The sequence below is a fragment of the Agrobacterium sp. 16-2014-1-2a genome, assembly GCF_053522705.1.
Map to the genome: position 1 here is coordinate 170103 of NZ_JBNWBX010000002.1, position 113273 is coordinate 283375.

Below are 113273 nucleotides of genomic sequence, written 5' to 3' on the forward strand. Positions count from 1 at the left end.
TTTACGGTTCCGGTTATTCCGGCGGCGGGCGCATGCTGTCGCAATTCATCTGCAATGGTAGCGCGGATTTCACCGCTGCCGGCTTCGTTGCATCGTTGCGCGCGGGTTATCCGTTGGAGACAGAGGGCAAATGGGGACCGGATGCGGCAAGCTGCAAGCCGGCGCGGCCGATGTCGATCATCGCCTTTGCGGGTCTGAAGGATCCGGCCAATCCCTATCAGGGCGGTGGCAAGTCCTACTGGCAATATGGCGGCGAGACGGCGCTGAAACGCTGGGCGGAAATGGACGGCTGCAAGGGCGGCGCGAAAACCAGACCGGGCGAGAGCTTCACCGTCAATTCCTATGACGTCTGTAAGGGCGGGGCACGTATCCAGTCCTATGTCATTGACAATTGGGACCATGCCTGGCCGCGCGCCACCATGAAGGCGGAAGTGCTGGCAGCGTCGGCGGTCCTTACCCGCAAGCCGGGTGGCGAGCAGACGCCGAAGGCGGAACCTGCCGTGGAGCGCAAGATGCCCACAGGCGAAGTGACGCGCACGGTTGATGCGGCGGAAAGAATGTGGGATTTCTTCCGCAACACGGAAGGACAGATGGTAGTGGATGCCGTCGTCAAAAAAGATTGCGGCGCCAAGGCCGGGTCCGCTTCCGCAACCGTTTCGGAGACCGCGTGCAGCCAGAACAGCAAGCCATCCGCCCTTCCGGTCTCGAAGACGGCGAACCTGCCCGGCAGCAGCGCGCCCGTGGCAGAGGACGCATTGTAACCAAGGCTGTCGAAGGTCGCAGCCGGCTGGACCAATTATTCCAGGAAGGTTGCGCCAAGATCCGCCTGCCGGATACGTTTTCCAACGAGATCGAGGCCATCCTCATCAACTCCTCCGGCGGATTGACCGGCGGAGATGAAATGGAATGGCAGGCTGTTGCCGGAGCCGGCACCTCGCTGGTGGTGACGACGCAGGCCTGCGAGAAGGTCTACAAGGCATCCTCCGGAACCGCCACCGTCACCGCCCGCGTTTCCGCAGGGCCGGGCGCCCGGTTGCACTGGCTGCCGCAGGAAACCATTCTTTTCGACCGCGCGTCGCTGACCCGCAGGCTGGAAGCCGATCTCGACGCAACCTCCGAATTCATCGCCGTCGAAGCCGTGCTGCTCGGGCGTCAGGCCATGGGCGAAGCGATGCAGCATGGCCTGTTCCGGGATCGCTGGCGCATTCGCCATGGCGGCCGGCTGGTACATGCCGAAGAGCTGCTGCTTGCGGGAGAAGTGGCGGAGCTGACTGCAAAACCGGCGGTGCTTGCCGGGCAGGTGGCCTTTGCCACGCTTCTTTATATCGGACCTCTGGCCGAGGCGCTTTTGCCTAAAATCCGGGCTATTGCCGGGGAAAGCGGCGGCGCCAGCGAATGGCAGGGCAAGCTTGTCGTGCGCGTGTCCGCCGCGGACGGCTTCTCCCTTAGAAAAATACTTTTTCCGATCATTTCGCTCTTGCGAAACGGCGCGCCAGTGCCGAAAGTCTGGAATCTGTAAAGCTCCGGATCGCCCACGACAGGCGACCTTCCGGGGTCTGTCAAACAAGTCGGATCAGCCCCCGAAACACTGTGTTTTGCGGGGCAGGTGCGAAAGCTGCGGGACGACGATGAACCTTACTCCGAGAGAAAAAGACAAGCTGCTGATTTCCATGGCCGCCATGGTGGCGCGCCGCCGGCTGGAGCGTGGCGTGAAGCTGAATTACCCGGAAGCGATTGCGCTGATTACCGATTTCGTTGTCGAGGGCGCCCGCGATGGTCGCGCGGTGGCCGACCTGATGGAAGCCGGCGCGCATGTCATTTCCCGCGATCAGGTTATGGAAGGCATCGCCGACATGATCCATGATGTGCAGGTGGAAGCAACATTTCCCGACGGCACCAAGCTTGTGACCGTTCACGAACCGATACGCTGAGGGGGACGATATGGCGCTGGAGCTTCGGCCCAATTGCGAATGCTGCGACCGTGATCTTGCCCCCGACAGCCGGGTTGCGATGATCTGCTCGTTCGAATGCACCTTTTGCGCCGATTGCGCGACCGATGTGCTCAAAGGCGCCTGCCCGAATTGCGGCGGCGAGCTGGTTCGCAGGCCCATCCGCCCGGCGGCCAAACTCGTCAACAATCCGGCATCGACGACACGGGTGCTGAAGGCTGAAGGCTGCGCGGCAGCCACCGCTGCTTGAGAGAGACAAAGGGGAGCACCATGAAACCAGGCGAAATCATTGCCGCAGAGGGCACCATCGAACTCAATGCCGGCCAGCCGACGGTGACGATCGAGGTGGCCAATACCGGTGACCGGCCGGTTCAGGTGGGCAGCCATTACCATTTCTTCGAGACCAATGCGGGTCTTGTCTTCGACCGCGACAAGGTGCGCGGCATGCGTCTCGACATTCCGGCTGGTACTGCGGTTCGTTTTGAACCCGGCCAGAAGCGGGAAGTGACGCTGGTGCCGCTTTCCGGCAAGCGTGAGGTTTACGGGTTTCGTCAACAGATCATGGGGAGGTTATGAGATGGCGACGGCACATTATCACGGAAGTTGCCAATGCGGCGACGTGAGCTTCGAGGTCGACGCCGATCTCGACCACACGGTCGTGTGCAATTGCTCGCGCTGCAAGCGCTTGGGCTCGACGCTTGCCTTTGCGCCTCGCGAAAAATTCACCCTGCTTTCCGGCGACGACAAGCTGACGGAATATCTCTTCAACAAGCACAAGATCCATCATCTGTTCTGCTCCACCTGCGGCATTGAGAGTTTTGCCTATGCCGATGGGCCGGATGGGACGCCGATGGTGGCGGTGAATACCAATTGCCTTGATGGTGTCGATCCGCGTGCGCTGAAGCCGCAGGCTTTCGATGGCGCGGCTGCCTGAGTGATGGCCATGACTTTGAAAAAATTCTGTTTCGGTGCGGCTGTCCTGCTGTCTCTTGCGGCGTCTTCCGCATTTGCCGATGACGCGCCCGATTGCACCTCGCCGCAAACGCAGGCCGATATGACAATCTGCGCCGGCAAGGATTACGAAAAGGCCGACAAGCAGTTGAACGCCGCCTACCAGAAGGTTCGCAAGCAGCTTGCGGAGCGTGACAAGACGGCAGACGAAAGCGGCAAGGGTGCCGTGGATGCATTGGTTGCCGCCCAGCGTGCCTGGGTGGCGTTTCGCGATGCCAATTGCGATGCCTTCGGGTTTCAGGCGCGTGGCGGCACGATGGAGCCGATGCTGGTTTCCTCATGCCTGGCCGATATGAGCAACAAGCGCGCTGACGAACTGCGCCAGTTGTCCGAAGGTTTCTGAACGGTATGGGGCGGCGGATCATGATTGTCGGAAACGGAGAAATGCCGCAGGGCGTGGCTGATCTCATCGACCTTTCCGACATTGTCATCCGCTTCAACGATTGCCGTTCGCTGGGCGCTGGCGGCAGCCGCACGGATGTGGTGGCCGTTTGCAACACCGGCCGGCCGGGCCGCGAGATGAGCGAAGGGGCCGCGTGGCGCGACAATGAGGGGGTGCAGCAGGCTTCCGCCATCTGGTCGGTGCGCGATCCCGCGAAATTTTCGCAGATGGAGCCGGATATCCGCGCTCGCTGGCCCGAACTGACCGATTTTTGTGCCGATTATACCGCCGGTTTCGCAGCATTAGCCGAAGAGACCGGCAAGAGCCACCTCGTCATTCCGCGCGGGGTGCATGAGCGGCTTGATCACGCATTGCAGGTCTATGCGCCGGCCCCTTACGTCTGCCCGAGCACCGGGCTTCTTGCCATCGCCCATGTTCTGGAGACCGTGAGCGGCGGCGATGACGAGGTGTCGATTGCGGGCTTTGGTCATCACGGCTGGAACGGGCATCCGTTTGCCGCCGAAAAACAGCTTGTAGATGCCCTCACACACGAGGGCCGGCTGACACGAATTTCTCCCATATCGATTTTCTCCGCGTCCGAAGGAGCCTGAACCCATGCCTTACAAGATTTCCCGCGCCGCCTATGCCGGCATGTTCGGCCCGACCGTCGGCGACAAGGTGCGTCTTGCCGATACCGAACTCTTCATCGAGATCGAGAAGGACTACACGACCTATGGCGAGGAAGTGAAATTCGGCGGTGGCAAGGTCATTCGCGACGGCATGGGCCAGAGCCAGGCGACGCGGGCCGAGGGCGCTGTCGATACCGTCATCACCAACGTCGTCATCGTCGACCATAGCGGCATCTACAAAGCGGATGTGGGCCTGAAGAACGGGCGCATCCACGCCATCGGCAAGGCGGGCAATCCCGATACGCAGCCGGGCGTGACGATCATTGTCGGCCCTTCGACAGAGGCGATTGCCGGCGAAGGCAAGATTCTGACTGCCGGTGGCATGGATGCACATATCCACTTCATCTGCCCGCAGCAGATCGAAGAAGCGCTGATGAGCGGCGTTACCTGCATGCTGGGCGGCGGTTCCGGCCCCGCGCATGGCACGCTTGCCACCACCTGCACCGGCGCGTGGCACATCGAGCGGATGATCGAGAGCTTCGACGCTTTCCCGATGAACCTCGCATTGGCGGGCAAGGGCAATGCTTCGTTGCCCGCGCCGCTGGAAGAGATGATCCTTGCCGGGGCCTCATCGCTGAAGTTGCACGAGGACTGGGGCACGACGCCCGCCGCCATCGACAATTGCCTGACGGTGGCTGACGAATATGACGTGCAGGTGATGATCCACACCGATACGCTGAACGAGAGCGGTTTCGTGGAAGACACGGTTGCCGCCATCAAGGGCCGTACCATCCATGCCTTCCACACCGAAGGGGCAGGCGGCGGCCATGCGCCTGATATCATCAAGGTCTGCGGTAATCCGAACGTCATCCCGTCTTCCACCAACCCGACGCGGCCCTACACCATCAATACGCTGGCCGAACATCTGGATATGCTGATGGTGTGCCACCACCTGTCGTCGTCCATCCCTGAGGATATCGCGTTCGCCGAAAGCCGCATCCGCAAGGAAACCATCGCGGCGGAGGATATTCTCCACGATATCGGCGCGTTCTCGATCATTTCCTCCGACAGCCAGGCCATGGGCCGTGTCGGTGAAGTGGCGATCCGCACCTGGCAGACGGCTGACAAGATGAAGCGCCAGCGCGGCCGCCTGAAGGAAGAGACCGGCGAAAACGACAATTTCCGCGTCCGCCGTTACATCGCCAAATATACCATCAACCCGGCCATCGCGCAGGGCGTCAGCCATGAGATCGGCTCCATCGAAGTCGGCAAGCGTGCCGATCTGGTGTTGTGGAACCCGGCATTCTTCGGCGTGAAGCCGGAAATGGTGTTGCTCGGCGGTTCCATCGCCGCGGCACCGATGGGCGATCCGAATGCCTCCATTCCCACGCCGCAGCCGATGCATTACCGCCCGATGTTTGCCGCCTATGGCAAGCTGCGCACCAATTCCTCGGTTACATTTGTCAGTCAGGCGTCGCTGGATGCCGGCCTTGCAGGGCGTCTTGGTGTTGCCAAGAAGCTGATGGCGGTGAAGAACGTGCGCGGCGGCATTTCCAAGGCCTCGATGATCCACAATTCGCTGACCCCGCATATCGAGGTTGACCCGGAAACGTATGAGGTGCGCGCCGATGGCGAGCTTCTGACCTGTGAACCGGCGACGGTGCTGCCGATGGCGCAGCGTTATTTCCTGTTTTAACGGCGTTTCGTGGTGAGATTTATCACAAGGTGGATCGGCGGTGGCCTGCTGCTGATCATCCTGCTTCTTGTGCTCGGCACCGTCGTGCCGCGACCCTTTTTTGCCGATGAAACAAGCGGCGTGAGGGATCGCGAGATATTGCTGTTATCCAATCCGATCCATACCGATATCGCCCTGCCTGTCGATGACGATCTGCGGCGGGTCTTTTCCGAATTGCAGGAGGGCGGTATCGCGGTCAACCATCCGGCTGCTGCCTATCTGGTGTTCGGCTGGGGTGGCCGGTCGTTTTACATACAGACGCCGACTTGGGCCGACCTGAAGCCGATGCCGGTCGTGCGCTCTCTGACACTCGACCAGTCGGTGATGCATGTGGATGTGACGGGGGATTTTCCCGCCGACCTTGCCGGGGTGAAGCGCCTTCGCATTTCCGAAGCGGGATATCAGCGACTCGTGGCGGGCATTCGTGCGAGCTTCCTGCGGGACAATGGCAAAGTTCAGCTTATACCCGGTGCTTCCTACAGCCTGACGGATGGATTTTTCGAGGCGAATGGCTGGTTCAATGCGCTGGCCGGCTGCAACACGTGGTCTGCCGCCATGCTGCGGCAAGCCGGCATTCGCACCGGCTGGTGGACACCGTTGCCGCCACTGTTGCGCTGGTCGGTAGCGCTGCACAATTGATCTTCCCGCGGTGCGACGTTTCGTTGATTTGACGTCTGGTAATCCGATTTTTATGCTGCACCGCAGCGCATCTTGCGCTAAAGAAACGGCAAAAGAATTCCGTGCGGATCGGTCCCAAGCGATCCGTGCAAAACGCCAGAAAATTGAAGAAAGATCAGGAGACAAGACATGCTCGGCAAAAAAGTGCCCGCCGTTACCTTCCGCACGCGTGTTCGCGACGAGGCCGTTGGTGGCCCCAACCCTTTCCGTTGGCAGGACATGACCTCCGACGACTACTTCAAGGGCAAAAAGGTCGTTCTTTTCTCGCTGCCCGGCGCTTTCACGCCGACTTGCTCGACCTACCAGCTTCCCGATTTCGAAAAGCTCGCGGGCGAATTCCGCGCGCTCGGCGTCGATGAAATCTATTGCCTGTCGGTCAACGATGCCTTCGTGATGAATGCCTGGGCAAAGGGCCAGAACCTCGAAAACGTCAAGGTCATTCCTGACGGTTCGGGCGAGTTCACCCGCAAGATGGGCATGCTGGTCGCCAAGGACAATCTCGGTTTCGGCATGCGCTCCTGGCGTTACGCCGCCGTCATCAATGACGGTATGGTGGAGCAGTGGTTTGAGGAAGAGGGCTATTGCGATAATAGCGATACCGACCCTTACGGCGTTTCCTCGCCGCAGAACATTCTGGAAAACCTGAAAAGCCGCGTTGCGGCCTGATTGCGGTTTGCTTTTTTTGACAAGGCCCGGCAGCGATGCCGGGCTTTTTCGTTTTCCGAGACGCGTTCGACCTGAAAACACGCCTTGAAATCGGCCGGGCTATCCGTCAACAATCGGAACCCCAAGACTGTTTCTGAAATGGATCATCCCATGCTGCGCGTCACGTCCTATCACCCCGCCGGAACTCCAGCCGACGAACCTTCCGGTTATGTCACTCTCGCGCATGACCAGCGACATCTGCGCCGCAAACTTCTGCATTTGCAGAATGACGAGATGGTGATGTTGGATTTGAAGGAAGCCGTGCTGTTTGCCCATGGCGACCTGCTGGTGGTGGAGAACGGTGATCTGGTGGAGGTTCGCGCTGCGGACGAAAAGCTGTTCGAAATCAAGGCGAAGGACCGTCTTCACCTGATCGAGCTTGCCTGGCATCTGGGCAACCGGCACCTTTCGGCGCAGATCGAGGAGGAGCGTATTCTCATCCTGCGTGACCACGTGATCCGCGCGATGCTGGAAGGCCTTGGCGCAACAGTGCGTGATGTGGAAGAACCTTTCCAGCCGGCGCGCGGTGCTTACCACGCCCATGGCGGCCATTCCCACGGTCATGGGCACGGGCATGACCATGGTCACCATCACGACCATGGCTGAGGCATGAGCGAAGATCGCGGCGTTGCCGCGCTGCTGCGGCTCATGGCCTGGATGTCGCCGGCCTTTCCTGTCGGCGGCTTTTCCTACTCTGGCGGCCTTGAAAAGGCGGTGGAGGACCGGCGCGTCAGTGATGCCGCCGGCCTTTACGGCTGGGTGGAGGTGCTTCTGCGTTCCGGCAGTCTGTGGAACGATGCGGTATTTCTGGCTGATGCCTGGCGTAATGGAACGGACGCCGTCGCCCTGAGTGAAGCGGCGGATCTGGCTCGCGCGCTCGCCAGTTCTGCGGAGCGCTACCGCGAGACGGTGCTCCTCGGCGATGCCTTCGTTTCCGCCGCCGGCGCCTGGCCGCACGCGGTTCTTGAGCTGTTGCCGAAAGAGGTTCCTTATCCTGTTGCCATAGGTGCGGTGGCGGCAGGGCATGGCGTGCCGCTTCGGGAAACGGTTGCCGCATTCCTGCATGCCGGTGTTTCGCAGATCGTCTCCGCCGGTATCCGCCTCGGCGTCGCGGGGCAGAAGGATGGCGTTGCCATTCTCGCCGCAAGCGAGGCGTCGATCGGCGAAATGGCGGCACGGGCCGTGCAATCCACGCTCGACGATCTCGGCAGCGCCACTGTTATCGCCGACACCGCGACCATGCGGCACGAGATGCAGGGAACGCGGCTTTTCCGCTCCTGAATATCTCGCCGCAATGCAGCATTGCCGCCCTTGAAGCGGTCGTGCGAAGCGTTATGGTGGGACAACATCAAAGCATATTGAAGGGAACATGGTTGTGACATCGGGCATGAAATCGGGCAACGGTCCGCTGCGCGTCGGCATTGGCGGGCCGGTCGGTTCCGGCAAGACCGCGCTGACGGAAAAGCTTTGCAAGGCTATGAGCGCCGATTACTCCGTCGCCGTCGTTACCAACGATATCTACACCAAGGAAGATGCGGAAGCGCTGGTGCGCATGCAGGCGCTGCCGTCCGAGCGTATCGTTGGAGTGGAGACGGGCGGATGTCCGCATACTGCCATCCGTGAGGATGCGACGATCAATCTGCAGGCGATTGCCGGTCTCAATGCGCGCTTTCCCGATCTCGATGTTGTCTTCATCGAATCCGGTGGCGACAATCTTGCGGCGACTTTCTCGCCCGATCTTGCCGATATCACCATCTATGTGATCTCCGTCTGTCAGGGCGAGGAAATTCCGCGCAAGGGCGGGCCGGGCATCACCCGCTCGGACCTGCTGGTCATCAACAAGAAAGACCTTGCCCCTTACGTCGGCGCTGATCTGACGGTGATGGACAGCGATGCCACCCGCATGCGCAATGCGATGCCTTTCGTCTTTACCGACATGAAGCGCGGCGAGGGTGTCGATCGCATCGTCGGTTTCCTGAAAGAGCAGGGCGGTCTCTGAGATATGACCACGCCCCTCCGTTTTGGTCCCTATGACGTTTCCCGTTTTGTCGATGGTGTCTACAAGGCGCCTGTCGGCCACCTGATCCACCGGCAGGGCGCGGATGCGTTGGCGGCGGCGCTTGCCCGGCATGAGGGCGAAACGGTGGACATGGACGTCAACTGTTTTGTGCTGTCAGGGCCTGATGGTATTTCGCTGATAGACACCGGTTGCGGCACGGCTTGGGGGCCGACCTACGGCCATGCCCGTGCGGGGATGATTGCCGCTGGGATCCAGCCTGATGATGTCAGCCGTGTTATCCTCACCCATATTCACGGCGACCATGCGCTGGGACTTATCGATGGCGACCGGCCTTATTTTCCCAATGCGGACATATGGGTGCCCGAGGCCGATCTTGCCTTTTTCACCAGCGAGGATGCGCGCAAGACATTGCCGCCTGCGCGGCAGGGCGCCTTCGATATTGCCGCCCGGCTGCTCGACATTTGTGGGGCCATGCTGCGGCCAATCCCCACGGGCAGGATTGCCGAGGGTATGGAGGCCATCGCCATGCCCGGCCATACGCCTGGCCATACCGGCTATCTCATCGGTAACGGCGATGACCGGCTGTTATTGTGGGGCGATGTGCTGCATGTGAGCGCGTTGCAGGCGGACGATCCGGGTATCGGTTTCGTCTATGATATCGATTCCGAAACTGCCTATTCGACACGTCTCGATGCGCTGACCCAGGTTGCCGATCACGGCTGGCTGGTTTCCGGCGGCCATCTTGGTGGGTTTTTCCGCGTCGAGCGAGAGGGCGATCGCTTCCGCTTCGTGCCGCAGCCGGTCTGATATCCTGCTCGACAAAAAATTAGAGGACGGGATACCCGTAGGCGTCCCGTCCTCTTCCTCTCCCCGGTACTTCTTCAAATCTGCTTCAGCGCCGCGACATCATTGACCTGCACGATGCGGCCTCGAACGGTGACGCCCGCCTTTTTCAGTGCGGAGAAAGCGCGCGATAGCGCTTCCGGCGCAAGGCCGAGCTTGCCGGCGAGCAGGCTTTTCTGGAACGGCAGACGCAGCGAAAAGGACGTAGCGTCGCGCGGCCCCTGATTGATCAGGTAATGGGCAACGCGTTGAGGCGCGGTTTGCAGCCGGTCGTTGGCAATGCAATCCATGGTGCCGAGCAGGCTGTTAGAGAGGCAGCGCATCACGGCCTTGGCGATTGCCGGTTCCTGATCTACAAGGCTGCGGATTCTTGCCAGTTCGAAACGCGCCACGGTGCAGCTTTCCGCCGCCTGCGCGCTGTAACGATAGCTGTCGCTGCCGAAGATCAGGCATTCGTTGAAGGTATCGCCCGGACCGCTGACACGCACATCCGCCTCGCGCCCGTGCCTGTCCAGCCGGTAAAGGCGGACATAGCCCGACAGCACACAGTAGAAATATTGCGCTGCCTCGCCTTCCTTGAAGAGTACATGGCGGGCATTGAGATTGGTGACGGTTGCCGCCTCCATCAATTTCAACGCCGCCGCTTCATCCGCAATCCCTATCAGGGGCACGCGCAGCAGAATGTTCCTGTCCCTGTTGCTCAGCTTTACGGTCTTGTTCACGTCCATCCGGCTCCCGCTCAAACCTTTTGCCGGGTTGTCCGAAGCGATACGAAACCGGGGATGTTCCTTTTCCCTCACGCCTATCTGAAAAGAGCTCATCGCATTATCCTTCGACCGGCAATTCCCGATGCGAGGGAGATTAGCAGTTCACCTGAAAAGCGAATTGATTTCGATCAAATGGGTTTGGCGTTGTTGTGCGGGGAGCAGGGAAATGTGGAGCGAGTGGGTGCGGCCTATCTCTTCTCCCCGGCGTGGAGAAGAAGCCAGCCGCAACACAGTCGCGACCAAGCAAACTCACCACAAAAGGAAACGCCGGGTACTGGACCCGGCGTTTCAACTTTCACTCGGCAGCGAGCGGCGGCAACCGCAATATATTGCTGCCCTTGTCACCGGATTTTTCACCGGAGCCTTTTTCCATGCCGGCGACGCGCGCTTCCAGCGAGGAGAGCGCCAGGCTGTTTTCGCGGGCGATCTCCGAGAGTTTTTCGTTGGAGAGCGACTCTTCCTCCTCTTCCTTCTTGCCGACGAAGCGGCCGAAGAGGTGGGCGAGCAGGCGCGACAGGTCATCCATGATCAGGAAGAAGGCGGGGACCACGATCAGGGACAGCACCGTGGAGACGATGATGCCACCGATCACTGCAATCGCCATCGGCGCGCGGAAGGAGCCGCCTTCGCCGACGCCAAGTGCCGAGGGCAACATGCCCGCCGACATGGCGATGGAGGTCATGATGATCGGGCGGGCGCGCTTGCGGCCGGCCTCGACCATGGCATGCACGCGTTCCATGCCGTGCCGGCGCATTTCAATGGCGAAGTCCACCAGAAGGATGGCGTTTTTCGTCACGATACCCATCAGCATCAGAATGCCGATGAGAACGGGCATGGAAAGCGCGTTCTGCGTGATGATGAGCGCCACGGCCACGCCGCCAATGGCGAGCGGCAGTGAGAACAGGATGGTGAAGGGCTGGATGATATCCTTGAACAGAAGGATAAGCACCACCAGCACCAGAAGCAGGCCGAGCAGCATGGCGTTGACGAAGCCCTGTTGCATTTCGCCCTGCACCTTGGCATCGCCGCTTTCGGCAAGGCGAACGCTTGCCGGCAGTTCGGTTTCCGAAACGATCCGCTTGAACTCCGCCGTCGATGTATCGAGCGCTGTGCCGAACGGTACATCGGAGCCGATGGAGACGACGCGGTTGCGGTCGTTGCGCTTGATCGAGCTTGGACCTTCCGAATAGTCGATATCGGCAACACTGTAGAGCGGCACCAGCGAACCGGATGCGGTCTTGACCTTCAGCGCGCGGATGGTGGCGAGGTCACGGCGGGTATCGATGGATGCCTGCACGCGGATCGGGATCTGCCGGTCGTCCAGCGAGATTTTCGTCAACTGTGCGTCGATGTCACCGATGGTGGCGACACGCACCGTCTGCGAAATCTGCTGCGGCGTGATTCCGAGGCGGGCGATCTCGTCCTTGCGCGGGCGGATCTGCAGTTCAGGACGGGGAAGCGCTCCCTCCGAGCTGACATTGGCAAGGATGGGCGAGGCGCGCAGGCGGCTTTCGAGAATGCCGACGGCGTCGTTCAGATCCTTCTCGTTGGACGAGAGGAAGTTGAAGCTCAGTTCGCGTTCCGCGCGGTCGTTCAGCTTGATGATGCGCACATCCGGAATGCTGTGGACCTTGGCGAAGATATCCCGCTCCACATCCCACTGCGGACGGACACGGCCCTTTTCCTCGATCTTTGGAAGATATTGGCCGACAAGCGGAAGCGAGCCGAGACCCTTGTTGACAAGGGTTTTCAGCAGCGAATGGTCGATATGCTGGAGAATGACGTTGACGGTGGCGCGGCGAAGCTCCAGATCGCCCTTGGGCGAGGCGCCGCCGAGGATGAAGACGCTTTCCACACCGTTGATATCGCGGATGGCGTGGAAGATTTCGGTCGTCGTCCGGTCTGTCTCGTCCAGCGTCGCATTGGGCGGCAGTTCCACCGAAAGCGTTACGCGCGAGGCGTCGTCCGGCGGCAGGAAGCTGCCCGGCACCTGGCTTAGAAGCATGACGGAAGCAATGAGGAAGCCGATGGCGCCGACCAGCGTCAGGTAACGCGCCCACCATTTGGAGGTGGTGGCGGAAACCATGCGCGTATAGGCTTTCATCAGCCAGCCGTCATTGTCGGCATGGTCGTCCATCGCGTCTTCGGCGCGCATCAGGTAGGCGGCCATCAAGGGCGTGATGAGACGGGCGACCGCCAGCGAGAAGAACACCGAGAAGGCGACCGTCAAACCGAACTGGATGAAGTACTGGCCGGGAATGCCGGGCATGAACGACACGGGCACGAAGACGGCGATGATGGTGAAGCTGGTGGCGATGACGGCAAGGCCGATTTCGTCTGCGGCTTCCAGCGAGGCGCGATACGGCGTCTTGCCCATCTTGATGTGGCGGGCGATGTTCTCGATTTCCACGATGGCGTCGTCCACGAGAATACCCGTGGCGAGCGTCAATGCGAGGAAGCTGACGAGGTTGAGCGAGAAGCCCATGATGTCCATGATCCAGAATGTCGGGATCGCGGAGAGCGGCAGGGCCACGGCGGCAATCAGGGTAGCGCGCCAGTTCCTGAGGAACAGCAGAACCACGATGACGGCGAGGACCGCGCCTTCGATCAGCGTATCGAGCGCTGCCGTATAGTTGCCATAGGTGAAGTAGACGGCGTCATCGACCATCTGGATCGCGACGTCGGGATGGTCCTTGCGGACCTGATCGAGGCTTTCGGCCACGGTTTTGGCGACCGAAACCTCGCTGGCGCCCTTGGAGCGGAACACCGCAAAGGTAACGGCGGGGTTGCCGTTGAAGCGCGAGAAGGACTTCTGCTCCTCATAGGTGTCCGTGACGGTGCCAAGTTCGGCGAGCTTTACGAAACGGCCATTGGAGAGCGCGATGGTGGTGTTGGCAAGCTGGGTGACATCGCGGGTGTCGCCCAGCGTGCGGATCGTCTGTTCGTTGCCGCCAACCTGGCCGCGGCCGGAGCCAAGGTCGATATTGGTGCCGCGCAGCTGGCCGTTCACTTCGCTTGCGGTGATGCCGTAGGCGTCGAGCTTTTCGGGGCTGAGCGAAACGCGCACTTCGCGGTCGGCGCCGCCATAACGGTCGACCTTGCCGATGCCGGACTTGCCCTGTAGCGAACGCTTGATGGTGTCATCCACGAACCAGGACAGTTCTTCCAGCGTCATGTTCGGCGAGGAGACGGCAAAGGTCTGGATTGCCTGGCCTTCCACGTCGATCTTGCTGACAACAGGCACTTCGATGTCGGATGGCAGATCGCTGCGGATCTTGTCGATAGCGTCCTTGACGTCCTGAACCGCCTCTTCCGTCGGCTTTTCGATGCGGAAGACGACGGTTGTCAGGGATTGTCCGTCGGTGACGGTCGACTGGATTTCGTCGACGCCGCTAATGGCGGCGACAGCGTCTTCGATCTCCTTCGTCACCTGCATTTCCAGCTCGGACGGCGAAGCGCCGCTCTGGGTCACGGTGACGGCAACGACGGGAACGTCGATATTCGGAAAACGGGTGATCGGCAGGGCGTTGAAGGCCTGGATGCCGAGGAACATCAAAAGCGCGAAGCCGAGAAGCGGCGCAATCGGGTTACGGATTGACCATGCGGAGAAGTTCATTTCATTCCCTCAGTCAGTTGGACGCAGCCGTCTGGGCTTCCACCGGTCTTATCCGGTCACCATCACGCACGAATGCTCCAGCTTTCTCGACAACCTTGTCACCAGCGGCAAGTCCGCTGACAATCTCGATGAAACCGCTGTCTTCAATGCCGGTCTCGATCTTCACCTGCTTGACGATGTCGCCTTCCACCTTGCGGGTGGTCGAGCCTTCACGCCCGGAGGTGACGGCCGAAAGCGGCAGGGCAAGCGCGTTCGTCTCTTTTACGATGATCTCCGCGCTGGCATACATGCCCGACCGTGCCGGGCTGTCCGTCGGCAGCACAACATGCACGGAACCAAGGCGCGTGGCCGGATCGACGGTCGGCGAAACGAGACGCACCTTGCCCTCAATTTTTTTGGCTCCGCCGGCAACCGTCAAGAAAGCTTTCTGGCCGGCCTTCACCCGCTGGATGTCAGTCTCGGAAAGATCGGCGACAAGCTCGATCGCGCCGTCCTTGATGATCGTGAAAAGCGGGTTTCCGGCGCCGCTGGCGATGGCGCCGACCTTGGCATTCTTGGCGGAAACGATGCCGGTGACGGGGGTTTTCACACCCGTGCGCGTCAGTTTCAGATTGATGTCGTCAATCTGCGCGTCCACGACCTTGATGTCTGCCTCTCCGGCGGAAACGGTCTGCTTGGCGGCATCAAGGCGTGCCTGCGCAACCTGGGCAGCGGCCTCGGTTTTTTCCGTCTCGGAGACGGAACCGGAACCGCTCTGGCCGAGCTTGGCGGCGCGGTCGCGCTGGCGAAGGGCATCGGTCTTGTTGGCCTCAGCCTCCAGAACCTGCGCCTTGGATTGCGCAACGGCGGCCTGCGCCTTGGCCCTGTTGGCCTCAAGCTGGCTTTTTTGCAGGAGAAGACTGTCCGAGGAAAGCACGGCCAGAACCGCATTCGCCTCGACCCTGTCGCCGATATCGACGTTCAGTTCGTCGATCGACAGGCCGTCGACCAGCGGCTGTACATAAATTTCGTCCACGGGCCTGATGGTGCCGGTGGCGATGATGCGGTCCACGAGATCGCGTGTTGCGGCGTGCGCGACGATGATGGAAGGCAGGTTCTGCTGTTTGACCGGTTCCGGCACTTCTCCCTCGGCCACGGCCGAAAATGGCAGGGCCGTTGCGGAAAGAAAAAGGAAAACAAAGCGGTTAAACGTGACTTTATGCTGCATGTGTCTTGGCTCGCGCAATATTCGATCGCATGTCCTTCAGCCTGAAGGCGTGTTTTAAAAGGTCATGCGGCAACGAATGTGAAACAAGGGATCACAATACTTCCTTCTCGATCCTCCCGATTCAAACGCCCCTCAACGCGAATCTTAAGCACCTTTGCCTAGTGCTTTTTTACAAGATCAAATTCGGCAGTCTTGTTGGCGGGGACTCTAATTGTTGTTGCTATACAAATCAATCCGCATAGCCTCGAGGGTTGATATACATTTTTGTATATGGCCGAGTGTTGTAATTCATCAAACGGGTCACCAACGCGCAAAAAAACGCGCGGCGATGGCCGCGCGTTTCCATGTTTTCGGCTTCGACGTGACTATTTCAGCGCCGCATCGGTGATTTCAGTGGTGTAGGCGCCTGTCGGCTCCTTGGTGATGACGGGATCGGAACCGCCGCCGAGCAGCGTCTTGACGGTGCGCTCGTAATCCGCCTTGTCCAGCGCACCCTTCGAGCCTGCCGTCAGCTTGGCGACTTCGCCCATCATGCGCTTCTGGTGCTTTTCGGTCTGGGCGCCGGAGGCGTCATTTTCAAGAACGATACCTGCTGCGTCGTCAGGGTGTTCTTCCGCCCACTTCCAGCCCTTCATGGAAGCGCGGACGAATTTGACCATGTCTTGCTTGAACTTGGCGTCCTTCAGCTTGTCTTCGAGAACGTAGAGCCCGTCCTCCAGCGTTGCCACGCCTTCGTCCTCATATTTGAAGGTGACGAGTTCCTCCGGCTTGATACCGGCGTCAATGACCTGCCAGTATTCATTATAGGTCATGGTGGAAATGCAGGCGGCCTGCTTTTGCAGCAGCGGATCGACGTTGAAACCCTGCTTGAGGACGGTGACGCCATCCGCGCCGCCGGTGGTCGGGATTTTCAGGTGCGACATCCACGACAGGAACGGATATTCATTGCCGAAGAACCAGACGCCGAGCGTCTTGCCCTTGAAATCTTCCGGCTTGGTAATGCCGGTTTCCTTGAGGCAGGTCAGCATCATGCCTGACGTTTTGAACGGCTGGGCGATGTTGACGAGCGGCACGCCCTTTTCGCGGGTGGCGAGTGCCGATGGCATCCAGTCGACGATCACATCCGCGCCACCGCCGGCCAGAACCTGCGCAGGCGCAATATCCGGACCGCCCGGCTTGATATCGACATCGAGGCCTTCGGCTTCATAAAAGCCCTTGTCCTTGGCGACGTAATAACCGGCGAACTGTGCCTGGGTGACCCATTTCAGCTGCAGGGTGATCTTGTCGGCCGCCTGAGCCTCAAATGCGCTCAGAAGTGACGCGCCGGCAAGAAGCATGGAGGCAAGTTTCATTTTCATCGCTGTTCCCTTTTTCGTTATTTACGTTCGTCCCCCACGGACGGACGGATGCCAGAAGGTGACGGCGCGCTCGATGAGCGCCACCAGACCATAAAATCCTGAGCCTGCGAGCGCCGCCACGGCAATTTCTGCCCAGACCATATCGACATTGCTGCGGCCCATTTCCGCCGAGATGCGAAAACCCATGCCGACGATGGGCGTGCCGAAGAATTCCGCGACGATGGCGCCGATCAGCGCCAGTGTGGAATTGATCTTCAGGGCGTTGAAGATGAAGGGCCAGGCGGCGGGCAGGCGCAGTTTCAGCAATGTCTGCCCCCAGCCTGCGGCATAGGTGCGCATCAGGTCGCGTTCCATGTGGCTGGAGGCAGCAAGCCCTTGAACCGTGTTCACCAGCATCGGGAAAAACGTCATGATGACGACGACAGCCACTTTCGACTGCCAGTCGAAACCGAACCACATGACCATGATGGGAGCGATGCCGACGACCGGCAGGGCGGAGACGAAATTGCCGATGGGCAGAAGCCCGCGTTGCAGGAAAGGCGAGCGGTCGATGAGGATGGCGACGAGGAAACCTAGGCCGCAGCCGAGCACATAACCCGTCAGCACCGATTTGAGGAAGGTCTGGCGGAAATCCGCCCAGAGGATCGGTAGCGAGCCGAGAAGGCGGGCGAGGATGGCGCTCGGAGCAGGCAACAGGATGGGTGGGACGGAGAAGCCGCGCACCACACCTTCCCAAAGCGCGAGAATGGCCAGCCCGAAGAGAAGCGGTACGGCCATGCGGCTCATTCGCTTTGCCGACTGTGATGCGAAGGTGTGGCGCACCAGCCATTCGTTGGAGGCCCAGGCGGCAAGCCAGAACAGGATTGCGCCAATAAACCAGACGGGATTTGTCATGGCCGCGCTCCCATTCTCTTGAGGACGGCAGCGTGGGCGATGCCGATGATCGAGACCAGAATGGCGGCCACACCGGCGGCCATGAACAGCGCTGCCCATATCTGCACGGTCTGGCCGTAATAGGAGCCGGAGAGCAGACGCGCGCCGAGACCGGCGACGGCGCCCGTCGGCAATTCGCCGACGATGGCCCCGACCAGCGCAATCGCGATGGCGATCTTCAGCGAGGTGAAGAGATAGGGCAGGGCAGACGGCCAGCGCAGCTTCCAGAAGATTTGTGCGGGCGAGGCATTATAGGTGTGCATCAGGTCCAGCTGGATGGTTTCGGGGCTTCTGAGGCCCTTCACCATGCCGACGACAATCGGGAAGAACGAGAGATAGGTGGAAATCAGCGCCTTGGGCAACAGCCCGGAAATGCCGATGGAATTCAGGACGACGATGATCATCGGCGCGACGGCAAGGATTGGAATGGTCTGGCTGGCGATGATCCACGGCATGACCGAGCGGTCCATGGCACGATTGTGGATGATGGAGACGGCAAGCAGGATGCCGAGCACCGCGCCGATGGCGAAACCGAGGAGCGTGGCCGAAAGCGTGACGCCCGCGTGATAAACGAGGCTGCGCTTGGAGGTGATCGCCTTGTTGACGGTGGTGTCCCACAGTTCCGCGATGATCTGGTGCGGGGCGGGGAGAACCGGGCGCTCCTGTGCGAAGGTTTGCGGCAGAAGCTCCATGAAGCTCGGCGTCTGGCCGGCGCGGTTTGCCTGATCGCGGACGAAGGGCATGTTGAGGTAGATGACGGAAAGGTGCCAGACGATGAGGATGGCGAGGAGGACGGTGAGGATGGGGAGGGCGCGGTGGCGGAGGAGGGTCATCGGGTTGCCCTCGGTTGATGGGAGTTACCCCCCTCTGTCCTGCCGGACATCTCCCCCACCAGGGGGGAGATCCAATCGTGGATAGGTCTCGGCAATCTCCAGGCTCGAAAATTGAGAGGAGAGTGCGCCCCTTGCCGATCTCCCCCCTTGTGGGGGAGATGCCCGGCAGGGCAGAGGGGGGTAGTGCTGGCGCTGACCTCACCCCTCATAGCTATGCCCCGCCTTCAATCCCTCACGCACGCGATGCGCAATTGCCAGAAATTCCGGCGTCTCCCTGATCTCAAGCGGCCTTTCCCTTGGCAGCGTGGATTCGATGATATCCGTCACGCGGCCGGGCCGTGGTGACATCACGACGATCTTGGTCGAGAGATAAACGGCTTCCGGGATGGAATGGGTGACGAAGCAGATGGTCTTGCCGGTCGTATCCCATAGTTTTAGTAGCTGTTCGTTCAGATGGTCGCGGACGATCTCGTCCAGCGCGCCGAAGGGTTCGTCCATCAGCAGCAGGTCGGCATCGAAGGCCAGCGCTCGGGCGATGGAGGCGCGCTGCTGCATGCCGCCGGAAAGCTGCCATGGGTATTTCTTGCTGAAACCGCTGAGATTGACGAGATCGAGCGTGCGGTCGATGCGCTCCCTCTGTTCGGCCTTCGTATAGCCCATGATTTCGAGCGGCAGCGCAATGTTCTTTTCGATGGTCCGCCACGGATAGAGTGCGGCGGCCTGAAAGACATAGCCGTACGACCGGTCCTTGCGGGCGTTTTCCGGCGTGGTGCCATTGACGGTGATATCGCCGGATGTGTGCTTTTCTAGATCGGCAATCACCCGCAGGAACGTGGTCTTACCGCAGCCGGAAGGGCCGATGAAGGAGACGAACTCGCCCTTGCCCACTTCCAGATCGACATTGGAAAGCGCGTGCACCGGGCCATCGCCGGTTTCGAAGGTGAGGCCGAGATTTCTGGCGGAAACGACGGAATAGGACGAGGCTTGGTTCATCGTGGCTTGTTTCCACTTTCCGTCAGGGCTGCGCGTGCCAGCGGCAGCATACGTGTTTCCGTGAGTTTGGCGATCGGCAGATTGGAGGCCGCATCCAGATCGAGCCAGCGCACCTCCTCTATCTCGGCCTGCGGGGTAACGTCGATATTCAGTTGGGCGACGAAGGCATGGGCCACGACCTCCGCCCCTGTCTCATTGGCGGCCTCCTCCCGAAAGATGCCCTCGTATCGCGCGGCATTTTCAGGAAGCGTGAGGCCGATTTCCTCGGCAAGTTCACGGTGAAGCGCCTGCTCAGGCGTTTCACCCGGATCGATCTTGCCGCCCGGCTGCATGAATTGCGTGGTGCCGCGCTTGCGCACGACAAGCATTTGCCGCCGCGCATTCAGGAGAACGGCGGCAGCGATGACGATTTCGCGTTTCGGATCGGTGCTCAAGGTCATACACCCGATGCCGGAATGCCGCTGCGTTCTACCTTGCGTGGCGCGACGAGCTCTTTCCATGTGGACAGCGCCTTGCTGACGGCGGGATAGGGATCACGGGCGACGAACGTGCCGTGACCTTCCTGCGTCTTGACTGTGCTTTCCTCGATGCTGACGATGCCGCGCGACAGGGTGAAGCGCGGCAGGCCCTTGACCTTCTGTCCTTCGAACACGTTGTAGTCGATGGCCGATTGCTGGTTTTCCGCGCGGATGGTCTTTTCCCGCACTGGGTCCCAGACGACGAGATCGGCATCGCTGCCGACGAGGACCGCGCCCTTTTTCGGATAGATGTTGAGAATCTTCGCAATGTTGGTGGAGGTGACGGCGACGAATTCGTTCATCGTCAGCCGGCCGGTCGCCACGCCATGGGTCCAGAGCAGCGGCATGCGATCTTCCAGCCCGCCGGTGCCATTGGGGATCTTGCGGAAGTCACCGAGGCCGAAGCGCTTCTGGTCGGTGGTGAAGGCGCAATGGTCGGTCGCCACGCATTGCAGCGAGCCGGAGGCGAGACCCGCCCAGAGGCTATCCTGATGCTGGCGGTTGCGGAAGGGTGGCGACATGACCCGGCGGGCAGCATGGTCCCAGTCGGCATTGGCGTATTCGCTTTCATCGAGGATCAGGTGCTGGATCAGCGGTTCGCCATAAACGCGCATGCCGTTCTGACGCGCACGGCGGATGGCTTCATGTGCCTGCTCGCAGGATGTATGAACGACATAAAGCGGCGCACCGGCCATATCGGCGATGATGATGGCGCGGTTGGTGGCCTCACCTTCGACGGAGGGCGGCCGGGAATAGGCATGCGCTTCCGGGCCGACATTGCCTTCCGCCATCAGCTTTTCCTGCATCTGCGCAACGATATCGCCGTTTTCCGCATGCACGAAGGGAATGGCGCCAAGCTCGGCGCAGCGCGAGAAGGAGGCGAACATCTCGTCGTCATTCACCATCAACGCGCCCTTGTAGGCCATGAAGTGCTTGAACGAATTGATGCCCTTTTCCTGAACCACAGTCTTCATCTCGTTGAAGACCTGCTCGCCCCACCAGGTAACGGCCATGTGGAAGGAATAATCGCAGTTGGCTCGCGTTGCCTTGTTGTCCCATCTTTGCAGGGCATCGAGCAGCGACTGGCCGGGATCGGGCAGACAAAAATCCACCACCATGGTCGTGCCGCCGGCAAGGGCGGCACGCGTGCCACTCTCGAAATCATCGGCGGAATATGTGCCCATGAAGGGCATTTCCAGATGCACATGCGGATCGATGCCGCCGGGCATGACGTAACATCCCGTGGCATCGAGCACTGTGCCGCCGGTCAGATCGGGTCCGATCTCTGTGATCTTGCCGCCTTCGATTTTAACATCGGCCTTGTAGGTCAGGTCGGCGGTGACGATGGTGCCGTTCTTGATAATGGTGGCGGTCATTGCACGATCTCCGCAGTTTCCAGCACCGCATGCAGCAGCACGTCGCAGCCCGCGGCGGCCCATTCGGAGGAGATGTCTTCGGCTTCGTTGTGGGAAAGACCGTCCACGCAGGGGCAGAAGATCATGGTGGAGGGTGCAACCCTTGCCGTCCAGCAAGCATCATGGCCCGCGCCGGAAATGATGTCCATATGGCTGTAGCCCAGCTTTTCGGCAGCAGCGCGCACGCGGCCCACCAGCACCGGATCGAAGGTGACGGGATCGAAATGGCCGATGGCCTCGATTGAGCAGGCGACGCCGAGTTCTTCGGCAATAACTGGCACCTCGCGTTCGAAGATGGCGCGCATGTTGTCGAGTTTCGCCTGCGAGGGGGTTCTGAGGTCGATGGTGAAAACCACCTTGCCGGGCAGCACATTGCGGGAATTGGGCGTGAAGATCATCTGGCCGACGCCGGCGACAGCGCCCGGCTGGTGGGCCATCGCCACTTCCTGCACCTTTTCGAGGATGCGGGCGGCGGCGAGGCCGGCATTGACGCGCATGGCCATCGGCGTCGAGCCGGTATGCGCTTCCTTGCCTGTCAGCGTCACTTCCAGCCACCACAGGCCCTGACCATGGGTAACGACGCCGATCTGCTTGCCTTCCGCCTCGAGGATAGGCCCCTGTTCGATATGATATTCGAAATAGGCGTGCATCTTGCGGGCGCCCACCTCTTCCTCACCCAGCCAGCCGATGCGCTTCAGCTCGTCGCCATAGGTCTTGCCGTCGGTATCGGTACGGCTATAGGCGTAATCGAGATCATGAATGCCGGCGAAAACGCCGGAAGCCAGCATGGCCGGGGCAAAGCGCGCCCCTTCCTCGTTGGACCAGTTGGTGACGACAACAGGGTGTTTCGTCTTTATGTTGAGATCGTTCAGGCTTCGCACGACTTCCAGTCCAGCCAGCACGCCGAGAACGCCATCGAACTTGCCGCCGGTTGGCTGGGTGTCGAGATGGCTGCCGATATAGACCGGCAGTGCATCCGGGTCCTCGCCGGTGCGGGTGGCGAACATCGTGCCCATCTTGTCGACGCCCATCGTGAGGCCGGCCGCTTCGCACCAGCGCTTGAACAGGCTGCGGCCTTCAGCATCTTCATCCGTCAGCGTGCGGCGATTATTGCCGCCGGCAATGCCGGGGCCGATTTTCGCCATGTCCATCAGACTGTCCCACAGACGGTCGCCATTGACCGTCAAGTTCTTACCCGCTGCCATGAAGTGTCGTCCTCACCTGTTTTGTTTTTATCGAAGCAAAGCTTGTGCCGTTCCCGTTTTTGCCGGTTAAGATAACAGCCATTGCCTTGTGATGGCGATGGTGGATAAATTGACCGGCTGGTAAACATTGCAAATTCGCCATAACGTCAGCAAGGGATTTTCGTGACGAATCGCACTAATTTTGCCTAAACTGTACGCGTCGATTATTTTTTAAGCATACTGTAGCGGCAATTGCATCAAAAAGAAACACAGAGAGCAGAGTATGGCCATACCGCGCGCAGCGAAAACACAGAAGCGGACCCGCATTCAGGAAGAAAAGCAGGAAGCGATTCTTGAGGCCGCGCTGAGTGTGTTTTCCACCAACGGCTTTCGCGGTTCCACCATCGACCAGATTGCCGAGGCGGCCGGCATGTCGAAGCCGAACGTGCTTTATTATTTCCGCACCAAGGAGGCGATGCATCGCGCATTGATAGAGCGGGTGCTGGATACCTGGCTGGATCCGCTCAGGGCTTTTGATGCCGAGGGCAATCCTGAAAGCGAAATCCGCTCCTATATTCGCCGCAAGCTGGAAATGTCGCGCGATTTTCCGCGCGAGAGCCGCCTGTTTGCCAATGAAATCCTCCAGGGCGCGCCCCATATCGAGGATGAGCTGAAGGGTCCGCTGAAGCAACTGGTGGATGAAAAGGCGGAGGTAATCCGCGTCTGGATCAAGGCCGGACGGATGGCGAAATGCGATCCCTATCACCTGATTTTCTCTATCTGGTCGACCACGCAGCACTATGCGGATTTCGACGTGCAGGTGCGGGCCGTGCTGGGCGACAAGAACGGTGGCGAAGGCCGGTTTGAGGATGCAGCCCGGCACCTGGAGCAGCTTTTCATGGGCGGATTGAAGATCAACAACTGATCTGGTGAGGTTATCGCGAATATGTGATCGATTCTTTATGTCAAAACATGAGGAAAATTATCACCTTTATACTTTACTCCAAAACTCATCTTTATTATGGTGCCGGCATCCCGAACGTCGGGGCATGAAAAAATCAACCGGCAGGTGAGGGAATGGCACGCAAGGAAAAGAAGAAAGCCGAACGCGGCGGCAAGCAGGGCAAGGGCGCGCCTCAACCTGAAAAGGGTGTGGCCGAACAGCAGCTTTCCGGTCCGAAGAGCTTTCTTTATGTTGGCGGCCGTGACTGTCAGGTTGCCCATCTTCGCCAGATCGCCAGCAATTTCGGCGCCGAGCTTATCCATCACGATGGCGGATTGCGTGAGGCGGTCTCGCGTATCGACACTGTTCTTCCCTCCGTCGACTGCGTTTTCTGCCCGATCGACTGTATCAGCCACGATGCGTGTCTGCGGGTGAAGTCCGGTTGCAAGAAATTCGGCAAGACGTTCATTCCGCTGCGCAATGGCAGCAAATCCAGTCTGGAGCGAGCGCTGCAGACGATGAATGAACGGACCTTAAACGATGAGCGACGAGCGCAATAATTTCAAGGATGCAGAGCAGGCGGTGGCTGAGGCCTGCCGCGTGGAGCTGCACAAGATGGCCGACCAGGGCGCCGATCCGGCCCTGACGGAGATGTATGAAGTCGTCGGCGAACGCGAGCGGCGCAACCGCGCCGCAGCTGACGGCGGCAATGTGCTGGCTTTTCCCTATTTGCGCACCCGCCAGCCGGGCGAAAAGCCGTTCTTCGAGATCGGTGGCGCGGCTCAACGTGGCGGCAACATCCTGTCGTTTCGCTGGAAACGGCGTTGATGCCGATTTAGCCCCTCGGCTTCAAAAATGCACCGGCGCAGAGCACCAGCCATCCCGCGATCATGCCGAGGCCACCCAAGGGAGCCGCGTAGGGAAACAGGCTGTGACCGGAAAAATGTCTGGTGACGAGATCACCAACAAAAACCGCCGTGCCAAAGCCAAGAATCAGCCCTGCCGGAATGGCGGTTCTGATGCGGTCCGCGCCGATATGCAGTGCCACAAGCACTGGCGCATGGGCGAGCGCCATGGCCGAGGCGTTGCCAAGCATATAGGTTTCGCCGGTATGGGTGGCGGCGGCGGCAAGCATGACGCCGGCAGCACCCAAAAGGCTGCCCAGCAGCAAAATCAAGGCGCGCAATCTTTCCGTCGTCATGGGTTATTCGCTTCCTGATTTTGCATGTGAAAGGCCAGCCGCTCCACCGGTCCCCAGATGATGTCCCGGAGCTTTGGGTTGTCGATGGTCTCGTCCATCGCGCGGCGAAAGCAGAGCAGCCATTCGTCCCGCTCGGCGGGTCCGATAGGGGCCACGAAATGACGCCTGCGCAACATCGGGTGGCCGTGTTTTTCGACATAGACCGGCGGTCCGCCAAGATATCCGGTCAGATAATCGTAGAACTTGCTTTCGCTGCCGGAAAGATCGGCTGGATGGATGGCGCGGCAATGCGCCGCCTCTGGCAGGGTGTCCATCAATTCGTAGAAGCGCCGGGTCAGTGCTCTGACTGTGGCATCGCCGCCGATCGCTTCATAAAGGGTAATGGTCTCGCCGCTCACATCCCGCCTCCTTGAACCCTGCGGCCCTTATCGCTTTCCGGAGCGGGAAGAGCAACAGGCAAAGACGGGATGCGACATTTGCGACACTGGGACATTCATGGTGGCCGTCCGCTTCAAGCGTTCGGCGCCATCCACTCATCCAAAGTTGCGGATGAGATCGAGGCCCCTGCTCAGCAGCGTTTCGGCGTCGTCCTGATTGGCGGCCTCGACGTAGCAGCGCATTTCCGGAGCATTGCCGGAAGGGCGGAAATGGATGGTGCTGCCGTCTGTCAGCGCCACGCGCAGGCCGTCAATGTCGCTCAGCGCCTTGACCGTGCCCACGGGGGCGAGGAAGGTCTCGAGATTATCCCGCGAGGCGCGCAGATGCGTCATCAGGGCAGCGCTCTTTTCCTGTGCGAAGTTTTCCAGACGATCGGCAGCCGCGACCGGCAGGTTATAGGCGGAGGCAATCTGCGATAGCGGCTTTTTCTGCTCGGCGGAGAGAAGCAATACGGCGAGGATGGGCAGGAAGCTGTCCCGCGTCGGCAGGGGCGATAGCGGTTTGCCGTTCAATGTGAAGGTGGAGGCTGTCAGAAGGCCGCCATTGGCCTCGAACCCCATGACGCCGTTGTTTCCTTCGGCAAGGGCCTGTGCCATGCCGGCGATCACGAAAGGCGAACCGACCCTGGTGCGGATGACCTTGAACGAACCGCTCGCCTCAATGCCGGAATTGGAGGTGACGGGGGTGACGACCACGCCGGCATCGAGAAAATTCGCCGTAATCAATCCGATCAGGTCGCCGCGCAGCGGCACGCCGTTTTCATCGGCAAGCAGGGGCCGGTCGCCGTCACCATCGGCGGAAACGATGGCATCGAGGCCGTGTTCCGGCGCCCATTTTTTGAGAAGCTCCAGCGTTTCAGGGGAGACCGCCTCGGTATCGACCGGAATGAAGGTCTCGGAACGGCCGAGCGACACAACTTCGGCGCCATAGTGGGCGAGAACGTCGACGAACAGATCGCGCGCCACCGTGCTGTGCTGGTAAACGCCGATCTTCAGGCCCGACAGCGCCTTTTCCGGCAGGAGTGCGGCATTGCGCTCATAAAAGAGCTCGGCTGCAATTGCGGCATGGTCGTCCGCCGTTGCGGCCTCGTCGTTAATCCCTTCAGCCTCGACTTCGGCTGCGAGTGCGGCGATCGCCGTTTCGTCCTGTTTGTCGATTTCGCCGTCCGGGCGGTAGAACTTGATGCCGTTGCGGTCGGCCGGAATATGCGAACCCGTTATCATCAGCGCGCCGGCCTTGAGGGAAAGTCCGTAAAGCGCCAGTGCCGGTGTCGGCACCGTGCCGCAATCGAGCGGCGTGAGGCCGGCTTTTTTCAGCGCGGCGATACAGGTTGCGGAAACATCCGGGCTCGAATCGCGGAAATCGCGGGCCACGAGGATGGGGTCGCCCGCCTTTGCCTGACCCGATGTGAGAAGGTGCCTTGCAAATGCCGTTGCGTAGACGGCCGAGGCCTTTCCTTTCAGATCGACAGACAGGCCGCGAAGGCCGCTCGTTCCAAATTTCAGGCTCATGCCAAACTCCGTTTCGATAAAATCTTTGAGGTTCAAATGGATAATACAAAAATATAACGCCAGAAAGAACCGTATCGATCCATTCAAGTCAATCATCTCTTTCATGCACGCGGCGAATAGGTGATGATGGCGGGGGATGATGCGGGTAACCTAAAATTCACCCGTTATATCTAGACTTGCCGGTTAATAGTGGTTCTGGCGACGATGAAAACCATCTGTTGCAGGCCTTTTTTGTGGTTCGTTCAAGTTGGATTGGCTGATGTACAGGCTTCAAAAGGCGGGACATAAGCAGGCACGTCCGCTGGATGAAAAAGCGGCGCCCGCCGCCAGACCCCACGGTTCCCTGCTGGACGATCTGGTGGATGAGGATGAGGTTTTCGAGCGCACGGTGCTGAAAGAGCATCTTGAGCCGAAGCCGGCGGCTGCCGTTGCCGAACCCGCTCCGGCTGAAAAGCCCACAAGGCCGACATCGCCAAGCAACAGTTTCGCGGCCACGCTGCCGGGCCTGAAATATATCGACCGGATCGGTGTCGACGAGGTGCTCGGCTGGCTGCGTGCCGGGATCGTCTGGATTGTGCTTGCGATCATTCTCTGCGTCGCCGCTGCACTCGCCTATGCCTACATGACGCCGCCGCGTTACACCGCCTATACGGATATCGTCGTCAATCCCTCCAACCTGAATGTCGTCAATGACGGGGTGTTTTCGCCCAACCAGCAGCGCGACACGCAGATTCTCGAAGTGGAGAGCAAGCTGCGCACCGTCACGTCGCGCAACGTGCTGGCGCGGGTGGTGGACGAGTTGAAACTGGATGAGGACCCGGAATTCATATCCCCACCGCCTCTTGCGCGGCTGAAAGCATTTTTTTCACCCAAGCCGGAAGATGGTGACAACAAGGTCGGCGCGCTTCGTTCGCTGGGCGAACGGGTTGCGGCGGAACGGGATCCGCGGTCCTTCGTGGTGACGCTTGCGGTCTGGACCAATGATCCGGACAAATCCGTGACAGTCTCGAAGGCGATGGTGAAGGCTTTCGAAAGCGAGTTGTTCCAGACGACCTCCGACAGCAGCCTGCGTATTGTCGATGATCTCAAGAAGCGGCTTGAGGAAATGCGCCAGAACGTGACGGTTGCCGAAAAGCGCGTCGCCGATTTCCGCCGCGAAAACGGCCTGCAGGAGAATAACGGCCAGCTGGTCAGCAATCTGGCATCCGGCGAGCTGAATGCGCAGGTTCTTGCCGCGCAGCAGCGCGTCATTCAGGAGGAGTCGCGCCTCAAGCAGATGCAGGCGGCGATTGCCCAGAACCGCACCCAGAGCGACGCGATCTTCGACAGCCAGACCATGAACACCATTCGTGCGCAATACAGCACCTTGCAGCAGCAGATTGGGGCGATGACGCTGACCTATGGCGCCCGCCATCCGCGTCTGGCGACGGCGGGGGCGGAACGCGATATGCTGGAACGCGGCATTGCGGATGAGGCGCAGCGGATTTTGCTGGCGGCGAAGACCAATGTGGCCGAGGCCCGCTCCTCGCTTGATGCCCTGCGGCTGAAGGCGGTTGCGGAACGCGCCAATGTCTTCACCGACAATGAGGCGCAGGTGCGGCTGCGCGATCTGGAGCGAGACGCCAACTCAGCTGCCGCGATCTACGAGACCTATCTCAATCGCTCACGTCAGATCGCCGAGCAGCAGACAATCGATTCCACCAATGTGCGGGTGATTTCGCAGCCGGTAGCGCCCAATTCCAGAAGCTGGCCGCCCGGCAAGCTGATCTTCCTGATCGCCGGTGGCGTGGGCGGTCTGTTCCTTGGTCTCGGAATTGCCATCGCACTTGGGCTTTTGGGTTTTCTGCGCCGGACAGATCACGCGGAACGCTACGCCTGAGGGCTGCGACCGCGCGCGCTTATTCCTCGGACATCAGGCCGTCATAGACTTCGAGCAGGGCGGCGGCGATGGCGGCACCCAGCGCATTACCCGCATCGCGAATGCCTGTCTCGTCGCCGTCACGGACCGAAACGGCAAGATCGGACGCCTCGTTGGCGACGATTTCCTTTGCCCGTTCGATGGCCCAAAGGCCGAAATCGCCGCGGTTGTCGATCGATATGGTTTCCATGGCCGGGACCTTTTCTATGGTGTGGTTTCGTCGTCCCTTAACCCATCAACCGCAAAACCGGAATAGGGTGAGGAGAGGTTGGGGTGGTCACTCAACCCCCGGGCGTATAATTGTTTGATTCAAGCGTCAGATTTATAAGAATATTAATGATAGTTATTCGTAGTGTTTGAAGCCTTATACCTTAATCCTATGCGTGAATATAACAGTGAAACGATGCCTATCTTGGACACCGGACAGAATATGACAGGGAGAGATGTCCCGCATGCGGAAGGGCCTGGCACACACTGGCCGGTTGTTCCGCTTGCGGCTTTGCCCATCACCGATGCGACCATCGAAGAGACGGCGCAGGATTTTATCCTGCGGGCGGAACGTGAACGCGCGGCCGGCGCAAAGCCGTTCTATTCGACATCGGCGAACGGTCAGGTCATCGCACTCTGTCACCAAGACAAGGAATTCGAAGCCCTGCTGCGGCAGGCGGACCAGATTCATGCCGACGGCATGTCGCTGGTGATCTTTTCCCGCCAGTTCTGCGTAAGAGCGCTGCGGGAACGTGTGGCGACGACGGATCTCGTTCATGCGGTGGCCCGGAGGGCTGAGGCGACCGGCACGCGGTTCTATTTTCTCGGCGGTTCCGAAGAGGTGAACCGCGCGGCAGTCGAGGAAATGCAAAAGCTCTATCCACGGCTTGTTTTTGCCGGTCGGCGCAATGGTTATTTCAGACCCGGCGACGAGGAGGCGATCCTTGCCGATATCGTCGCATCGCAGACCGATATTCTCTGGGTGGGCTTCGGCATACCGCTGGAGCAACGTTTCGTCGCGCGCAATCTCGACAGGCTTTCCGACATTGCGGTGATCAAGACCTGCGGCGGTCTGTTCGATTTTCTCGCGGGCAAGAACAGCAGGGCGCCACAATGGATGCAGGATATGGGGCTCGAATGGCTCTACAGGGCCATGCTTGAGCCGAGGCGTCTCGGCAAGCGCTACCTGCTGACCAATCCCATCGCCATATATTCGCTGCTGAAGCATCGCTACGGGTTCGGGGCCGGCAAGGTCTGAAATCTGCGCATTCTCATAGATTCTTTACGGAATTGCCCCTGACCGTCCGGCCGGTTCAGGATCGATATCATGTGAGCGGCATCTGCCGGCGCATGCAATCATCATATGGAGTCGCGCTATATGAGGTCGCTCTAACGTATCGGGGTGGAAGCGTCTTTCCGCGGAAAATCGTTGCAAGTGGGCGTAACGGCGGTACACTGAGCGGATATTACATATTTATTCGAATCAGAAATATATTGAGGACAGCGATGGTAATTACGTCCATTTCTCTTTTCGTATATGGGATTGGCACCGTTACTTCTCTTGCCATGACCTATATAGAAGGCGCCCGCCGCGACAAGGATTGGGACTTTTACCGGGTGACCGGTATCATCCTTTGTTTCTTCTGGCCGGTTCTTGTGCCGCTTCTCATTCTTGCAGCCGTTTTTTCGTCATTCGCTTCCCAGAAACGGCATGTGAATGGGATCTCTTTGCGCAGGGAAAAAACCCTGAGCTGAAAAGCTGATATTAACTGCCGGAACGAGCCCGTGTTTAGGCCTTTTTCGCCGGCGCCTTATAGGGCGTGAGCGTAATACCGAGGCTCGCCATGACGCGGCCGATGGACATCAGCGGTGGATGCGTGGCGGGCAGCAGCGCACCGGTTTTCAGGAATGCGGAAACGGCGCGGACCAGTGACAGGCACAGGCTGACAACGTTTTTGGCGGCAAGTAGCAGCCCGCCCTTCAGGCCGGGGCGTCGGGCGCGGTCGATGCTGTAATTGATGATCCCTGTTCGGAGCGAGCGCTCCATGATCCAGCGCGGCGCCATGCGGTTTTCCGGCACATATTCGATGATGAGGGCTTGAGCGTTCCAGGCGAATTTGAAACCCGCCTTTCGGCAACGGGTGAAGAAATCCATGTCGCCGCCGCCGAGGAAGTTGAACCGTACATCGAATTCCGGCTTTTCCAGCGTTTCGAAAACCCGCCTTGAGATCAGGCAATTGCCGGACCCATGGATTTGATCGACTACGCCGGTCGGCGCCTCGATGGAGCCGAACAGCGGGTGTGCCAGAACCGCCTTGGGTGCGGGCGCATCGAATTCGCGATCGACCGGCCCGCCGACGATATCGACGCCGAAGGATTTTGCGGCAGAGACCATTTCAGCGAGCCAGACGGGCGAGGCCGCTTCGTCGTCATCGATCATCAGAAACCAGTGCGCGGATGGATAGCTCTGCCGCGCCGTGCGGAATGCCGTGTTGATGGCGTAACAATTGCCCTGCGTCGGCTCGACCAGCGTCTGGCCCATCATTCCGCTCTCGGCAAAAAAAGCGCGCGCGACGGCCAGCCCCGCCTGGCCCACCCCGTCATTATCGACGACGACGATGGCGAAGGGGAAATCGACCTTCTGGGCTGCCAGCGAGTTCAGCGTCTTCTGCAAACCTGCAGGCCTGCGGAAACTCGGAATGCACACCACCGCTTCCGGCATGATTTCGGACATGGACACTCCTAAATTCCGGCAAGGGCTGCGGCGGAAAACACGACGGCGCGTAGGCTCTGGCGCGGGCGATTGACAAATGTATCGGCAAGCGCCGAAAAGGCCTCGCGATAGCGCCGGGCGCGAAAGGCCTGCGCCACGGTATAGGCATTCATGTGATTTTCGGATTTGCGGCGAAGCCGGCGCAATTCCTGCGGCGCAATGGCGGCGACGATGGCGGGATCGGAAAACACTGCTTCGATCGCCGGTTCGCAATCCCGGAAGGTCAGAAGGCGGTTCATCATCACGCTTGTCCTGTGCACCCGGTAATCCAGCACGTGGCGGCCGGGCAGATAGGCGAAACGGCCGGAGGCAGCCAGCCGGCACCAGCCATACCAGTCTTCCGCATAACGCAATGTCTCGTCGAAACCGCCAAAATCCTGAAAGATGCGGGTTTTAACCAGCATGATGCCGCCATTGACGATGAAGTTTCCGCCCAAAAGCGGCTGGAGGATGAAACCATCAGGTTTTTCCCGCCGTCTGATGAGGTTGCGCCGCCCGATCTTGGCGCCATTCTCGTCAATGCGCTCATAATCGCCGTAGACAGCAACGACATCCGGTCCGGAGATGCCGGCGCATAGGGCGGCGATCGCGCCCGGCTTCACGCGGTCGTCGGCATCGAGAAACATCGTCCATTCACCGCGCGCCTGCGACAGGCCGAAATTGCGCACGGCGGAAACGCCCTGCCGTCCCTGCGGCCGGGCCAGCAGTTTTACGCGGGGATCGGCGAAACTTTGCACCTTTTGCGCCGTTGTGTCGGTGGAGCCGTCATCGACGACGAGCACTTCGCAAACGGTTTTCCCCTGAGACAACACGCTTTCGATCGCTTCCACGATGTAACGCTCGCCGTTGCGAACGGGAATGACAATCGAGACGGAAACCAATATTTTTACTCCATCAGGGGCGGGTCAACAATTCTCACACTGAAGTTACTACCGGATTAAGCCGGCTTGCGCCAATTGTGACGTGGTATAGCGTCAGTTAACCTTGCAAATCTTTAATATCCTTTTGGCATGATCAAGATGTTATGTTTTGAGAATTAGAGCGCCGTGCGGCCATTGGGACGCATCAGCGACGTTCTGACAGTTGTGATATGCGCATCGTCCCTGTCGAAAATCGCTTTCGATTTTCAGGCCGATGCGCCGGGGTTGTGGAGGCGGGCGAATGCGGATCGGGCGGCGGAATTTTCTGGGTGGTGCTGCAAGCGCGGGCCTGTTGCATGCCATGGCCGGGCAAGGCGTTGCCGCGACCAGGAAAACGTCGACAAAGATTGCCCCTTACGGTGCGGCCATCTATCTGCCGGACCTAACCGCCGATAGCCGCATCGGCGAAGCGGTGGTCAAATACTGCTCGCGCATCACACCCGTTACTGAAATGAAATGGGAGGTCATGCGGCCTTCGGCAGACGTTTTCGATTTTGCCGCTGCCGATGCGCTTGCGAACTTCGCGCGCCAGAACAAACTCACCATGCATGGTCATCCGCTTATCTGGTACGCTTCCAACGCGCCCTGGCTTGCCAGCATCGGCAGCGGCGCCAAGGTCGAGAAGTTGATGGAAACCCACATCGTCAAGGTGATGGAGCGGTACAAGGACGTGATACACAGCTGGGATGTGGTCAATGAACCTATCCCCGACGTGCCCGGCAATGTGCGCTCGCGCCGCGACGCCTGGTATTATGGCGCAGGCCCGGACGCCATCAAAAAGGCCTTTGACATCGCCCATTCCGTCGATCCGAAGGCCCAGCTCGTCCTCAACGAATATGATGTGGAATTTGCGGTCGAGAAATCGCCGGCCAAGCGCGCGGCCTTCCGCAATCTCATTCTCGAGTTGCTAGAGAAAGGCGCTCCGATCAACGCTATCGGCCTGCAGGGGCATCTGCGCGGTGGCTGGCCCATTGCGAAAGACGAGCTTGCAGCCTTTACCAAGGAAATGCGCAGTTATGGTCTTGCCGTTCTGGTGACGGAACTGGATGCGATGGACCAGACGCTTCCCGCCCCGGAAGCCGAGCGCGACATGCTGATAAACGGTCAGGTCCGCGATTTTCTCGAAGCGGCGTGCGAAGGCGGCCCGCTTTCCTCAATCACCACATGGGGCATTTCGGACCAATATACCTGGATCCGCTGGGCCTATCCCCGCCGGGATGGCACCGCGAACCGGCCGCTGCCGCTCGACTGGAGCTTCAACGAAAAACCCATGATGGCCGTCATCAATGAATTCCGGAACCGTGGTGCGTAATTATGACTGCTGAAATGCCGTTTCCTCCCGTACAAAAGGCGCTGCAAATCAATCTGCATCCCTTCGACGCACCGCATGCGGCCCTGACAGTTCCGCATCAGCTGCGGGTCTGGGGCGGGCAGGTGGACCGTATTCTCCTGACGGTGGATACCGGCCAGGTTGGAGCCGGCCGCTACAAGGGCGACGGTTTCGAGGCCGCCAGCAAACGCCTGTTTGACATGCTGGAGGAAATGCAGGCCAACTATCCGCATCTGTATGTGGATATTGCCGACTATAGCGATGCGGCGCGCAGTGCGGTGGCGGAGACGTTCTTTTCGCGCTCGCAGGTTCCTTATCCCGCCAAGGCTTTCGACGGCGGGCCTTTCCATGTTTATTTCCACGGGTTGAAACGTGCCAACGCCCGTTATGTGCTGCATATGGACAGCGACATGATGTTTGGCGGCGGCAGCCAGAGCTGGTTCAACGAAGCCATTGCGCTGCAGAAGGCCAACCCGGACGCGCTCTGCATCACGCCGTTTTCCGGGCCGCCCACCGTGCGCGGCGATCTCGATATCTCCCGCCATGTCGGCATGCCGGGGGTGAAGAACATTCCCGAACCGCGCAAGCTGCCGAGCCGCGTTCCCACATGGCGGTTCGCCACCGTTTCCACCCGCCTGTTCATGATCGACATGGACCGTTTCGCCAAGCGTATCGGCTCGCTCGAACTGCTGAGACCCGACGTCAAACGGCGCATCCGCTCCTATGCCTATAATCAGCAACCGGTCTCGATGCCTGCCGAAGAGGTGCTGAGCGACAATATGATGCGCATCGGCGTATACCGGCTTGATTTTCTCGGCACGGGCAAGGGCATGTATTCGCTGCATCCGCCCTATCGCTCGCCCGAGTTTTACGCGGCGCTGGGCTCCATCGTCGAGCGCATCGAAAAGGGTGACGTTCCCGAAGGCCAGCTCGGAGATTTCGATATCAACGGATCGATGGTGGACTGGTCGAGCGCCCTTGCGGCCAAGACGCGCTCCAAACGTTACGCGAAGGCGCTGCGTCACCTGATTTCAGCGAATGTCCAGCGCTTCACTGGGGCATAGAAGGCTCGGCACTTTCTTCACAACCGGCGCAAGTGCCTTAGAAATCTGTGATGAGCTTGCTCCAGCTTTCCGAGCTTAGCCCGCCAATATAGATATCGCCGGCAAGCGCCCGATCCCGGAGGGCTTCATCCCGGGTGGCCATGCAGAAATAACCGCGATGATGGAAGGTCACGTGGTTCTGACGGTAGAGCGCGTTCATGAGAAACGGCTGCGACATGCCGGTGACATGGGCATAGTTTTCATCATCGAAATGGCGGAATAGCGCACCGAGCACGTCGTTTTCGCGACCGGCATCGCAGACGAGGTTCAGCACATAGGCGGTCCGTCCCGCCTGTCCGAAAAACAGGGCAGCGCCGATGACGCGGCCTTCGGCATTTTCGATCGCCAGGCTGCTCAATTCACCAAGGGTGCCGTTGGTTTTACTCATTTCGATCAGCCAGTGGAATTCCTCGTGGGACCATTCCGGGCGGACGGAAAAACGCTCGATCATTGTCAGCGCGTTGCGTCGGAACGTCTCGAAATCCACCGGTCTGACCGTGGTGCCGGCAACTTCATTGGGCCTTATGCCCTTTTTCCACGATCGCAGGATACGGTCCACAAATCCAAGCGCCATAAGTCCGGGCCTGGATTTGACTACCTGCGAACGGCGCGGCATGCGCAGGGCAATCGCGCTGAAAGGCTTGAGCGCCTTGTGCCATTGCAGGCTTTCCATCGGCAACATGCTGCCGCCGATTGCAAGCCAATGATCGGCGCTGACGGGGGAGGCCGTGTCCGAAAACAGCATATCGTGTTTCGTCGCGCGCATGCCGCGGGACAGGCGCGCGGCGCCGAGTGCGCCGAGTTTTCCTTTCGACGCGAAAGCACATAACAACCTTGCGGTAATGGGTTTTCCGTTCGCGACAAACCGCATGGGGACGGCAAGGATAACGCTGGTAACCCCGCCCTCTCCAGCATCGTAGACAACGCTACCGTATTCGGGATCAAACACAGGACTGCTGAAAAACAATGTTTCGACGTAAGCGCCGAAGTCGAAGTTTCTATCAAGCCCGGTCTTTTTGAACGCGCTGTTGAGCACAACCTCGACAGCCGGAAGATCGTCCCTGCGCATGGGTCGAACGCCGGGCGCAGCTGGCTGAACCGGGCGTTGTGTCGCCCCTTCGTTGTTGCTATCGTCCATATTGGTGTGTATCGGAACGTCCACCGTCGGTTTCCAGCTATTTACGCGTTTATGAAATCAACAAGCCAAGATATATCCAGAGTTGTTAATATACGTTAAACAGAATTTCGGATCATCACCCCAGTATATCCTTAACGTAGCGAAATATCTCTGTCGTCAAATAGATATAAGCAACCTTTACGAGGGCGTATGTCTAGCCAATAATAGGGAAATCAGCAACTTAAATTTGACAGATGAAGTTTGATATGGTCAAGATTCTACCCTTATCCATATGTTGACTTCGAAAATCAGGTTCCGTTTCAATTTCCCGGGCTTCATTCCTCGATAATGGAATTACTATTCCTCCGTGTATTATGGATAACTAAAAAATAGGGTTTTGACGGGATATTCATTTTACCGAGACGAAGCATCGGGTACGATGTGAGAAAGTATGGAAAAAGGTAGAGAAAATTACCTGATGGATGCAGCGCATGATGAGCAGGCGAGTGTCGCCTGGCGGAATGCACTGTTTTATGTGACGTTCTTTTATTTCACGGTCGGCTTCTCGCCTTATATCTCGCTTTCCTCGACCTATCTGGGGTCCGCCATGGCGGCCGGGTCCAACCTCCTCAACCAGCTCACCGCGATCATCCTGCTCATCAGTTTCGTGGCGTTCATGGCAAAGGAGCGGTCGTCTTCCATTGTCTTTACGCCGCGTTTGCTGATGCTCGCGATCTTCGGCTGGTATATCTTCACCTCAGTGGTGGGCGGCGCGCCGGTGTTTTCGCTGCGGCGGCTTGCCATGTGCGCCATCATCTGCGTGCTTGCCAGCTGCTTCCTGCAATTGCCGCGCACCGAGCGGCATTTCACCACGCTGCTTGCCACATGCGTGCTGATCATCCTGTTCCTCTGTTATTTCGGCGTTGCTGTCCTGCCGTCGCGGTCGATCCATCAGGCAAGCGATGCGCTGGAGCCGCTCCTCGCAGGCAACTGGCGTGGGGTCTTCCGTCACAAGAACGAGGCAGCCTCGATCATGGCGGTGCTAATGATCGTCGGGATTTATCTGTGCAAGCGCTGGTCCCTTATCGGCGGCCTGGCGGTGCTGTTGCTGTCGTTGATATTTCTCGTCAAGTCGGGTGGCAAGACCGCGCTCGGCCTGATGCCGATCATCATCGCCACGGGCTGGTTCATCGTGGGCTGGCCCAGATGGCGTTACGCTGTTGTGACCGTGCTTCTGGGAACCTTCGCCGTGGTGATCGTCGGCACGACCGTTGATCCGGTCTTTTCACAGATGCTGACGAAACTGGGGATCGACGCCAGTTTCACCGGCAGAACCGATATCTGGACCGTCTCGATAGATTATATCCGCCAAAGCCCGATCGTCGGATACGGCTACCAGGCCTTCTGGCGCAGCGACACCCTGATGACGAGCTTCACCGAGAACAATACCTGGGCAACGACGGCGCCGGATTCCCACAATGGCTATTTCGACCTTGTGCTTGGCGGCGGCGTGCCAGGTCTTATTCTGGTGCTGACGTGGATTTGTCTGATGCCGCTTCGCGATCTAGGCAAGATGGATGAGGCCACGCGCAAAAGCCCGCTGACGAAGTTGTACGTCGGCGTCTGGCTTTATGTCCTGCTCTACGGCTTTCTGGAAACGATGTTCTTCCTCAGTACCGGTTTCGTCTGGTTTTTCCTCGTCGTTGCCGTGATGGGCCTGCGTTTGCAGGCGAATGCCAGCCTTGTCGAGGATGAGGCGCAGGCGGAACCGCAATTGGCCCTGACTGGCAGTAACGCGGCCAGCGTGGCGAGCCGCATCAGGGGCAAATCGCGCAGATCGTTGCTTGCGGATGATATTTTGAAATGATTTTTCGTTTCAAATGTGTAAAAGAGCCTGATATTGCGCGCGTTTGCAGCGGGTTTCGCTAAACATGCGTGGCTTAAGTCTTTGTTGTTATGCATGTCCTGTCGCAAAACCGCTCCGTATTTTGCTCGACACGCAATGAACCGGATCGGCAAGGTCAATAAATGGCAGATACAGGCGCCTGTGCGCTCGAAGCGGATGACATCCACAAGAGCTTCGGCACACACGAAGTTTTGAAGGGCGTTTCGCTGAAGGCCCACAAAGGCGATGTCATATCGATCATCGGCTCGTCCGGTTCCGGCAAGAGTACCTTCCTGCGCTGCATCAACTTTCTCGAAACGCCGGATCGCGGCCGGGTCATCGTCAATGGCGAGGAGATCGCCATGAAGATTGGCAGGGACGGCAAGGCTGTGCCGAAAAGCTGGCGGCAAGTGGAAAAGCTGCGTACAGGGCTTGGCATGGTGTTCCAGAATTTCAATCTCTGGGCCCACTGCACCGTTCTGGAAAATGTCATCGAAGCGCCTGTTCACGTTCTCGGCGTCAAGCGGCAGGAGGCGGTGGAAAAGGCCGAAGCCCTGCTGAACAAGGTTGGCCTTTACGACAAGAAAAATGCCTATCCGGCGTTCCTCTCCGGCGGGCAGCAGCAGCGCGCCGCGATTGCGCGCGCGCTCTGCGTGGAGCCGGCGGTGATGCTGTTCGACGAACCCACCTCGGCGCTCGATCCGGAACTTGTGGGCGAGGTGCTGAAGGTCATCCGCGATCTGGCCGAGGAAGGCCGCACAATGTTGCTCGTTACTCACGAGATGCGCTTTGCGCGCGATGTTTCCACTGAGGTGATGTTTCTGCATCAGGGCCGTGTGGAGGAAGCGGGGCCACCGGCGCAGGTGTTCGGCAATCCCGTAAGCGCCCGTTGCAGGGAATTTACCGGCGCGCTGGCGTGATGGCCGTTTCGCTTCGCCGTTTGTTTTAACAGGAGAGACTTTAAATGAAATTCTTCGCCACGCTGCTTGCCGGAACGGCATTTGCGGTTTCCGCCTTCACCGCCAGCGCCGATGTCCGGTTCGGCATCATGAACGAATCCTACCCACCCTTCTTCGCCAAGGATGCCAGCGGCAAGTGGCAGGGCTGGGAAATCGATCTCATGGACGCCGTCTGCGCGGAAATGAAGGAAAAATGCTCGATCGTCGAGCTTTCCTGGGATGGCCTCATCCCGGCTCTGCAGACGAAGAAGTTCGATGTTATCTGGTCGTCCATGTCCAACACGGAAGAACGCGAGAAGGTCATCGATTTCACCAACAAATATTACAACACGCCGAGCAAGCTGATCGGCGCCAAGGATGGCAAGCCGGGTGCGGCGCCGGAAGACGTCAAGGGCAAGACCATCGGTATTCAGGTCGCGACCATCCAGTCCGAATATTACAAGAAATATTTCGCTGCTGTCGCAGACGAAAAGACCTATCAGACGCTGGACGAGGCGTTTCAGGATCTCGCAGCCGGCCGTATCGACTATGTGTTCGGCGACTCGCTCGTTCTCGATGCCTTCGTGAAGAGCGATGCCGGCAAGGACTGCTGCGCCGACATGGGCAACGTTGCGGATGATAAGGAAATCCTCGGCCTTGGCGTTTCCGGCGGCCTGCGCAAGGACGACACCGAACTCAAGAACAAGCTGAACGCTGCTCTCGCCGCCGTTCGCGCCAGCGGGAAGTATGACGAGATCACCAAGAAATACTTCAGCTTCGATATCTACGGTAAGTAATTTCTCCTGACCGGTCACATAAATGGCAAGCCTTGAAACCACGCTGCAACTGCTGTCACCCTATCCTCCGGGATGGGGCGGCACCCTTTTGAAGGGTGCGGCGTCGACGCTTGCCATTTCCGCCGGTGCCTATCTGATCGGCATCGTCATCGGGCTTGCCGGTGCACTCGGCAAGCTCTCCGGCAACAGGCCGCTTGGCCTTCTGCTCAATCTCTACACGACGGCAATCCGCGCCGTTCCCGAACTGATCCTCATAGTCGGGCTTTATTACGCCGGCACTGATGGCCTGAACCGGCTGCTACAACTGGCAGGCCTGCCGCCTTTGGAAGTGAACGGTTTCGTTGCCGCTGTTGCGGTTCTGGGTTTCGTGCAGGGTGCCTATATGACTGAGGTGCTGCGCGGTGCGATCCTTGCCATTCCGAACGGGCAGATCGAGGCGGCGCGCGCCTTCGGCATGTCGCCGGCCTTGCGTTTCCGCCGTGTGGTCTTGCCTGCACTGTTGCCGAACGCCCTGCCGGGCCTTGCCAATCTCTGGCTTGCGGTAACGAAGGATAGCGCGCTGGTGGCGGTTGTCGGTTATCAGGAGCTGGCGCTTGCGACACGGCTGGCGGGGGCCAGCACCAAGCAATATTTCCTGTTCTTTTTTGCCGCAGCCCTGCTTTACCTTGCCATCACGCTGGTTTCCAACCTCGTCTTTTCGCTGCTGGAGCGCCGTGTGCGGCGCGGCCAGCCGGCGTTGGCATAAAGGGGAAGCTGCATGGATTTTTCATGGATCGCCAAATATTGGCCGCTGCTTCTGTCCGGTGCCTGGCAAACACTGGCGCTGCTCGTCATCTCCGTCAGCATTGGTTTTCTTCTCGCTATAGGGCTTTCCTTCGCGCAGGTCAGCGGCGGGCGGGTGACAAAAATTCTGGCGCGCGCCTATTGCACCTTCTTTCGCGGCACACCGCTTCTGATCCAGCTCTGGCTGCTCTATTATGGCGTCGGCTCGTTTCTGCCGATGATCCCCGGCTTACGTCAGAGTTTCATGTGGCCGGTGCTGCGCGAGGGCTTCTTTTTCGCCGCCGTCAGCTTCACACTGAATTACGCGGCCTATGAGGCCGAGGTTCTGCGCGGCGCGTTGCTGGCTGTGCCAAAGGGTGAGCTGGAGGCGGGCCGGGCTTTCGGCATGGGCCGTTTCACCCTTATTCGCCGCATCTGGCTGCCGCGCGCCATCCGCATCGCGCTGCCGACAATTGCGGGCGAGGTGGTGATGCAGCTCAAAGCCACGCCGCTTGCCTTTACCGTGACGGTGATGGACCTCTACGCCGTCGCCTACAAGGTGCGGCAGGACACGCTGCTCGTTTATGAGCCGCTGATCGTCGTCACCGTCTTCTATCTCATTCTCACCGCCATCATCGCCCGCTGTTTCGGTCTCATCGAACAGCAGGTGCCGGTCCGGCGGTAAACCGTTCAAGGAGCATGAACATGGGCACTATCCGTATTCTCGACGGCGGCATGAGCCGCGAATTGCAGCGGCTCGGCGCCGAGCTGAAACAACCGGAATGGTCGGCGCTGGCGCTCATCAATTCACCTGATATCGTGCGGCAGGTGCATCAGGAATTCATCGAGGCCGGTGCCGATGTCGTCACCACCAATTCCTATGCGCTGGTGCCGTTCCATATCGGCGAGGAGCGTTTCCAGAAGGATGGCGCATCGCTGATCGCCCTTTCCGGCAGGCTGGCACGAGAGGCTGCGGATGCCTCCGGCCGCGACGTGCTGGTGGCCGGTTCGCTGCCGCCGATCTTCGGCTCCTATGAGCCGCAGAATTTTGATGCAACGCGGGTACAGGACTATCTGAAGGTGCTGGTCGATAATCTCGCGCCCTTCGTCGATGTCTGGCTGGGTGAGACGCTGAGCCTGATCGCCGAAGGCGAAGCGGTGCGGGAAGCCGTGGCCGCAACCGGCAAACCGTTCTGGATTTCCTTCACGTTGAACGACGATGCGGCTGCGACAGGCGGCGGCGAGCCTGCGCTGCGCTCTGGTGAAACGGTAAAGGCGGCGGCCGAATGGGCCGCGCAATCTGGCGCTGCTGCCCTGCTGTTCAATTGCAGCAAGCCGGAAATCATGAAAGCCGCCGTGGAAACGGCATCCGCCGTCTTTGCGGAAAAGGGCGTTTCGCTTGAGATCGGCGTTTATGCCAATGCCTTCGAAGGTGAACAGGGCGATTCCGCCGCCAATGAAGGTCTGCACGGCACGCGCACCGACCTGACCGACGATGTCTATTCGCGGTTCGCCTGCTCCTGGGCGGATGCCGGCGCAACCATGATCGGCGGCTGCTGCGGCATTGGCGCTGCCCATATCCACACGGTTGCAACGGCATTGCGGCGCGCGGCCGCCTGACGCTACCGCGAGCGCTCCCAGCGACATTGAGTTGAAAGCGGCAGGCTCAACGCCTGCCGCTTTTTTTCGTTGCGGCCATTGACCTCAACTATAGTTGAGGAATTATCAGGGAGTGGAACATTACTGAAGGACGTTCCATGAGCGATAATACACTCTCCATCCGGATCATTTTTGGCAGTGCCCGCAATCCGCGGTTCTGCGATGTCATCGGCAAATGGCTGCAGGAGCAACTCGGCGCATTGCCGGGGATCGAGTTTGCGGTGCTCGACCCGCGCGAACTTGATTTGCCGCAGGGCCACACGCCCGACCGCGCCTCCGTGCGGCAACTTCGTGAAAGCCTTGATGCCGCCGATGCCTTCATCGTCGTCACACCGGAATATAATCGCAGCTACCCCGGCGCGCTGAAGGTCCTGATCGATTCCGCCTATGACGAATGGGGCGCCAAGCCGGTGGCCTTCGTTTCCTATGGCGGGATTTCCGGCGGCCTGCGCGCTGTCGAGCAGCTTCGCCCCGTGTTTGCGGAACTGCATGCAACGACGATCCGCGATGTCGTCAGCTTTGCAAATCCCTGGGACCGTGTCGATGCCGCCGGGCAGTTCGACCCCGGAGCGCCAGCGGCAAGCGCGCTGGAAACGATGATGGGCAAGCTGGGCTGGTGGGCGCATGCGTTGAATAAGGCGCGTTCCGCAACACCCTACAAAGGGGCTTGAGAATGACTGACAATTCCCCGTCGCTGAAACTCACTCTTCTGTTCGTCGCCACACTCACCATCATGGCCGGAACCACGGTTGCGCCCTCGCTGCCCGCCATCGAACAGAGCTTCCTGTCGACGCCGAATGTCGAGATCATGAGCCGCATGGTGCTGACGTTACCATCGGTTTTCGTGGCTCTTTGCGCGCCGGTCGCCGGCGTGCTGGCGGATCGGTTCGGCCGCAAGCGGCTGCTGCTCGGCGCGATCCTGCTTTACAGCCTTTCCGGCATGTCCGGGCTTTTTGCCGATAGTCTTGCGGGCCTGCTCGTTGGCCGGGCCTTTCTGGGGTTTGCGATCGGCGGCATCATGACGATCGGCACGGCGCTGGTGGGCGATTATTTCGAAGGCCCGGCGCGGGAGCGTTATCTCGGCCTGCAACAGGCCTTCACCCAGCTTGGCGGTGTCGTTTTCGTGGTGGCGGGCGGCTTGCTGGCGGATGTTCACTGGCGCGCGCCCTTCGCGGTCTATGCCGTGGCGCTGCTCATTCTGCCGGCGGCACTGTTGTTTTTGCGGGAGCCGGCAAGAAACAATAGCCACGTTAAAAACGGCGGCGAACAGGCTTTTGCGGTCAACTGGTTTCTGGTGGCCGTGCTGGCACTGGCGGCATTTCTCGTCAACGCCCTGTTTTACACCATCCCCTCGCAATTGCCGTTTTTCCTGCGGGAGCTTGGGCTGTTTTCCGGCAGCGTTGCCGGATACGCCATCGGCATCTTCAATCTGGCGGGCGCGCTGATGGCGCTCAACTTCGGTCGGTTGGGGGCGCGGATTGGCGTGACCGTTATTCTGGCGGTCGGGCTGGTGTTGATGGCAACGGGTTTTGCGCTGCTTGCCGCGGCAGACGGGTTGGTTTCCATGCTTTCGGCGCTTGCGGTGGTGGGCCTTGGCCTCGGTGCTGTGATGCCGGCTATCATGTCCACGACGATCATGCTTGCGCCGCTGCGGTTGCGCGGGCGTATTGCCGGCGTCGTTACGGCATCGATGTTTCTCGGGCATTTCATATCGCCGCTGGCAAGCCAGCCTTGGATCGCCCGGTTCGGTTTTGCCGTGACCTATCGCGATATTTCCACGGCGTTCACCGTCATGGCCGGTCTTGCCGTCATGGCTTCCATAATTCAGCGATGGGCGGCGGTGCGAAAGCCACGGTCTTTTGCCCGGGGTGGATGACACGCTCTCTTTGACGTTGTCACTGATCGATGGGGACGGGGGCAACAGCCCTCGTCAATGTTTTGCCGACTGACATTTCCTGTAGCCGGCATGAATATTGTAAGAAAACCAACGAAGCGCGGCTGTGAGACGATCAGCCGTTTTCCGTTCTTTTCCCTCGAAATGTGGCCCGGCGTTTCCGCGTGCTGGCGGACGTGTCATGCCGCCCGCAGAATGGTGACCTCTGTGCATTTGCGCGTTAAATGCGTAAAATGGCGCACCCGACAGGATTCGAACCTGTGACCTTTGGAATCGGAATCCAACACTCTATCCAGCTGAGCTACGGGTGCAGCGGTCACGCTTGAATCGCGTGCAGCGGTTGGTTCATACCCCAGCTTTCTTTCCGCATCAATGTCTAAAAATCAAAGATTTACGAAATGGGGCCTGTTTTCCGGTGAGGGGGAGAGCGTGGGTTGCTGCGAGGGCTGCTGTCTGCATGTTTGCGATAGCAGGGCGGTATGTTGTTTGCGGTATTGCGTTTCTTCCTGATAAGGCGTTTCCCTTTTAAGTAGTATTTTACGGCCGCATCCAGCGGCTGTTCTGGCACTTTTGTACACAGGCGGGTTGATTGTCGTATTGCCTTTCAGACAAGGCGGGGGAGGCGGTATTTGACCCTAAAAATCGGTGGGTAAATAATCATACTTTTCTTTTGCGCCCGATGGTGATTACGAGACAGGGGTTGTCGCAATGGGTATTAACTGTCAAATTATTATACAATATTAGTATCATCTACATTTATTTGGGATACAGTTTAGTCCTGTTGTCGGTTATCATTCCGGCAGGGTTAAGGAACGAATCAGGCGGGGGATCGGATGGCTTTGCAATTGGCACATAGCAACGGGCCACGGGCGGAAAAGGCCGAAAGCGGCGGCACGCAGGCGGAACATTTAAACGCTATCGACTATGGATTGTTGACGACCGCGATCGGTTATCATTTGAGGCACTCGCAACTTGCCGTGGCAAACGGCTTTTCCGACGTGCTGGCGGAGATGGGATTGCGGCCGGCTGATTTTTCCGTTCTCGTCATCGTCGGCGGCAATCCGGGCCTCAAGCAGAGCGATGTGGCCGAGGCACTTGGCATACAGCGTGCCAATTTCGTCGCGATCGTCGATAGCATGGAAAGCAAGGGATTGCTTGTCCGCCGCAGGTCGGAAGAGGACAGGCGCGTTCATTTCCTCGACATGACGGATGAGGGCAGCAGCCTTCTTGAGCGCCTTTCCGATGCATGGCGTGACCGCGAGGAAAAGCTGATCGACCGGATCGGCGGCAAAAAAGCCCGTGACCAGCTGCTGGCCCTGCTTGGACGCCTGCGGGACTGAGCGGTATCGGTCAAGCCGGTCGGCAATCCCCTGCCTCTCCCTTTCACGAGGGTCTGATTGGTAGGGGGTCGATTTGCGTTGCAATTTTCATGCGAAACGGCCAAGACGCCTTGGACGTGCCAACGCCTTTCGCGCGCGTCATGCCGCAACTGCGCAATGTTCTGGAGAGGCCCGAAACGGGAACGCCATGCTGATTATCGATACGAGCCATCCGCTTTATCGCCGCTTGTGGGTCAGATTGCTCATCGTCGGCTTTTGCGCCGCCTGGTCCGTCATCGAATTCGTCAATCGCGAATTTTTCTGGGGAACGGTTGTCGGCGGCGTGGCGGTCTATGCGGCCTATGAGTTGTTGCTGAAGTTCAAGCCCGCCAGCGAGGAGAACGCTGCAGGCAAGGCTGACGCAGCCAGGGACGATTCAGACGAACCAGTGGAAAGCGCACCCACGGATAGAAACGACGCCGGCTGAGGCGAGCTTTCCGGGCGTAAAACCGCTACCTGCCTCTATTGGAAATGTTCACGGGTTCGCAGCATCCGGATCGCCTGGTCAATCAGGAGATTTGCCGCTGTCATGCGCAGCGTCGCATTGTGCCGGAATTCCGGTCTCACTCCGTCGGGATGATTGAGCCTTGCGAAGGCGCGGCGCTTTTCCGCAAGCGTTGCGGCGGTGTCGGTTTCATGGATGGCCAGTTCTGCTGAAACATCCGCGAGCGAGGTCTTTTCGAGATGGGCCGGGATAGGTTCGGGTTGGGGTTCCGGCTGGGGCTCGGCAAGCGCAACGGGCTCCGGCAGAAAGGCCAGATAGGCGTCGAGACTGGCGTTTCCCGGTTGCGGTGCATCCGGATAGGTATCCACGACGAAGCCAGAGCTGAAACCCACAATACGATGACCGGCGGGCGGCGTCGGCTCGGCGCTTTCGTCTTCTTTTTCCTGTCTCAGTCTTTCAACGACCGACTCGAAGACGGATTGTCCGAAAAGCATGCGGCTATTCCCTGGGCAGGTCCCGATAAATCCGGCCTCTATATACAACGAAGTTGGCGTCTGGCTTGCCTTCCTCAAAAGCCCGTCAGTTTGCGGCTTTCATCCAGAACCAGATCGTAGAGAAGCCGGGCGCTGGGCGGCAAAACGCGGCCTTTGGTGGTGATGATGCTGTATGGCTTGACGACAAGCTCGAAATCCGTCGGCAGGATGCGGGTGCGGCCGATATCGGCCTGCTGGCCGGCCACGAACTCGGCCATGTCCTGCGCGATTGGCGCAATTGCATCCGTGTTGCAGATAAGGGCAAGCGTCAGCACCACGGATGGCGTGTTGATGACGTTACGCGGCATGGCGACGCCGTGAGTGAGGAACACGTCTTCCATCGTTCTGCGCAAAAGCGCGCCGGGCGGCTGGAAGACCCAGTCGTAACCGGACAGATCCTGCAATGTCACGGGTTCGCCGTGGAGCAGGGGGTGGCCCTCGCGAACCACCAGGCAGGCGCGCTCGATGCCAATTTCATGGATGGAGAACAGGCCGGGGTCGAAATCATCGGGGATGCGGCCGATGATGAAATCGTGACGTGCGGCCAGAAGTTCCCGCGCCAGCACGTTGCTACTTTCCACCTGCACGTTGATCTCGATACCGGGATAGGTGTCCATCGCCCGTCTTATGGCGGGCACGACCAGGCTGATTGCCGGTGCGGTGACGGCGCCGATATAAACCGATCCGCCGCTGCCGGATTTCATCTGGTTGAGTTCGCGGCTCGCCTCACGCAGCTCCAGCAATATGGTGCGGGCGCGCCGCGCCAGCGCCTCGCCGAACTTGGTCAGCACCACACCGCGCGACGCTCTCTGACAGAGCGGGCTTTTGACGATTGCTTCCATTTCCGAGAGCATGCGCGATGCCGCCGGCTGCGTCATGTTCATGGCGGCGGCGGCAGCGCTGACCTGCCCGTGCTCCTCGATCATGACCAGCATGCGCAGGTGGCTCATCTTCAAGCCGGCGCGCAGCAAAGGGTTGTCTTCGAAGACGAAGAGCGCATCCGCTGTTTGCGTCTGCTCATACACTTTTTGGTTGCTCATTCGCCGGTTTATACCCCTCAATGGTTATTGTATCGATTTAATATATCATAATTGATATACGTAAACTGATTTATTCTATTTGACAGTTATATGGATTCAGAACAATTTGCGGAATGCCGGGGAGGAGCGGCATCTGTTCCATTTCGCAGTTGCGAGATCGGAACGGGCGCAATGCGGCTTCTTCCTCTGATGGCATGAATTTTATGGTGCAACGCAACAAGCGGGTACCAAAGAGGGTTCAAGGGAGAGAGTTAATGAAGTCCATTATTTCGCTGATGGCGGCTTGTGCCATCGGTGCTGCTTCCTTTGCAGCGCCGGCTTTCGCGCAGGACAAGGGTTCTGTCGGTATCGCCATGCCGACCAAGTCTTCCGCGCGCTGGATCGATGACGGCAACAATATCGTCAAGCAGCTGCAGGAAGCCGGTTACACGACCGATCTGCAATACGCCGACGACGATATTCCGAATCAGCTTTCCCAGATCGAAAACATGGTCACCAAGGGCGTTAAGGTCCTCGTGATTGCTTCGATCGACGGCACGACCCTGTCGGACGTTCTGAAGCAGGCTGGTCAGCAGGGCATCAAGGTCATCGCTTATGACCGTCTCATCCGCAACAGCGGCGACGTCAGCTACTACGCCACTTTCGACAACTTCCAGGTTGGCGTTCTGCAGGCAACTTCGATCGTCGACAAGCTTGGCCTGAAGGACGGCAAGGGCCCGTTCAACATCGAGCTGTTCGGCGGTTCTCCTGACGACAACAACGCCTTCTTCTTCTACGATGGCGCGATGTCGGTTCTGAAGCCTTACATCGACAGCGGCAAGCTGGTCGTAAAGTCGGGCCAGATGGGCATGGACAAGGTCGGTACGCTGCGTTGGGATCCGGCAACGGCCCAGGCTCGCATGGATAACCTCCTGTCGGCTTATTACACGGACGCAAAGGTTGACGCTGTTCTGTCGCCCTATGACGGTCTGTCCATCGGCATCATCTCCTCGCTGAAGGGCGTTGGTTATGGCACGAAGGACCAGCCGCTGCCGGTCGTTTCCGGTCAGGACGCTGAAGTTCCGTCGGTCAAGTCGATCATTGCTGGCGAACAGTATTCGACCATCTTCAAGGACACTCGCGAACTCGCGAAGGTTACTGTTGGCATGGTCAACGCCGTTCTGCAGGGCAAAGAGCCTGAGGTGAACGACACCAAGACCTATGAAAATGGCGTCAAGGTTGTTCCGTCCTACCTGCTCAAGCCGGTTGCCGTGACCAAGGACAACTACAAGCAGGTTCTCGTCGACGGTGGTTACTACACCGCAGATCAGCTGAAATAAGCCTGCAACACATGCGGGGATGGCTTGGCGCCGTCCCCGTTTTTCCATAAAAATAAAAACGCCTGAATTAATCGGGCGCTGGATTGCGATATGGCCAATACCATTCTCGAAATGCGGAACATCACCAAGACGTTTCCGGGCGTAAAAGCGCTTGAGAACGTCAACCTTAAGGTAAAGGAAGGTGAGATCCACGCGCTCGTTGGCGAGAACGGCGCTGGAAAGTCGACCTTGATGAAGGTCCTTTCCGGTGTTTATCCCGCTGGCACCTATGAGGGCGAGATCCACTATGAAGGTGCTGTGCGAAATTTTCGCGCCATCAACGACAGCGAAGATATTGGTATCATCATCATTCACCAGGAGCTTGCGCTTGTGCCGCTCCTGTCGATTGCCGAAAATATTTTCCTTGGCAACGAGGTCGCTTCGGGCGGCGTGATCAACTGGCAGCAGACCTTCAACCGTACCCGCGAACTTCTGAAGAAGGTGGGCCTGAAGGAATCACCGGAGACGCTGATTACGGATATCGGCGTCGGCAAGCAGCAGCTGGTCGAAATCGCCAAGGCGTTGTCGAAGAGCGTGAAGCTTCTCATCCTTGATGAGCCGACCGCCTCTCTCAACGAGAGCGATTCCGAGGCTCTGCTCAACCTTTTGATCGAGTTCCGCAAGCAGGGCATGACGTCGATCATCATCACCCACAAGCTCAACGAAGTGCGCAAGGTGGCCGACCAGATCACCGTGCTGCGCGACGGCATGACGGTGAAGACGCTCGACTGTCATCAGGAAGAAATCAGCGAGGACGTCATCATTCGCAACATGGTGGGACGCGATCTAGAAGATCGTTATCCGCCGCGTGACGTGCCGATCGGCGAGACCATTCTCGAAGTGAAGAACTGGAACGCCTATCACCAGCAGCACCGCGACCGGAAGGTCCTGCACGACATCAACGTCACCGTGCGCAAAGGCGAAGTCGTCGGCATTGCCGGGCTGATGGGGGCAGGGCGCACGGAATTCGCCATGAGCGTGTTCGGCAAGTCCTACGGCCACAAGATCACCGGCGACGTTCTGATCGACGGCAAGCCCGTGGATGTCAGCACCGTTCGCAAGGCAATCGATGCCGGTCTTGCCTATGTGACCGAAGACCGCAAACATCTCGGTCTGGTGCTCAACGACAACATTCTGCACAACACCACGCTTGCCAATCTGGCCGGCGTGTCGAAGGCCAGCGTCATCGACGACATCAAGGAAATGAAGGTGGCGAGCGATTTCCGCACACGCCTTCGCATCCGCTCTTCAGGCATCTTTCAGGAAACGGTCAATCTTTCGGGCGGCAACCAGCAGAAGGTCGTGCTTTCCAAGTGGCTCTTCTCCAATCCTGATGTCCTGATCCTCGACGAGCCGACACGCGGTATCGACGTTGGCGCCAAATACGAAATCTACACCATCATCAACCAGCTCGCTGCCGACGGCAAAGGCGTTCTGATGATCTCATCGGAAATGCCTGAATTGCTCGGCAATTGCGACCGCATCTACGTCATGAACGAAGGCCGCATCGTCGCTGAATTGCCGAAGGGAGAGGCGAGCCAGGAAAGCATCATGCGCGCTATCATGCGCTCAGGGGAGAAGAACTCATGAGTTCGGCAAACACCACAAACGAAGAAAGCAACGTCATCTCGGTCGGGTCGTATATTCGCTCCAATATCCGCGAATACGGCATGCTGATCGCGCTCGTCGCTATCATGGTTTTCTTCCAGTTCTATACCGGCGGCATTCTGTTCCGGCCCGTGAACCTGACCAACCTCATCCTGCAGAACTCGTTCATCGTCATCATGGCGCTTGGCATGCTGCTGGTCATCGTGGCCGGACATATCGACCTTTCGGTCGGTTCCATCGTCGCCTTCGTCGGCGCGATTGCGGCCATATTGACCGTGCAGTGGGGCATGAACCCGTTTCTCGCGGCGCTGATTTGTCTTGTCATCGGCGGCATCATCGGTGCTGCCCAGGGTTACTGGATCGCCTATCATCGCATCCCGTCGTTCATCGTGACGCTGGCGGGCATGCTTGTGTTCCGCGGCCTCACGCTTTTTGTGCTCGGCGGCAAGAACATCGGCCCGTTCCCGACGGATTTCCAGATCATCAGCACCGGCTTCCTGCCTGATATCGGTGGCATCGAAGGTCTGAACACGACGTCGATGATCCTGACATTGGTGATTACGGTCGTGCTGTTCTATCTGGCGTGGCGCCGTCGCGTGGTGAACGTGAAGCACGGCATCGACGTGGAGCCGTTCGGTTTCTTCATTGTGCAGAACCTGCTCATCTCAGGCGCTATTCTGTTCCTTGGCTACCAGCTGTCCACCTATCGTGGCCTGCCGAACGTCCTGATCGTGATGCTGGTTCTGATTGCGCTTTACAGCTTCGTGACGCGCCGCACGACCATTGGCCGCCGCGTTTACGCCATGGGCGGCAACGAGAAGGCGACCAAGCTTTCCGGTATCAACACCGAACGCCTGAGCTTCCTAACCTTCGTCAACATGGGCGTACTGGCCGGTCTGGCCGGCATGATCATCGCGACACGCCTCAACTCGGCAACGCCGAAGGCAGGCGTTGGCTTCGAGCTTGATGTGATCGCGGCCTGCTTCATTGGCGGTGCTTCGGCCTCCGGCGGCGTTGGCAAGATCACCGGTGCTGTTATCGGTGCCTTCATCATGGGCGTCATGAACAACGGCATGTCGATCGTCGGCCTCGGCATCGACTTCCAGCAGATGGTCAAGGGCCTCGTGCTGCTCGCTGCCGTGTTCTTCGACGTCTACAACAAGAACAAGGGCTGATTGCCCAGCCAATATAGCAAGTCAAAAAAAGTGGCCGGTTTCCGGCCACTTTCATAAGGTGAAGGCGCAACGCGCCGAAGAAGATAAGGCGCGTTGCGCCGCAGGAAGGAAATCCCGTGCTCATTTCACAGATCAAGGATGCCAGTGGCAAAATCACCGTCGCCGTTCGCGAAGAAGGCGGACAGGCGCACGCCGTCAACGGCGCTCAATCGGTTTACGCGCTGGCCATGGAAGCTGCCAATAGTGGCAAGAGCCTTGCCGATGTTGTGTCCGCCCATGGTCTCGGCGATGCCGTCGATCTTGAAAAGGCTTACGCTGAAGGTCGCTTTCTGCCGCCGATCACCCATCCCGATCCGGCGCATCTGCATCTGACAGGCACGGGCCTGACCCATCTCGGCTCTGCTGCTACCCGCGACAGCATGCACAAGAAGACCACGGAAGCCGCCGAGGAAAGCCTGACGGATTCCATGAAGATGTTCCGCATGGGTCTGGAAAATGGCAAGCCGAAGGCTGGCGAAAAGGGCGTTCAACCCGAGTGGTTCTACAAGGGCAACGGCTATGTCGCAGCGGCACCCGGTGCTGCTCTCACCTCTCCGTCCTTCGCGCTTGATGGCGGCGAAGAGCCGGAAATGGCCGGCATCTACGTGATCTCCGACAAGGGCGAACCCGTGCGCATCGGCTTTGCCGTGTCGAACGAATTTTCCGACCACGTCACCGAGCGGATCAACTATCTCTACCTCGCCCATTCCAAGTTGCGCCCGGCAAGCTTCGGCCCGGAAATCCGCGTCGGCGCTGCACCGTCGGATATTCGCGGCACCTCGCGCATCCGTCGTGGCGACAAGGTCATTTTCGAAAAGCCGTTTGTTTCGGGTGAGGACAACATGTCCCACACCTTCGCGAACCTCGAATATCACCACTTCAAATACGGCCTGTTCCGCGCACCTGGTGACGTCCATGTGCACATGTTCGGCACCGCGACGCTCTCTTTTGCGGAGGGCATCAAGCCGGAAGCGGGTGACGTGTTTGAGATCGAGGCCGCCGGTTTCGGCTTGCCGCTGAGGAACCCGCTTGCGGTTAATGCGGAAGAAGAAATCACGGTTCGGCAGATCTGATCTACCGGGGCTGCACGTTAAACGGTTGAGGGAGGGGGTCGCTCAGCGTCCCCCTCTCGACGTCATCCCCGGCTTGTCTTCAGGTGGGACACATCCGCCAAAGCGATAACGCCGCGGTTTTGCCAGTAATCGTCTTGTCTTAGGTGCGTAATGCTGCCGGAAGACGCGGGAAAGCTGACATAACCGACGCTTTCGATCGGCATTTTGATCCATGCCGCGATGACGAAGGTAAGAGCGAAGCCATGGGTAACGATGATCTGCGTGGGGCAAGGACGCGATATAATCGTGTCCACGGCGCGGTACACTCTTTCGGCCAACTCTCGTCTCGTTTCGCCATCAGCAATTCCGCCGCGATGATCCATCCGGTCGTGATGGGGGGCCGGTATCTGACGGGCGTCGAGCCATTGCTGCGGCATACCACCCGCCGAACCGTAGCTGATTTCCCGCAGGCCATCCGTGGTTTCAAAAGGGGACTTGAGGTGTTCAGCAATGATTGCCGCAGTCTGGGAGGCCCGCAGAAGATCGGAACTGAAGATTTCGACTGATGCGTTGCCGATCAAGGCCACAAGTTTCTCGGCCGTCGCCTGCGCATCGGCTTTTCCCTTGGGTGTCAGTTCGGTATCATACCAGCCACCAACCTTGTTCTCGACATGATGGACGGACTGGGTGTGCGTGACGACAAAAATGTTCTTCATAGTGTTCTTCCGGGTATCTGGGGCTTACTCGAACCCCCACAGCCTGCCTTCGCCCACCTCCACGGAATTGCCGGCCGGGTCGCGGATGTAGACGGAATAGCTGTCGTTCGGCCAGCGGTGATAGTGTTCGATGGGAATTCCAAGCTCCTCGAAGCGGGCTTTCCAGTCGTCCACTTCCGACTTGTCTTTCGCATAAAAACAGAAATGGCCTTGTCCGGTGGCGCCGTGGCGCGGGATCGGATTGTCGGGGGTGGCCGTGCGCGATTGTTGCGGATCGAAGACCAGCAGCATCTGGCGGCCACATTTGAAGAACACGAACTGGCCCGGCAGCCTGCGCACCACCTCCAGCCCGAAGACATCGCGATAAAAGGCCTCGGCGGCGTCGAGATCGTTGGCGTAGATCGCCGTTTCCATAAGGGCGGCTGGCGGTTTCATGGTTCCTCCCCGATGTCTGGCAACGGATATAGCGGACAGTCTATGTTTTCGTGCTGTAGGTCAGCACCGTCAGGTCGTGCTTGCCAACACCACGTTCCAGAACGGTCCAGCCGCAGTTCGTATAATAGGTTTCGAGACGGCGCTGGCAGCACAGGTAGCTGATGTCGTGACCAAGTTCGGCGGCCCGTTGTGTTGCGGCCTGCATCAGCGCCCGGGCGACACCTGAGCGTCTGCTGTTTTCCTCCACCCAGAGTGCGGCAACCCATGGCAGATATTGTGGCCGCTCCTCCAGATCGCAGTGGATAAGGAAGGCGGAGCCGACGTAACCCTTGTCGCCATGGGCGACGAAGCCGGTCGGCAGGGCATGGGGGTTCACCATATCCTTCAGATGTTCAGCCACATCGCCGACCTGGAGGCCACTATCCTGCCACCATGCCGTCCAGACCCGTTCCGCAATGATGGGTCCATGGGACTGGCAGTCGCGATAGTCGGAAATACTGTACAAAAAGCCCTCTCCCTGATCGGTTGCTGCGGCGATTTAACCGGTCACGGCGGGCTTTCGCAACCCACAGGTTGTTGAAAGCGGATCAGGGTTTCGTTGCCGTCACATGCAGCCAGTCGGTTGGCAGCTTGTCGTAACCGCTGCCGTGCCGTGCTTCTATTTCCACCCCTGCCCAGGCGAAATGCCCGTACAGGTCCTCAAGCCAGGTTTTCGAAGGATAGTTGTAATAGCGGCCGAACGTGTCGCGGCCTTCCGCTTCTCCGGCCTTGAAGCTGGCGTAGAAAACGCCGCCCTGTTTCAGCGCCGTATGGATGCGGCGGATGATGCCGGAAAGAGCGGGGCGGGGGACATGCAACAGGCAGGCATTGGCCCACACGCCGTCATAAGTCTCCACGTCGCAGATATCTTCGAACAGCAATGTTGCGACGGGAATGCCGAGCCGCGTTTCGGCCGCTTTGGCGATTTCGGGTGTGCCGTCCGTCGGGCGCACGTCGAAGCCTGCAGCGAGCATGAATTCACTGTCCTGCCCGCCACCGCACCCCAGTTCGAGGATGGTCGCGCCTTTGGGCAGGCGCGACAGGAATTTTTCCAGATGGGGAAGGTCCGCCGTCTGCCCTCTCGACGTATAGACTTCGGCATTATCCGTATAAAAGCCGATCGTTTCGTCGTCTCTGCCGGCCATTGTCTCAGCTTTGCGATTGGCTCTGCGATTGCTGCACGGTCACCGAAACGTTCAGTGTTTCGCCGGCTGGGCCGATCCGCATGCCCGATATCGGCGCGCAGTCGCGGTAGCAGAGGCCAAGGGCAATGCGCACGTAGCGATCGTCAGGGCAGATATTGTTGGCGGCGTCAAAGCCAACCCAGCCGAGCCCCTGCAGATGCACCTCGGCCCAGGCATGGGTTGCCGTCTGCTCCGCCACGTCTTCCATCATCAGATAACCGGAAACATAGCGGGCGGGCAGGCCCATCAGCCGGGCGGCGGAAATGAGGATATGGGCATGGTCCTGGCAGACGCCCTTGCCGGCTTCGAGTGCCAGTTCGGCGGTGGTTTCGGTGTCGGTCGAACCCGGCACATATTCCACCTTGCTGTTGATCTTCTCCATCAGGTCGTGCAGGCGCTCTAGCTCGCTGTTGCCGGTGCTGGCCTTCGCCAGTTCGCGCACGAGTTTGCCAGGCTTCGTCAGCGGCGTCTCGCGCAGGAACAGCCATAGCGGCGCACTGCCGGTATGGGGGCCGACCATGCCGGCCCTGTCTTCGGTTATGACGAGGCCACCAGCCACGACCTTGACCCTGCGTTGCGGGCCTTCGGTCTCGACCAGTGCGACACGGTTGCCGAAATGGTCGTCATAGCTCACTTCGACGGTGGCGCCGTCGACCGATACATCCCAGTCCTCCACCGTCTGGCACGGGCCGGTCTGTGGCGTCAGGCGCAGCCGCTGCAATGCATAAGGCATCGGCTCGTCATAGACATATTCGGTCGTATGGGTGATTTTCAGACGCATAAGCTGTCCCCGTCCACGCGCTTACAGATAAAAGCGGTAGCCTTCCATGATTTCCTGCCCCAGCTGCCCGTTCCGGTTGACAAATCTCTCCAGAAACTCGTGCAGGCCTTCATCCATGACGCGATCGATCGTCGTCTTGCGCAGACTGTCGCGAATGCTTTCCGCCGTTTCATGCGCCTTGTGCTTTTCACCGTAATCCTCAGCTATGTAATTGAGGTTGCTGGTGATCTTCTCATAGCAATAGGCGAGCGAGCGCGGCATGCGGCCGTTGAGAATGAGGAAGTCGGCAATGTTGGCGGGCTTGTATTCCGCATCATAGACCCAACCATAGGAGCGGTGCGCCGAGACCGAGCGCAGGATGGATTCCCATTGGGCATTGTCCAGCGAGGAGCCGACATGCGCCACGGCCGGCAGCAGCACGTAATATTTTACGTCGAGAATGCGGGCGGTGTTGTCGGCGCGCTCGATGAAGGTGCCGATGCGGGAGAAATTATAGAGATCGTTGCGCAGCATCGAGCCGTGGAAGGCGCCGCGCACCAGACCGGCGCGATGCTTGATGACATCGATGGTCTGCGGCAGTTCGGCATGGCTGAGCTTGCGGCCGAGGATGTTCTTCAGCTCGATCCAGAATTCGTTGGTAGCTTCCCATGTCTCGCGCGTCAGCGCGGTGCGCACCATGCGGGCATTGTTGCGGCCTGCCTCGATGCAGGACATGACGCTCGAAGGGTTTGCCTTGTCCCGCAGGAGATAATCGATCGCGTTGGCCGCGGTCACCTTCTCGCGCGTTTCGAGAAAGGCTTCGTGCACGCCGGCACTCTGCAACACGCCGTCCCAGTCCTCATCGCCGCTGCCGCTGCGCGTCAGGGAAACGCGCAGGCCCGCATCGATAAGCCGGGCGATGTTTTCAGCGCGCTCAATATACCGGAACATCCAGTAGAGCCCGTTTGCCGTTCTGCCCAGCATGGCTTAGTCCTCCAGTACCCATGTATCCTTGGTGCCGCCGCCCTGGCTGGAATTGACCACCAGCGAGCCCTGCTTGAGGGCAACACGGGTCAGTCCGCCGGGAATGATCTTCACCTTGTCTGAAACCAGCACATAAGGACGCAGATCGACATGGCGCGGCGCGATGCCGTTTTTCACCATGATCGGCACGGTGGAAAGCGACAGCGTGGGCTGCGCGATGTAATTGGAGGGGCGGGCTTTCAGCTTTTCGGCAAAAAGCGCCCGTTCCTTTTTCGACGCGGTGGGGCCGACCAGCATGCCGTAACCGCCCGAACCGTGAACTTCCTTGACGACCAGTTCCGCAAGGTTGTCGAGAACGTATTTCAGGCTGTCCGGCTCCGAACAGCGCCATGTCGGCACGTTTTCCAGAAGCGGCTTGCGGCCGGTGTAGAACTCGACGATCTCAGGCATGTAGGAATAGATTGCCTTGTCGTCGGAAATGCCGGTGCCCGGCGCATTGGCGATGGTGATGTTGCCGGCGCGGTAGACATCCATGATGCCGGGTACGCCGAGCGCCGAATCCGGCCGGAAGGTGAGCGGATCAAGGAAGTCGTCGTCGACGCGGCGGTAAAGCACGTCGATGGCCTCGTAGCCACGGGTAGTGCGCATCTTGACCTTGCCGTCCATGACGCGCAGGTCGGACCCTTCCACCAGCTCCACGCCCATCATGTCGGCCAGGAAGGAATGTTCGTAATAGGCGGAATTGTAGATGCCAGGGGTCAGCACCGCGACGCGCGGCTTGCCGGTGCAGCCTGGGGGTGCAAGCGAGGCGAGCGATTGGCGCAGCTGATAGGGGTAGTCCTCCACCCGCTGCACCCGGTTTTCATGGAAGAGTTCCGGGAACATCTGCATCATCGTTTCACGGTTTTCCAGCATGTAGCTGACACCTGAAGGCGTGCGTGCGTTGTCTTCCAGAACATAGAACTGGTCTTCGCCTGTGCGGACGATATCCGTGCCGACAATGTGGGTATAAACGCCGCCGGGTGGCGTGAAACCGATCATTTCCGGGAGGAATGCGACGTTCTTCTCAATAATTTCGCGTGGAATTCGCCCGGCGCGAATGATTTCCTGCTTGTGGTAGATATCGTCGAGGAAAGCGTTGAGAGCGAGAACGCGCTGTTCGATACCCTGGGCCAGTTTGCGCCACTCGCGCCCGGAAATGATGCGCGGAATGATATCGAAGGGGATCAGTTTTTCTGAACTGTCGGCGTGGCCGTAGACTGCGAAAGTAATACCGGTTTTTCGAAAGATGTTTTCCGCGTCTTTAGACTTCTGGATCAGGTGTGCCCTGTCCTGCCGGCTGTACCACTCGTTATAGTTTTCATATGGGCTTCGCGGCGCGTTGTCCGCATTTATCATTTCGTCAAATGCCAACTTCGATGTCCCCTTTTTTGCCATATGAATACAACGACAAATGCAATGCAAGAACTATGCGGAGGCCTCCGTGAAGATTTTTTACCGCCCTAGAGTTTTAAAAAAGAAGCGTTTTTTCGCTTTCAGCCTATAAATGCGGCATTGGCAAATTGGTTGCAGGGCAAGGTGGGGTGGAACGGGGTGGTGGCACTGTGTGCGCCGTGGGCGAATGCACAAATTTTGTTCGTTCGCTTTCGGTTGATGGGTTTTGGGTGTGGCATCAGAAAATCTGAAAGATGCGATCACCAAAACACTTTTGACCTTTTGCGGGGATGGGGATACCGGCTAGCTTGGACGGCTGTGTTTCGCCAAGGGGTGCGCGCCGAGATCCGGCCGGGTAGTTCACCGGTTGCTTCAAGTCGTAAAAATGTCAATTCGCCGCATGCCTTATGTCCCGGGCCCATGTCCGGTTGCGGGGCATCACGCGGCACAGGGGAAGTTCCCATGTCGCTCGACCGTCTGGCTCCGGCCATCTTCGTCTTTCTCTGGTCGACCGGCTGGGTCACCGCGAAATATGCCGTTTATTATACTGGTCCGCTGACCTTCCTCTGTCTGCGTTACCTGTTGGCGGGTGCGATATTGTGGGCGATCTGCCGGTTTTCCTCCATTCAATGGCCTGAACGGCGCATCGATGTTTTCCGGGCAATCTTGTCCGGCGTGTTCCTGCACGGCCTTTACCTTGGCATGATCTGGTGGGCGATAGGGCAGGGCGTGCCGGCGGCGATCGGCGGCATTATTGCCGGTTTGCAGCCATTGATGACGGCGGTTGCCGCCCGTTACATGATCGGCGAAAAGATCTCTCCGGTGCAGCGTGCCGGCTTGCTTCTCGGCTTTGTCGGCATTGCCATCGCCGTGCTGCCGAAGGTCATGGCGTCAGGCGCGCTCGGCCTTTCCGTGCCGCTTTATGCCGTGGCGGTGAATGTGCTGGGCATGACGTCCGTGACCTATGGCACCCTTTACCAGAAGAAATACGTCCATGGCGGAAACATCATGGCGGTCGCCACGCTGCAATATGTCGGCGCCCTCATCGTCACCGTTCCCTTCGCGCTGTTGCTGGAGGATGGTCATGTGGACTGGAGCCTCGGGCTTGCCGCCACGCTCGTCTGGTCGGTGGGCGCGATCTCCATCGGTGCGGTGGCCCTGCTGCTCTATCTCATCCGGCGCGGGCAGGTCTCGCGCGCTGCCTCGCTGATCTATCTCGTGCCGCCGCTTGCCGCCGTGGAAGCGGCCCTGCTTTTCGGGGAAACGCTGACGCCGGCCATGATTGCCGGCACGGTCCTGGCGGTAACGGGGGTTTATCTGGCCAACCGCCGGCCTGCAGCGCCGGTTGAGGCACGTTAATTCCTACAACCTCATATTAGAGATTTGTTAACCATAAAATTATACCTCTCGTTAATCTAGAGATTTGGCGGGGGTTACATGTCTATTTCACGTCGTGGTGTTCTGTTCGGATTGCCGCTGTTGCTGGCCGGCTGCGCAAGTTCCGGCATCGGGCAGCAAAGGCTTAATTATGCGGCGAAGCCGGACGAGAAGTTTCCGCTTCCGGAAATGCATCTCGACAAGGTGAAGCCCGAGCTGCGCCGGCAGGAAGTGGCATACGATACCGCGCATCCGGCTGGAACGGTGATTGTGGATACGCCCGCGCGGCGTCTTTACTACGTACTGGGCGATGGACGGGCAATGCGTTACGGCGTCGGCGTCGGTCGCCAGGGGCTTGCGCTGAAGGGCGACGCCTATATCGGCCGGAAGTCGGAATGGCCTTCCTGGACGCCGACCGCAAACATGATGCGCCGTGATCCGCGCAATCTGAAATACGCCGGCGGCATGGAGGGGGGCCCGAACAACCCGCTCGGCGCACGGGCGCTCTACCTCTATCGCGGCGGCAACGACACCATGTTCCGTCTGCACGGCACCAACCAGCCGCAATCCATCGGCCACGCCATGTCAAGCGGCTGTATCCGGATGCTGAACCACGACATCATCGATCTTTACAGCCGCGTGCCGGTTGGCTCCAGGGTCGTGGTGTTGCAGGCCTGACGGAGAGGCGGATTTTTCCGCCTTTGCCACTCGAAAAAATGCCTGTATCCTTGGGTTGATTTTTTCCACATGAGTCCAGTTTTATGGTGGAAAATCAACCATGTGTAGAATGACTCCCTTTATGTATTTAAGGGAGTTCTGCTATATCGGAAATGTGATTTTCGGTGTTCGAGACGTGTATCCATAAAGGCATGATTGCGCTGTATCGAGCGTCGCACCACTTCAACGGGGACACATGAACATGGCAATTTTAGACAATCTCTCCCGCTACCGCCCGCAGGCACTCGGGGCGCTGCGCATCATGACGGCGCTGCTTTTCATTTCGCATGGAACGCAGAAGCTGTTCGGTTTCCCGGCATCGCAGATGGACGGCTCCCTGCCGACGATGCTGCTGGTGGCGGCGCTTCTGGAAGCCGTTGGCGGCATTCTCGTGCTGGTCGGCCTTTTCACGCGTCCGGTTGCCTTCATCCTGTCCGGCCAGATGGCTGTTGCCTATTTCATTGCGCACGGGCCTAAGAGCTTCTTCCCCGCGCTCAATGGGGGCGACGCCGCGATCCTGTTCTGCTTCATCTTCCTTTATCTCGTGTTTGCCGGTCCGGGCGCTTTCTCGGTGGATGAACGCCGGGCCTGATCGGCCGCTGCAATCACCGGTCTGTCATTGAAGCCCCGCATGGCTGGTACCGTGCGGGGCTTCATGCTTTTGAAGCGGTGGAAACTTCGGCCGTCACCGAAGCATAGATGCTTGTTTTCGGGTTAGGAACGGTTCATCCTGAACGCAGTTGGAAAATTGATCCGTGACCAGTCAAAACCCTATCGCCCGCGAATTGCTGCTGCTTGCCCTGTTGTCCACTCTGTGGGCAGCATCCTACACTTTCATCAAGATCGGGGTGGAGACCATACCACCGCTGACCTTCATTGCCGCAAGAACCCTGATTGCCGGTCTGTTGCTGCTGGCGGTCATTCGCCTGCGCGGGCTGCGGTTGCCGCGGGATTTCGCGACATGGCGGCTCTTCTTCGTTCAGGCCTGCATCAACAGCGTGTTGCCTTTCACGCTGATCGCGTGGGCGGAGCAGAGCATCGATGCCGGTCTCGCCGTCATCCTCAATGCGACGACGCCGATCTTCACCTTTCTTCTCACCGCGCTGATCATCCGGCATGAACAGGTCAGCGGGCGCAAGCTGTTCGGCACCGTTGCGGGCATGACAGGTGTCTGTCTCATCATCGGTCTGGATGCGTTGAACGGGGCGGGTGAGGCGCTGTGGAGCCAGATTGCCGTGCTGACTGCAGCCTTTTCCTACGCCTGTGCCGCCATCTTCAGCAAAAACTTCAGGGGTCTCGATCCCGCTATGCCTGCCGCCGGCTCGCTGATCTGCGGCGCCGTGCTTCTGCTGCCGGTGAGCGTGATCGTTGACCGGCCCTGGACATTGTCGCCATCTCCGGCGTCGCTCACCGCACTTGTGTGCCTCAGCGTCTTTTCAACCGCGCTCGCCTTCATGGTCTATTTCCGGCTGATGCAGACGCTCGGTTCGGTCGGTACCACGTCGCAGGCGTATTTGCGGGTTCCGATCGGTGTCGCCATTGGCATGGTGTTTCTTGGAGAAGTGCCGACGCCTGCAATGTGGGTGGGTCTTGTCTGCGTGATTGCCGGGGTGCTGGCCATGACCCTGCCGTCGCGGCGCAGGTCTTTGGCGCAGGGCGGTTGAGAGCAAAAAGAAAACCCCGCAAGCCTGCGCTTGCGGGGTTTGAAGGTAAACACGCGATACCGGGGAATCGGCTCGCGCAGAGTTAAGTTACTTAGCGGTTACGGCCGCGATTGCCGTTTCCGTTGCCGGAAGCGCGCTTTTCCTGACCGTTGCCGCCAGCAGGAGCGTGACGGTTGCCACCGCTGCCGCCGGGCTTGCGGGCAGGGCGGCGCTGCTTGCGAGGGCCGGCCGGGCGACCTGCGTCACCTTCCGCCGTCTTCACGCGCTTGAAGTCTGACGTGACTTCCAGATCATTGTCCGCATCACGCGGGGCGTGGTGACGCGAGGGACGGGGCTCGCCATTGTGGCGTCCGCCTTCGCGGGGTCCACGCGGCTGGCCGCCATTGTTGTTGCGACCACGGTTGTTGTTGTTCGGGCGCGTCGGGCTGGCAAGACCGGCCGGACGTTCACCGGATGCAACCGGGATATCGATCTTCATCAGCTTTTCGATATCGTGCAGCAGACGTGTTTCGTCCGGTGCGCAGAACGCGATGGCAATGCCGTCGCGGCCGGCACGGGCGGTACGGCCGATGCGGTGGACATAGGCGTCGGGCACTTCCGGCAGGTCATAGTTGAAGACGTGCGTCACGGCCGGAATATCGATGCCGCGGGCAGCGACGTCGGTTGCGACCAGAACCTTGATCTCACCGTCCTTGAAGCCCTTCAGTGCCCGCTCGCGCTGGCCCTGGCTCTTGTTGCCGTGGATGGAAGCGACCTTGAAGCCGATATGTTCCAGATGCTTGTAGAGCTTTTCCGCGCCGTGCTTGGTGCGCAGGAAAACGATCGAGCGGCCATCCGGGTTTTCGTTGAGCGACTTCTTCAGAAGGTCGGTCTTGTCGTTCTTGCCGGCGACGAAATGCACGTACTGCTCGACCTTGTCGGCGGCCTTGCCCGGAGGTGTTACCTCGACCTTGATCGGGTCCGTCAGGAAGTTGCTGGCAAGCTCGGAAATCGCCTTCGGCATCGTTGCCGAAAACAGCAGGGTCTGGCGCTTGGCCGGAACCATCTTGGAAATCTTGCGCAGATCGTGAATGAAGCCCAGATCGAGCATCTGGTCGGCTTCATCAAGCACCAGATAGGTGACCTTGGAAAGCGAGATCGCGTTGCGGGCGATGAGGTCCAGCAGGCGACCGGGTGTCGCCACCAGGACGTCCGTGCCTTTTTCGAGCTGAAGCTGCTGCTTGTTGATCGACGCGCCGCCGACAACCTGGTTGATGCGCAGCGGCGTCTTCTTCACGAAGGAGCGCAGGTTTTCGCCGATCTGGTTCACCAGTTCGCGGGTCGGTGCAAGGATGAGGGTGCGGGTGGTGCGGTTTGCCGGGCGGTCGGCTTGCTTCATCAGCATTTCGATGATGGGCAGGCCGAATGCTGCCGTCTTGCCCGTGCCGGTCTGTGCGAGGCCGATGAGATCACGGCCTTCAAGCAGCAGCGGAATGGCCTTTGCCTGAATGGGGGTGGGGGTTGTGTAGCCGAGCTGGGTAACGCTGGCCACAATCTTTTCAGAGAGGCCGAGTTCGCTAAAACTGGTCAATAGTAATGCCTTTCGGGGCGCCAAAAACCAATCGTCCGGAGCAGTTGCTGCTGTCCGGCGGTTTCGGCGTCAAGAACCCCGCGTGAATTGGGAACTTGTGGGTTGGAATAACTTTCTGCGCATCAGTGCGGCAAAACGCCGTCTTCTGTATTCGTTGCGCTTTTCCTTCATGCGGGCCAAGTCATCTTGGTCATGTGCTGCAGCTCACGCGGCTGCCGAAGGTGAAAGCTTGACCGGCATGTGGGCGTTTTATGGCGTAAAGTCAAGCAATAGTTTTGTAACGCTGCCGTCTCGCGGCGCATGGCTGCCATGCAGAAGGCAGGCTGGCGATTACCGGCGCGGCGCGGAGGCTCGCGAATAATTATGGTTAAAAAAGGGTAAAGCGACCATTCCGCACATAGCAAATAGCGGTTTTCTCACATAACGTTTTTGCAACGACGTCTGGAAATATTTGATTCGACAAGGATGGAACTGCACGGTGTGGAGTATCGCTTGACCCAAGGATGCGGGTTGCTAGAAAAAGCTTACGGGGCAATCGCCGCCCTGGATTTGCCCGCGTGCATCAAGGACAGCGAGCTTCGCTACCTCATGGTCAATGCAGCCTATGGCCGGGTCATGGGGCGTCCGCCCGCCGCGTTCACGGGCCACACGAGCCTTGCCCTTTCCGCCGATATTCGCGATGCCGAGCGTGAGGACAGGGAGCGCCGCTCGCTGGTCTTTGCCACGGACGAAGTGATTTCATGCCATGGTGCAGCGTCTTCAGGGCCTTACAAGCTGCGTTGCGAACGTTTCACCGGCGATGACGGCAGTCTGTTCCTGTTTGAGGTGTTCGAAGAGGCGCCCTCTGTCGTGAAGGGTGTTTCGGACGGCGGCAGCGCCGACCTGCTGTTCGACAGCGGCGTTATCGACCTCATCGATGCCGGCATCGTGATTTATGACCGTGAAAACCGGCTCGTCTATTGCAATGCGCGTTTTGTGGAATTCTACAGTGATTTCAACCTCCAGCTAAAGCCGGGCACCCGGCTTGAGACGCTGATGGAGGCGGTCTATTTCTCGAGCGGCTACCGCAGCGTGAAATCGGACGATCCGGATTACCAGGCATGGCTGCAGAAGCAGTTGCGGGATTTTTCCCTGCCCTATCTCGAAAGGGTGGAGCAGTTTGCCGATGGCCGCTGGGTGCGTATGGTCAACAAGCGGCTGGAAAACGGCATGCTGGTGGGGCTTCGCGTCGATGTGACGGAGTTCAAGGCGCATGAGACCCTGCTTAGCAAGCAGATCCGCGAGACCTGGCTGCTACGCGCCGCGCTTGAGCAATTGCCCGTGGGCGTGTTCCTGCGGGACCAGGACAGGCGGCTGACCTTTGCCAATGCGGCCTTTGAGAAATTCCGGGGCGGCAGCCTCGCCGACTATTTGGGCAAGACCGAATGCGAGATGTTTCCGGAGGAGGGCGCAGAGTTCCAGCGGGAAAACGAGCATATCCTGCGAACCGGAGAGGCGATTGAAAAGACGGGAACCATTCCGCTTTCGGATGGCGGCGCCGTTCCGGTCATAACCCGGCTCGGCCGGGTCACGACGCCCGATGACGAATATTATCTGGTGGGTTCAGTCACCGATGTCAGCCTGCTGAAGGAGCGGGAAAATGCGCTGATCGCGGCGCAGGCGCAGGCCGAAGCGCTGCATCGCCAGTTCGAAACGGTTCTTCATGCCCTGCCGGTTGGCGTACTGCTCCTCAACGCGGATCTCGTCATCGAATATGTCAATCCGTGCTTCGAGACGTTATGGGGCGAAATCGGCGGCGAGAAGTCGCTTGTCGGCAAAAGCTATCGCGAATTCATGGAGGCGAATTTCGAAAGCGGCCTTTATGACTATGGCGATATACCCTTCGAGGAGCTCTACAACCAGCGCGCAGAACGGCTGCTCAACGACAAGGTCTTCACGCCGCGCGAGGTGCGCAGCAAAAGCGGCAAGGTCACCGTCATTTCCAAGACCCGCCTCGACGGCGGAAAAATCCTCAGCACCTATGCCGATGTGACCGACGTGCGCATGCGCGACGCCGAGATCAGTGAGGCAAAGGCCGAGCTTGAGCGTGTCGGCGAATATATGCAGGGTGCCACGCGCGCCATGGCGCAGGGGCTGGTGCTGGTCGAGCAGGGAACCATCATCATGTCCAACGAGGCTGTGGCGCGAATGTTCGATGTGCCGCCGCAGCTGTTGGAAAAGGGCTGCAACTGGTCGGGGTTCTTTGCCCATTGTGCCGGGCGCGGAGATTTTGGCACCAAAGAGGAGGCGGCCGCGACGCTGACCGCCTGGAGAGAGCACATAGCCGCCAACAGGCCGTTCTCCTGGCTGATCCATATTGCCGGAAAGACGTGGCTCAATCTGGAAGCGACCAACAGTTCCGGCAATTACTGGCTCATCATCGTCACCGACGTCACCGAGATGAAGATGCGCGAGGAGGAGTTGCAGCGGCTGCTTTCCCGCGCGGAAGCGGCAGATCGCGCCAAATCTGAATTCCTTGCCAATATGAGCCATGAAATCCGCACGCCGATGAATGGCGTGCTCGGCATGGCGGAACTTCTGGCCAAATCCAATCTGGATACACGCCAGAAAACCTTCACCGATATCATCGTCAAATCCGGCAATGCGCTCCTGACGATCATCAACGACATTCTCGACTTCTCCAAGATCGAGGCCGGGCAGATGAAGCTGCGCAGCGTGCCTTTCGATCCGGCGGAAGCGGTGGAGGATGTGGTTTCCCTCCTGTCCTCAGCGGCGCTGGAAAAGAACATAGAACTTGTCGTCCGGATCGATCCGTCGGTTTTCGGCAAGGTCATGGGGGACGCCGGGCGGTTCCGCCAAGTCGTCACCAATCTTGTTGGAAACGCCGTCAAGTTCACGGAAATGGGGCATGTGCTGATCGAACTTTCGGCGCAGTCGGCGGAAGCGTCGGAGACCATTCTGTCGCTGCGCGTCGAAGATAGCGGCATCGGCATTCCCGCAGACAAGCTCGAAACCATCTTCGACAAATTCAGCCAGGTCGACGGCTCAGCGACGCGGCGGCACGAGGGAACGGGATTGGGACTGGCGATCACGGTCGGTCTTGTCGGTCTTTTCGACGGTACGATCAATGTGGTGAGCGAAGTCGGCAAGGGATCGACCTTCGAGGTCAATATTCCGTTTCACGTTACGGAAAAACGGCGCGACGCTCCGCTTCTTGCCATGGCGATCGAGGATATACGCGTACTCGTCATCGACGATAACGATGTCAATCGCCGCATATTGACGGAGCAGTTGAAGACATGGGGTATCGACGGCCATGCTGTGCAGGACGGGCCATCAGGCATTGCCGTGCTGCAGGAGGCTGCATCCCTCGGTTTTACCATCGACGCCATCATTCTCGATTATCACATGCCTGTTATGAACGGGCTGGATGTGGTCGAGCGGATCAGGGCGGATAGTCGTTTCGACGATATCGCAATCGTGTTCTTGACGTCTATGGATGTCGTAGGTGACGAGAGCCTTTTCACCGATCTCAGCGTGCAGGCGCATCTGATGAAGCCGGCGCGGGCGCGTCTGTTGCGTTCCACCCTGTTCGATGTGGTGCGGGATGTGCGGCAGAAGCGCGCCCGGCAGGATCCGCAGGGGCTGGGCTCAGGTGGCAGCGATGCGCCGGTGCGGCCAGACAATGGCCCCACGGACAAGAAGCGGCGGGTTGTGTCACCTCCGACGATGGTTCCAGACCGACGCCGACCCTGCCTTGTGGATGTGCTGGTGGCCGAGGACAACGACGTCAACCAGATCGTCTTCACCCAGATATTGCAGCAGGCGGGTTTGCGGTTCCTGATCGTCGGCAATGGCAAGAAGGCCGTTCAGGCGTGGGAGGAGCACAATCCCGCCGTCATCCTTATGGATGTGTCGATGCCGGTGATGAACGGGCATCAGGCGACAATGGCAATCCGCTCCGCCGAACAGGCGGCTGCCGACGGCCGGCATGTTCCGATCATCGGCGTTACCGCGCATACACAGGACGCGGACCGCGAGCTCTGCATCGCAGCAGGCATGGATGATTATCTGTCGAAGCCCATCAGCCCCGAAATTCTCGAGGACAAGATCGCGCAATGGCTGGGAGACGCGATGCCACGCCGCGACGTGCCGACCGCCTGACAGTGAAGGCCGGTTGCTGCTGTGGGAGCCGCCTCAGCGGGATGGCTTGGTGCCGCACAGCATCTCACGCTTTCCGGCAAACCCTTTGCGGCGCTCCAGTTCAAAACCGGCGGCGATGAGGTTGCGGCGGACGAAGCCAGCGGCGGCATAGGTGGCGAATGTGCCCCCCGGTACCGTTTTGCCGAACAGCGTCTGCATGATTTCCAGCGACCACATGTCGGGATTGCGGGCAGGGGCGAAACCGTCCAGAAACCAGGCGTCGAAGCCTTCGCTTCTGCCGGAAATGCCGGTGAGCGCTTCGCCGCACACCACTGTCAGGCGCGTCTGGTCGTCCAGTTCGATATCGACCTCGCCTTTCGGGTCCGCCGGCCAGCGGGCGACCAGTGCCTTGCGTTCGGTATCAACTTCCGGCCAGCGGGAAAGCGCCCGGTCGATCTCGTCCGCCTTCATCGGGTAGAGTTCGAAGGACATGAAATGCAGCTTGGAGTGACCGTTGCGCACCTCTTTCCATTGACGCCAGGTCTCGCAGAGATTGAGACCGGTGCCGAAGCCAAGTTCGCCGACGCGGAAGATGCTCTCTCGCTCAAGCCAGCGCTGCGGCAGGCCGTTTCCGGACAGGAAGACATGGCCGCATTCCAGCCTGCCATCCGTCTGGCAATAAAAATGATCGTCAAAGGCCAGCGAATAGGGCATATCCCCCTCACGCCAGTCGAGCGCGGCGGGCGGATTGTCGGCTGCCGAACCGATATCTGCGGTGTTTTCCTTGGAATGTGTCATGACTAATGCCGATAGTCCCGCTTTCGAATCTGGTCAATCACCAAGATTGCGGGCACCAAGATTGCCTGGCTCGGTGCCGCTCCTCATCGTCGGTGGCGGCATCATGGGGCTGTGGGCTGCCGTCAAGGCAGAGAGGATGGGCATAAACGCCCTGCTGCTGGAAGCGGGCCGTCTTGGAGATGGTGCAAGCGGCGGGCTGTTGGGCGCACTGATGCCGCATATGCCGGACCGCTGGTCGGACAAGAAGCAATTCCAGTTCGACGCTCTCGTTGCGCTGGAAAAACAGATCGCCGAGTTGGAAGCCGAGACCGGGCTTTCCGCCGGTTATCGGCGCTGCGGCCGGATCATTCCCCTGCCGAAACCACATTTGCGCAGCATTGCCGAACGGCACGAGCGGGATGCCGGGGAAAACTGGGTTTCAGACGGGCGCCGGTTCCACTGGCATGTCGGTGACAGCCCTTCCGTTACCGGATGGGTGGACGATGCGGCGGGACAAGCGGGCTTCGTGCTGGATACGCTGGCCGCACGGGTTTCTCCCCGGGCGATGATCGCCCTTCTGTCGGCTTTCCTCCGCAACGCCCGGTATGTGCGGGTGGCGGAACAGTGCCGCGTCGTCTCGCTCGATCCGGATAAAGGGCGGGCGGTGCTGTCGTCGGGCGACGAGGTCGCCTTCGATCATGTCATCGTCGCGAACGGCCATGGTTCCTTCGCGCTGATCCGCGATGCCATCGGTCTGGAACCCGGCATTGTGCTTGGACAGGCGGTGAAGGGGCAGGCCGCCCTTCTGGATGCTGCGGCCGATCCGGCCATGCCGGTCGTGTTTCTGAACGGTCTCTACATCGTGCCGCATGAGGATGGCACTGTCGCCATCGGCAGTACCAGCGAAGATTGTTTTTCCGATCCATTCAGCACCGACGAAAAGCTGGAAAAATTGCTCGCGGATGCATGCGCCGTGGTGCCGTCGCTTGGCCGTGCGCCGGTGATCGAACGCTGGGCCGGGTTGCGGCCGAAGGCGGTTGGACGGGACCCGATGGTGGGTACACTTTCCGAATATCCGCGGCTCGTGGCGTTATCGGGCGGCTTCAAGGTCAGCTTCGGCCTTGCCCACTATCTTGCAGATGCTGCGTTGCAGGCCGTGTGTGGCCACACGCCGGACGTGCCTTCCGGTTTTCGCCTTCAAGAACACGTGAGTATTGCCGTCCGGACTTTAGAAACTTCTGATTAGTTTGGTCCACGTCGTTAATCTGTCACGCAAATCGCTTACTTGCTGGCCTGCAAAGAGCCCCGTTTGGCCGCATTTGCGGCGAGGTGATAGCGCATGCGATACGCCATCCATTTCACGCCTTCCCCCAACGACCCGCTGACGCAGGCGGCTGCCGCGTGGCTGGGACGCGATGCCTATTCAGGCCATGCGGTGGAGCCGCCGGGCACGATCGATCTCGGCATGCAGGAGATTTCCTACCATACCGCCCTGCCGCGCCGTTATGGTTTCCACGGCACCATAAAAGCCCCGTTCCGTCTTGCCGAAGGTCATTCCGAGGCCGCGTTGTTGCGCGACCTGATGTATTTTTCCGGCAGGCAGGACCCCTTCACGCTGCCACAACTTATAGTAGCGCGGCATGACAATGTCTTCAGCCTCGTTCCCGAGCGTCCCTGCGAAGTGCTGAATTTTTTCGCAGCCCGTGTGGTGCAGGAATTCGACCGCTACCGCGCGCCGCTCTCCGAGGCGGAAATCGAGCGGGCGGATCCCGACCGGCTTTCGGCTTCGCAGCTGACCAATCTGCATCGCTGGGGCAGTCCGCATGTGATGGACGAGTTCCGTTTTCAGATGTCGCTGACGGGCGGTGTCGAGCCTTCCAGCAGCCAGAGGATCGAGCGTGCCGTGCGCAAGGTTTTCGAGCCGCTGCTCACCCGGCCTCTGTCATTTTCCAGCCTTGCGCTTTTCATCGAGGATGAACCCGGCGCGCCTTTCCGGGTGCATTCGCTGCATCCCATGGGTCGTGTTTCCGCCCGAAAGATCGCCTGAGAAGCGCCCCACAGAAATCGTACACAAAAAAGCATCGGAATGTCGGCAAAATTGCTCTCGACATTCCGAATGCGGATGCTACCGTCCGTGCATCGCATGTCTGAAGCGTGTCGTGTTTACCCGTTCCGGGCAGACACCTTCGGATGGTTGTTTTGCTCATGTCTTCCAGAAGCGGGTTCCGCGTCGGGAGAGGTGTTTTGGGTGGCTGAATGATTTCCGAGAATTACTCCCGCAATCTGGTGGGCTACGGCCGCAATAGTCCCGATCCGAAATGGCCGGGCGGCGCACGCATCGCCGTGCAATTCGTCATCAATTACGAAGAGGGCGGCGAAAGCTGCATTCTCGACAATGACAAGGCGTCGGAATCGCTGCTGTCGGAAATCGTCGGCGCGCAGCCGTGGCCGGGCCAGCGCAACCTAAACATGGAATCGATCTACGAATATGGCTCACGCGCCGGTTTCTGGCGGCTGTGGCGCATGTTCACCGATCTTGGCGTCACCACAACTGTTTATGGCGTGACCGCTGCCATGGCGCGCAACCCGCAAGCCGTTGCGGCAATGAAGGAAGCGGGTTGGGAAATCGCCAGCCACGGTTATCGCTGGCTGGAATACAAGGATTTTTCCGAGGAGGAAGAGCGCAAGCATATTGCCGAAGCCGTGCGCCTGCATACGGAGCTGACGGGCGAGCGCCCCTTTGGCATGTATCAGGGCAAGCCTTCCGACAATACGTTGCGTCTCGTCATGGAAGAGGGTGGTTTTCTCTATTCGTCCGATTCCTATGCCGACGATCTGCCCTATTGGGTGAAGGGATTGCAGGATGAACCGTTCCTGATCATTCCCTACACGCTCGACACCAATGATATGCGTTTCGCCACGCCGCAGGGTTTCAATTCCGGCGACCAGTTCTTCGCCTATCTGAAAGACGCTTTCGACGTTCTTTATCAGGAAGGGCTTGAAGGCGCGCCGAAGATGATGAGCGTCGGCCTGCATTGCCGTCTCGTCGGCCGTCCCGGCCGCGCCGCAGCCCTTCGCCGTTTCATCGAATATGTGCTGGGCCATGAAAAGGTGTGGATCCCGCAGCGTATCGAGATCGCTCGTCACTGGCATGAAAACCACAAGCCGGGAACGCTCTGATGCTGACGCGGGATGAATTTGTCAGCCGTTTCGGCGGTGTGTTCGAACATTCGCCTTTTATCGCCGAACGGGCCTATGATGTTGGAGGCGCAGGTCTGGAGTTAACGGCGAAGGCGGTTCATGGCGGATTATGCGCGCAGTTTCGTGCCGCCTCCGAAGCGGAACGGCTGGGTGTTTTGCGCGCGCATCCTGATCTTGCCGGCAAGCTCGCAATAGCAGGTGAGTTGACCGCCGATAGCCGCAATGAACAGGCGGGCGCAGGGCTTGACCGGCTTTCGCCCGAGGAGCATGCGCGCTTCACCGAGCTGAACTCCGCCTATACGCAAAAATTCGGCTTTCCATTCATCATTGCAGTCAAGGGGCTGAACAGGCACGATATTCTCTCCGCCTTCGAGACGCGTATCGGCAATGATGCGGCGACAGAATTTGCGACGGCGACGGCGCAGGTGGAAAAGATCGCCTGGCTGCGCCTTTCCTCGATGCTGCCCGAGGGTTGAATTGGCGAGCGGCGGTCGTTCCGCTATACTCGTGCTATCTGGAGATTGAGGCCATGAGACCCTCCGAGGTGCTGGAAAAGAACAGGGAAGCGATCCGCGAAGCAACGAAGCGCTTCAACGCGGCAAACCCGCGCGTGTTCGGTTCCGTCGCCCGTGGCGAAGACAGGCCGGACAGCGATCTGGATATTCTGGTGGATGCGTTGCCGGGGACCACTCTGTTCGATCTTGGCGGATTGCTGGAGGAACTGAAGACTATCCTCGGTGTCGAGGTTGACGTCGTCACCTCAGGCGGCCTGCACTCGGATATCCGGGCGCGTGTTCTGATGGAAGCCAAAGCAGTATGAGTACGGATCGACTTCTGCTCTACCTGAAGGAGATGGATGTTGCCGCCTCCCGAATACGGGATTTCATTCAGGATATGGATGAGGCCACTTTTTCTTCCGATACGCGAACCCAGATGGCGGTGATGATGTGCCTTGCCCTGATTGGCGAGGCGGTCGCAAAACTGGACAAGTATTACCCCGCGTTTTTACAGCAGCACCCGGAAATCCCCTGGATAAAGATGAAGGGTATGCGCAATTTGATCGTGCATGATTATTTCCGGGCGGAACTCTCGGTGGTCTGGAAAACGATAACGCAGAGCATTCCGGATTTGCAGGCGCGTCTCTCACTTCTCCGAAACTGGCATGCCCAAGGTGAATGACATTTGACTGATTTTCTCGAGATCAAGCCTCTCACCAAAGAGGCGTTCGCATCCTTCGGTGATGTGATCGAAATCACACCCTCTTCCATGCGCCACATCAATGGCGGCCAGACCGAGCGGCATCATGCGCTTGCGGCACCCGAGGCAGCGGGCGAGGGTGCGCGCATCATCCTCAATATTTTCCGCGGACAGCCGCGTACCTTTCCCCATACTATCGAGATGATGGAGCGGCATCCGCTCGGCAGCCAGAGTTTCTCGCCGCTGTCCGGCAGGCCTTTCCTTGTCGTCGTTGCCGAGGACGAGGGCGGCAAGCCTGGTCTGCCGCAGGTTTTTCTGGCGTGCGGGGATCAGGGCGTGAACTACCGCCGCAACGTCTGGCATTACCCGTTGATGCCGTTGCAGGCGATTTCGGATTTTCTGGTTGCCGATCGCGAGGGGCCGGGCGACAATCTGGAAGAGCATTTTTTCGATGCGCCCTACATGATCGCGGAGCCCAGCCTATGACCGGTTTGACCACCCATGTCCTCGATGCCGCCCATGGCACGCCCGCCGAGGGGCTGACAATCGAGCTTTACCGGCTCTCGGGTGATCGTCGCAAGAAGATTAAGACGGTTAAGACCAATAGCGATGGCCGCGTTGATGGCGGGCCGCTACTTGTGGGCGACAGCTTCAAGGCAGGGGAATACGAGCTGGTTTTCCATGCGGGCGATTATCTGCGTGGCAAGGGCGTCACCCTGGCGGAACCCGCCTTTCTCGACATCATCCCCATCCGTTTCGGCATTGCCGACGAGAGCGGCCATTACCATGTGCCGCTTCTGCTTTCGCCCTATAGTTACTCCACCTATCGAGGAAGCTGACCGCCATGATCTTTGCCGCCATTGCCGATATTCATGGAAACTGCGCCGCACTGGAGGCCGTGCTTGAGGATATCGCGAGGCTGGGCATCAAGGACATCGTCAATCTCGGCGATTGCTTCAGTGGTCCGCTGGAAGCGGGTTTTACCGGCGATGTGCTGGTTGGCAACTGGATACCCAGCGTTCTCGGCAATCATGATCGCGAATTGATCGAGCGCGCGCCGGAAGAGATGGGCAGCTGGGAGAGGCCGGCGCATGCGCAGCTGACCGCCGCGCATCTGGACTGGCTGCACACCCTGCCGTTCAGCATGGTTTTCAAGGACGTCGCCTATTGCTGCCACGGCTCGCCGCGCGGTGATCTGGAGTACTGGCTGGAAACGCTTTCGCCGGAAGGGGTGTTGAAATTGCGACCGCTTTCCGAAATCGAGGCCATGGCTGATGGCATCACCCAGCCGCTGATGCTTTGCGGCCACACACATATCGCCCGCACCGTGCAGCTCTCCGATGGCCGCCTGATCGTCAATACCGGCAGCGTCGGCTGCCCCGGCTGGAAGGATGGCACGCCGTTCGACCATCATGTCGAAGTCGGTCATCCGCTTGCCAGCTATGCCGTGCTGGAAGAAACCGCACGCGGCTGGCAGGTCTATTTCCGGCAGATACGCTACGATAATCTTGCCATGGCCGAGATGGCGAAGGTCAACGGCATTCCGTATCTGGCCGATGCGTTGGAAAACGGTTGGCTCAAGCGGTAGTACTTACCCTTCGCTGTTCATGACAACGCAGGCATAAGACTGCGCCTTCAACTCCTTACAGGCGGAAACCGCCGAAGACTGGTCTTCAAAGCCGGTAAAGCGGGCGCGGTAGAGCGTTGCCGATCCGCTTTGCACCGCTTCGGTATAGGGCGCGATGCCGGAGTAGCTGCCGGCGATGTTGGAGCGCGCATTGGCGAGCAGCGAGCGGGCGGCAGCTTCGCTGTCGGTGGCGGCGATCTGTACTTCCCAGCGGCTGCGCTGGCCGGTCATTTGTGCAGCGGGTGCGGGTTTCGGAATGGCAGAGACCTGGATCATATCCGCCATCTGGCTGTTCGCCGTGGCGATCTGCATGGCGATCGGATCGGCGCGACGCTCGGCAAACATCGGTAGTGGTACTGCTGCCGGAGGGACGGCTGCGGGCGGCACATCGAAGGTGCGGCTGACATTGGCGCTTGCCACCAGCTGTTCGGTATTACGGTTTCTCGAGGCCTGCGGCATCGCCTTGTCCAGCAGAGCAGCCATCTGCGCATCGCGGCTGCGCGCGGTCTTGCCGCCCAGCACGACGCCAACGACACGGCGGCCATTGTGATTGATGGCGCTGACGAGGTTAAAGCCCGACGCATTGGTGTAACCGGTCTTGATGCCGTCCATGCCCTGATAGCGATACATCAGATTATTGTGGCCACGGATGCGCTTGCCCCGGAAGCTGAAGGATTCCATGGCAAAGAGGCCGTATTCTTTCGGAAAGTCGCGCTGCAGCGCAAGTCCGAGTTTCGCCATGTCGCGCGCCGTCGTCACCTGCGATTTGCTGGGCAGGCCGGAGGCGTTGCGGAAAACCGTCTTGGTCATGCCAAGCTGGCGGGCCTTACGGGTCATCATCTGCGCAAATTGTGCCTCGGACCCGCCGAGATGGTCGCCCATGCCTTCCGCCATGTCATTGGCGGATTTGACGATCATGCCGTAGACGGCTTCGCGCACCGTAAACGTCTGGCCCTCACGCACATAAAGCTTCGAGGGGATGACGGCTGCGCCGTTCCTGGACATCCTTATCTTCTGGTCCCAGCGAATCCGGCCGGCGTGCAACGCCTCGAAGGTCATATAGAGCGTCATCATCTTGGTCAGCGATGCCGGGTGGTTCAGCACATCGGCGTTCTGCGCGGCGAGGACCTTTCCGGTATTGGCATCCATGATGAAATGGGAATAACCGGCCTGCGCAGGCGATGCCTGCAATGAGAGGATCGCGCAAAAGAAGGCGAGTGCGAATACCCATGCGCCCGCCATTCCCCGTTTGATCGTTCCCGACATGGTCCACCCCTTTATGTTCGATCGCCGCGATGGGCGAAGTTTTACTGACACTTTCCGGCAACAAAACCGCTAAAACTTTAGAGATCGCTTTCATGCTTAATTAAGTATGAAATTCAAGTCGGCCGTCGCCCTCACAATTTCCTTGCAAAGAAACCAACCATCCGGTATGTTTTTGACCATGACAAATGCACATGAACGCAAAAAGCAGCCTGAGATCGTGCGCCGCAATCTTCTCGATTGCGCGGCGAAACTCGCTGCCGAGCAGGGGGTTGCGGCGCTTTCCGTGCAGGCAGTGGCCGATGCCGCCGGGGTGACGAAGGGTGGGTTGTTTCATCATTTTCCCTCCAAGCAGGTGCTGCTGGAAGCGGTGATGACTGACCTTCTGGCGGCTCTGGACACTGAGATCGACGACCTCATCTCACAGGATTGTGAAGCTTTTGGGAGCTTCACAAGGGCCTATGTGAACGCGGTTTTCTCGGATCGGGGCAGGGATTCGGGCAGGCAATGGGCAGCGATCTCGGTTTCCATGGTCGGTGAACCGTCGCTTCGGCGCATGTGGAACAGCTGGATTGAGGGGCGCCTTGCCCGTCATAAAGAAACGGATGACGGGGTGGTCCCGGAGATGGTGCGGCTTGCGGCTGACGGCATCTGGTTTGCCGATCTACTGGCCGACGACGGTAAAGCGGGTGGCGACAGGGCGGCTCTGAGGGCCCGGATGATCGCCCAGACGAAAAAGGAAGTGGAACGATGAACGCGGCTGTTTTGACTTATGGGGCGCTTGTCGCGGCTATCGTCTGCGAGGTCATCGCAACTTCCTTTCTGCAGCAATCGCAGCAATTCACCAAGCTGTTGCCGACGGTGCTGATGGCGCTGTTTTACGGTGCGGCCTTTTATCTCCTGTCGTTCACGCTCCGGGCGCTGCCGGTCGGCGTTGCCTATGCGATCTGGAGCGGGCTTGGCATCGTGCTCATTTCCGGCATTGGCTATTTCGTGTTCCGCCAGACGCTCGATATTGCTGCGGTGGTTGGTCTTGGGTTCATCGTGACCGGGGTGGTGATCGTCAATGTGTTTTCGAAGACGATTGGACATTGAGCGGACTTCTCCACCTCATTCCTGTTCTTGTCACAGGAATCCAGCCGGCGCGCGTCTGCGCGACGAGAATAGTCCGTTCAGCCCAAGGGCTTGGGCTCGCTGGATCCCTGTGACAAGCACAGGAATGAGGGAGGCGGCGTAAAGGCGATATTCTTACCGAAGCATCGGCTTCGATCTTTACGTTGTATGCTGTGTCGTCACCATCACGCCAGAATGCTGCGATCGACGTCCGTAATCAGCCGCTTCCCGCAAAGCGCCATGCTGATATCCATTTCCTTGCGGATGATCTCGAGCGCCGTCGTCACGCCCTGCTTGCCATCCGCGCCGAGGCCGTAGAGGAACGGGCGGCCGATGTAGGTTCCCTTGGCGCCGAGTGCTACTGCCTTCAGCACGTCCTGGCCGGAGCGAATGCCGCCGTCCATATGTACCTCCACCCTGTCGCCAACGGCATCGACGATCCTCGGCAGCATGGCGATCGAGGAATGCGCGCCGTCGAGCTGGCGACCGCCGTGGTTGGAGACGATGATGGCGTCCGCGCCAGTATCGAGCGAGGCGCGCGCATCTTCCTCGTCAAGGATACCCTTGAGTATGAGCTTGCCGCCCCAACGCTCCTTGATCCATTCGACATCCTTCCACGACAGGCGGGGATCGAATTGCTCGGCCGTCCAGGAGGAGAGCGACGAGAGGTCGGAGACGTTCTTGGCGTGGCCGACGATATTGCCGAAGCTGCGGCGTTGCGTGCGCAGCATGTCGAGGCACCATCTTGGCCGTGTCGCCATCTGCCAGATGTGTTTCGGGGTGAATTTCGGCGGGGCGGAGAGGCCGTTGCGCAGGTCCTTGTGGCGCTGGCCGAGAATTTGCAGGTCGAGCGTCAGCACCAGCGCCGAGCATCCGGCGGCTTTGGCGCGATCGATGAGATTATTGACGAAGTCGCGATCCTTCATCACGTAAAGCTGGAACCAGAAAGGTTTGGAGGTGACGGAGGCGACATCCTCGATGGAGCATATGCTCATGGTGGAAAGCGTGAAAGGCACGCCGAATTCTTCCGCCGCTTTCGCCGCCAGCATCTCGCCATCGGCATGCTGCATGCCGGTTAGTCCAGTGGGGGAGAGCGCCACCGGCATCGAAACCTTCTGGCCGATCATTTCGGTGGCGAGCGACCGGTCGGTCATATCCACCAGCACACGCTGGCGTAGCTTTATCTTCGAAAAATCCTCCTCATTGGCCCGGTAGGTGCCTTCCGTCCAGGCGCCGCTATCGGCATAGTCGAAAAACATCTTCGGCACACGGCGCTGAGCCTGTTTCTTCAGGTCCGCTATGGTGAGGATTTTGCCCATGGATAAAGCCTTCACATTTGAATGATGGCTTCACATAACATGGTAATCGCGTTTACGCGATGGCAATCGTCTTTGCAGCAGTGCTTTTTGCACTCGCAAATGGCTAGGAATTATGCTTGAAATATACTGTATTTCTATAATAATTCAGATGGTTTCTCAAGTAATAGCGTATTTTAATATGTTAAATTATTTACTCAGATTATTTAGCGCAGTTCTTATTTCGCCCGCGATTGTTTTCGCCGCCGAGTGCCCCTCCGGTAAAAATGATGGAGATGAGTTTGTTCTTGCCCACGGTCAGGTGCGCAGCGAATTCAGGCGATCCGGACCGATCGTCTTGGTGGAGAATGATTTTCAAGGCGCAGGCAAACAGAGGCTTTTTCTCTTTCGGGGGTTAATCGAGCTGGCGCGTTCGGGCGATGACGGCAATTACAGCCAGCACTTTACGTCAAATCTGGAAGCGTTCTGGCCTCTGAAAGTTGGCGCTCGACGCACTTTTGAATTTCTGCCGCTCGAAACTACCAAAATCGAGGATAAGTGGTCACTGACCCTTGCAGTTACGAAGCGGCGCGCCTTTCCGATTAAATTCTGCAATTATGAGGTGTTTTATGTGACCTACGACATTCGTAAAAACGGCAAAGAGGAAGAACGATGGACAGCGGTTTATTCGCCGGATCTGCGCGCCACGGTGGCGAAGATTTACGATGAGGGGACGGAAGACGAAGAAATTGTCGCCTATAATTTGATTGCGCCTCTGAAGCGGTGACGGTTCGACTGCGCTTGAATCAGCTCCAGAATGCTCGCAAAAACAGCTCAGCCCCAAGCAATAGCAGGCAGATTAGGAACCAGCGCCTGAATGTCGCGGGAGTGACGATGCGGCGGATATTCTGACCAAGCCACATGCCGAGAAGCGCTGGCAGGACGGCGAGTGCGGAAAGCGACATGTGCTCGACGCGGAAGGCGTCCTGAGAGGCAAGGCCGGCGGCAAGCGCAACGGTGGAAACGGTGAAGGACAGGCCAAGCGCCTGCACGAGATCGTCGCGGCTGAAGCCAAGCGACTGGATATAGGGCACGGCGGGGACCACGAAAATTCCGGTGCCGCCGGTCAGAAGGCCGGTCGCCAGCCCGACGGCCGGGGAGAGTTTCGGTTCCAGCCTTGCGGGAACGGCGAAGGGCTTTGCAAGAAGGCTGTAGGCTGCGTAAGCCGCGAGGCACAATCCGAGCGCCGAGGTGGTCCAGACGCCGGTGCCTGATGTCATCAGCCGGATGCCGAGAAGCGTGCCGACGGCAATGGCGATCATCATCGGCCATAGTCGCGAGACGATCGCCTTGAAATCGGGTCCGGCCAGCAATTGCCAGATATTGGTGATGAAGGAGGGCAGAATGAGCAGGCCAGCGGCAACGACCGGCGGCATGAAAAGGCCGAGAACGCCCATGGCAACGGTAGGCAGGCCCATGCCGGTGACGCCCTTGACGACGCCCGCGACGATGAATGTGGCGACAATCATGAGCGTTGTGGTTGTCTCAAAATCCGGCACGGCGCACTCCAGAGGTCATTCGCATTTCGGCTGACTTGGGCTGTCAGGCGATCATATGAAGCGGGCGAGTGCGGCCTGTTTCTTTTCCCGGCGGGGAGAGAAAAACAGGCGACGCCCGCTCGTTTCAATATGTACTGATATAGATGAGGCCACGACCTGATGTTTCGGCCTAAACCGAACTATGCAAGCGCGCTTTTCATCGCCTTGCCGGTGACGTAGGTCTCGACGACTGTGCGGTCGTCGCCCATGGTCAGCATCAGGAACAGTTCTTCGGTCAGGCTTTTCACCACTTCCATCTTAAGCGCCATGGCGGGCGTGGAAGAGGCGTTGAGAACCGTGATGTCGGCATCCGTGCCGGCGTCCAGCGTGCCGATGCGGTCGACCATGGAAAGCGCTTCGGCATTACCGCGCGTCATCAGATACCAGCTTTCCAGCGGGTTCAAACGCTCGCCCAGCAATTGCTGGATCTTGTAGGCCTCATCCATGGTGCGCAGCATGGAATAGCTCGATCCGCCGCCGATATCGGTAGCAACCGCAATACGAACAGGCTTTTCGCGCCGTTGCAGCTTTTTCATCGGGAAGAGGCCGGAGCCGATGAAGAGGTTCGATGTGGGGCAATGCACGGCGACTGCACCGGTTTCCGACAGCACGTCCGCCTCACGTTCCGAGAGGTGGATGGCGTGGCCGAGCAGGGTCTTGTTGCCCATCAGGCCGTAACGCACATAGATGTCGGTGTAATCGGTCGCTTCCGGGTAAAGCTCGCAGGTATATTTGATCTCGTCCAGATTTTCGGAAAGATGCGTCTGGATGAAGAGATCGGGAAATTCCCGCGCCAGCGCCTGGGCTGCTTCCATCTGTTTCGGCGTGGAGGTGATGGCGAAGCGAGGCGTGATGGCGACGTGGTTGCGGCCCTTGCCGTGCCAGTCGGCGATGACGGCCCGGGTCTCGTCATAGGAGGTTTCCGGCGTGTCCAGCAGGCCCTGCGGGGCGTTGCGATCCATCATCACCTTGCCGCCCACCATCAGCATGCCGCGCTTCAGGGCCTCAGTGAAAAACGCATCGGCTGAGGTCTTGTGCACGGAGCAATAGGCGACAGCCGTGGTGGTGCCGTGGCGCAGAAGCTCATCGTAAAAATGTGTGGCGATGCGCTGGGCATGCACGCTTTCGACGAAACGGCATTCTTCCGGGAAAGTATAGGTATTCAGCCATTCCAGAAGGTTCGCGGCATAGGAGCCGATGACCTGCATCTGCGGGAAATGCAGGTGCATGTCGATCAAGCCCGGCACGATGAGATGAGGGCGGTGGTCCTTCTCCTCGATGTCATCAGGTGCCTGCTTGCGAATATCGGCATAGTCGCCAATGGCGGCGATCTTGCCGTTTTCGATAAGCAGGCCGCCATCCTCGATGTAGAGATAGCTTTGCGTATCGTCGATTGCGAGCGGCGCGCGGCGGAAGCTTAACAGGCGGCCACGCAGCAGAACCATGCTCATTCGGTTTTTTCCTTGGCGTCTTTGCCCGCAGAAACGGCGCTTTCATACCATGCGGTCAGCACTTTGCGCTCCTGCGGGGTGATGGCGGTGATGTTGCCGGGAGGCATGGCATGGCTGCGGCCGGCTTGCAAATAGATTTCGCGGGCGTGTGCGGCGATCTGCGCGTCGGTTTCGAGCTTCACCGATTTCGGCGTGAAGGGCACGCCTTCCCACACCGGCTCGGCGGCGTGGCACATGGAACAGCGGCCCTGAACGACATCACGGGCGCTCGCGAAATGGGCGTCGCTGACGAATTGCTGCTGCATCGGCGAAAGCGTTGCCGCCTTCTGTTCTTCTTCGCCAGTCAGCACCTTCGGCACGGTGGAAAGCCACATGATGACGATGAAGATGAGCGCGGTCAGCAGCCAGGTCCATGTCGGCTTGCCCTTGCGGGCATGGGTGGTGTTGAACCAGTGGCGAATGGTGACGCCCATCAGGAAGACAAGTGCTGCGATGATCCAGTTGAACTCGGTCGCAAAGGCCAGCGGATAATGGTTCGACAGCATGAAGAAGATGACGGGCAGCGTCAGGTAGTTGTTGTGCAATGAGCGCTGTTTGGCGATGCGGCCATATTTCGGGTCCGGCGTGCGCCCGGCGATCAGGTCGGCAACCACGATCTTCTGATTGGGAATGATGATGAAGAACACATTCGCCGACATGATGGTGGCGGTAAAAGCGCCGAGATGCAGGAAGGCGGCGCGGCCGGTGAAGACCTGCGTATAGCCCCACGCCATCGCCACCAGCGCGACGTAAAGCACCACCATCAGGCCCCAGGTGTTGTTGCCAAGCGGCGATTTGCAGAGGAAATCGTAAAACAGCCAGCCAACAGCAAGCGATGCCAGCGACAGACAGATGGCCTGGAACTGGGTGAGCGCCAGCACCGAATGGTCGATGAGGAAAAGGTCGGCGCCGCCGTAATAAACGATGCACAGCATGGCGAAGCCGGACAGCCAGGTGATGTAGCTTTCCCATTTGAACCATGTCAGGTGTTCGGGCATCTGGGCCGGGGCGACCAGATATTTCTGGATGTGGTAAAAGCCGCCGCCATGCACCTGCCACTCCTCGCCATAGGCCCCCGGCGGCAGATGCGGCCGTTTGACCAGCCCAAGATCGAGCGCGATGAAATAGAAGGACGAGCCGATCCAGGCGATGGCGGTGATGACGTGGAGCCAGCGGACGGCAAAGGCCATCCATTCCCACGCAATGGCATATTCGTACATTCGGTTCCCCTGATCCTTGTGCAGCGCACCTTGCGAGAAATTTGACCGTTAGGAAAGGGAAAAGCAAACACCGCACCATGATTGTTCACAATCCCGTACGCTCGTGTCCACAACTTTGGCGCAGGCGCGGCGACGCCCCGCTTCCGGCCCCGTCCAATCGTCAAGGAGCCGTTCTGCCGCTGAGTTTGTGCTTAGCTGGCTAACGCGACTCAGCTATTATCCGCTGAGCAGTCTGCTGATGTGCAAAACTATTGGGCTGCGGGGCCTTGGAGCGACCTGCGTCCGAAAGGACGCTTCGAAGGGCACTCTGACACATTTATGTTGCGCATGTTCTTTCCGGTTTTCGGTCAGAGGCGCAGGGCTTCAATGACATGTTTTTCGCTGGCGGTTCATTCCGAAAGCGGGTGCTGCGAACCCTGGGGGCGGGGGGCAGATCAGGGGCAGGTGTTGCAGTTCCCGGTGCCGTTGCGTCCGGGTATGCGTTGATGCTTGGATTTTGAATGAAGTGACGCAATGACCTTCCGGCAGCCGCCGTTGTTTTCAACGGAGACCGTGCCGATGCGCCTTGTTCTGACAGTTCTTTTCCTGCTGATGGCGTTTAACGCCACGGCGCTTGCGCATGAATCCCACAAGGGGTTCAAATATGAAAGCTACTGCTGCAATGGCGACGCCGAAACCGGCGATTGCCAGATGATCCCTACGCGAAGTGTTCGTGTCACGCAGGATGGTTACGAGGTCTCGCTTGCGCCCGGCGATCATCGTCTGGTGACGCGGCGCCATGTCTTCAGCTGGTCGCAGCGTGAGGCAAGACGATCCGAGGATGGAGAATATCATCTCTGTCTGTTCCCGGACGAGGACACGCCGCGCTGCTTTTATGCGCCTGATATGGGGTATTGAGATGTTTGCGGCCGGTTTTCGTCGATCCGCTTCAGTATCCAGTCGCGAAACAGCCTTATCTTGCGAATGTTCCTGCGGTTTTCAGGGTAGACGAGCCAGTAGTTCTTACCTTCGTTGCTGAGGTGCTCGAAGGGCTGATAAAGGCGGCCGAGGGCAATCTCGTCCGCATAAAGTTCAGGGGTGAGCATGGCTACCCCCTGGCTGGCAATTGCCGCTGCGGCTTCGAAAGCCTGCACGCTGAGGCGGCTGCGCGGATAACGGTCGAGGCCCGGATTTTCGATGCCGACTTCCCGGAACCATTGGCTCCACCAGATGTCACCCGGATCGATGATGCGCAGGCGCAGAAGATCCTCCGGCTTTTTCAATCCACCGATGCTTTCGGCAAGGTTCGGATGCAGCATCGGCGTGTAAACGCCCCGCAGCAACTGATGATAGATCAGTCCTTTGCCATCGTCGCTGCTCCAGCGGATGGCGACATCGCAATCGGACTGCGTAAAATCGATCAATGCGCTTGATGTGTCGAGCCGCACGGCGATCGAGGGATGTTCAAGCTGGAAAGCTCCCAGATGCCGCGAAAGCCAGCGCGATGCGAAAGTAGCGGTGGAGTGAATGGTCAGGGTGGTGTCAGAGGTGTCACGGACATTGTCGACGGCCTCCCGTAAAGTGTTGAAGGCTTCCGCAACTTTCGGCGCCAGTTTCTGCCCGGCCTCGGTCAACACAACCTGCCGCGCCTTTCTGATGAAAAGCGGCTCGCCAACATTTTCTTCCAGCAGTTTCACCTGATAGCTGACCGCCGTCTGCGTCATACCCAGTTCCTCACCGGCCTTGGTGAAGCTGAGATGCCGGGCGGCGGCTTCGAACACGCGCAGGGCGTTCAGAGGGAACTGGCGGGACATTTTCATGGATAAGTTCTCTTTATGCCAACTGCCAAAGGTTTCATTGGTTTTTATCCGGAAAACAGAGCATTTTTAGCTCAATTCATCAACTGAGCTTCTGACATTTTTTAAATGGAGACGAACATGCGCACAGCACTCTTGCGCGCGTGGTCCCGCCTGCGCGCGGGTCTGCGGACCGCGGAACGGTTTTCCCTTGAAATCCTTCGACCGGATAATCTGGTAGATGAAAGCCTGCCCGACGGGATCAGGCGTGATCTTGGTCTTGAGGATGGCCGCGCTGATTTTCGGTGCGACGGGTTTCGGCAGCGGAAAATGCTTGCAGCAACTCGGCTGCCACAAGGGCCGCTATGACGGCGGGGCGCTTGTCCCTGACGCTACTTCCACCGATCGGCAGGATGAGTTTTTGAAGGCGGGAAGGGGGCTCTCCCTCCCGCTCAAGCCAATGGGCGAAGGTGGCGCGTTTGGTTTTCGAGCCGATCATGCCAACATAAGCGAGATCGTCGCGGGCAAGCGCTTCCTTTGCAATCAGGAAATCGAGTGCGTGATCGTGGGTGACGATGATCGCAGCGCCGTTTGCGGGAATTTTCGCGATCAGCGCTTCCGGCATGGGGGTCAGCACGGATACGACACCGGCTGAAAGATCGCGCAACTCGTTTTCACGGGTTTCCACCACGGTCAGTGTCAAAGGCAGAAGCGACAGAGCATCTGTCAGCGCCTTGCCGACATGGCCCGCCCCGAAAATGAAGACGGCCGGCTGCTGCTCGGTTTCAGCCTTAAGCCTTACCTCGAGTGCTGCCGCGATGTCCGCCGTTACCAGCCGGAAGCGGAGCAGGGTGCGGCCGCCGCAGCATTGGCCGATTTCGGGGCCGAGCGGAATATCCATGCCGTCTTCGATCGTACCGTTCTTCAACATGGCACGGGCATGGTCTATCGCCATATATTCGAACTGCCCGCCGCCGATGGTCTCCCACAGCGCCTTCCGGCTTACCAGCATGAAGGTTCCCGCCTCGCGCGGCGATGACCCTTTCACGGCCTCGATTTCCACGAGGATTGCAGGTCCGGAGCTGGCGAGGAAGCGGGAGAGGGACGTCATTATGTCTCCCCTCACACCTTCTTCAACCGTTCCACCGCCATCAGCACCCGCTCGGGCGTTGCCGGCGCATCGAGGCGTGGGCAGACCTTGTAGTCGGCGATGGACGCGACGGCCATGGAGAGTGCTTCGAGAACCGAGATCGCCAGCATGAAAGGCGGTTCGCCCACGGCCTTGGAGCGGCCGATGGTGGGCTCGGCGTTTTCCGACCATTCCGCCAGTTGAACGTTGAAAATCTTCGGCCGGTCGGAGGCAAGCGGGATCTTGTAGGTGGAGGGAGCGTGGGTGCGCAGCCGCCCCTTGCCGTCCCACCATAATTCCTCCGTCGTCAACCAGCCCATGCCCTGGACGAAGGCGCCTTCCACCTGCCCGATATCGATGGCCGGGTTTAGCGACTTGCCGACATCGTGGAGAATATCGGTGCGGTCCATCATGTATTCGCCGGTCAGTGTATCGATCGACACTTCCGAACAGGCCGCGCCATAGGCGAAATAATAAAACGGCGTGCCGCGGCCTGCGGCACGATCCCAATGGATTTTTGGCGTCTTGTAAAAACCGGCGGCGGAAAGCTGGACGCGGGCGAAATAGGCTCGTTTGATGAAATCGTTGAAGGCGATTTCCTCAAGCCCGATGCGCACCCGGTTTGGCAGGAAGACAACCTCTTCTTCCGGCACGTTCCAGTTCTCGGCAGCGAATTTGATAAGCCTTTCACGGATCTGGCGGGCAGCGTCATAGGCCGCCATGCCATTGAGGTCCGTACCGGACGAGGCGGCCGTGGCCGACGTATTGGGCACCTTGCCCGTGGTCGTGGCGGTGATTTTCACCCGGCCAATATCCACCTGGAAGGCATCGGCCACCACCTGCGCCACCTTGGTGTAGAGGCCCTGGCCCATTTCGGTGCCGCCATGGTTCAGGTGGATCGAACCGTCATTATAGATATGCACCAGCGCGCCCGCCTGATTGAAGGCGGTCATGGTGAAGGAGATGCCGAATTTGACAGGGGTGAGCGCAATGCCCTTGCGGATGATCGGGCTGGTCTTGTTGAACTCGACAATTGCCTGCCTGCGCGCGCGGTATTCGCTGGATGCTTCCAGTTCCTCGACGACGCGGGCGATGATGTTATCCTCGACCTCCTGATGATAGGGGGTTGTGGTGCGGCCCGAACCGGTCTCGCCGTAGAAATTGAGCTTGCGGACATCGAGCGGGTCCTTGCCGACGGCATAGGCGATCTCCTCGATGAACCGCTCAGCCCCCAGCATGCCCTGCGGGCCGCCGAAACCGCGAAAAGCGGTGTTGGAGACGGTGTGGGTTTTCAACGGCCGCGAGGTGAGGTGCACATGCGGGTAGAAATAGCTGGAATCCGCATGGAAGAGCGCGCGGTCGGTGACCGGGCCGGAAAGGTCAGAGGAAAAACCGCAGCGGGCCGCATAGGTGGCGTCGACGGCGTGGATGCGGCCTTCCTCATCGAAGCCTAGCTCGTAATCGACGCGGAAATCGTGGCGTTTGCCGGTGGCGGTCATGTCTTCGTCGCGGTCGGGGCGGATTTTCACGGCCCGGTTCAGCTTCTTGGCGGCAATGGCGCAAAGAGCTGCGAACTGGTTGCCTTGCGTTTCCTTGCCGCCGAAACCGCCGCCCATGCGCCGCACCTGCACCGTGACGGCATTGGATGGCACCTGAAGGATGTGGCTGACAATGTGCTGGATTTCGCTCGGATGCTGGGTGGAGCTCCACAGCGTCACCTCATCGTCCTCGCCCGGCACGGCCATGGCGATGTGGCTTTCAAGATAAAAATGCTCCTGCCCGCCGATCCGCATCGTGCCGGTCAGGCGGCGGGGTGCCACGTCCATTTCGAGCTTCGCATCGCCACGCTTCAGCGTCATCGGATCGATGACGAGCGCACCGCCGTTTTCAATCGCCGTGTCGATATCGGTGAAATGCGGCAGGTCCTTGTAGACGATTTTCGCCTTGCGGGCGGCCTTGCGGGCAATATCGCGGCTTTCAGCGAAGACCGCGAAGATCGGCTGGCCGTGAAATTCAACCTTCGTTTCGGCCAGCAGCGGCTCGTCATGACGCCCGCCGGAGGAGACGTCGTTTTCGCCGGGCACGTCTTTGCCTGTCATCACCCATAACACGCCCGGCGCAGCTTCCACTTCCGAAAGGTCCATCGAGACGATTTCGGCATGGGCCCGGTCGGAAAGGCCAAGCGCACCGTGAACGAGGCCGGCGGGTTCGGGAATATCGTCGATATATTCGGCGCTGCCCGTCACATGTTTATGGGCGGAATCGTGCCTGAGCGAGGCGTGTACAGGGCCGTCGATTTCGGTCTTGGTCTTATCGAAGCTTGTCGTGTCCATGGTTCAAGCCTCCTCCAGCGAGAAGCGGGCAAGTTCCTGCTTTTCCCCTGATGTCTCGAGGAAAAACCGTGTCAGCAAATTCTTGGCCGTCAGTTGCCGATATTCGGCGGTGGCGCGCCAGTCGGTTAGCGGGGTGAAATCATCGTCCAGCGCATCGCGTGCCGCATCGATCGTTTCCTGAGACCAGGGCTTGCCGAGAAGTGCCGCCTCAAGATGCGCGGCGCGTTTCGGCGTGCCGGCCATACCGCCAAAGGCGACGCGGATGTCTTCAACCGTGCCATCGGCATCGAGCGTCAGATTGAAGGCGGCGCAGAGCGCGGAGATATCCTCGTCCCGGCGCTTGGAAATCTTGTAGACGGCGTAGTGACTTCCCGGCGTCTGGAACGGAATGAAAAGCTTTTCGACGAATTCGCCGCTCAGCCGGTCCTGTTTGCCATAGTCGATGAAGTAGCTTTCCAGCGGCAAGGTGCGGCTGCCGGAAGACGAGCGCAAGGTGAGCGTGGCGCCGAGCGCGATCAGGGCCGGGGGCGTGTCGCCGATGGGCGAACCGTTGGCGATGTTGCCGCCGATGGTTCCCATATTGCGTACCTGTTCGCCGCCAAGACGATCGAACAGCCGGGCAAGCGGCGGGAAATGTTCTGCAATGGTCTTGAAGGCCTGGCTGTAGGTGACACCGGCACCGAGCGTCACGCCGTTCTCATCCACGGCAATACCCTGCAGATCGCCGAGGTTGTTGATGAAGATTACAGGGTTAAGCGCCCGCATCTGCTTTGTCACCCACAGGCCGACATCGGTGGAACCGGCAACGATGGTAGCCTTCGGCTCGGCGGCATAGATATCGGTCAATTCAGCAAGCGTTGCCGGGATGATGGTCCGATCCTCGCCGCGGGTGACCGTGATGGTCTCATTGGCGCGGATCGCCCAGAGCCTTGCCATGATATCGGTGCGGTCGCGTTGCAGCGGGTCGAACAGCGCACTCGGGCGGGCGGCTGCAATCTTTTCGGCAGCCCGCACAATCGGCTCGTAACCCGTGCATCGACAGAGATTGCCTTGCAGCGCCTTTTCAATATCGGCGCGGGACGGGTTTTCGCTGGCAAGCCACAGGCCGTAGAGCGACATGATGAAGCCCGGCGTGCAGAAACCGCATTGGGAACCGTGGAAATCTACCATTGCCTGCTGCACGGGGTGAAGCGTGCCATCGCGGCCGGCCAGATGCTCCACCGTCACGATATGGGTTGCATGCAGCGAGCCCAAAAAGCGGATGCAGGCATTGACGCCTTCATAACGCAGCGAGCCATCAACAAGCCGCCCGACCAACACCGTGCAGGCGCCGCAGTCACCTTCAGCACAGCCTTCTTTCGTCCCGGTCAGCCGTCTTTGAAGGCGGAGATAATCGAGAAGCGTGTCTGTTGGTCCGAAACCCTTAAGCGAAATGGTTTCGCTGTTGAGGATGAAGCTGATCGCGTCGTTCATGCACTGCCTTGCTTTTTGTCCGGTTGAGCCGGTTCCCAATCTGCTAACTATGCACGCCCGCGCGCGCATATCGATTTCCGTTTTGGCAATTCATTGTTTCCAAAACGGAAAGAGATGTCGTCGATTATTGCGCTGTCCAGCCGCCATCGACGGAAATATGCGTGCCGGTAATGTTGCTGGCGGCATCGCTTGCCAGAAACAGCGCCGCTGCCGCCACGTCATCGATGGTGACGAATTGCTTTGTCGCCTGCAATTCCAGCATCACGTCGTTCTTCACCGCCTCTTCGCTGATGCCGCGCACCTTGGCCATTTCCGGTATCTGCTTTTCGACGAGCGGCGTCAGCACATAACCGGGACAGATGGCGTTGACGGTGACGCCCGTCTGCGCAAGCTCGAGCGCCGCCGTCTTCGTCAGGCCCATGATGCCGTGCTTGGCTGCCACATAGGCCGATTTGAACGGCGAGGCGACGAGACCGTGGGCAGAGGCAATGTTGATGATACGGCCTTTGCCGGCCTTCTTCATCAGCGGTATCGCAACGCGCATTGTATGGAAGGAACTGGTCAGATTGATGGCGATGATCCAGTCCCACTTTTCCGTCGGAAACTCCTCGATCGGAGCGATGTGCTGAATGCCGGCATTGTTGACGAGCACATCGACCGAACCAAGCTTTTCATGCGCGGAATTGATGAGATCGGCAATCTCGTCCGGTTTCGTCATATCTGCCGGGTGGTAGAGCACACGCCCGCCACTTTCGGCTTCCAGCAAGAGGCGGAGTTTTTCAATTTCGTCTTCGTCGCCGAAGCCATTCAGCACGATATTCGCGCCCTCCCTCGCAAATCTCTGTGCGATGCCAAGGCCGATGCCACTTGTGGAGCCTGTCACGATAACTGTCCGATGCATGCTTTCCCCTTTTTGCATTACTTCGCACATATTTAAGCAGGTTATGCCCAAAGGGGGCGGGCTGGCAATCGCGATTTCGGGCGCGATTTCGGGGGAGGCCGGCATGGGGCATAATGCGCCGGCGCCCATCCACTTTTTCGAAGCTAAGCATCCAGATTTTACGCCAGATTTTGCATTTGTCTGAAGGGCCGTCCGTGCCTATCTCTCAGACAATCAAACAGAGGTATCGTCTATGGAACTCGGTCTTTACACTTTTGCGGATGTCAATCCCAACCCCGCCGATGGCCGTGGGCCGGAAGGTGCGCGCCGGCTGCGCGAACTGCTTGAGGAAATCGAGCTTGCCGATCAGGTCGGACTGGATGTGTTTGGGCTGGGTGAACATCACCGCCCGGACTATGTCGCGTCCTCACCCTCCACCGTGCTTGCGGCGGCGGCGGTGAAGACGAAGAATATCCGCCTGACGAGCGCTGTCTCGGTTCTGAGTTCGGATGATCCGGTCCGGGTCTTCCAGCAATTCTCCACCGTCGATCTCCTGTCGAACGGCCGTGCCGAAATCATGGCCGGGCGCGGTTCCTTCATCGAATCTTACCCCCTGTTCGGTTACGACCTCGAAGACTATGACGTGCTGTTTGCGGAAAAGCTCGACCTGCTCTTGGCGCTGCGCGAGAACGAAATCGTCACTTGGTCCGGCACCAAACATCCGGCCATCAATGGGCGCGGGGTCTATCCGCGTCCTCTTCAGGAGCATCTGCCGGTCTGGATCGCGGTTGGCGGCACGCCGCAATCGGTGGCGCGGGCCGGCGCCATGGGGCTGCCGGTGGCGCTTGCCATCATCGGCGGCGAATATCGCCGTTTCGCGCCGCTGTTCGATCTCTATCACGAAGCTGCACGCCGGGCGGGGCAGGAAAAGACCAGGCTGCGCACCAGCATCAACGTGCACGGCTTCATTGCCGACACCACCGATAAGGCGGCGGACCAGTTTTACGGACCGCAGGCAGAGGTGATGAACCGCATCGGCCGCGAGCGCGGCTGGGGTCCGACAAACCGCGCGCATTTCGATGCGGCGCGTGGGCCGGAGGGCAACCTCTTCCTTGGCGAACCTGAGCTGGTGGCGGAAAAGATCATCAAGGCGCACGGCGTTTTCAAGAACGACCGTTTCCTGTTGCAGATGGCAATCGGCCTGATGCCGCATGACCAGATCATGCGCGGCATCGAGCTTTATGGTACGAAAGTCGCGCCTGTTGTCAGAAAAGAATTGACGGGGAGTGCCGATCCGGTGAAAGCCACGGCCTGATTATTACCAAGGCGGGCGTCTTCAGACCCGCCATTTAGAACGACGGACAGAAACATGGTCATCTCCACCGACGAAGAACTGGTTTTGCTAAAGGATATCGGTCGCATCTGCGCCGTGGCCATGCAGACCATGGCGGATGCGCTGGAACCTGGTATCACCACGGCCGAACTGGATGCGATCGGCCGAAAGGTACTGGAGGATAACGACGCGCAATCGGCGCCGGAGTTCTGCTACCAGTTTCCCGGCGCGACCTGCATCAGCGTCAACGAAGAGGTTGCGCATGGCATTCCGGGCCCGCGCATCATCAAGGCGGGCGATCTCGTCAATATCGATGTCTCGGCGGTGAAGAGCGGTTTCTTCGGCGATACGGGTTCGTCTTTCGCCGTGCCGCCGGTGAAAAAGGAGATCGAGCGGCTGTGCCGCGATGGCAAGCGCGCCATGTGGACGGGCTTGCAGCAGGTTAAAACCGGTCGGCCCTTTGCCGATATCGGCAATGCCATCGGCTCCTTTGCAAAAAAGAACCGCTACACGCTGATCACCAATCTGGCGAGCCACGGCATCGGTCGCTCCCTGCATGAGGAGCCGAAGGAACTGGCGACCTGGCCGGACAAGGGTGAGCGGCGCATCATGCAGGAGGGCATGGTCTTCACCGTTGAACCCTTCCTGTCGACGGGTGCCTATTGGGCCGAAGATGGCGACGACGATCCGTGGACGCTCTATAGCGATCCGAGCGCGCCGACCGTGCAGTATGAACATACCGTGGTTGCTACGAAGAACGGCCCGCTGGTGCTGACGCTGGTTGAGTGAGGGGTGAAGACCGCCACTTTACAAGACACCAAGTTTCGTAGCTGAGTGCGCCAATTACGACGTTTGCCGCATTCGTTGACCTTTCTCCTCCCTCATCCCTGTGCCTGTCACAGGGATCCAGCCAGCCCAAGTCCTTGGGCTGAAAGGACTTCTCTCGCCGCGCGGACGCGCGTCGGCTGGATTCCTGTGACAAGCACAGGAATGAGGGTGGATAAGGATGCGCAGGCAACAAGGTCCTTGCATCTCGTACCGATAAAGACGGCTTATGCTGCCGATCAAAATAACTCGCTTGTTCCGTGGCAGTGCGGTTGCGATAAGCCGTACATGAGCATCGACAAGCCACTTTCCCCCAAACATCTGACTGCACTCGGTTTCGCCGGCGCCTTGATGATGGCGTCCGCCATGGGCTTCGGCCGTTTTTCCTTCACCCCCATTCTTCCCGGTATGATGGCTGATGTTCCGCTATCGGCGGGGGATGCGGGTATCGTCGCGGCTGGAAATTTCGCCGGTTATCTCGCGGGGGCGGTTCTCGCCGCATATTCATGGGGCTCGGGGCGCGAACGGCTGGTCGCCCTTTGCGGCTTGTTTTCCACGGGCGCGTTGCTGCTTGCCATGGCAGCCTTCAACTCCGTTGCGGCCTTCACCCTGATCCGGTTTTTCGCCGGCGTTGCCAGTGCGATGACCATGATCTTCACGTCGCAGATCGTCATCGGCCACGCCATGAAAGCTGGCAAGGACCATATTCAGGCGCTGCATTATGGCGGCGTCGGTGCCGGCATCGCGATTTCCTCGCTTGTGGTCTATCTCATCGGCGTCGTCTTTGATGGCGGGGGTGCCTCCTGGCGGGAGGAGTGGATTGCCGGTGCCGTCTTTTCCTTCGCTACGTTTCTTCTCGTCTGGCGGGTGCTGCCCGCCGGGCCACCCCGGCATGCCTCTGCGCTGTCGGAGCCGCCGCTCAAATGGACGAAGCCGCTTTTTCTGACGACGCTCGCCTATGGGCTGTTCGGCTTCGGTTACGTCATCACCGCCACCTTCATTGTTGCGATTGCCCGCATGGCTGCTGCCGGCGCTTTCGTGGAATTTCTGGCCTGGTTCGTGACGGGATGTGCCGCCGCCATTTCGCTTTTCCTCTGGAAGCCGGTCTTGAAATCGCAAGGGCTGAAGCGCGCTTTCGTGATCGTGCTTGCTGTGGAAGCCGTCGGCGTCTTCGCTTCCGTCATGCTGCCACCCGTTCCGGGCGTGCTTGCCGGCGGTCTGCTTCTGGGGCTGACCTTCATGGTCATCACCGCCTATGGCCTTCAGCTCGGCCGGGAATTCGCAGGCCCAAGCCCACGCCGCGCCTTTGCCCTGATGACGGCAGCCTTCGGTACCGGACAGATCGTCGGACCACTCGCCGCCGGCTGGATTGCCGAGGTAACGGGAAGTTTTACTGCACCAAGTATTCTCGCCTCTGGCGTGCTTGTCGCCAGCATTCTCCTGATGCTACCGGTTCTCGCCACGGAGCGGCGGCGCTAAATCCGCCCGGACATTTCGCGCCTCACAAGGGGCGATTTCAGGGGTTCCTTGCGGGATCGATCCGCCGTTTGCGCCTTACATCTTGTTAAGGTCGTCGCTTCTTCGTTGCTGTGCACAAATTTCTGCCCTAGGTTCGGGCCATCTAGTGCTTCGCCAATAATGGCTGACTTCAAACGCGCGTGAGTTCGAAACGTGTTTCATTCTTTCTTTCCCAAACCGAAATTGTTCTTCACCTCCGCCATCGTCTGGGCCTTTGTCGCCATTCTTGGATGGTACTTCATCGTTGAAGGGCTAGGCAGGTCTTGGGGCTACGTGATGCCCGAGCAAGAACCTTACGATCTCAGCTATTTTCTGGTTCCCGCCAATCTGTTCTTCTACGCCTATCTGGCATTGTGCCTGGTGTTGTTCGGGGCTGTCTGGACCGTTCTCGCCAAGGATCACCCCTGGAAGTTCTGGTCCATATGGGGATCGCTGCTGATTATCGCGGTGACCTATTTCGGCGTTCAGATTTCCGTCGTCATCAACAATTTCCGGCGGCCTTTCGGCGATCTCCTGCAAAATGCGCTGTCAAAACAGCCGGGTATCGAAGTCTGGGATTTTTACAGTCTTCAGATTGTCTTCGCCAAGATCGCCTTTCTCAGCATGGCTGTGTCGATCCTCACGGATTTCTTCACCAGCCATTATATCTTCCGCTGGCGCACCGCGATGAACGACTTCTACATGTCAAAATGGGAAAAGCTGCGCCACATCGAAGGTGCCTCGCAGCGCGTTCAGGAAGATACGATGCGGTTCTCCTCCACGCTGGAGGGATTGGGTATTACCCTGATCAATTCGGTCATGACGCTTGTTGTGTTTCTGCCGATCCTGTTTGCGCTGTCGTCCTACGTCTCCGAATTGCCGATCCTTGGCGAAGTGCCGCACGCGCTGTTCTGGCTGGCGATTGTCTGGTCCGTGTTCGGCACCGTGCTTCTGGCGACGGTCGGCATCAAGCTGCCCGGCCTGAATTTCCGCAACCAGCGTGTGGAAGCGGCTTATCGCAAGGAACTGGTCTACGGTGAGGATCACGCCGACCGCGCCCAGCCGCCGACTGTCAAGGAGCTTTACTCCAATGTGCGGAAAAACTATTTCCGCATGTATTGGCACTACCTCTACTTCAACGTCGCGCGGTATTTCTACATTCAGGCCGATGCCGTGTTCTTGCTCCTGATGCTTGTTCCCACCATCGTGGCGGGCAAGATCACCTATGGTATCTACCAGCAGATCGCCACGGCCTTCGGTCAGGTCAGTAATTCGTTCCAGTATCTGGTCAATTCCTGGACCACGATCATCGAGCTGCTGTCCATCCACAAACGTCTTGTGGCTTTCGAGGCCGCGATCGATGACAAGCCCCTGCCTGAAATCGACGAGCGTTATCTTCAGCGGGAAGCGGAAGCCGGAGAGCTGGCGGCCAACAAGCCCTGACGGAAAACAAAAAGGGCGGCCGACTGGCCGCCCTTTTGCATTGTATCCGGGGACCTTAGCCCTCTGTCTTCTGCTTCCTGCGCGCCTTGATGATCGGCATGGCCTCGGCGTAACTCACGCAAGCAACATCGTCGCTGCGGCAGACTTCGCGCAGCAGCCGCTCATAGGCGTTCCAATAGGCGCCGCCATTCATCTTCACGAAATGGAAGCCCATCTGCAGGGGGATGCGTTCGCCATTATACTGCTTGTCGAAAGCGGTGCGGAACGCCGCATAGGCGCGTTCCTCGAATTCCTGCGCGCGGTCCGGCGTCTCGATGCCGATGGAGTGGCGGATGAAGAGGTTGTAGTCCATGGCGATGATCGGGCGATTGCCGGGGCCTTCCGGAACCAGCGGCAGACCGAAATGTTCGATGCCGTCGCGCTCCACCGGCCATTCCGGTCCCTTGGTGATGCTGGTGGCGTCATAAACGAAGCCGTGTTTCTTCTGGGCTGCGGTCAGCGCCGGCCCCTGCGAAAGATAGGGCGCGCGGAAACCGTTGATGTTTTTCACCATGTCGCGCCAGCCTTCGGGTTCTTCACCCTTCTTGCCAATCATCTGCCAGGCATTTTCCAGCGTGCTGGTGAAGGTGGTAAACTCGCCGTCCCATTGCTCGGCGGTCCATTGGCCGCCATCGAAATGCCCACAGGTGTGATTGCCGATTTCGTGACCTTCGCGATAGGCCGACCAGATGTTGCGCAGCCGCGTCTCCACCTCTTCCGGCGACTGGCCAAATCCGACATTGGAGCGCCCGGCCTTCTGGCCGGGGCCCTGATAGGTCTTGGCGCTGGTCTTGCGGTCCATCACCAGCGTGCAGGCAAGGAAATAGGTGAAATGCGCGCCGACCTCCTTCGCCGTCGCCCGACTTCTTTCCCACAGCGAATTGTCGCCCGCACCGTCGAAAGAAACGATGACGAGCTGCTTCGGCTTCTCTGCATTTTCGGCAAAAGCGGGAAGGGCAAGGCATAGCGACAGGGAAAAAGCAGTCAATGGGCGAAACATCAGGCATCCGTCATGTGAAACACCGCTGCCTTTTGCGGGTGGAATAAGGCGAAGCTTTGAATAAACTGGCTTTTTTACGTCTTTCAGCCTAATTCCTTTTCTGCGTCGCGGTAATGAGGCCGCATTCCGTTCCACCGGGGGACCGTGTTCCATGCTTTTTCTCGTACTCTGTCTTGCCTTGTTTTTCCTGACGCATCTTTTGAAGGTGTTTGCGCCGCGATTTCGCGCGCAGATGATCGCGAAGATGGGAGAAGGACCGTTCAAGGGCGTCTATTCTCTCGCAAGCCTCATAACGCTCGGTCTCGTCATCTATGCGTTTGGCGAGGCGCGACAGGAAACCGGCGTTCTGTGGAACCCGCCGGTCTGGACGAGCCACCTCGCCGTGACCCTGATGCTGCCCGCGATGATCTGTCTTATCGCCAGCCTCATCCCGGCTGGCCACATCGCAACCAGAACCAAACATCCGCTCATTCTGGCGGTCAAGATCTGGGCGCTCGCCCATCTTCTGGCGAATGGAGAGACCTCTTCGATTCTTCTCTTTGCATCGTTCCTCGCCTGGGGTGTGGTGATGCGGATTTCGCTGAAGCGCCGGGAAAGAGCGGGTGAAAAAGTGGTCCGTCCCTTCGTCTCGGGCCGTTACGATCTGGTGGCCATCGTCGGCGGCATCGTTCTCTGGGGCGCTTTCATCCTGAAACTGCACGAATGGTTGATCGGCGTTCAGCCCATCGCCATGTAGGAAATCAACGTTTCCCCCTTACATATCAGGCAAAATAGGCTAGAAGGCCGACCATGACCCGTCGGCCGGACTTTTGCTGACCCGGGTAAGCGGCTTGGTATGTCTGCGAACGGATGGATCGGCGACGATCTCCGCGCGGGTAACGGAGAATTTGATGGCAAACGAAAATGATACCTTTATCCGCGAAGTGAACGAGCAGATCCGTTCCGAGCAGCTTTCCCGTTTCTGGGGCCGCTACGGTATCGTGGTCGTTGGCGCCGCCGTTCTCGTGGTTGTGGGCGCCGCCGGTGCCGGCATCTACGAATACTGGAACACTAGCCGCGCTTCCAACTCCGGCGACCAGTTCATTGCGGCGCTGAAGCTTGCTTCCGACAACAAGACGGACGAAGCGCTGAAGGCCTTTGCCGATCTTGAAACCTCCGGTCATGGCAATTATCCGGTGCTGGCGAAGTTCCGTTCTGCGACGCTGCTTTCGCAGAAGGGCGATGCGGCCGGCGCCATCGCTGCCTTCACCGCGATCGGCAACGACACGTCTGCCCCGCAGGTCTTCCGCGATACGGCGAAGGTGCGCGCGGCGTGGCTGCTGGTTGACAACGGCACGTATGATCAGGTCGTTGCACTTGCGGAGCCGTTGAGCGGCGAAGGCCAGACCATGCGTGCATCGGCTCGCGAAGCCCTTGGTCTTGCCGCCTACAAGGCTGGCGATTTCGCCAAGGCCAAACAATGGTTCGAGCAGATCGTCAGCGACGCGCAGGCGCCACGCAATGTGACGAACCGCGCGCAGATCATGCTCGACAATATCACTGCTTCGGGCAAAGCTGTCTAACACGGCTTTCCCACCTCCAAGGATTAACGATCAATGAGCTTCACCGTCGCCATAGTCGGGCGCCCCAATGTCGGCAAGTCCACGCTTTTCAACCGTCTGGTCGGAAAGAAGCTGGCGCTTGTCGACGATACGCCGGGCGTGACCCGTGACCGCCGCCCCGGCGACGCGAAGCTTGTCGACCTTCGTTTCACCATCATCGATACCGCCGGTCTGGAGCAATCCGGGCCGGAGACGCTTCAGGGCCGCATGTGGGCGCAGACCGAAGCGGCGATCGACGAAGCCGATGTGACCCTTTTTGTCGTTGACGCCAAGGCAGGCCTGACGCCCGCCGATGAAACGCTGGCCGAAATGCTGCGCCGTCGTGGCAAGCCGGTGGTTCTGGTGGCCAACAAGTCCGAGGCGCGCGGTTCCGATGCGGGCTTCTACGATGCCTTTACGCTCGGTCTTGGCGATCCGTGCGCCATCTCGGCCGAACATGGCCAGGGCATGATCGACCTGCGCGACGCCATCGTCGAGGCGATCGGCGAAGACGTTGCCTTCCCGCCTGAAGTGGATGAGGCGGAGACCGATATCGTTCTTCCGCGCACTGAGCCCGGCAGCGAGGAAGAGGAAGAAGAAGAGCCTGTTTATGACGAGACCAAGCCGCTGCGTGTCGCCATCATCGGCCGACCGAATGCGGGCAAGTCCACCCTCATCAACCGTTTCCTTGGTGAAGACCGCCTGCTAACCGGCCCGGAAGCGGGCATTACCCGCGACAGTATTTCCGTCGAGTGGGACTGGCGCGGCCGCACCATCAAGATGTTCGACACGGCCGGAATGCGCCGCAAGGCCAGGGTGACGGAGAAGCTGGAGAAGCTCTCGGTCGCGGATTCCCTGCGCTCCATTCGTTTCGCCGAAACGGTGGTGATCGTGTTCGACAGCACCATTCCGTTCGAAAAGCAGGACCTGCAGCTGGTCGATCTCGTTATCCGCGAAGGCCGCGCCGCCGTGCTTGCCTTCAACAAATGGGATCTGGTTGAAGATCCGCAGGCTTTTCTGGCCGATCTGCGTGAAAAGACCGAGCGGCTTCTGCCGCAGGCCCGCGGCATTCGCGCCGTGCCGATGTCCGGCCAGACGGGCTATGGCCTTGACCGGTTGATGCAGAACATCATCGATACCGACAAGATCTGGAACCGCCGCATCTCGACCGCCAAGCTTAACCGCTGGCTCGATGCGCAGACCACGCAGCATCCGCCGCCGGCCGTTTCCGGCCGCCGCCTCAAGCTGAAATACATGACGCAGGTAAAGGCGCGCCCGCCAGCCTTCATGATTTCCTGCACCCGACCGGAAGCCATTCCGGAGAGCTACACGCGCTACCTCGTGAACGGTCTGCGCAAGGATTTCGACATGCCGGGCGTGCCGATCCGCGTGCATTATCGTGGCTCGGACAATCCATTCGAGAGCAAGGCGAAGAAGAGGCGGTAATCGGCTGCTGAAAACCTCTCCTCCGTTATTCTCGCGCTAATCCCGAGAATCTGCAAACTTTCGATTTTGCGACTCGGGAGGTAGATCCTCGGGACAAGCCCGAGGATGACGTCGCGTGGGGCCGAGGTCTCACCAATATCGAGATCGACGGTGAACCGGTCTCTCCCGTTGCCTTCCGATAATCATAAAACTGGCGAGTAAAAAACCATGTTGATCAAGCAGACCGACTATCACCGGATTTACCGCGTCATCAACAGCCTGCTCGTCAACGACAATGCCGACCCGGCTACGGCCTGCATGTATTTCAGCACCTTCGGCGCCTTCATCCTTCAGCAGCATTACAAGGTGAAAGCTGTGCCGAAGGGCGGGCTTGCCGCTTATAATCTGGGCGGAACGGTGATGCTTTTTGCGGACCATCGTGACGATGGTTACGTAACGGGCGCTGGCGATAATTTCCATTGCTGGGTCGAAGCGGACGGATGGGCTATCGATTTCATGGCGCCCGCTTTTTCGCAGAGCGCACGCGAACTTTCCGTGCCCCCGAAGATGTTTCAGCGTCCGCTATCGGCCATGGCGGCTTCCATCAACGATCTCGATCATTCTGGCGATTTCTTCTACCGCTCCGAGCCGGAAGCCACCGCGCGGCGTTTTGCCGACTGGCATAAACAGGCGATGATCGGCGATCTGGCGAGCGTCGCCGCAAACTGGTTCCGCAAGTCGCCGAAACAGATGTCCCCGTCGCTTTCGGTCACGGAGCGGAACGGCAAGGCGCGGACGGTGCCGCTTTCCGGCCAGACGCTCGTCGGCGCGTGGTGATCTGAGACGGGATAAGTCTTTGCGAAATTAGGACGGCCAGCGTGATCTCGCGGCAGCCGCCTGACGTCAATCAGCAGCCCGACCCCGTTCTAAAGATAACGGCGGTCGCGTCCAGATCGTCTTGTGACACTCCTGCTTTGTTTCGTCCACCGTTCCCCGATAAAATGTCGGGGATCAATGTGTCTCCACGTCAGGCAAGTCGTGAGCGGGACAAAAGCGGCAGGGATTTTCCGGCGGCGTGAATGACGTTGTCGAGGAATTGCCGCGATGCCTTTTCCCAGCTGTAGCTTTTGGAAAGCGCCAGAGCCTCCTGCGATGAACAATGGAGCGCTGCAAGACACGCGTCGCGAAGATTGTCATTCAGCGCGCCTGCCCCGGGATTGCCGCCGAGAATATCGATCGGCCCGGTAACGGGGAAGGCGGCCACCGGCACACCGCTCGCCAGCGCTTCCAGAATGGTGTTGCCGAATGTGTCGGTCTTGGACGGAAAAACGAAGACATCGGCCTGCGCATAGGCAGCCGCGAGTTCTTCCCCGGTCTTGATGCCGGTAAACAGCACGTCCGGATATTTTTCCTGCAATTCATGGCGGGCCGGGCCGTCGCCGATCACGACCTTCGATCCGGGCAGCTCGAGGTCGAGGAATTCAGGCAGGTTCTTTTCCACCGCCACACGACCGACCGTCATGAAGATCGGTCTCGGCAGATCGAAAGGCAGCGACGTTTTCGGACGTGGATGGAACAGTTCGGCATCGATGCCGCGGCTCCAGCGCTTCAAGTTGCGAACCCCGCGGGCCTCAAGCTCGGTCTCCAGGCTTGGCGTCGCCACCATGCAGGTGTTGCCGCCATTGTGAAACCAGCGCACGAAAGCGTAAAGCCAGCTTTCCGGGACGGGGAAGCGCGCCGCGACATATTCGGGAAAGCGGGTGTGATAGCTGGTGGAAAAACGCATCCTGTTCTTCACGCACCAGCGCCGCGCCATGAAACCCAGCGGACCCTCGGTGGCGATGTGGACGAAGGAGGGCTGGCTTTTTTCAATCTCCGCCGCGACACGGCGATAGCCGGCGACTGACAGGCGGATTTCCGGATAGGTCGGGCAGGGGATGCTGTAGAAACTCTGCGGTGTCACCATGTGCACATCCACGCCCAGCCGCGCGAGTTCCGTATTGGTATTTTCGATGGAACGAACCACGCCGTTGACCTGCGGGTGCCAGGCATCTGTGACAATCGTGATTCTCGTCATGAAACACCGATCCTGCTCGACTGCGCGCGGGCGATTCCCCACCACCCGGCTTCCGCCCGTATATGCGGCGTGCGTGTTACAGGATCATGTCAGGTCGGATGAGGGTAGAGAAGTGTCCTTTGCACACACAAGCTTGCTCTGTCCGTAATGCGCGCTCCTGGTCATCCCTGTGACAAGCACAGGTATCAGGAAGCCGGTTCCGTCTTGCATCATCCGACCAACGGAAGAAGCTCGGGGCTGATCAGCGCGCCGTGATGGCCGATGACGGTTGCCGCTGCCCGTGCGGCAAAGACGGCGGCGTCATGCGGCGAACTGCCGGTTACATATCGGGCGAGAAACGCGCCGTTGAAACTGTCGCCTGCACTTGTCGTATCCACCACATCCACGGCTTCTACCGCCGGAGCGTGGCTGCGTGCGCCGCTGAAATCGAGTGTCGCACCCTTTGCGCCATCCTTGACGACGATGTTGGCGACGCCGAGCGCACGGTAACGCTCGATTGTGGCCTCGACAGATGTGTCACCGAAATGGCTGGCTTCGTCATCGAAACTTGGCATTACCAGCGTTGCGGCGCGTGCGCCGTTGGTAATCGTCTCCAGCATCGTGTCCTTGTCGGACCAGAGGCGCGGGCGGATGTTCGGGTCGAAGACCACGGGCTTGCCCGCTGCCTTTGCGCGGCGCAGTTCCGCAAGGAAAGTATCGACATCGTGCGGCGAGGCGAGAATGGCGAGCGTGATACCGGAAAAATAGATGACGTCGGCGCTTTCCACCGTCTTGCGCAGGTGGTCCGCATCTGCTGCGAGTTGCCTTGCTGCTGCGGCGTTGCGCCAATAGCTGAAGGTGCGCTCACCATCCTTGAGGTTGATGAGGTAAAGGCCGGGTGTGCCGCCCTTGATGCGGCGGATTTTTTCCGTGCCGATACCGGCATCTGCAATGAAGGCCAGCATGTCCTGCGAAAGAGGATCGTCGCCGAGTGCCGTGAAATAATCGACGGACCAGTCTTCTGGCAGGCAGGCACGCGCATACCATGCCGTATTGAAGGTATCACCGGCAAAACCCTTGCGCAGCAGCCCGTTTCCGGCCTGCGACAGTTCCACCATACATTCGCCAATCGACAGAAACCGTCCGCCCACGCCGTCATCCTCCACTTGCTTTACCTTCGGGATTACGACGACAGGAGGTGCCTGACAAGCCCGCTTCGAGGTGATTTTGGGCATTTGCGAAGTTCCGGTTTACGCAGGGACAGCTGCTTTATATTCTCGGACCAACCCTCATCAGGAGATCGCTCATGCCGACAACCCATGCCCCGGTCCACAAATCCCAAGCGCAATCGGACTGGTGGAAGGGGGCGGTGATCTATCAGGTATATCCGCGATCCTTTCAGGACACGACCGGGGACGGTTACGGCGATCTTGCTGGGGTGACGAAGCGGCTTTCCTACATCGCCTCGCTCGGCGTCGATGCCATCTGGCTCTCGCCTTTCTTCACCTCTCCCATGGCCGATATGGGCTATGACGTTTCCGATTATTGCAATGTCGATCCGATGTTCGGCACGCTTGCCGATTTCGATGCATTGATGGCCGAGGCGCACCGGCTGGGGCTGAAAGTCATTATCGACCAGGTGATTTCGCATACATCCGATAAGCATCCCTGGTTCGTGGATAGCCGTGCAAGCCGCATCAACAGCAAGGCGGACTGGTATGTCTGGGCCAATCCCAAACCGGATGGCACGGCGCCCACCAACTGGCTTTCCGTGTTCGGCGGGCCGGCATGGGAATGGGATGGCGTGCGCAAGCAATATTACATGCACAGCTTTCTCGCCTCGCAGCCGGATCTCAATTTTCACAATCCGGATGTTCAGGATGCGCTTCTGGAAACCGTACGGTTCTGGCTCGATCGCGGCGTGGACGGTTTTCGTCTCGATACCGTCAATCACTATTTCCACGACAAGCTGTTGCGCGACAACCCGCCGCTTTTGGACGACGAAAGCTTTGGTCTCGATGCGTCCGACGTCAATCCTTACGGCATGCAGGATCATCTCTACGACAAGACGAGGCCGGAAAACGTGGCCTTCCTCCAGCGCTTCCGCGCGCTTCTCGATGAATATGAGGGCCGCGCCACCGTGGGCGAGGTGGGGGACGGCGCACGCTCGCTGAAGACGGTCGCGGCCTACACATCCGGCAACGACAAACTCAACATGTGCTATACCTTCGATCTGCTTGGCCCGGATTTCAGCGCAAAACACCTGCGGGGCTCGGTCGAGACCTTTGGCAAGGTGGTGACGGATGGTTGGGTGTGCTGGGCTTTTTCCAACCACGATGTGGTGCGCCATCTGAGCCGGTTTTCCGAAGGCTCCGAGGAGCAGACGCGGGTTGCGAAGCTCGCCATCTGCGTTCTCGCCAGCCTACGGGGCTCGATATGTCTGTATCAGGGTGAGGAGCTGGGCCTGACCGAGGCCGAACTGGCCTTCGAGGATTTGCGTGACCCCTACGGCATTCGCTTCTGGCCCGCCTTCAAGGGGCGTGACGGGTGCCGCACGCCGATGGTGTGGGAAACCGGCAAGCCGAATGCGGGTTTTTCAAGCGCGGAAAAGCCGTGGCTGCCGGTGCCCTATGTCCACGCCATGCAGGCGGCGGATGCGCAGGAGCGCAAGCCGGACTCGGTTCTTAACCACTACCGCGCGGTCTTGTCCTTCCGCAAAACCCATGGAGCATTGCGCGACGGCGATATGGACTTCATCAAGACCAATCTCGATGTGCTGGCCTTCACGCGCCACAAGGGTGACGAAAAACTGCTGTTCGTTTTCAACCTGACGCGTGAGGCGGTGGAATTTCCTATCCCGAAGGGTATGGAGGTCACGGATATCCTGCCGATGCCGGGTTTTGAGCCTTTGTTCGACGCCGGGATCGTGAAGCTTGAGGGGTTGGACGTGTTTTGCGGGGTCGTCGCTTGAGCCTGCAATTTTCCATCAGGGACGCCGCAGCATCTCTGGATGACTGGTCCCTTTTGCGCCACCGTTTATGGCCCGATGCCTCTGTTGCCGACCACAGGGCGGAATTGCAGAACCTATCCGACAACGACGCCGGTTTCATTGCCTATGATCTGGTCGGAATGGCCATCGGTTTTGCCGACGTCAGCCTCCGGCGGGATTATGTCAACGGATGCAATACCTCGCCTGTTGCGTTTCTCGAAGGCGTTTATGTGGAGGAGGAATTCCGCGGTCAGGGCGTTGGCGCGGCATTGATCGCCGAGGTCACCCGCTGGGCGATCAGCAAGGGTGTGAGCGAACTTGCCTCCGATGCCAATATTGCCAATGTCGATTCACACCGTATGTATGCGGCGCTGGGGTTTGAGGAGACCGAACGGGTGGTTTATTTCCGCAAGCTGCTGCCATCGCATTCATGACTTGCCGATGCTGTAAGTCAGCCGATTTAGCAATCCGTCCGTTTCGCCTTCTTTTTTATGCGGACGTCGCTCGGCTCATTTATTCTTATTCCGGTAACTTGCGCCACGCCTATTTTGGCAGGGTCGCGGGCAAATATTATTACGTGACCTGGCCTGCAGAAACGAAAATCTGAGACGGCTCGCGCCGTCTCAGAAACGCGGCATAAGCAGATTACGCTGTTTCCAGCCGATAAACTCCGTCGTCAGATCAGTGCAAACCGATCCACATCCACCATGCCCATGTCGGAAATCTTCAGGTGCGGGATGACGGGTAGCGGCAGGAAAGCCACCTGCAGGAAGGGCTCCTCGAGCGTCGTGCCGAGCGCATAGGCTGCCTTTCGCAGGGTGTGGAGCGTGTCTCGCACCGTTTCGTAAGGTTCGAGGCTCATCAACCCGGCGACCGGGAGCGCAATCTCGCCCGTCACCTTGCCGTCTTCGACTACCACGAAACCGCCCTTGATTTCGCCGAGCCGGTTGGCGGCCAGCGCCATGTCGTCCTCGTTAACGCCGACAACGCAGATATTGTGGCTGTCATGACCGACAGTGGAGGCGATGGCGCCCTTCTTCAGCCCGAAGCCCTGCACGAAGCCGTTGGCGTGGTTGCCGTTCTTGCCATGGCGCTCGATGACGGCGACCTTGATGATGTCGTTTGCGAGATCGACAGTCGTCTGGTTGCCGTCCGTCGGCAGCGTGTAGCGGCGATGTTCGGTGATGATCTTGCCGGGGAGCACGCCCATCACCGGGGTCTCGCCTTGCGCGACCGGCACGCCGAAATGGGCGGCGAGCACTGGTCTTGCCTTGACGCTGTCAAGACCGACGGGCGCGACCGGCTTGCGGGTGGCAAACAGCGCGTCATCGACGATACGGCCGCCGGAGAAGACCATGCCAGCCTTGCAGTTCTGCAAGGTGTCGATCACCACGAGGTCGGCGCGCCAGCCCGGTGCGATAAGACCGCGATCGCGCAGGCCGAAGGCCTTTGCGGCGGAAATCGAGGCGGCGCGGTAGATGGCGAGCGGTTCCACGCCGTTGGCGATTGCAGTGCGGATCATATAATCGAGATGACCCTGTTCGGCGATGTCGAGTGGGTTTCGGTCATCGGTGCAAAGCGCAAGATAAGGCGACAGACGCTCGGTGATAACAGGCATCAGGGCGTGCAGGTCTTTTGAGACCGAGCCTTCGCGCACGAGAATATGCATGCCCTTGCGGATCTTTTCCAAAGCCTCGGCAGCGCTGGTGCACTCATGTTCGGTGCGGATGCCGGCTGCCAGATATCCGTTCAGCGCCGTTCCCGAGAGAAGCGGCGCGTGTCCGTCGATATGCTGTCCCTGAAAGGCTTCGAGTTTTGCCATGCATACCGGGTCTTTGTGGATGACACCCGGAAAATTCATGAATTCGGCAAGGCCGATAACCTTCGGATGATCACGGAACGGCAGCAGTTTTTCGATCGGCAGATCGGCGCCCGAGGTTTCCAGATGGGTTGCGGGCACGCAGGACGAGAGCTGTACGCGGATGTCCATGATGGTTTCCATGGAACTGTCCAGGAAGAACCGAAGCCCCTCCGCGCCCAGAACATTGGCGATCTCATGCGGGTCGCAGATGGCGGTGGTAACGCCGTAGGGCAGAACGCAGCGGTCGAATTCGTGCGGCGTGACCAGCGATGATTCGATGTGGAGATGGGTATCGATGAAACCTGGAACGACGATTTTCCCGGAAATGTCGATTTCCCGGCGACCCTTGTAGCTTTCGCAAGTTCCAACGATGGTATCGCCGCAGATGGCGATGTCGGAGGCAACAAGTTCTCCAGTTACGAGGTCGAAGAATCGTCCGCCCTTGAGAACTATATCTGCCGGTTCACGGCCCGTACCCTGATCGATGCGCGTTTCAAGTTTCGAATTCATGCGGCTTTTCTTCGGCTCCTGGTTTACGTCGTTCGCGAGAATTTTCAGTATTTACATTCTTAGGTTGTTTCTTGACTTAATCGAATTGATTCTTTGCGTTTTAAATATATCCAGAGTAAAAAATTTTCATATTCGTGCTATCTTATGTTTAAGTTCCAAAATTGAACAATGTTAGGAATGCGTAACTTACCCTTGCAGGGATACCGGTTGGTTCCGGTCTTTTCAGCAATTGCCAGCGGAGGTTACCATTCCCGGGAAGGAAAATAAAAGCGTCTGATGCTCAAACGAATTTCTACCCAGCAATTGACGGTTGGCATGTTTATCGAAGCGGTCGAGGGAGCGCTTTCGAACAGCGGATTTTTGCAGCGATATCGATTTCTTCTGCGCCATGAAGAGTTGATGCGTCAATTGAAATTGAGCGGCGCTGAAAGCATCATCATCAATACGGCCAAGGGAAACGATATCGAGGGTAGGCCGTACTCTGGAACCGTCCCGCCGCGATTAAACAATGGCCCCGAAACCATGGCTGCCATCACCCATGCCGTGCGCTCCGCCGCCGATGCCATTGCCGAGACATTTGCCGTTGCCGAAGCCGGTGGCTGCGTGTCGCTCAAGGGCATGACAGCGGCGGCCGGCAAGATTTCCGATGCGGTCCAGTCGAACCCGGCGATTTTCATCGGCGTTACCCGGTTGAAGTCGAAGGACGAGACGACCTTCGTGCATTCGGTTTCCGTCAGCGGGTTGATGATCCATTTTGGCAATTATCTCGGGCTGGACAAGGAAACGGTCGATCTGCTCGGCATCAGCGGCCTGCTGCACGATATCGGCAAGGTGGAAATTCCTTCGTCGATCCTCAACAAGGCGGAAGGTTTAAGCGCCACCGAGCGGGAAATCATCAATCTTCATCCAACGTTTGGCCGGGATATCTTGTCGCGCAACGAGCAGATGCCGGCCATGGTTCTGGATGTCTGCTTCAATCATCACGAGCGCATTGATGGCGGCGGTTATCCCAGCGGCTGCGCCGGAAACGAGATCAGTCTTCACGCGCGCATTGCGGCGATCTGCGATGTCTATGACGCCGTAACCTCGGTTCGGCCCTACAAGAAGCCTTGGACGGCAAACGAAGCGCTGACGTGGATGTTGCGCCGGGAAGGCCACTTCGACATGCAACTTTTGAAGAAATTCGCGCTGTGCATTTCCACATCGCTGCCGCGTAGTTAGGCAGCACCTCGAAGTCGCGCTGTTTGAGGCCTGCCCGGCGGCGCCGAAGTGACGCCGCCGATGCAGGATGTTTACGCTGCCTTGGTTTTCGCCTTGCGGGTCAGATGCACCACGACGTTCTCGATCATGCGCATGCCGGCATCCTGGCCGAGAGTCATGATCGATTCCGGGTGGAACTGAACGGCGGCTACCGGTTCCTTGGCGTGTTCGATGCCCATGATCGTGCCGTCTTCACTTTCAGCGGTGATGATGAAATCACGCGGAAGGGTGGAAGGGTCGGCGAAGATCGAATGGTAGCGACCGACGGTCACTTCCTTGCCGAGACCGGAGAAGACCAGGCCTGGCTCCAGCACGCGGATGCGTGAGGGCTTGCCGTGCATTGGTACCGCAAGTTGGCGAAGTTCGCCGCCATAGGCTTCCGCCAGAGCCTGAAGACCGAGGCACACGCCGAAGATCGGCAACTCGCGGGCGCGGGCGGCCTTGATCGTCGCCTTGCAGTCGAAATCCGTCGGGCTGCCCGGTCCGGGCGAAAGCACGACGAGATCGGGCTGGAAGCGGTCGAAGACCTCCGCTGCGACCGGCGTTCTGACGGTGGAAACCGTGGCGCCCGTCTGGCGGAAATAATTCGCCAGCGTGTGCACGAAACTGTCTTCGTGATCGACCAGCAGGATCTTGACGCCGGTGCCTACCTTGGCGGCATCGCGCTTGGTGGCGGCCGAGTTTGTGGCTTTTGCATCGCGAATGGCCGCGATCATGGCGGATGCCTTCAGTTCGGTTTCGGCTTCTTCTTCCTGCGGATTGGAATCATTGAGAAGCGTCGCACCGGCGCGGACTTCCGCGATGCCATCCTTGATACGGATGGTGCGCAGCGTAAGCCCGGTATTCATGTCGCCGTTGAAACCGACCATGCCGATTGCGCCGCCATACCAGGCGCGCGGGCTCTTTTCATGGCTTTCAATGAAGCGCATGGCCCAGAGCTTCGGTGCGCCGGTGACGGTGACGGCCCAGGCGTGGCTGAGGAAGCCATCGAAGGCATCCATGTCGTCGCGCAGACGGCCCTCGATGTGGTCGACCGTGTGGATGAGGCGCGAATACATCTCGATCTGGCGGCGGCCGATGACCTTCACCGAACCCGGCTCGCAGACGCGGCTCTTGTCGTTGCGGTCCACGTCCGAGCACATGGTCAGTTCGGACTCGTCCTTTTTCGAATTCAGCAGCTTCAGGATCTGCTCGCTGTCGGCAATCGGGTCGTCGCCACGCTTGATGGTGCCTGAAATCGGGCAGGTCTCAATGCGACGGCCGGAGACTCGCACGAACATTTCCGGCGAAGCACCGACCAGATATTCCTGATGACCGAGATTGATGAAGAATGAATAGGGCGAGGGGTTGATCGCCTTCAGGCGGCGGGAGATCGCCGATGGATTGCTTTCGCAGCGCTCCATGAACTTCTGGCCGGGAACGACCTCGAACAGATCGCCGCGTCGGAAGCTTTCCTTGGCCTTCACCACCAGCTCGGAATATTCGCCGGGACGGTGATCGCCCTTGGGCGGGATCGTGTCGGTGGTCTTGAAGGGATCGGGCGCGATCTCTGAGGACTTGCCGTCCGTCGTTACACCGTCCTTCTCGAAATCGTAACGGTCGATCCAGGCCTTGGCGGAATAATGGTCCACGACGAGAATTTCGTCGGGCAGATACAGCACCATGTCGCGCTGGTCTTCCGGGCGCGCGAGCGAAAGCTTGATCGCGTCGAACTGGAAAGCGAGATCGTAACCGAAGGCGCCGAACAGGCCGATGGCCGAATCCGCATTCGAATAGAACAGGTCGACGATGGCGCGCAGCGCCGTAAAGACGGTCGGGATTTTCGAGCGTTCTTCTTCTGTAAAGACGCGGTCCGGCTCGTTGACCGTGAGGTCGAGACGGCGGACGGAGGATGCGCCAAGCGTCAGATCGGGCGTCGCTTTCAGCTTTTCGGTGATGAAGTCGAGCAGTACTTCGCCGCGGCCGTTATAGGCTTCGATCCACATCTGGCGACCGAAGCAGGAAATGCCGAGCGGCGGATCGATGATGGCCGTATCCCAGCGCGTGTAGCGGCCCGGATATTCGTAGTTGGACGAGAAAACCGCGCCGCGATGGGCATCGAGCTTTTCGATGTAGTTGTCGATGGCGCTGGCATATTCGGCGGCGCGACGCTTTCGGCTGACCTTTATGCCGCCTTTCGTCTCGTAGGTTTCCGCTCCGTCATCCTGAATGATCGTTACCATTTCTTTCGCACTTCCCGTTTTTCAGGCCCGATGACAGGCGGCAGAATAACAAAAAAGCCGCCTGAAAATTCGGGCGGCTTGGACTTTGTCTGAAGACATGACTGGTCAAGGCCGCGTAAAGCTGCTCCACCACCAGTTAGCAATGTTCATAGACACGATGTTCATGGGAAAATTGTTAGCCTGCACAATTCGCCTTGGCAAGCGGATTCCGGCGACGGAATGAACCTTACCGGCGCGAGTTGCGTTCCTGTCCTGCCGAAACAGTCAGGAGTGCCCCGGAAAATGCTTCATCGCCTGTGTCTTCTGATGACGAGTCTCGCCCTTATTTCCGCTTCCGAACCGCCGCCACAGGTGCCGGTGCCACAGCCGAAGCCTGGCGAACAGCAAGCACCTGCCACAACGGAAAAGCCGGCCGATAAGGGCGCGCAAACGCCCGAAGACACACCGAAGCCGACCCCCAAGCCGCAACCGCCTGAAGAAGGAAAATCCGACGCGGAAGGGAAGGGTGCCGAGGACAAGAAGAAAGATGACAAGGGGCAAAACGGCGGCGAGACGGTAACTCCGGCTGTCGAAGCAACGAAACCCGAGGAAAAACCGCCGGAGCCTGTGAAGTCGGAAGACCCGGCAGAGCTTCAGGCCTGCCTTGGCGCATTGAAGGAAATCGGCGCGGAATTCAAAGAGCTCGAGCCGATCCGCGACGACGAGCAGGGGTGCGGTATCGAAGCGCCGATCGAGCTTTCCGTGGTGCTGCCGGGCATCAAGCTTGAACCATCTGGCACCATGCGCTGCGAAACGGCCCTTGCGCTATCGCGCTGGACAAAGGAGATGATGCTGCCGGCTGCGGCTCTCGCCCTGCCGGACAAAAAGGTAACGGCGATTGCCAATGCCTCGACCTATATTTGCCGCAACCGCAACAGTGCCGAAACCGGCAAGATTTCCGAACATGCCAAGGGCAATGCTGTCGATATTTCCACCATTTCCTTTGACAAGGGCGATCCGCTGGTGATGAAGCCGCGCGGCGAGGATGGAACGGTGGAAGGTGCCTTCCAGCGGACGATCACAGCCGCCGCCTGCCTGTTCTTCCGAACCGTTCTTTCCCCCGGCAGCGACGCGACCCATCAGGATCACCTGCATCTCGACGTGCTGGAGCGAAAGGGAGGTTATCTCTACTGCCGCTGATAAAAAGGGGGCGACCCCAAGGCCGCCCCGACTGGAGATGATGTTCCGACCGGGTTCAGAATTTCTGGGTCAGAGAGATTTTGAAGGTGCGTCCCGCTTCCGTATAGAAGTCGACAGGCTGGTTGACGGTGCTGACGGCATTGGGGTTGACGTCACGGACGCCGACGGCGTTCCAGTATTGCTTGTCGAACAGGTTGTAGACGCCGGCCTGAATACGCAGGCCCTTGGTCTGTTCCGGTTCCCACCAGCCGGTCAGGTTGAAGATGCCGTAACCGGGTGCGTCGTAGGTTGTGGCCACCTTGTCGTCACGCATATGCGAGGAGAAGATGCCGGTGAATTCCGTGCCCCATGTCTCCTGTGCGTAGCCGACGCCGAGGACGGACTTGAACGGCGCCACCGTGCGGATGAATTCGTTGCTGTCTGTGTCTTTGCCATAAGCATAAGCAAGCGACGCATGGGCGAAGAAGCCGTTTGCGAGTTCCTTGCGGACCTTGGCTTCCACTCCGGAGATTTCAACATTGTTGCGGTTGCGATAGGTAAAGAGCGATCCGTTGCCCCTGCCGCCGAAGCCGGGGAACAGCGTCGTCGAGGTCGTGTATTGCTCGATGAAGTTCTTGTACTTGTTGTGGAACAGCGTCAGGCTCCCCGTCAGATCGCCGGATGCGTAATTGGCGCCGATTTCAAAGCCGTTGCTGGTTTCGGGGTTGAGTGCGGAGTTGCCGACCACGGCATAACCCGAGCTGATATTCGAGAAGTTCAGATAAAGCTCGTTGATGGTCGGAGCGCGATAGGCCATCGACCATTGTGCGAAGAGCTGCAATTCCGGTGTCACGTCGTATGTCGCGAGCAGCTTCGGCGAGAAGCGCGAACCGCTATTGCCGCTTGGCAGGCCAAAGGTGTTGTAACCGCTGTTGCTGGATACCGAGCCATCCGGATCGTAATCGTAGGAATCGAAGCGCAGTCCGGGGGTCAGCCTGAAACCGTTTCCAAACGCGATTTCGTCATCGAGATAGAGGCCAAGGCTCTTGCCGCTCACGTCAGGCATGTCCGACTGTGACGATGAGGTCACTCCGCCTGTGTTGGCATAAAGTGCCTGGCTGAAATCGGTTGTCATGGCGTTGCCGCCGAAGCGCACGGTGTGCTGCACGCCGCCGAGTTCGAAACCGGATTCAAGGCCGCCGACGATGCCGAAAGCGCTGTTGCGCATGCTGTCTTCGCGGATATAGAGCGAGTTGTTGGTCAGCCGGTTGCCAGCGCCGGATTCCTTGGAGAGGCGCGTCCAGTAGAGCGACAGATTGGCTGCATCGATCAGGCTGTCTGTCGACGGCGCTTCATATTCGTAATCAAGCGATACGCGGTCGCGCTCCGTATCCTCGTAGCCGCTGTAGTCGCCAATACGGTAAGTCGATCCCGATACGCTGACGCCTTGCAGGGTTCGCATGTCGCTGCGATCTCGCAATGAATAACGCTCGGCCGTAAGTCCGATGCGGTGGCCGCCTTCCAGATCCTGGCGGATCTTGAACATCAGGTTGCTTTCGTAGGTATCTGCCGGGTTGGGCTTGGTGCGGCGGGTTCCGTAGATATCGGCGAAGCCCTTATTGTCCGTTTCGTTGCCGCGCTTGTAGGAGCCCTGGAACAGAACCGAGGTGTTTTCGATCTTCTTTGCAACGGCGAGCGATCCGCCGACGCTTCTGTCCTCGCTGTCATAGGTGGTCTTGGCAACACCGCCCCAGTCCTTGCCTTCACCGATCAGGTCTTCCGGCTCAAGCGTGCGCAGAACGAGTGCGCCGCCAAGGGCGCCGGAACCGATGCGGCTGGAATCGGCGCCGCGTACAACGTCAACCGTGGAAAGCGATGAAAAATCAAAGCTCGAACTGGTATCACTCAGGGTCGTCGTGGCCTGTCCCTGACGGGCGAAATTGTTGAAGTAGGGAACGGGAATATTGTCGATCAGGGTCACGACACGGGCGCCGCCCAGACCGCGAATGAACAGGCCGCCGGGCCTGCCGGGCTTGGCATCCACATAATCGACACCCGGCTCGGTGGAGTTTCCGAGGTCCTTGATGCTGCCGATGTCT

Annotated in this window: 109 protein-coding genes, 1 tRNA gene and 1 pseudogene (2 of these 111 cut by a window edge); 66 read left to right on the top strand and 45 right to left on the bottom strand. The window is 59.1% G+C overall.

Going from position 1 to position 113273, the window contains the following annotated elements:
* The 15 genes from ACQZ45_RS09655 to aidB form a co-directional block, all read left to right on the top strand.
* Window positions 1-761, top strand: the 3' portion of a protein-coding gene (locus ACQZ45_RS09655; RefSeq protein ID WP_019565111.1) for a CE1 family esterase. It extends 493 nt beyond the left edge of the window; only the last 761 of its 1254 coding nucleotides appear in the window; its start codon lies off the left edge, out of view; it ends in the stop codon at window positions 759-761.
* Window positions 668-1519, top strand: a complete 852-nt coding sequence (locus tag ACQZ45_RS09660; protein WP_003513912.1) for an urease accessory protein UreD — start codon at window positions 668-670, stop codon at window positions 1517-1519. Before ACQZ45_RS09655 ends, ACQZ45_RS09660 begins: the two co-directional genes overlap by 94 nt.
* Window positions 1520-1628: 109 nt before the next feature.
* Entirely contained in the window at window positions 1629-1931 is a 303-nt protein-coding gene (locus tag ACQZ45_RS09665) for an urease subunit gamma (protein WP_003513909.1), read from the top strand.
* 10 nt (window positions 1932-1941) lie between these two features.
* The gene (locus ACQZ45_RS09670) at window positions 1942-2199 is read left to right on the top strand and encodes a DUF1272 domain-containing protein (protein ID WP_003513907.1); all 258 of its coding nucleotides are present in this window, start codon (window positions 1942-1944) and stop codon (window positions 2197-2199) included.
* 20 nt (window positions 2200-2219) lie between these two features.
* Window positions 2220-2525 carry an urease subunit beta gene (locus ACQZ45_RS09675; RefSeq protein WP_003491734.1) on the top strand — a complete coding sequence of 102 codons (306 nt, stop codon included), beginning with the start codon at window positions 2220-2222 and terminating at the stop codon, window positions 2523-2525.
* Between the two features lies 1 nt (window position 2526).
* A complete protein-coding gene (locus ACQZ45_RS09680; RefSeq protein ID WP_003513905.1) occupies window positions 2527-2883 on the top strand; it encodes a GFA family protein in 357 nt (118 codons plus the stop codon).
* A 9-nt stretch (window positions 2884-2892) separates the two neighbouring features.
* Window positions 2893-3303 carry a lysozyme inhibitor LprI family protein gene (locus ACQZ45_RS09685; RefSeq protein WP_003513903.1) on the top strand — a complete coding sequence of 137 codons (411 nt, stop codon included), beginning with the start codon at window positions 2893-2895 and terminating at the stop codon, window positions 3301-3303.
* Between the two features lie 5 nt (window positions 3304-3308).
* Window positions 3309-3953, top strand: coding sequence for a Urease operon accessory protein (locus ACQZ45_RS09690; RefSeq protein ID WP_162736209.1), 645 nt, complete (start codon window positions 3309-3311; stop codon window positions 3951-3953).
* A gap of 4 nt (window positions 3954-3957) precedes the next feature.
* Window positions 3958-5667 (top strand): urease subunit alpha, encoded by a 1710-nt coding sequence (gene ureC / locus ACQZ45_RS09695; RefSeq protein WP_013636712.1) that lies wholly within the window; start codon window positions 3958-3960, stop codon window positions 5665-5667.
* A 9-nt stretch (window positions 5668-5676) separates the two neighbouring features.
* Window positions 5677-6345: a TIGR02117 family protein gene (locus ACQZ45_RS09700; protein ID WP_162696504.1), complete on the top strand. Its 669-nt coding sequence runs from the start codon at window positions 5677-5679 to the stop codon at window positions 6343-6345.
* A gap of 168 nt (window positions 6346-6513) precedes the next feature.
* Entirely contained in the window at window positions 6514-7050 is a 537-nt protein-coding gene (locus ACQZ45_RS09705) for a peroxiredoxin (protein WP_113292434.1), read from the top strand.
* Between the two features lie 150 nt (window positions 7051-7200).
* Entirely contained in the window at window positions 7201-7695 is a 495-nt protein-coding gene (gene ureE, locus ACQZ45_RS09710; RefSeq protein ID WP_038492924.1) for an urease accessory protein UreE, read from the top strand.
* A gap of 3 nt (window positions 7696-7698) precedes the next feature.
* Window positions 7699-8370, top strand: a complete 672-nt coding sequence (locus ACQZ45_RS09715; protein ID WP_162736271.1) for an urease accessory protein UreF — start codon at window positions 7699-7701, stop codon at window positions 8368-8370.
* A 106-nt stretch (window positions 8371-8476) separates the two neighbouring features.
* Complete coding sequence (gene ureG / locus ACQZ45_RS09720; protein ID WP_013636707.1) at window positions 8477-9088, top strand: urease accessory protein UreG; 612 nt, start codon at window positions 8477-8479, stop codon at window positions 9086-9088.
* Between the two features lie 3 nt (window positions 9089-9091).
* Window positions 9092-9916 carry an AidB family quorum-quenching N-acyl homoserine lactonase gene (gene aidB, locus ACQZ45_RS09725; RefSeq protein ID WP_112497131.1) on the top strand — a complete coding sequence of 275 codons (825 nt, stop codon included), beginning with the start codon at window positions 9092-9094 and terminating at the stop codon, window positions 9914-9916.
* 74 nt (window positions 9917-9990) lie between these two features.
* On the opposite strand, the gene ACQZ45_RS09730 is transcribed toward aidB, so the two are convergent.
* The 10 genes from ACQZ45_RS09730 to ACQZ45_RS09775 form a co-directional block, all read right to left on the bottom strand.
* Window positions 9991-10680, bottom strand: coding sequence for a Crp/Fnr family transcriptional regulator (locus ACQZ45_RS09730; RefSeq protein ID WP_019565122.1), 690 nt, complete (start codon window positions 10678-10680; stop codon window positions 9991-9993).
* A gap of 334 nt (window positions 10681-11014) precedes the next feature.
* Complete coding sequence (locus ACQZ45_RS09735) at window positions 11015-14335, bottom strand: efflux RND transporter permease subunit (RefSeq protein ID WP_038491998.1); 3321 nt, start codon at window positions 14333-14335, stop codon at window positions 11015-11017.
* A 13-nt stretch (window positions 14336-14348) separates the two neighbouring features.
* Entirely contained in the window at window positions 14349-15542 is a 1194-nt protein-coding gene (locus tag ACQZ45_RS09740) for an efflux RND transporter periplasmic adaptor subunit (protein WP_113292433.1), read from the bottom strand.
* Between the two features lie 365 nt (window positions 15543-15907).
* On the bottom strand, window positions 15908-16900 hold the full coding sequence (locus ACQZ45_RS09745; protein ID WP_113292432.1) for an ABC transporter substrate-binding protein: 993 nt from the start codon (window positions 16898-16900) through the stop codon (window positions 15908-15910).
* Window positions 16901-16921: 21 nt separating this feature from the next.
* Window positions 16922-17794, bottom strand: coding sequence for an ABC transporter permease (locus ACQZ45_RS09750; protein WP_013636703.1), 873 nt, complete (start codon window positions 17792-17794; stop codon window positions 16922-16924).
* The gene (locus ACQZ45_RS09755) at window positions 17791-18666 is read right to left on the bottom strand and encodes an ABC transporter permease (protein WP_113292431.1); all 876 of its coding nucleotides are present in this window, start codon (window positions 18664-18666) and stop codon (window positions 17791-17793) included. Before ACQZ45_RS09755 ends, ACQZ45_RS09750 begins: the two co-directional genes overlap by 4 nt.
* Window positions 18667-18864: 198 nt before the next feature.
* A complete protein-coding gene (locus ACQZ45_RS09760; RefSeq protein WP_003513873.1) occupies window positions 18865-19659 on the bottom strand; it encodes an ABC transporter ATP-binding protein in 795 nt (264 codons plus the stop codon).
* On the bottom strand, window positions 19656-20099 hold the full coding sequence (locus tag ACQZ45_RS09765) for an NUDIX hydrolase (protein WP_019565127.1): 444 nt from the start codon (window positions 20097-20099) through the stop codon (window positions 19656-19658). Before ACQZ45_RS09765 ends, ACQZ45_RS09760 begins: the two co-directional genes overlap by 4 nt.
* On the bottom strand, window positions 20096-21553 hold the full coding sequence (gene hydA, locus ACQZ45_RS09770; protein WP_003513871.1) for a dihydropyrimidinase: 1458 nt from the start codon (window positions 21551-21553) through the stop codon (window positions 20096-20098). The genes ACQZ45_RS09765 and hydA overlap by 4 nt, the downstream gene beginning before the upstream one ends.
* Window positions 21550-22797, bottom strand: coding sequence for a Zn-dependent hydrolase (locus ACQZ45_RS09775; protein WP_113292191.1), 1248 nt, complete (start codon window positions 22795-22797; stop codon window positions 21550-21552). The genes hydA and ACQZ45_RS09775 overlap by 4 nt, the downstream gene beginning before the upstream one ends.
* A gap of 262 nt (window positions 22798-23059) precedes the next feature.
* Here ACQZ45_RS09775 and ACQZ45_RS09780 point away from each other — a divergent pair, with 262 nt between their 5' ends.
* From ACQZ45_RS09780 to ACQZ45_RS09790, 3 genes and pseudogenes are all read left to right on the top strand, one after another.
* Window positions 23060-23701, top strand: a complete 642-nt coding sequence (locus tag ACQZ45_RS09780) for a TetR family transcriptional regulator C-terminal domain-containing protein (protein WP_003513869.1) — start codon at window positions 23060-23062, stop codon at window positions 23699-23701.
* Between the two features lie 254 nt (window positions 23702-23955).
* Window positions 23956-24279 (top strand): annotated as a pseudogene (locus tag ACQZ45_RS09785) (DUF2325 domain-containing protein); the annotation flags it as partial.
* Window positions 24260-24547 (top strand): hypothetical protein, encoded by a 288-nt coding sequence (locus ACQZ45_RS09790; protein WP_113292189.1) that lies wholly within the window; start codon window positions 24260-24262, stop codon window positions 24545-24547. The pseudogene ACQZ45_RS09785 and the gene ACQZ45_RS09790, both read left to right, overlap by 20 nt.
* Before the next feature lie 7 nt (window positions 24548-24554).
* On the opposite strand, the gene ACQZ45_RS09795 is transcribed toward ACQZ45_RS09790, so the two are convergent.
* From ACQZ45_RS09795 to uppO, 3 genes are all read right to left on the bottom strand, one after another.
* Window positions 24555-24920 carry a DUF423 domain-containing protein gene (locus tag ACQZ45_RS09795; protein ID WP_013636697.1) on the bottom strand — a complete coding sequence of 122 codons (366 nt, stop codon included), beginning with the start codon at window positions 24918-24920 and terminating at the stop codon, window positions 24555-24557.
* Window positions 24917-25318: a group II truncated hemoglobin gene (locus ACQZ45_RS09800; protein ID WP_097100778.1), complete on the bottom strand. Its 402-nt coding sequence runs from the start codon at window positions 25316-25318 to the stop codon at window positions 24917-24919. The genes ACQZ45_RS09795 and ACQZ45_RS09800 overlap by 4 nt, the downstream gene beginning before the upstream one ends.
* A gap of 135 nt (window positions 25319-25453) precedes the next feature.
* Entirely contained in the window at window positions 25454-26869 is a 1416-nt protein-coding gene (gene uppO, locus ACQZ45_RS09805) for a polysaccharide biosynthesis phosphomannomutase UppO (RefSeq protein WP_113292193.1), read from the bottom strand.
* 259 nt (window positions 26870-27128) lie between these two features.
* On the opposite strand from uppO, the gene uppM reads away from it, so the two are divergent.
* Entirely contained in the window at window positions 27129-28748 is a 1620-nt protein-coding gene (gene uppM / locus ACQZ45_RS09810; RefSeq protein WP_003513855.1) for a polysaccharide biosynthesis protein UppM, read from the top strand.
* A gap of 19 nt (window positions 28749-28767) precedes the next feature.
* Here the strand turns inward: uppM and ACQZ45_RS09815 are convergent, their stop codons facing one another.
* A complete protein-coding gene (locus tag ACQZ45_RS09815; RefSeq protein WP_003513853.1) occupies window positions 28768-28977 on the bottom strand; it encodes a hypothetical protein in 210 nt (69 codons plus the stop codon).
* Window positions 28978-29217: 240 nt separating this feature from the next.
* Here ACQZ45_RS09815 and uppL point away from each other — a divergent pair, with 240 nt between their 5' ends.
* Window positions 29218-30033 (top strand): polysaccharide biosynthesis UDP-hexose transferase UppL, encoded by an 816-nt coding sequence (gene uppL / locus ACQZ45_RS09820; protein WP_034502051.1) that lies wholly within the window; start codon window positions 29218-29220, stop codon window positions 30031-30033.
* Window positions 30034-30564: 531 nt separating this feature from the next.
* On the opposite strand, the gene uppJ is transcribed toward uppL, so the two are convergent.
* Both uppJ and uppH read right to left on the bottom strand, forming a co-directional pair.
* The gene (gene uppJ / locus ACQZ45_RS09825; protein ID WP_113292187.1) at window positions 30565-31509 is read right to left on the bottom strand and encodes a polysaccharide biosynthesis UDP-hexose transferase UppJ; all 945 of its coding nucleotides are present in this window, start codon (window positions 31507-31509) and stop codon (window positions 30565-30567) included.
* 8 nt (window positions 31510-31517) lie between these two features.
* The gene (gene uppH / locus ACQZ45_RS09830; protein ID WP_013636689.1) at window positions 31518-32429 is read right to left on the bottom strand and encodes a polysaccharide biosynthesis endo-1,4-beta-xylanase UppH; all 912 of its coding nucleotides are present in this window, start codon (window positions 32427-32429) and stop codon (window positions 31518-31520) included.
* 280 nt (window positions 32430-32709) lie between these two features.
* On the opposite strand from uppH, the gene uppI reads away from it, so the two are divergent.
* Entirely contained in the window at window positions 32710-33780 is a 1071-nt protein-coding gene (gene uppI, locus ACQZ45_RS09835; protein WP_003513843.1) for a polysaccharide biosynthesis UDP-hexose transferase UppI, read from the top strand.
* A gap of 2 nt (window positions 33781-33782) precedes the next feature.
* Window positions 33783-34862: a polysaccharide biosynthesis glycosyltransferase UppG gene (gene uppG, locus ACQZ45_RS09840; protein ID WP_080797867.1), complete on the top strand. Its 1080-nt coding sequence runs from the start codon at window positions 33783-33785 to the stop codon at window positions 34860-34862.
* 37 nt (window positions 34863-34899) lie between these two features.
* Here uppG and ACQZ45_RS09845 read toward each other — a convergent pair whose 3' ends face one another.
* Window positions 34900-35970, bottom strand: a complete 1071-nt coding sequence (locus ACQZ45_RS09845; protein WP_448742250.1) for a GNAT family N-acetyltransferase — start codon at window positions 35968-35970, stop codon at window positions 34900-34902.
* Between the two features lie 499 nt (window positions 35971-36469).
* Between ACQZ45_RS09845 and uppW the strand changes: the two genes are divergently transcribed.
* The 8 genes from uppW to ACQZ45_RS09885 all read left to right on the top strand — a co-directional run bounded on the left by uppW (window position 36470) and on the right by ACQZ45_RS09885 (window position 43935).
* Window positions 36470-37885 carry a Wzy-type polysaccharide biosynthesis protein UppW gene (gene uppW / locus ACQZ45_RS09850; RefSeq protein ID WP_113292464.1) on the top strand — a complete coding sequence of 472 codons (1416 nt, stop codon included), beginning with the start codon at window positions 36470-36472 and terminating at the stop codon, window positions 37883-37885.
* Between the two features lie 161 nt (window positions 37886-38046).
* The gene (locus ACQZ45_RS09855; RefSeq protein ID WP_448742239.1) at window positions 38047-38823 is read left to right on the top strand and encodes an ABC transporter ATP-binding protein; all 777 of its coding nucleotides are present in this window, start codon (window positions 38047-38049) and stop codon (window positions 38821-38823) included.
* A gap of 44 nt (window positions 38824-38867) precedes the next feature.
* Window positions 38868-39638, top strand: a complete 771-nt coding sequence (locus tag ACQZ45_RS09860) for a transporter substrate-binding domain-containing protein (RefSeq protein ID WP_003513835.1) — start codon at window positions 38868-38870, stop codon at window positions 39636-39638.
* 22 nt (window positions 39639-39660) lie between these two features.
* Complete coding sequence (locus tag ACQZ45_RS09865; protein ID WP_113292461.1) at window positions 39661-40383, top strand: ABC transporter permease subunit; 723 nt, start codon at window positions 39661-39663, stop codon at window positions 40381-40383.
* A gap of 12 nt (window positions 40384-40395) precedes the next feature.
* Complete coding sequence (locus tag ACQZ45_RS09870; RefSeq protein ID WP_113292462.1) at window positions 40396-41085, top strand: ABC transporter permease; 690 nt, start codon at window positions 40396-40398, stop codon at window positions 41083-41085.
* A gap of 20 nt (window positions 41086-41105) precedes the next feature.
* Window positions 41106-42020 (top strand): homocysteine S-methyltransferase family protein, encoded by a 915-nt coding sequence (locus tag ACQZ45_RS09875; protein ID WP_065662173.1) that lies wholly within the window; start codon window positions 41106-41108, stop codon window positions 42018-42020.
* Window positions 42021-42157: 137 nt separating this feature from the next.
* Entirely contained in the window at window positions 42158-42730 is a 573-nt protein-coding gene (locus ACQZ45_RS09880) for an NADPH-dependent FMN reductase (protein ID WP_003513816.1), read from the top strand.
* Between the two features lie 2 nt (window positions 42731-42732).
* Complete coding sequence (locus tag ACQZ45_RS09885) at window positions 42733-43935, top strand: MFS transporter (RefSeq protein WP_003513815.1); 1203 nt, start codon at window positions 42733-42735, stop codon at window positions 43933-43935.
* A 252-nt stretch (window positions 43936-44187) separates the two neighbouring features.
* On the opposite strand, the gene ACQZ45_RS09890 is transcribed toward ACQZ45_RS09885, so the two are convergent.
* A tRNA-Arg gene (locus tag ACQZ45_RS09890) sits at window positions 44188-44264 on the bottom strand.
* A gap of 522 nt (window positions 44265-44786) precedes the next feature.
* Between ACQZ45_RS09890 and ACQZ45_RS09895 the strand changes: the two genes are divergently transcribed.
* Window positions 44787-45293, top strand: a complete 507-nt coding sequence (locus ACQZ45_RS09895; protein ID WP_003513721.1) for a MarR family winged helix-turn-helix transcriptional regulator — start codon at window positions 44787-44789, stop codon at window positions 45291-45293.
* Between the two features lie 187 nt (window positions 45294-45480).
* Window positions 45481-45759: a hypothetical protein gene (locus ACQZ45_RS09900; protein ID WP_111783630.1), complete on the top strand. Its 279-nt coding sequence runs from the start codon at window positions 45481-45483 to the stop codon at window positions 45757-45759.
* A gap of 35 nt (window positions 45760-45794) precedes the next feature.
* On the opposite strand, the gene ACQZ45_RS09905 is transcribed toward ACQZ45_RS09900, so the two are convergent.
* Window positions 45795-46271: a hypothetical protein gene (locus tag ACQZ45_RS09905; protein WP_065687108.1), complete on the bottom strand. Its 477-nt coding sequence runs from the start codon at window positions 46269-46271 to the stop codon at window positions 45795-45797.
* A gap of 74 nt (window positions 46272-46345) precedes the next feature.
* Window positions 46346-47350: a LysR family transcriptional regulator gene (locus tag ACQZ45_RS09910; RefSeq protein WP_003513718.1), complete on the bottom strand. Its 1005-nt coding sequence runs from the start codon at window positions 47348-47350 to the stop codon at window positions 46346-46348.
* A 254-nt stretch (window positions 47351-47604) separates the two neighbouring features.
* On the opposite strand from ACQZ45_RS09910, the gene chvE reads away from it, so the two are divergent.
* The 4 genes from chvE (at window position 47605) to araD1 (ending at window position 52603) form a co-directional block, all read left to right on the top strand.
* Window positions 47605-48669: a sugar ABC transporter substrate-binding protein ChvE gene (gene chvE / locus ACQZ45_RS09915; RefSeq protein ID WP_003513717.1), complete on the top strand. Its 1065-nt coding sequence runs from the start codon at window positions 47605-47607 to the stop codon at window positions 48667-48669.
* Window positions 48670-48759: 90 nt separating this feature from the next.
* The gene (gene gguA, locus ACQZ45_RS09920; protein WP_003513716.1) at window positions 48760-50298 is read left to right on the top strand and encodes a sugar ABC transporter ATP-binding protein GguA; all 1539 of its coding nucleotides are present in this window, start codon (window positions 48760-48762) and stop codon (window positions 50296-50298) included.
* Complete coding sequence (gene gguB, locus ACQZ45_RS09925; protein WP_003513714.1) at window positions 50295-51491, top strand: sugar ABC transporter permease GguB; 1197 nt, start codon at window positions 50295-50297, stop codon at window positions 51489-51491. The genes gguA and gguB overlap by 4 nt, the downstream gene beginning before the upstream one ends.
* Before the next feature lie 116 nt (window positions 51492-51607).
* Window positions 51608-52603: a 2-keto-3-deoxy-L-arabinonate dehydratase AraD1 gene (araD1, locus tag ACQZ45_RS09930; protein WP_065662175.1), complete on the top strand. Its 996-nt coding sequence runs from the start codon at window positions 51608-51610 to the stop codon at window positions 52601-52603.
* Between the two features lie 62 nt (window positions 52604-52665).
* On the opposite strand, the gene ACQZ45_RS09935 is transcribed toward araD1, so the two are convergent.
* From ACQZ45_RS09935 to ACQZ45_RS09965, 7 genes are all read right to left on the bottom strand, one after another.
* Window positions 52666-53298, bottom strand: coding sequence for a histidine phosphatase family protein (locus ACQZ45_RS09935; protein WP_113291730.1), 633 nt, complete (start codon window positions 53296-53298; stop codon window positions 52666-52668).
* A 24-nt stretch (window positions 53299-53322) separates the two neighbouring features.
* Entirely contained in the window at window positions 53323-53733 is a 411-nt protein-coding gene (locus ACQZ45_RS09940) for a VOC family protein (protein ID WP_019565146.1), read from the bottom strand.
* 40 nt (window positions 53734-53773) lie between these two features.
* Entirely contained in the window at window positions 53774-54238 is a 465-nt protein-coding gene (locus ACQZ45_RS09945; RefSeq protein ID WP_113291731.1) for a GNAT family N-acetyltransferase, read from the bottom strand.
* Window positions 54239-54320: 82 nt separating this feature from the next.
* The gene (locus ACQZ45_RS09950; RefSeq protein WP_112959302.1) at window positions 54321-54917 is read right to left on the bottom strand and encodes a class I SAM-dependent methyltransferase; all 597 of its coding nucleotides are present in this window, start codon (window positions 54915-54917) and stop codon (window positions 54321-54323) included.
* Between the two features lie 4 nt (window positions 54918-54921).
* Entirely contained in the window at window positions 54922-55737 is an 816-nt protein-coding gene (locus ACQZ45_RS09955; protein ID WP_003513702.1) for a transglutaminase family protein, read from the bottom strand.
* 21 nt (window positions 55738-55758) lie between these two features.
* Window positions 55759-56700 (bottom strand): alpha-E domain-containing protein, encoded by a 942-nt coding sequence (locus tag ACQZ45_RS09960; protein ID WP_003513700.1) that lies wholly within the window; start codon window positions 56698-56700, stop codon window positions 55759-55761.
* Between the two features lie 3 nt (window positions 56701-56703).
* Entirely contained in the window at window positions 56704-58113 is a 1410-nt protein-coding gene (locus tag ACQZ45_RS09965; protein ID WP_003513699.1) for a circularly permuted type 2 ATP-grasp protein, read from the bottom strand.
* Between the two features lie 483 nt (window positions 58114-58596).
* Here ACQZ45_RS09965 and ACQZ45_RS09970 point away from each other — a divergent pair, with 483 nt between their 5' ends.
* From ACQZ45_RS09970 to ACQZ45_RS09985, 4 genes are all read left to right on the top strand, one after another.
* Window positions 58597-59493 (top strand): DMT family transporter, encoded by an 897-nt coding sequence (locus ACQZ45_RS09970; RefSeq protein WP_003513697.1) that lies wholly within the window; start codon window positions 58597-58599, stop codon window positions 59491-59493.
* Window positions 59494-59571: 78 nt separating this feature from the next.
* Entirely contained in the window at window positions 59572-60189 is a 618-nt protein-coding gene (locus ACQZ45_RS09975) for a L,D-transpeptidase (RefSeq protein ID WP_003513696.1), read from the top strand.
* A gap of 235 nt (window positions 60190-60424) precedes the next feature.
* Window positions 60425-60820 carry a DoxX family protein gene (locus ACQZ45_RS09980; protein WP_019565150.1) on the top strand — a complete coding sequence of 132 codons (396 nt, stop codon included), beginning with the start codon at window positions 60425-60427 and terminating at the stop codon, window positions 60818-60820.
* Window positions 60821-60983: 163 nt separating this feature from the next.
* Complete coding sequence (locus ACQZ45_RS09985) at window positions 60984-61892, top strand: DMT family transporter (protein WP_003513692.1); 909 nt, start codon at window positions 60984-60986, stop codon at window positions 61890-61892.
* Window positions 61893-61983: 91 nt separating this feature from the next.
* On the opposite strand, the gene ACQZ45_RS09990 is transcribed toward ACQZ45_RS09985, so the two are convergent.
* Window positions 61984-63462, bottom strand: coding sequence for a DEAD/DEAH box helicase (locus ACQZ45_RS09990; RefSeq protein WP_003513690.1), 1479 nt, complete (start codon window positions 63460-63462; stop codon window positions 61984-61986).
* A 465-nt stretch (window positions 63463-63927) separates the two neighbouring features.
* Here ACQZ45_RS09990 and ACQZ45_RS09995 point away from each other — a divergent pair, with 465 nt between their 5' ends.
* A complete protein-coding gene (locus ACQZ45_RS09995; protein ID WP_448742240.1) occupies window positions 63928-67626 on the top strand; it encodes a response regulator in 3699 nt (1232 codons plus the stop codon).
* Window positions 67627-67659: 33 nt separating this feature from the next.
* Here ACQZ45_RS09995 and mnmD read toward each other — a convergent pair whose 3' ends face one another.
* On the bottom strand, window positions 67660-68403 hold the full coding sequence (gene mnmD, locus ACQZ45_RS10000) for a tRNA (5-methylaminomethyl-2-thiouridine)(34)-methyltransferase MnmD (protein ID WP_003513687.1): 744 nt from the start codon (window positions 68401-68403) through the stop codon (window positions 67660-67662).
* On the opposite strand from mnmD, the gene ACQZ45_RS10005 reads away from it, so the two are divergent.
* The 9 genes from ACQZ45_RS10005 (at window position 68402) to ACQZ45_RS10045 (ending at window position 74368) form a co-directional block, all read left to right on the top strand.
* Window positions 68402-69628 carry an NAD(P)/FAD-dependent oxidoreductase gene (locus ACQZ45_RS10005; protein WP_100199929.1) on the top strand — a complete coding sequence of 409 codons (1227 nt, stop codon included), beginning with the start codon at window positions 68402-68404 and terminating at the stop codon, window positions 69626-69628. The genes mnmD and ACQZ45_RS10005 overlap by 2 nt on opposite strands.
* A 93-nt stretch (window positions 69629-69721) precedes the next feature.
* The gene (locus ACQZ45_RS10010; protein WP_003513684.1) at window positions 69722-70429 is read left to right on the top strand and encodes a DUF1045 domain-containing protein; all 708 of its coding nucleotides are present in this window, start codon (window positions 69722-69724) and stop codon (window positions 70427-70429) included.
* A gap of 209 nt (window positions 70430-70638) precedes the next feature.
* Window positions 70639-71562, top strand: a complete 924-nt coding sequence (gene puuE / locus ACQZ45_RS10015; protein ID WP_003513682.1) for an allantoinase PuuE — start codon at window positions 70639-70641, stop codon at window positions 71560-71562.
* Window positions 71562-72059, top strand: coding sequence for a 2-oxo-4-hydroxy-4-carboxy-5-ureidoimidazoline decarboxylase (gene uraD, locus ACQZ45_RS10020; protein ID WP_003513681.1), 498 nt, complete (start codon window positions 71562-71564; stop codon window positions 72057-72059). Before puuE ends, uraD begins: the two co-directional genes overlap by 1 nt.
* Window positions 72060-72112: 53 nt before the next feature.
* Entirely contained in the window at window positions 72113-72403 is a 291-nt protein-coding gene (locus ACQZ45_RS10025) for a nucleotidyltransferase family protein (protein WP_003513679.1), read from the top strand.
* A complete protein-coding gene (locus ACQZ45_RS10030; RefSeq protein ID WP_019565156.1) occupies window positions 72400-72762 on the top strand; it encodes a HepT-like ribonuclease domain-containing protein in 363 nt (120 codons plus the stop codon). Before ACQZ45_RS10025 ends, ACQZ45_RS10030 begins: the two co-directional genes overlap by 4 nt.
* 3 nt (window positions 72763-72765) lie before the next feature.
* Window positions 72766-73266 carry an ureidoglycolate lyase gene (locus ACQZ45_RS10035; RefSeq protein WP_113291733.1) on the top strand — a complete coding sequence of 167 codons (501 nt, stop codon included), beginning with the start codon at window positions 72766-72768 and terminating at the stop codon, window positions 73264-73266.
* The gene (gene uraH, locus ACQZ45_RS10040) at window positions 73263-73619 is read left to right on the top strand and encodes a hydroxyisourate hydrolase (protein ID WP_113291734.1); all 357 of its coding nucleotides are present in this window, start codon (window positions 73263-73265) and stop codon (window positions 73617-73619) included. The genes ACQZ45_RS10035 and uraH overlap by 4 nt, the downstream gene beginning before the upstream one ends.
* 5 nt (window positions 73620-73624) lie before the next feature.
* Entirely contained in the window at window positions 73625-74368 is a 744-nt protein-coding gene (locus ACQZ45_RS10045) for a metallophosphoesterase family protein (protein ID WP_113291735.1), read from the top strand.
* A gap of 3 nt (window positions 74369-74371) precedes the next feature.
* Here the strand turns inward: ACQZ45_RS10045 and ACQZ45_RS10050 are convergent, their stop codons facing one another.
* Window positions 74372-75649, bottom strand: a complete 1278-nt coding sequence (locus ACQZ45_RS10050) for a D-alanyl-D-alanine carboxypeptidase (protein ID WP_162736190.1) — start codon at window positions 75647-75649, stop codon at window positions 74372-74374.
* 190 nt (window positions 75650-75839) lie between these two features.
* Here ACQZ45_RS10050 and ACQZ45_RS10055 point away from each other — a divergent pair, with 190 nt between their 5' ends.
* Both ACQZ45_RS10055 and ACQZ45_RS10060 read left to right on the top strand, forming a co-directional pair.
* The gene (locus ACQZ45_RS10055) at window positions 75840-76424 is read left to right on the top strand and encodes a TetR/AcrR family transcriptional regulator (RefSeq protein ID WP_080580904.1); all 585 of its coding nucleotides are present in this window, start codon (window positions 75840-75842) and stop codon (window positions 76422-76424) included.
* The gene (locus ACQZ45_RS10060) at window positions 76421-76765 is read left to right on the top strand and encodes a DMT family transporter (RefSeq protein WP_038491907.1); all 345 of its coding nucleotides are present in this window, start codon (window positions 76421-76423) and stop codon (window positions 76763-76765) included. The genes ACQZ45_RS10055 and ACQZ45_RS10060 overlap by 4 nt, the downstream gene beginning before the upstream one ends.
* Window positions 76766-76968: 203 nt before the next feature.
* Here the strand turns inward: ACQZ45_RS10060 and ACQZ45_RS10065 are convergent, their stop codons facing one another.
* On the bottom strand, window positions 76969-78102 hold the full coding sequence (locus tag ACQZ45_RS10065) for an alpha-hydroxy acid oxidase (protein WP_003513664.1): 1134 nt from the start codon (window positions 78100-78102) through the stop codon (window positions 76969-76971).
* A 148-nt stretch (window positions 78103-78250) separates the two neighbouring features.
* On the opposite strand from ACQZ45_RS10065, the gene ACQZ45_RS10070 reads away from it, so the two are divergent.
* Window positions 78251-78865 (top strand): hypothetical protein, encoded by a 615-nt coding sequence (locus ACQZ45_RS10070; RefSeq protein ID WP_236771234.1) that lies wholly within the window; start codon window positions 78251-78253, stop codon window positions 78863-78865.
* Window positions 78866-78884: 19 nt separating this feature from the next.
* On the opposite strand, the gene ACQZ45_RS10075 is transcribed toward ACQZ45_RS10070, so the two are convergent.
* From ACQZ45_RS10075 to puuD, 3 genes are all read right to left on the bottom strand, one after another.
* Window positions 78885-79607, bottom strand: a complete 723-nt coding sequence (locus tag ACQZ45_RS10075) for a sulfite exporter TauE/SafE family protein (protein WP_080580902.1) — start codon at window positions 79605-79607, stop codon at window positions 78885-78887.
* A 209-nt stretch (window positions 79608-79816) separates the two neighbouring features.
* Window positions 79817-81127 (bottom strand): guanine deaminase, encoded by a 1311-nt coding sequence (gene guaD / locus ACQZ45_RS10080; protein ID WP_003513659.1) that lies wholly within the window; start codon window positions 81125-81127, stop codon window positions 79817-79819.
* Window positions 81124-82386 carry a urate hydroxylase PuuD gene (puuD, locus tag ACQZ45_RS10085; protein WP_003513658.1) on the bottom strand — a complete coding sequence of 421 codons (1263 nt, stop codon included), beginning with the start codon at window positions 82384-82386 and terminating at the stop codon, window positions 81124-81126. Before puuD ends, guaD begins: the two co-directional genes overlap by 4 nt.
* A 558-nt stretch (window positions 82387-82944) precedes the next feature.
* On the opposite strand from puuD, the gene ACQZ45_RS10090 reads away from it, so the two are divergent.
* Window positions 82945-83283, top strand: coding sequence for a hypothetical protein (locus tag ACQZ45_RS10090; protein WP_003513656.1), 339 nt, complete (start codon window positions 82945-82947; stop codon window positions 83281-83283).
* Here the strand turns inward: ACQZ45_RS10090 and ACQZ45_RS10095 are convergent.
* The 5 genes from ACQZ45_RS10095 to ACQZ45_RS10115 form a co-directional block, all read right to left on the bottom strand.
* Window positions 83259-84185: a LysR substrate-binding domain-containing protein gene (locus ACQZ45_RS10095; RefSeq protein WP_003513655.1), complete on the bottom strand. Its 927-nt coding sequence runs from the start codon at window positions 84183-84185 to the stop codon at window positions 83259-83261. The genes ACQZ45_RS10090 and ACQZ45_RS10095 overlap by 25 nt on opposite strands.
* A gap of 238 nt (window positions 84186-84423) precedes the next feature.
* Window positions 84424-85272: a xanthine dehydrogenase accessory protein XdhC gene (gene xdhC, locus ACQZ45_RS10100; RefSeq protein ID WP_013636654.1), complete on the bottom strand. Its 849-nt coding sequence runs from the start codon at window positions 85270-85272 to the stop codon at window positions 84424-84426.
* 11 nt (window positions 85273-85283) lie between these two features.
* Window positions 85284-87623, bottom strand: a complete 2340-nt coding sequence (xdhB, locus tag ACQZ45_RS10105) for a xanthine dehydrogenase molybdopterin binding subunit (RefSeq protein WP_013636653.1) — start codon at window positions 87621-87623, stop codon at window positions 85284-85286.
* Between the two features lie 3 nt (window positions 87624-87626).
* On the bottom strand, window positions 87627-89096 hold the full coding sequence (gene xdhA / locus ACQZ45_RS10110) for a xanthine dehydrogenase small subunit (protein ID WP_333703818.1): 1470 nt from the start codon (window positions 89094-89096) through the stop codon (window positions 87627-87629).
* Window positions 89097-89220: 124 nt separating this feature from the next.
* Complete coding sequence (locus ACQZ45_RS10115) at window positions 89221-89997, bottom strand: 3-hydroxybutyrate dehydrogenase (RefSeq protein WP_025594214.1); 777 nt, start codon at window positions 89995-89997, stop codon at window positions 89221-89223.
* A gap of 232 nt (window positions 89998-90229) precedes the next feature.
* On the opposite strand from ACQZ45_RS10115, the gene ACQZ45_RS10120 reads away from it, so the two are divergent.
* The 4 genes from ACQZ45_RS10120 to sbmA all read left to right on the top strand — a co-directional run bounded on the left by ACQZ45_RS10120 (window position 90230) and on the right by sbmA (window position 95074).
* Window positions 90230-91291 (top strand): LLM class flavin-dependent oxidoreductase, encoded by a 1062-nt coding sequence (locus ACQZ45_RS10120; RefSeq protein WP_111790652.1) that lies wholly within the window; start codon window positions 90230-90232, stop codon window positions 91289-91291.
* Window positions 91292-91345: 54 nt separating this feature from the next.
* A complete protein-coding gene (map, locus tag ACQZ45_RS10125; protein ID WP_003513640.1) occupies window positions 91346-92098 on the top strand; it encodes a type I methionyl aminopeptidase in 753 nt (250 codons plus the stop codon).
* Window positions 92099-92422: 324 nt separating this feature from the next.
* The gene (locus ACQZ45_RS10130; RefSeq protein ID WP_111796039.1) at window positions 92423-93613 is read left to right on the top strand and encodes an MFS transporter; all 1191 of its coding nucleotides are present in this window, start codon (window positions 92423-92425) and stop codon (window positions 93611-93613) included.
* A 192-nt stretch (window positions 93614-93805) separates the two neighbouring features.
* Window positions 93806-95074, top strand: a complete 1269-nt coding sequence (gene sbmA, locus ACQZ45_RS10135; protein ID WP_003513636.1) for a peptide antibiotic transporter SbmA — start codon at window positions 93806-93808, stop codon at window positions 95072-95074.
* Between the two features lie 55 nt (window positions 95075-95129).
* Here the strand turns inward: sbmA and ACQZ45_RS10140 are convergent, their stop codons facing one another.
* Window positions 95130-96113 carry a polysaccharide deacetylase family protein gene (locus tag ACQZ45_RS10140; protein WP_003513634.1) on the bottom strand — a complete coding sequence of 328 codons (984 nt, stop codon included), beginning with the start codon at window positions 96111-96113 and terminating at the stop codon, window positions 95130-95132.
* A gap of 151 nt (window positions 96114-96264) precedes the next feature.
* On the opposite strand from ACQZ45_RS10140, the gene ACQZ45_RS10145 reads away from it, so the two are divergent.
* From ACQZ45_RS10145 to ACQZ45_RS10160, 4 genes are all read left to right on the top strand, one after another.
* Entirely contained in the window at window positions 96265-96849 is a 585-nt protein-coding gene (locus ACQZ45_RS10145) for an NnrU family protein (RefSeq protein ID WP_003513633.1), read from the top strand.
* Between the two features lie 154 nt (window positions 96850-97003).
* Window positions 97004-97675: a tetratricopeptide repeat protein gene (locus tag ACQZ45_RS10150; protein ID WP_003513632.1), complete on the top strand. Its 672-nt coding sequence runs from the start codon at window positions 97004-97006 to the stop codon at window positions 97673-97675.
* A gap of 33 nt (window positions 97676-97708) precedes the next feature.
* Entirely contained in the window at window positions 97709-99139 is a 1431-nt protein-coding gene (gene der, locus ACQZ45_RS10155) for a ribosome biogenesis GTPase Der (protein ID WP_003513631.1), read from the top strand.
* A 207-nt stretch (window positions 99140-99346) separates the two neighbouring features.
* A complete protein-coding gene (locus ACQZ45_RS10160; protein WP_113292394.1) occupies window positions 99347-99955 on the top strand; it encodes a DUF2026 family protein in 609 nt (202 codons plus the stop codon).
* Window positions 99956-100145: 190 nt separating this feature from the next.
* Here the strand turns inward: ACQZ45_RS10160 and ACQZ45_RS10165 are convergent, their stop codons facing one another.
* Together ACQZ45_RS10165 and ACQZ45_RS10170 are read right to left on the bottom strand one after the other, a co-directional pair.
* Complete coding sequence (locus tag ACQZ45_RS10165) at window positions 100146-101195, bottom strand: bifunctional monoglucosyl/glucuronosyl diacylglycerol synthase (protein WP_003513627.1); 1050 nt, start codon at window positions 101193-101195, stop codon at window positions 100146-100148.
* A gap of 209 nt (window positions 101196-101404) precedes the next feature.
* The gene (locus ACQZ45_RS10170) at window positions 101405-102325 is read right to left on the bottom strand and encodes a sugar kinase (RefSeq protein ID WP_003513625.1); all 921 of its coding nucleotides are present in this window, start codon (window positions 102323-102325) and stop codon (window positions 101405-101407) included.
* A 155-nt stretch (window positions 102326-102480) separates the two neighbouring features.
* Between ACQZ45_RS10170 and bglA the strand changes: the two genes are divergently transcribed.
* Window positions 102481-104145 carry a beta-galactosidase BglA gene (bglA, locus tag ACQZ45_RS10175; RefSeq protein ID WP_003513623.1) on the top strand — a complete coding sequence of 555 codons (1665 nt, stop codon included), beginning with the start codon at window positions 102481-102483 and terminating at the stop codon, window positions 104143-104145.
* Complete coding sequence (aac(6'), locus tag ACQZ45_RS10180) at window positions 104142-104597, top strand: aminoglycoside 6'-N-acetyltransferase (RefSeq protein WP_113292395.1); 456 nt, start codon at window positions 104142-104144, stop codon at window positions 104595-104597. The genes bglA and aac(6') overlap by 4 nt, the downstream gene beginning before the upstream one ends.
* A 242-nt stretch (window positions 104598-104839) precedes the next feature.
* On the opposite strand, the gene ade is transcribed toward aac(6'), so the two are convergent.
* Window positions 104840-106534 carry an adenine deaminase gene (gene ade, locus ACQZ45_RS10185; RefSeq protein ID WP_019565181.1) on the bottom strand — a complete coding sequence of 565 codons (1695 nt, stop codon included), beginning with the start codon at window positions 106532-106534 and terminating at the stop codon, window positions 104840-104842.
* Window positions 106535-106810: 276 nt separating this feature from the next.
* On the opposite strand from ade, the gene ACQZ45_RS10190 reads away from it, so the two are divergent.
* Window positions 106811-107755 (top strand): HD-GYP domain-containing protein, encoded by a 945-nt coding sequence (locus ACQZ45_RS10190; RefSeq protein WP_065659135.1) that lies wholly within the window; start codon window positions 106811-106813, stop codon window positions 107753-107755.
* A gap of 71 nt (window positions 107756-107826) precedes the next feature.
* On the opposite strand, the gene ACQZ45_RS10195 is transcribed toward ACQZ45_RS10190, so the two are convergent.
* Window positions 107827-110016: an anthranilate synthase gene (locus ACQZ45_RS10195; protein ID WP_003513614.1), complete on the bottom strand. Its 2190-nt coding sequence runs from the start codon at window positions 110014-110016 to the stop codon at window positions 107827-107829.
* A gap of 282 nt (window positions 110017-110298) precedes the next feature.
* Between ACQZ45_RS10195 and ACQZ45_RS10200 the strand changes: the two genes are divergently transcribed.
* Complete coding sequence (locus tag ACQZ45_RS10200; protein ID WP_113292398.1) at window positions 110299-111195, top strand: extensin family protein; 897 nt, start codon at window positions 110299-110301, stop codon at window positions 111193-111195.
* Window positions 111196-111250: 55 nt separating this feature from the next.
* Here the strand turns inward: ACQZ45_RS10200 and ACQZ45_RS10205 are convergent, their stop codons facing one another.
* A protein-coding gene (locus ACQZ45_RS10205; protein WP_003513609.1) for a TonB-dependent hemoglobin/transferrin/lactoferrin family receptor crosses the window boundary here: on the bottom strand, window positions 111251-113273 show its 3' portion. 218 nt of this gene lie beyond the right edge of the window; 2023 of the gene's 2241 nt are visible here — the last part of the coding sequence; its start codon lies off the right edge, out of view; the stop codon is at window positions 111251-111253.

Coding starts and splice junctions, on each gene's coding strand:
- ACQZ45_RS10025 (WP_003513679.1), top strand. CDS start 72,113: ATGAGACCCTCCGAGGTGCTGGAAAAGAACAGGGAAGCGATCCGCGAA.
- ACQZ45_RS10130 (WP_111796039.1), top strand. CDS start 92,423: ATGAGCATCGACAAGCCACTTTCCCCCAAACATCTGACTGCACTCGGT.
- ACQZ45_RS10115 (WP_025594214.1), bottom strand. CDS start 89,997: ATGCATCGGACAGTTATCGTGACAGGCTCCACAAGTGGCATCGGCCTT.
- ACQZ45_RS09950 (WP_112959302.1), bottom strand. CDS start 54,917: ATGGCCGGCAGAGACGACGAAACGATCGGCTTTTATACGGATAATGCC.
- map (WP_003513640.1), top strand. CDS start 91,346: ATGGTCATCTCCACCGACGAAGAACTGGTTTTGCTAAAGGATATCGGT.
- ACQZ45_RS10150 (WP_003513632.1), top strand. CDS start 97,004: ATGGCAAACGAAAATGATACCTTTATCCGCGAAGTGAACGAGCAGATC.
- ACQZ45_RS09765 (WP_019565127.1), bottom strand. CDS start 20,099: ATGACCTTGAGCACCGATCCGAAACGCGAAATCGTCATCGCTGCCGCC.
- uppG (WP_080797867.1), top strand. CDS start 33,783: ATGACTGCTGAAATGCCGTTTCCTCCCGTACAAAAGGCGCTGCAAATC.
- mnmD (WP_003513687.1), bottom strand. CDS start 68,403: ATGACACATTCCAAGGAAAACACCGCAGATATCGGTTCGGCAGCCGAC.
- xdhB (WP_013636653.1), bottom strand. CDS start 87,623: ATGGACACGACAAGCTTCGATAAGACCAAGACCGAAATCGACGGCCCT.
- ACQZ45_RS10195 (WP_003513614.1), bottom strand. CDS start 110,016: ATGGTAACGATCATTCAGGATGACGGAGCGGAAACCTACGAGACGAAA.
- ACQZ45_RS10060 (WP_038491907.1), top strand. CDS start 76,421: ATGAACGCGGCTGTTTTGACTTATGGGGCGCTTGTCGCGGCTATCGTC.
- ACQZ45_RS10120 (WP_111790652.1), top strand. CDS start 90,230: ATGGAACTCGGTCTTTACACTTTTGCGGATGTCAATCCCAACCCCGCC.
- ACQZ45_RS10145 (WP_003513633.1), top strand. CDS start 96,265: ATGCTTTTTCTCGTACTCTGTCTTGCCTTGTTTTTCCTGACGCATCTT.
- ACQZ45_RS09815 (WP_003513853.1), bottom strand. CDS start 28,977: ATGGAAACCATATCGATCGACAACCGCGGCGATTTCGGCCTTTGGGCC.
- aidB (WP_112497131.1), top strand. CDS start 9,092: ATGACCACGCCCCTCCGTTTTGGTCCCTATGACGTTTCCCGTTTTGTC.
- ACQZ45_RS09690 (WP_162736209.1), top strand. CDS start 3,309: ATGGGGCGGCGGATCATGATTGTCGGAAACGGAGAAATGCCGCAGGGC.
- ACQZ45_RS10200 (WP_113292398.1), top strand. CDS start 110,299: ATGCTTCATCGCCTGTGTCTTCTGATGACGAGTCTCGCCCTTATTTCC.
- uraH (WP_113291734.1), top strand. CDS start 73,263: ATGACCGGTTTGACCACCCATGTCCTCGATGCCGCCCATGGCACGCCC.
- uppJ (WP_113292187.1), bottom strand. CDS start 31,509: ATGTCCGAAATCATGCCGGAAGCGGTGGTGTGCATTCCGAGTTTCCGC.
- ACQZ45_RS10070 (WP_236771234.1), top strand. CDS start 78,251: ATGGTTTCTCAAGTAATAGCGTATTTTAATATGTTAAATTATTTACTC.
- ACQZ45_RS09995 (WP_448742240.1), top strand. CDS start 63,928: ATGGAACTGCACGGTGTGGAGTATCGCTTGACCCAAGGATGCGGGTTG.
- ACQZ45_RS09935 (WP_113291730.1), bottom strand. CDS start 53,298: ATGAAGAACATTTTTGTCGTCACGCACACCCAGTCCGTCCATCATGTC.
- ACQZ45_RS10005 (WP_100199929.1), top strand. CDS start 68,402: ATGACTAATGCCGATAGTCCCGCTTTCGAATCTGGTCAATCACCAAGA.
- ACQZ45_RS10030 (WP_019565156.1), top strand. CDS start 72,400: ATGAGTACGGATCGACTTCTGCTCTACCTGAAGGAGATGGATGTTGCC.
- ACQZ45_RS09790 (WP_113292189.1), top strand. CDS start 24,260: ATGAGCGACGAGCGCAATAATTTCAAGGATGCAGAGCAGGCGGTGGCT.
- xdhA (WP_333703818.1), bottom strand. CDS start 89,096: ATGAACGACGCGATCAGCTTCATCCTCAACAGCGAAACCATTTCGCTT.
- ACQZ45_RS10065 (WP_003513664.1), bottom strand. CDS start 78,102: ATGGGCAAAATCCTCACCATAGCGGACCTGAAGAAACAGGCTCAGCGC.
- ade (WP_019565181.1), bottom strand. CDS start 106,534: ATGAATTCGAAACTTGAAACGCGCATCGATCAGGGTACGGGCCGTGAA.
- ACQZ45_RS09670 (WP_003513907.1), top strand. CDS start 1,942: ATGGCGCTGGAGCTTCGGCCCAATTGCGAATGCTGCGACCGTGATCTT.
- ACQZ45_RS09665 (WP_003513909.1), top strand. CDS start 1,629: ATGAACCTTACTCCGAGAGAAAAAGACAAGCTGCTGATTTCCATGGCC.
- ACQZ45_RS09755 (WP_113292431.1), bottom strand. CDS start 18,666: ATGACCCTCCTCCGCCACCGCGCCCTCCCCATCCTCACCGTCCTCCTC.
- ACQZ45_RS09780 (WP_003513869.1), top strand. CDS start 23,060: ATGGCCATACCGCGCGCAGCGAAAACACAGAAGCGGACCCGCATTCAG.
- ACQZ45_RS10140 (WP_003513634.1), bottom strand. CDS start 96,113: ATGTTTCGCCCATTGACTGCTTTTTCCCTGTCGCTATGCCTTGCCCTT.
- ACQZ45_RS09975 (WP_003513696.1), top strand. CDS start 59,572: ATGTCTATTTCACGTCGTGGTGTTCTGTTCGGATTGCCGCTGTTGCTG.
- gguA (WP_003513716.1), top strand. CDS start 48,760: ATGGCCAATACCATTCTCGAAATGCGGAACATCACCAAGACGTTTCCG.
- uraD (WP_003513681.1), top strand. CDS start 71,562: ATGCTGACGCGGGATGAATTTGTCAGCCGTTTCGGCGGTGTGTTCGAA.
- puuD (WP_003513658.1), bottom strand. CDS start 82,386: ATGTACGAATATGCCATTGCGTGGGAATGGATGGCCTTTGCCGTCCGC.
- ureG (WP_013636707.1), top strand. CDS start 8,477: ATGAAATCGGGCAACGGTCCGCTGCGCGTCGGCATTGGCGGGCCGGTC.
- guaD (WP_003513659.1), bottom strand. CDS start 81,127: ATGAGCATGGTTCTGCTGCGTGGCCGCCTGTTAAGCTTCCGCCGCGCG.
- uppW (WP_113292464.1), top strand. CDS start 36,470: ATGGAAAAAGGTAGAGAAAATTACCTGATGGATGCAGCGCATGATGAG.
- ACQZ45_RS09845 (WP_448742250.1), bottom strand. CDS start 35,970: ATGCGCAGGGACGATCTTCCGGCTGTCGAGGTTGTGCTCAACAGCGCG.
- uppM (WP_003513855.1), top strand. CDS start 27,129: ATGTACAGGCTTCAAAAGGCGGGACATAAGCAGGCACGTCCGCTGGAT.
- ACQZ45_RS09680 (WP_003513905.1), top strand. CDS start 2,527: ATGGCGACGGCACATTATCACGGAAGTTGCCAATGCGGCGACGTGAGC.
- ACQZ45_RS10190 (WP_065659135.1), top strand. CDS start 106,811: ATGCTCAAACGAATTTCTACCCAGCAATTGACGGTTGGCATGTTTATC.
- ACQZ45_RS10160 (WP_113292394.1), top strand. CDS start 99,347: ATGTTGATCAAGCAGACCGACTATCACCGGATTTACCGCGTCATCAAC.
- ACQZ45_RS09685 (WP_003513903.1), top strand. CDS start 2,893: ATGACTTTGAAAAAATTCTGTTTCGGTGCGGCTGTCCTGCTGTCTCTT.
- gguB (WP_003513714.1), top strand. CDS start 50,295: ATGAGTTCGGCAAACACCACAAACGAAGAAAGCAACGTCATCTCGGTC.
- bglA (WP_003513623.1), top strand. CDS start 102,481: ATGCCGACAACCCATGCCCCGGTCCACAAATCCCAAGCGCAATCGGAC.
- ACQZ45_RS09980 (WP_019565150.1), top strand. CDS start 60,425: ATGAACATGGCAATTTTAGACAATCTCTCCCGCTACCGCCCGCAGGCA.
- ACQZ45_RS10045 (WP_113291735.1), top strand. CDS start 73,625: ATGATCTTTGCCGCCATTGCCGATATTCATGGAAACTGCGCCGCACTG.
- ACQZ45_RS09875 (WP_065662173.1), top strand. CDS start 41,106: ATGGGCACTATCCGTATTCTCGACGGCGGCATGAGCCGCGAATTGCAG.
- ACQZ45_RS09740 (WP_113292433.1), bottom strand. CDS start 15,542: ATGCAGCATAAAGTCACGTTTAACCGCTTTGTTTTCCTTTTTCTTTCC.
- ACQZ45_RS09735 (WP_038491998.1), bottom strand. CDS start 14,335: ATGAACTTCTCCGCATGGTCAATCCGTAACCCGATTGCGCCGCTTCTC.
- ureE (WP_038492924.1), top strand. CDS start 7,201: ATGCTGCGCGTCACGTCCTATCACCCCGCCGGAACTCCAGCCGACGAA.
- ACQZ45_RS09760 (WP_003513873.1), bottom strand. CDS start 19,659: ATGAACCAAGCCTCGTCCTATTCCGTCGTTTCCGCCAGAAATCTCGGC.
- ACQZ45_RS09870 (WP_113292462.1), top strand. CDS start 40,396: ATGGATTTTTCATGGATCGCCAAATATTGGCCGCTGCTTCTGTCCGGT.
- ACQZ45_RS10165 (WP_003513627.1), bottom strand. CDS start 101,195: ATGACGAGAATCACGATTGTCACAGATGCCTGGCACCCGCAGGTCAAC.
- ACQZ45_RS09775 (WP_113292191.1), bottom strand. CDS start 22,797: ATGGCAGCGGGTAAGAACTTGACGGTCAATGGCGACCGTCTGTGGGAC.
- ACQZ45_RS09940 (WP_019565146.1), bottom strand. CDS start 53,733: ATGAAACCGCCAGCCGCCCTTATGGAAACGGCGATCTACGCCAACGAT.
- ACQZ45_RS09705 (WP_113292434.1), top strand. CDS start 6,514: ATGCTCGGCAAAAAAGTGCCCGCCGTTACCTTCCGCACGCGTGTTCGC.
- ACQZ45_RS09675 (WP_003491734.1), top strand. CDS start 2,220: ATGAAACCAGGCGAAATCATTGCCGCAGAGGGCACCATCGAACTCAAT.
- ACQZ45_RS09885 (WP_003513815.1), top strand. CDS start 42,733: ATGACTGACAATTCCCCGTCGCTGAAACTCACTCTTCTGTTCGTCGCC.
- ACQZ45_RS09860 (WP_003513835.1), top strand. CDS start 38,868: ATGAAATTCTTCGCCACGCTGCTTGCCGGAACGGCATTTGCGGTTTCC.
- ACQZ45_RS09715 (WP_162736271.1), top strand. CDS start 7,699: ATGAGCGAAGATCGCGGCGTTGCCGCGCTGCTGCGGCTCATGGCCTGG.
- ACQZ45_RS10010 (WP_003513684.1), top strand. CDS start 69,722: ATGCGATACGCCATCCATTTCACGCCTTCCCCCAACGACCCGCTGACG.
- ureC (WP_013636712.1), top strand. CDS start 3,958: ATGCCTTACAAGATTTCCCGCGCCGCCTATGCCGGCATGTTCGGCCCG.
- ACQZ45_RS10095 (WP_003513655.1), bottom strand. CDS start 84,185: ATGAAAATGTCCCGCCAGTTCCCTCTGAACGCCCTGCGCGTGTTCGAA.
- ACQZ45_RS09855 (WP_448742239.1), top strand. CDS start 38,047: ATGGCAGATACAGGCGCCTGTGCGCTCGAAGCGGATGACATCCACAAG.
- uppL (WP_034502051.1), top strand. CDS start 29,218: ATGACAGGGAGAGATGTCCCGCATGCGGAAGGGCCTGGCACACACTGG.
- ACQZ45_RS10055 (WP_080580904.1), top strand. CDS start 75,840: ATGTTTTTGACCATGACAAATGCACATGAACGCAAAAAGCAGCCTGAG.
- ACQZ45_RS09960 (WP_003513700.1), bottom strand. CDS start 56,700: ATGCTGGGCAGAACGGCAAACGGGCTCTACTGGATGTTCCGGTATATT.
- ACQZ45_RS09745 (WP_113292432.1), bottom strand. CDS start 16,900: ATGAAAATGAAACTTGCCTCCATGCTTCTTGCCGGCGCGTCACTTCTG.
- ACQZ45_RS09895 (WP_003513721.1), top strand. CDS start 44,787: ATGGCTTTGCAATTGGCACATAGCAACGGGCCACGGGCGGAAAAGGCC.
- ACQZ45_RS09880 (WP_003513816.1), top strand. CDS start 42,158: ATGAGCGATAATACACTCTCCATCCGGATCATTTTTGGCAGTGCCCGC.
- ACQZ45_RS09955 (WP_003513702.1), bottom strand. CDS start 55,737: ATGCGTCTGAAAATCACCCATACGACCGAATATGTCTATGACGAGCCG.
- uppO (WP_113292193.1), bottom strand. CDS start 26,869: ATGAGCCTGAAATTTGGAACGAGCGGCCTTCGCGGCCTGTCTGTCGAT.
- der (WP_003513631.1), top strand. CDS start 97,709: ATGAGCTTCACCGTCGCCATAGTCGGGCGCCCCAATGTCGGCAAGTCC.
- ACQZ45_RS09910 (WP_003513718.1), bottom strand. CDS start 47,350: ATGAGCAACCAAAAAGTGTATGAGCAGACGCAAACAGCGGATGCGCTC.
- ACQZ45_RS10075 (WP_080580902.1), bottom strand. CDS start 79,607: ATGATTGTCGCCACATTCATCGTCGCGGGCGTCGTCAAGGGCGTCACC.
- ACQZ45_RS09905 (WP_065687108.1), bottom strand. CDS start 46,271: ATGCTTTTCGGACAATCCGTCTTCGAGTCGGTCGTTGAAAGACTGAGA.
- ACQZ45_RS09900 (WP_111783630.1), top strand. CDS start 45,481: ATGCTGATTATCGATACGAGCCATCCGCTTTATCGCCGCTTGTGGGTC.
- ACQZ45_RS10050 (WP_162736190.1), bottom strand. CDS start 75,649: ATGGCGGGCGCATGGGTATTCGCACTCGCCTTCTTTTGCGCGATCCTC.
- ACQZ45_RS09730 (WP_019565122.1), bottom strand. CDS start 10,680: ATGGACGTGAACAAGACCGTAAAGCTGAGCAACAGGGACAGGAACATT.
- xdhC (WP_013636654.1), bottom strand. CDS start 85,272: ATGACGTCCCTCTCCCGCTTCCTCGCCAGCTCCGGACCTGCAATCCTC.
- ACQZ45_RS09795 (WP_013636697.1), bottom strand. CDS start 24,920: ATGACGACGGAAAGATTGCGCGCCTTGATTTTGCTGCTGGGCAGCCTT.
- ACQZ45_RS09970 (WP_003513697.1), top strand. CDS start 58,597: ATGTCGCTCGACCGTCTGGCTCCGGCCATCTTCGTCTTTCTCTGGTCG.
- hydA (WP_003513871.1), bottom strand. CDS start 21,553: ATGACCGCCACCATTATCAAGAACGGCACCATCGTCACCGCCGACCTG.
- uppI (WP_003513843.1), top strand. CDS start 32,710: ATGCGGATCGGGCGGCGGAATTTTCTGGGTGGTGCTGCAAGCGCGGGC.
- ACQZ45_RS10090 (WP_003513656.1), top strand. CDS start 82,945: ATGCGCCTTGTTCTGACAGTTCTTTTCCTGCTGATGGCGTTTAACGCC.
- ACQZ45_RS09750 (WP_013636703.1), bottom strand. CDS start 17,794: ATGACAAATCCCGTCTGGTTTATTGGCGCAATCCTGTTCTGGCTTGCC.
- puuE (WP_003513682.1), top strand. CDS start 70,639: ATGATTTCCGAGAATTACTCCCGCAATCTGGTGGGCTACGGCCGCAAT.
- ACQZ45_RS09865 (WP_113292461.1), top strand. CDS start 39,661: ATGGCAAGCCTTGAAACCACGCTGCAACTGCTGTCACCCTATCCTCCG.
- chvE (WP_003513717.1), top strand. CDS start 47,605: ATGAAGTCCATTATTTCGCTGATGGCGGCTTGTGCCATCGGTGCTGCT.